This window comes from Amycolatopsis sp. NPDC114504, assembly GCF_055633595.1.
This window is the reverse complement of sequence record NZ_JBVKDU010000001.1, coordinates 2,299,373-2,408,369: the sequence shown is the minus strand read 5'-3', so window position 1 is coordinate 2,408,369 and position 108,997 is coordinate 2,299,373. Positions and strand designations below refer to the sequence as shown.

Annotated in this window: 118 protein-coding genes (2 of these 118 cut by a window edge); 70 read left to right on the top strand and 48 right to left on the bottom strand. The window is 72.0% G+C overall.

The window, feature by feature from the left end:
• From ACZ7PG_RS11360 to ACZ7PG_RS11350, 3 genes are all read right to left on the bottom strand, one after another.
• Positions 1-124, bottom strand: partial view of an aldo/keto reductase family protein gene (locus ACZ7PG_RS11360; protein WP_470238937.1) — the 5' portion only. The gene continues 866 nt to the left of window position 1, outside the view; 124 of the gene's 990 nt are visible here — the first part of the coding sequence; the start codon lies at positions 122-124; the stop codon falls past the left edge of the window.
• Between the two features lie 59 nt (positions 125-183).
• Entirely contained in the window at positions 184-393 is a 210-nt protein-coding gene (locus ACZ7PG_RS11355; protein WP_470238936.1) for a hypothetical protein, read from the bottom strand.
• Between the two features lie 242 nt (positions 394-635).
• Positions 636-1,283 carry a DUF3043 domain-containing protein gene (locus ACZ7PG_RS11350; RefSeq protein ID WP_470238935.1) on the bottom strand — a complete coding sequence of 216 codons (648 nt, stop codon included), beginning with the start codon at positions 1,281-1,283 and terminating at the stop codon, positions 636-638.
• Positions 1,284-1,428: 145 nt separating this feature from the next.
• On the opposite strand from ACZ7PG_RS11350, the gene ACZ7PG_RS11345 reads away from it, so the two are divergent.
• Entirely contained in the window at positions 1,429-1,806 is a 378-nt protein-coding gene (locus tag ACZ7PG_RS11345; RefSeq protein ID WP_470238934.1) for a HesB/IscA family protein, read from the top strand.
• Between the two features lie 70 nt (positions 1,807-1,876).
• Here the strand turns inward: ACZ7PG_RS11345 and ACZ7PG_RS11340 are convergent, their stop codons facing one another.
• Complete coding sequence (locus ACZ7PG_RS11340) at positions 1,877-2,047, bottom strand: hypothetical protein (RefSeq protein WP_470238933.1); 171 nt, start codon at positions 2,045-2,047, stop codon at positions 1,877-1,879.
• Between the two features lie 148 nt (positions 2,048-2,195).
• On the opposite strand from ACZ7PG_RS11340, the gene ACZ7PG_RS11335 reads away from it, so the two are divergent.
• Positions 2,196-3,185: a carbohydrate kinase family protein gene (locus ACZ7PG_RS11335; RefSeq protein ID WP_470238932.1), complete on the top strand. Its 990-nt coding sequence runs from the start codon at positions 2,196-2,198 to the stop codon at positions 3,183-3,185.
• A 69-nt stretch (positions 3,186-3,254) separates the two neighbouring features.
• On the opposite strand, the gene asnB is transcribed toward ACZ7PG_RS11335, so the two are convergent.
• Positions 3,255-5,189 carry an asparagine synthase (glutamine-hydrolyzing) gene (gene asnB, locus ACZ7PG_RS11330; protein ID WP_470238931.1) on the bottom strand — a complete coding sequence of 645 codons (1,935 nt, stop codon included), beginning with the start codon at positions 5,187-5,189 and terminating at the stop codon, positions 3,255-3,257.
• A 184-nt stretch (positions 5,190-5,373) separates the two neighbouring features.
• Here asnB and ctaC point away from each other — a divergent pair, with 184 nt between their 5' ends.
• A complete protein-coding gene (ctaC, locus tag ACZ7PG_RS11325; protein ID WP_470238930.1) occupies positions 5,374-6,318 on the top strand; it encodes an aa3-type cytochrome oxidase subunit II in 945 nt (314 codons plus the stop codon).
• A gap of 33 nt (positions 6,319-6,351) precedes the next feature.
• Entirely contained in the window at positions 6,352-6,771 is a 420-nt protein-coding gene (locus ACZ7PG_RS11320) for a cytochrome c oxidase subunit 4 (RefSeq protein ID WP_470238929.1), read from the top strand.
• Here the strand turns inward: ACZ7PG_RS11320 and ACZ7PG_RS11315 are convergent.
• Positions 6,719-7,666 (bottom strand): DMT family transporter, encoded by a 948-nt coding sequence (locus ACZ7PG_RS11315; RefSeq protein ID WP_470238928.1) that lies wholly within the window; start codon positions 7,664-7,666, stop codon positions 6,719-6,721. The genes ACZ7PG_RS11320 and ACZ7PG_RS11315 overlap by 53 nt on opposite strands.
• Positions 7,667-7,749: 83 nt before the next feature.
• On the opposite strand from ACZ7PG_RS11315, the gene ACZ7PG_RS11310 reads away from it, so the two are divergent.
• On the top strand, positions 7,750-8,703 hold the full coding sequence (locus ACZ7PG_RS11310) for a GlxA family transcriptional regulator (RefSeq protein WP_470239044.1): 954 nt from the start codon (positions 7,750-7,752) through the stop codon (positions 8,701-8,703).
• A 6-nt stretch (positions 8,704-8,709) separates the two neighbouring features.
• On the opposite strand, the gene trpD is transcribed toward ACZ7PG_RS11310, so the two are convergent.
• The 3 genes from trpD to ACZ7PG_RS11295 all read right to left on the bottom strand — a co-directional run bounded on the left by trpD (position 8,710) and on the right by ACZ7PG_RS11295 (position 10,635).
• Positions 8,710-9,744, bottom strand: a complete 1,035-nt coding sequence (trpD, locus tag ACZ7PG_RS11305) for an anthranilate phosphoribosyltransferase (protein ID WP_470238927.1) — start codon at positions 9,742-9,744, stop codon at positions 8,710-8,712.
• A gap of 5 nt (positions 9,745-9,749) precedes the next feature.
• Positions 9,750-10,160 carry a response regulator gene (locus tag ACZ7PG_RS11300; protein WP_470238926.1) on the bottom strand — a complete coding sequence of 137 codons (411 nt, stop codon included), beginning with the start codon at positions 10,158-10,160 and terminating at the stop codon, positions 9,750-9,752.
• A gap of 61 nt (positions 10,161-10,221) precedes the next feature.
• Positions 10,222-10,635 (bottom strand): hypothetical protein, encoded by a 414-nt coding sequence (locus tag ACZ7PG_RS11295; RefSeq protein WP_470238925.1) that lies wholly within the window; start codon positions 10,633-10,635, stop codon positions 10,222-10,224.
• A 95-nt stretch (positions 10,636-10,730) separates the two neighbouring features.
• Here ACZ7PG_RS11295 and ctaE point away from each other — a divergent pair, with 95 nt between their 5' ends.
• The 4 genes from ctaE to qcrB all read left to right on the top strand — a co-directional run bounded on the left by ctaE (position 10,731) and on the right by qcrB (position 15,080).
• Positions 10,731-11,354: an aa3-type cytochrome oxidase subunit III gene (gene ctaE / locus ACZ7PG_RS11290; RefSeq protein WP_470238924.1), complete on the top strand. Its 624-nt coding sequence runs from the start codon at positions 10,731-10,733 to the stop codon at positions 11,352-11,354.
• A gap of 62 nt (positions 11,355-11,416) precedes the next feature.
• Positions 11,417-12,235, top strand: a complete 819-nt coding sequence (gene qcrC, locus ACZ7PG_RS11285; protein WP_470238923.1) for a cytochrome bc1 complex diheme cytochrome c subunit — start codon at positions 11,417-11,419, stop codon at positions 12,233-12,235.
• Positions 12,232-13,398: a cytochrome bc1 complex Rieske iron-sulfur subunit gene (gene qcrA, locus ACZ7PG_RS11280; protein WP_470238922.1), complete on the top strand. Its 1,167-nt coding sequence runs from the start codon at positions 12,232-12,234 to the stop codon at positions 13,396-13,398. The genes qcrC and qcrA overlap by 4 nt, the downstream gene beginning before the upstream one ends.
• On the top strand, positions 13,395-15,080 hold the full coding sequence (qcrB, locus tag ACZ7PG_RS11275; protein ID WP_470238921.1) for a cytochrome bc1 complex cytochrome b subunit: 1,686 nt from the start codon (positions 13,395-13,397) through the stop codon (positions 15,078-15,080). The genes qcrA and qcrB overlap by 4 nt, the downstream gene beginning before the upstream one ends.
• Positions 15,081-15,132: 52 nt before the next feature.
• Here the strand turns inward: qcrB and ACZ7PG_RS11270 are convergent, their stop codons facing one another.
• The 3 genes from ACZ7PG_RS11270 to ACZ7PG_RS11260 are packed head-to-tail and all read right to left on the bottom strand — an operon-like array spanning position 15,133 to position 16,381.
• Positions 15,133-15,324, bottom strand: a complete 192-nt coding sequence (locus tag ACZ7PG_RS11270; protein WP_470238920.1) for a YdeI/OmpD-associated family protein — start codon at positions 15,322-15,324, stop codon at positions 15,133-15,135.
• Positions 15,321-15,602, bottom strand: coding sequence for an Lrp/AsnC family transcriptional regulator (locus ACZ7PG_RS11265; RefSeq protein ID WP_155541919.1), 282 nt, complete (start codon positions 15,600-15,602; stop codon positions 15,321-15,323). The genes ACZ7PG_RS11270 and ACZ7PG_RS11265 overlap by 4 nt, the downstream gene beginning before the upstream one ends.
• Positions 15,603-15,643: 41 nt before the next feature.
• Complete coding sequence (locus ACZ7PG_RS11260; protein ID WP_470238919.1) at positions 15,644-16,381, bottom strand: maleylpyruvate isomerase family mycothiol-dependent enzyme; 738 nt, start codon at positions 16,379-16,381, stop codon at positions 15,644-15,646.
• 44 nt (positions 16,382-16,425) lie between these two features.
• Between ACZ7PG_RS11260 and ACZ7PG_RS11255 the strand changes: the two genes are divergently transcribed.
• On the top strand, positions 16,426-17,331 hold the full coding sequence (locus tag ACZ7PG_RS11255; RefSeq protein WP_470238918.1) for a MerR family transcriptional regulator: 906 nt from the start codon (positions 16,426-16,428) through the stop codon (positions 17,329-17,331).
• A 156-nt stretch (positions 17,332-17,487) separates the two neighbouring features.
• Here ACZ7PG_RS11255 and ACZ7PG_RS11250 read toward each other — a convergent pair whose 3' ends face one another.
• Positions 17,488-19,191, bottom strand: a complete 1,704-nt coding sequence (locus ACZ7PG_RS11250) for a DEDD exonuclease domain-containing protein (RefSeq protein WP_470238917.1) — start codon at positions 19,189-19,191, stop codon at positions 17,488-17,490.
• Positions 19,192-19,318: 127 nt separating this feature from the next.
• Between ACZ7PG_RS11250 and ACZ7PG_RS11245 the strand changes: the two genes are divergently transcribed.
• The 4 genes from ACZ7PG_RS11245 (at position 19,319) to ACZ7PG_RS11230 (ending at position 23,788) form a co-directional block, all read left to right on the top strand.
• Positions 19,319-20,740 (top strand): NYN domain-containing protein, encoded by a 1,422-nt coding sequence (locus tag ACZ7PG_RS11245; RefSeq protein ID WP_470238916.1) that lies wholly within the window; start codon positions 19,319-19,321, stop codon positions 20,738-20,740.
• An 80-nt stretch (positions 20,741-20,820) separates the two neighbouring features.
• The gene (locus ACZ7PG_RS11240) at positions 20,821-21,078 is read left to right on the top strand and encodes a hypothetical protein (RefSeq protein ID WP_470238915.1); all 258 of its coding nucleotides are present in this window, start codon (positions 20,821-20,823) and stop codon (positions 21,076-21,078) included.
• A 428-nt stretch (positions 21,079-21,506) separates the two neighbouring features.
• On the top strand, positions 21,507-22,559 hold the full coding sequence (locus ACZ7PG_RS11235; RefSeq protein WP_470238914.1) for a C40 family peptidase: 1,053 nt from the start codon (positions 21,507-21,509) through the stop codon (positions 22,557-22,559).
• Between the two features lie 71 nt (positions 22,560-22,630).
• Positions 22,631-23,788: a glycosyltransferase family 4 protein gene (locus tag ACZ7PG_RS11230; protein WP_470238913.1), complete on the top strand. Its 1,158-nt coding sequence runs from the start codon at positions 22,631-22,633 to the stop codon at positions 23,786-23,788.
• On the opposite strand, the gene ACZ7PG_RS11225 is transcribed toward ACZ7PG_RS11230, so the two are convergent.
• Entirely contained in the window at positions 23,785-24,408 is a 624-nt protein-coding gene (locus ACZ7PG_RS11225) for a nucleoside/nucleotide kinase family protein (RefSeq protein ID WP_470238912.1), read from the bottom strand. The two genes, ACZ7PG_RS11230 and ACZ7PG_RS11225, sit on opposite strands and share 4 nt — an antisense overlap.
• Before the next feature lie 76 nt (positions 24,409-24,484).
• Between ACZ7PG_RS11225 and ACZ7PG_RS11220 the strand changes: the two genes are divergently transcribed.
• The 11 genes from ACZ7PG_RS11220 to ACZ7PG_RS11170 all read left to right on the top strand — a co-directional run bounded on the left by ACZ7PG_RS11220 (position 24,485) and on the right by ACZ7PG_RS11170 (position 37,945).
• Positions 24,485-24,886 (top strand): SRPBCC family protein, encoded by a 402-nt coding sequence (locus ACZ7PG_RS11220; protein WP_470239043.1) that lies wholly within the window; start codon positions 24,485-24,487, stop codon positions 24,884-24,886.
• Between the two features lie 22 nt (positions 24,887-24,908).
• Positions 24,909-26,108, top strand: coding sequence for a cytochrome P450 family protein (locus tag ACZ7PG_RS11215; RefSeq protein WP_470238911.1), 1,200 nt, complete (start codon positions 24,909-24,911; stop codon positions 26,106-26,108).
• Between the two features lie 93 nt (positions 26,109-26,201).
• Entirely contained in the window at positions 26,202-27,548 is a 1,347-nt protein-coding gene (locus ACZ7PG_RS11210) for an SdrD B-like domain-containing protein (protein ID WP_470238910.1), read from the top strand.
• Positions 27,549-27,566: 18 nt separating this feature from the next.
• Positions 27,567-28,847: an adenosylmethionine--8-amino-7-oxononanoate transaminase gene (locus ACZ7PG_RS11205; protein ID WP_470238909.1), complete on the top strand. Its 1,281-nt coding sequence runs from the start codon at positions 27,567-27,569 to the stop codon at positions 28,845-28,847.
• Positions 28,848-29,064: 217 nt separating this feature from the next.
• Positions 29,065-31,296, top strand: coding sequence for a bifunctional SulP family inorganic anion transporter/carbonic anhydrase (locus ACZ7PG_RS11200; RefSeq protein WP_470238908.1), 2,232 nt, complete (start codon positions 29,065-29,067; stop codon positions 31,294-31,296).
• Between the two features lie 197 nt (positions 31,297-31,493).
• Positions 31,494-33,668, top strand: coding sequence for a SulP family inorganic anion transporter (locus ACZ7PG_RS11195; RefSeq protein ID WP_470238907.1), 2,175 nt, complete (start codon positions 31,494-31,496; stop codon positions 33,666-33,668).
• Between the two features lie 463 nt (positions 33,669-34,131).
• Positions 34,132-34,857, top strand: a complete 726-nt coding sequence (gene bioD, locus ACZ7PG_RS11190) for a dethiobiotin synthase (RefSeq protein WP_470238906.1) — start codon at positions 34,132-34,134, stop codon at positions 34,855-34,857.
• Between the two features lie 72 nt (positions 34,858-34,929).
• Positions 34,930-35,943, top strand: coding sequence for a biotin synthase BioB (gene bioB, locus ACZ7PG_RS11185; protein ID WP_470238905.1), 1,014 nt, complete (start codon positions 34,930-34,932; stop codon positions 35,941-35,943).
• Positions 35,930-36,133, top strand: a complete 204-nt coding sequence (bsaP, locus tag ACZ7PG_RS11180; protein WP_470238904.1) for a biotin synthase auxiliary protein BsaP — start codon at positions 35,930-35,932, stop codon at positions 36,131-36,133. Before bioB ends, bsaP begins: the two co-directional genes overlap by 14 nt.
• A 114-nt stretch (positions 36,134-36,247) precedes the next feature.
• Complete coding sequence (locus ACZ7PG_RS11175; RefSeq protein WP_470238903.1) at positions 36,248-36,844, top strand: DUF2567 domain-containing protein; 597 nt, start codon at positions 36,248-36,250, stop codon at positions 36,842-36,844.
• A 60-nt stretch (positions 36,845-36,904) separates the two neighbouring features.
• Complete coding sequence (locus ACZ7PG_RS11170; RefSeq protein ID WP_470238902.1) at positions 36,905-37,945, top strand: M48 family metallopeptidase; 1,041 nt, start codon at positions 36,905-36,907, stop codon at positions 37,943-37,945.
• Position 37,946: 1 nt separating this feature from the next.
• Here ACZ7PG_RS11170 and ACZ7PG_RS11165 read toward each other — a convergent pair whose 3' ends face one another.
• Entirely contained in the window at positions 37,947-38,663 is a 717-nt protein-coding gene (locus ACZ7PG_RS11165; protein WP_470238901.1) for an LON peptidase substrate-binding domain-containing protein, read from the bottom strand.
• Positions 38,664-38,703: 40 nt separating this feature from the next.
• Positions 38,704-39,336: an NUDIX hydrolase gene (locus tag ACZ7PG_RS11160; protein WP_470238900.1), complete on the bottom strand. Its 633-nt coding sequence runs from the start codon at positions 39,334-39,336 to the stop codon at positions 38,704-38,706.
• Positions 39,337-39,447: 111 nt separating this feature from the next.
• Between ACZ7PG_RS11160 and nadA the strand changes: the two genes are divergently transcribed.
• The 4 genes from nadA (at position 39,448) to ACZ7PG_RS11140 (ending at position 44,239) form a co-directional block, all read left to right on the top strand.
• On the top strand, positions 39,448-40,461 hold the full coding sequence (gene nadA, locus ACZ7PG_RS11155) for a quinolinate synthase NadA (protein WP_470238899.1): 1,014 nt from the start codon (positions 39,448-39,450) through the stop codon (positions 40,459-40,461).
• Positions 40,458-42,101, top strand: coding sequence for an L-aspartate oxidase (locus tag ACZ7PG_RS11150; protein ID WP_470238898.1), 1,644 nt, complete (start codon positions 40,458-40,460; stop codon positions 42,099-42,101). The genes nadA and ACZ7PG_RS11150 overlap by 4 nt, the downstream gene beginning before the upstream one ends.
• Positions 42,098-42,991: a carboxylating nicotinate-nucleotide diphosphorylase gene (nadC, locus tag ACZ7PG_RS11145; protein WP_470238897.1), complete on the top strand. Its 894-nt coding sequence runs from the start codon at positions 42,098-42,100 to the stop codon at positions 42,989-42,991. The genes ACZ7PG_RS11150 and nadC overlap by 4 nt, the downstream gene beginning before the upstream one ends.
• A 72-nt stretch (positions 42,992-43,063) precedes the next feature.
• Positions 43,064-44,239, top strand: a complete 1,176-nt coding sequence (locus tag ACZ7PG_RS11140) for a S8 family serine peptidase (RefSeq protein ID WP_470238896.1) — start codon at positions 43,064-43,066, stop codon at positions 44,237-44,239.
• Positions 44,240-44,375: 136 nt separating this feature from the next.
• Here the strand turns inward: ACZ7PG_RS11140 and ACZ7PG_RS11135 are convergent, their stop codons facing one another.
• The 6 genes from ACZ7PG_RS11135 to ACZ7PG_RS11110 form a co-directional block, all read right to left on the bottom strand.
• Positions 44,376-44,744, bottom strand: coding sequence for a hypothetical protein (locus ACZ7PG_RS11135; protein ID WP_470238895.1), 369 nt, complete (start codon positions 44,742-44,744; stop codon positions 44,376-44,378).
• Complete coding sequence (locus tag ACZ7PG_RS11130) at positions 44,741-46,081, bottom strand: alpha/beta hydrolase (protein WP_470238894.1); 1,341 nt, start codon at positions 46,079-46,081, stop codon at positions 44,741-44,743. The genes ACZ7PG_RS11135 and ACZ7PG_RS11130 overlap by 4 nt, the downstream gene beginning before the upstream one ends.
• Before the next feature lie 25 nt (positions 46,082-46,106).
• A complete protein-coding gene (locus ACZ7PG_RS11125) occupies positions 46,107-47,399 on the bottom strand; it encodes a WXG100 family type VII secretion target (RefSeq protein WP_470238893.1) in 1,293 nt (430 codons plus the stop codon).
• The gene (locus ACZ7PG_RS11120; RefSeq protein ID WP_470238892.1) at positions 47,396-47,782 is read right to left on the bottom strand and encodes a hypothetical protein; all 387 of its coding nucleotides are present in this window, start codon (positions 47,780-47,782) and stop codon (positions 47,396-47,398) included. Before ACZ7PG_RS11120 ends, ACZ7PG_RS11125 begins: the two co-directional genes overlap by 4 nt.
• A 97-nt stretch (positions 47,783-47,879) precedes the next feature.
• Positions 47,880-48,182, bottom strand: coding sequence for a hypothetical protein (locus ACZ7PG_RS11115; protein ID WP_020644701.1), 303 nt, complete (start codon positions 48,180-48,182; stop codon positions 47,880-47,882).
• A gap of 17 nt (positions 48,183-48,199) precedes the next feature.
• Complete coding sequence (locus ACZ7PG_RS11110) at positions 48,200-48,544, bottom strand: WXG100 family type VII secretion target (RefSeq protein WP_086856673.1); 345 nt, start codon at positions 48,542-48,544, stop codon at positions 48,200-48,202.
• A 255-nt stretch (positions 48,545-48,799) separates the two neighbouring features.
• Between ACZ7PG_RS11110 and ACZ7PG_RS11105 the strand changes: the two genes are divergently transcribed.
• Positions 48,800-50,263 (top strand): class I adenylate-forming enzyme family protein, encoded by a 1,464-nt coding sequence (locus tag ACZ7PG_RS11105; protein ID WP_470238891.1) that lies wholly within the window; start codon positions 48,800-48,802, stop codon positions 50,261-50,263.
• On the opposite strand, the gene ACZ7PG_RS11100 is transcribed toward ACZ7PG_RS11105, so the two are convergent.
• The 6 genes from ACZ7PG_RS11100 to ACZ7PG_RS11075 all read right to left on the bottom strand — a co-directional run bounded on the left by ACZ7PG_RS11100 (position 50,260) and on the right by ACZ7PG_RS11075 (position 55,722).
• Positions 50,260-50,739 (bottom strand): nucleotidyltransferase domain-containing protein, encoded by a 480-nt coding sequence (locus ACZ7PG_RS11100; protein ID WP_470238890.1) that lies wholly within the window; start codon positions 50,737-50,739, stop codon positions 50,260-50,262. The genes ACZ7PG_RS11105 and ACZ7PG_RS11100 overlap by 4 nt on opposite strands.
• Positions 50,736-51,179 carry a YdeI/OmpD-associated family protein gene (locus ACZ7PG_RS11095; protein ID WP_470238889.1) on the bottom strand — a complete coding sequence of 148 codons (444 nt, stop codon included), beginning with the start codon at positions 51,177-51,179 and terminating at the stop codon, positions 50,736-50,738. The genes ACZ7PG_RS11100 and ACZ7PG_RS11095 overlap by 4 nt, the downstream gene beginning before the upstream one ends.
• Before the next feature lie 58 nt (positions 51,180-51,237).
• Positions 51,238-51,942: a S1 family peptidase gene (locus tag ACZ7PG_RS11090; RefSeq protein WP_470238888.1), complete on the bottom strand. Its 705-nt coding sequence runs from the start codon at positions 51,940-51,942 to the stop codon at positions 51,238-51,240.
• A 141-nt stretch (positions 51,943-52,083) separates the two neighbouring features.
• The gene (locus tag ACZ7PG_RS11085) at positions 52,084-53,049 is read right to left on the bottom strand and encodes a trypsin-like serine protease (protein ID WP_470238887.1); all 966 of its coding nucleotides are present in this window, start codon (positions 53,047-53,049) and stop codon (positions 52,084-52,086) included.
• A gap of 50 nt (positions 53,050-53,099) precedes the next feature.
• Positions 53,100-55,094: a trypsin-like serine protease gene (locus ACZ7PG_RS11080; RefSeq protein ID WP_470238886.1), complete on the bottom strand. Its 1,995-nt coding sequence runs from the start codon at positions 55,092-55,094 to the stop codon at positions 53,100-53,102.
• Between the two features lie 121 nt (positions 55,095-55,215).
• Positions 55,216-55,722 (bottom strand): hypothetical protein, encoded by a 507-nt coding sequence (locus ACZ7PG_RS11075; protein ID WP_470238885.1) that lies wholly within the window; start codon positions 55,720-55,722, stop codon positions 55,216-55,218.
• Between the two features lie 377 nt (positions 55,723-56,099).
• On the opposite strand from ACZ7PG_RS11075, the gene ACZ7PG_RS11070 reads away from it, so the two are divergent.
• From ACZ7PG_RS11070 to ACZ7PG_RS11060, 3 genes are all read left to right on the top strand, one after another.
• Positions 56,100-60,143 (top strand): polymorphic toxin-type HINT domain-containing protein, encoded by a 4,044-nt coding sequence (locus tag ACZ7PG_RS11070; protein ID WP_470238884.1) that lies wholly within the window; start codon positions 56,100-56,102, stop codon positions 60,141-60,143.
• Positions 60,143-60,712 carry a hypothetical protein gene (locus ACZ7PG_RS11065; protein ID WP_470238883.1) on the top strand — a complete coding sequence of 190 codons (570 nt, stop codon included), beginning with the start codon at positions 60,143-60,145 and terminating at the stop codon, positions 60,710-60,712. Before ACZ7PG_RS11070 ends, ACZ7PG_RS11065 begins: the two co-directional genes overlap by 1 nt.
• A 105-nt stretch (positions 60,713-60,817) precedes the next feature.
• Positions 60,818-61,441 (top strand): DUF4190 domain-containing protein, encoded by a 624-nt coding sequence (locus ACZ7PG_RS11060; RefSeq protein ID WP_470238882.1) that lies wholly within the window; start codon positions 60,818-60,820, stop codon positions 61,439-61,441.
• Here ACZ7PG_RS11060 and eccCa read toward each other — a convergent pair whose 3' ends face one another.
• Positions 61,442-65,368, bottom strand: coding sequence for a type VII secretion protein EccCa (eccCa, locus tag ACZ7PG_RS11055; RefSeq protein WP_470238881.1), 3,927 nt, complete (start codon positions 65,366-65,368; stop codon positions 61,442-61,444).
• A 143-nt stretch (positions 65,369-65,511) separates the two neighbouring features.
• On the opposite strand from eccCa, the gene ACZ7PG_RS11050 reads away from it, so the two are divergent.
• Genes ACZ7PG_RS11050 through eccD form a run of 6 tightly spaced genes read left to right on the top strand, consistent with a single transcriptional unit; the run spans position 65,512 to position 70,927 of the window.
• Positions 65,512-66,288 (top strand): WXG100 family type VII secretion target, encoded by a 777-nt coding sequence (locus tag ACZ7PG_RS11050; protein ID WP_470238880.1) that lies wholly within the window; start codon positions 65,512-65,514, stop codon positions 66,286-66,288.
• 37 nt (positions 66,289-66,325) lie between these two features.
• Positions 66,326-67,396 (top strand): WXG100 family type VII secretion target, encoded by a 1,071-nt coding sequence (locus ACZ7PG_RS11045; protein WP_470238879.1) that lies wholly within the window; start codon positions 66,326-66,328, stop codon positions 67,394-67,396.
• 3 nt (positions 67,397-67,399) lie between these two features.
• Entirely contained in the window at positions 67,400-68,761 is a 1,362-nt protein-coding gene (locus ACZ7PG_RS11040; RefSeq protein ID WP_470238878.1) for a WXG100 family type VII secretion target, read from the top strand.
• Entirely contained in the window at positions 68,761-69,231 is a 471-nt protein-coding gene (locus ACZ7PG_RS11035) for a hypothetical protein (protein WP_470238877.1), read from the top strand. Before ACZ7PG_RS11040 ends, ACZ7PG_RS11035 begins: the two co-directional genes overlap by 1 nt.
• A complete protein-coding gene (locus ACZ7PG_RS11030) occupies positions 69,228-69,548 on the top strand; it encodes a YbaB/EbfC family nucleoid-associated protein (protein WP_284740983.1) in 321 nt (106 codons plus the stop codon). Before ACZ7PG_RS11035 ends, ACZ7PG_RS11030 begins: the two co-directional genes overlap by 4 nt.
• Positions 69,548-70,927, top strand: coding sequence for a type VII secretion integral membrane protein EccD (eccD, locus tag ACZ7PG_RS11025; RefSeq protein WP_470238876.1), 1,380 nt, complete (start codon positions 69,548-69,550; stop codon positions 70,925-70,927). The genes ACZ7PG_RS11030 and eccD overlap by 1 nt, the downstream gene beginning before the upstream one ends.
• 249 nt (positions 70,928-71,176) lie before the next feature.
• Here the strand turns inward: eccD and ACZ7PG_RS11020 are convergent, their stop codons facing one another.
• Positions 71,177-72,223 carry a type VII secretion protein EccE gene (locus tag ACZ7PG_RS11020; protein WP_470238875.1) on the bottom strand — a complete coding sequence of 349 codons (1,047 nt, stop codon included), beginning with the start codon at positions 72,221-72,223 and terminating at the stop codon, positions 71,177-71,179.
• Positions 72,224-72,364: 141 nt separating this feature from the next.
• On the opposite strand from ACZ7PG_RS11020, the gene eccB reads away from it, so the two are divergent.
• The 3 genes from eccB to ACZ7PG_RS11005 are packed head-to-tail and all read left to right on the top strand — an operon-like array spanning position 72,365 to position 75,149.
• Positions 72,365-73,786, top strand: coding sequence for a type VII secretion protein EccB (gene eccB, locus ACZ7PG_RS11015; RefSeq protein ID WP_470238874.1), 1,422 nt, complete (start codon positions 72,365-72,367; stop codon positions 73,784-73,786).
• An 11-nt stretch (positions 73,787-73,797) separates the two neighbouring features.
• On the top strand, positions 73,798-74,493 hold the full coding sequence (locus ACZ7PG_RS11010) for a response regulator transcription factor (RefSeq protein WP_364628146.1): 696 nt from the start codon (positions 73,798-73,800) through the stop codon (positions 74,491-74,493).
• Complete coding sequence (locus ACZ7PG_RS11005; RefSeq protein WP_470238873.1) at positions 74,490-75,149, top strand: response regulator; 660 nt, start codon at positions 74,490-74,492, stop codon at positions 75,147-75,149. Before ACZ7PG_RS11010 ends, ACZ7PG_RS11005 begins: the two co-directional genes overlap by 4 nt.
• Here the strand turns inward: ACZ7PG_RS11005 and ACZ7PG_RS11000 are convergent.
• The gene (locus tag ACZ7PG_RS11000; RefSeq protein ID WP_470239042.1) at positions 75,146-75,940 is read right to left on the bottom strand and encodes a carbon-nitrogen hydrolase family protein; all 795 of its coding nucleotides are present in this window, start codon (positions 75,938-75,940) and stop codon (positions 75,146-75,148) included. The genes ACZ7PG_RS11005 and ACZ7PG_RS11000 overlap by 4 nt on opposite strands.
• 84 nt (positions 75,941-76,024) lie before the next feature.
• Here ACZ7PG_RS11000 and hisD point away from each other — a divergent pair, with 84 nt between their 5' ends.
• The 6 genes from hisD to ACZ7PG_RS10970 are packed head-to-tail and all read left to right on the top strand — an operon-like array spanning position 76,025 to position 80,632.
• On the top strand, positions 76,025-77,350 hold the full coding sequence (gene hisD / locus ACZ7PG_RS10995; RefSeq protein ID WP_470238872.1) for a histidinol dehydrogenase: 1,326 nt from the start codon (positions 76,025-76,027) through the stop codon (positions 77,348-77,350).
• Positions 77,347-78,447 (top strand): histidinol-phosphate transaminase, encoded by a 1,101-nt coding sequence (locus ACZ7PG_RS10990; RefSeq protein WP_470238871.1) that lies wholly within the window; start codon positions 77,347-77,349, stop codon positions 78,445-78,447. Before hisD ends, ACZ7PG_RS10990 begins: the two co-directional genes overlap by 4 nt.
• A complete protein-coding gene (gene hisB, locus ACZ7PG_RS10985; RefSeq protein WP_125306859.1) occupies positions 78,444-79,043 on the top strand; it encodes an imidazoleglycerol-phosphate dehydratase HisB in 600 nt (199 codons plus the stop codon). The genes ACZ7PG_RS10990 and hisB overlap by 4 nt, the downstream gene beginning before the upstream one ends.
• Positions 79,040-79,198 (top strand): hypothetical protein, encoded by a 159-nt coding sequence (locus tag ACZ7PG_RS10980; RefSeq protein WP_470238870.1) that lies wholly within the window; start codon positions 79,040-79,042, stop codon positions 79,196-79,198. Before hisB ends, ACZ7PG_RS10980 begins: the two co-directional genes overlap by 4 nt.
• Positions 79,199-79,248: 50 nt before the next feature.
• Positions 79,249-80,214, top strand: a complete 966-nt coding sequence (locus tag ACZ7PG_RS10975; RefSeq protein WP_470238869.1) for an RNA polymerase subunit sigma-70 — start codon at positions 79,249-79,251, stop codon at positions 80,212-80,214.
• Positions 80,204-80,632 (top strand): nitroreductase/quinone reductase family protein, encoded by a 429-nt coding sequence (locus ACZ7PG_RS10970; RefSeq protein ID WP_470238868.1) that lies wholly within the window; start codon positions 80,204-80,206, stop codon positions 80,630-80,632. The genes ACZ7PG_RS10975 and ACZ7PG_RS10970 overlap by 11 nt, the downstream gene beginning before the upstream one ends.
• Here ACZ7PG_RS10970 and ACZ7PG_RS10965 read toward each other — a convergent pair.
• The gene (locus tag ACZ7PG_RS10965; protein WP_470238867.1) at positions 80,629-82,824 is read right to left on the bottom strand and encodes an MMPL family transporter; all 2,196 of its coding nucleotides are present in this window, start codon (positions 82,822-82,824) and stop codon (positions 80,629-80,631) included. The two genes, ACZ7PG_RS10970 and ACZ7PG_RS10965, sit on opposite strands and share 4 nt — an antisense overlap.
• Positions 82,825-83,029: 205 nt before the next feature.
• Here ACZ7PG_RS10965 and ACZ7PG_RS10960 point away from each other — a divergent pair, with 205 nt between their 5' ends.
• Positions 83,030-83,620 carry a TetR/AcrR family transcriptional regulator gene (locus ACZ7PG_RS10960; RefSeq protein ID WP_470238866.1) on the top strand — a complete coding sequence of 197 codons (591 nt, stop codon included), beginning with the start codon at positions 83,030-83,032 and terminating at the stop codon, positions 83,618-83,620.
• Between the two features lie 404 nt (positions 83,621-84,024).
• Here ACZ7PG_RS10960 and ACZ7PG_RS10955 read toward each other — a convergent pair whose 3' ends face one another.
• Positions 84,025-84,558 carry an RNA 2'-phosphotransferase gene (locus ACZ7PG_RS10955; RefSeq protein ID WP_470238865.1) on the bottom strand — a complete coding sequence of 178 codons (534 nt, stop codon included), beginning with the start codon at positions 84,556-84,558 and terminating at the stop codon, positions 84,025-84,027.
• A gap of 33 nt (positions 84,559-84,591) precedes the next feature.
• On the bottom strand, positions 84,592-85,053 hold the full coding sequence (gene soxR / locus ACZ7PG_RS10950; protein WP_470238864.1) for a redox-sensitive transcriptional activator SoxR: 462 nt from the start codon (positions 85,051-85,053) through the stop codon (positions 84,592-84,594).
• Positions 85,054-85,105: 52 nt separating this feature from the next.
• On the opposite strand from soxR, the gene ACZ7PG_RS10945 reads away from it, so the two are divergent.
• Positions 85,106-85,795 (top strand): thiamine pyrophosphate-dependent enzyme, encoded by a 690-nt coding sequence (locus tag ACZ7PG_RS10945; RefSeq protein ID WP_470238863.1) that lies wholly within the window; start codon positions 85,106-85,108, stop codon positions 85,793-85,795.
• Complete coding sequence (locus ACZ7PG_RS10940) at positions 85,795-86,685, top strand: transketolase family protein (RefSeq protein ID WP_470239041.1); 891 nt, start codon at positions 85,795-85,797, stop codon at positions 86,683-86,685. The genes ACZ7PG_RS10945 and ACZ7PG_RS10940 overlap by 1 nt, the downstream gene beginning before the upstream one ends.
• Here ACZ7PG_RS10940 and ACZ7PG_RS10935 read toward each other — a convergent pair.
• Together ACZ7PG_RS10935 and ACZ7PG_RS10930 are read right to left on the bottom strand one after the other, a co-directional pair.
• Positions 86,663-87,784, bottom strand: coding sequence for a hypothetical protein (locus ACZ7PG_RS10935; protein ID WP_470238862.1), 1,122 nt, complete (start codon positions 87,782-87,784; stop codon positions 86,663-86,665). The genes ACZ7PG_RS10940 and ACZ7PG_RS10935 overlap by 23 nt on opposite strands.
• Entirely contained in the window at positions 87,781-87,981 is a 201-nt protein-coding gene (locus ACZ7PG_RS10930) for a hypothetical protein (RefSeq protein WP_470238861.1), read from the bottom strand. Before ACZ7PG_RS10930 ends, ACZ7PG_RS10935 begins: the two co-directional genes overlap by 4 nt.
• A gap of 79 nt (positions 87,982-88,060) precedes the next feature.
• Here ACZ7PG_RS10930 and ACZ7PG_RS10925 point away from each other — a divergent pair, with 79 nt between their 5' ends.
• Positions 88,061-88,660: an NUDIX hydrolase gene (locus tag ACZ7PG_RS10925; protein ID WP_470238860.1), complete on the top strand. Its 600-nt coding sequence runs from the start codon at positions 88,061-88,063 to the stop codon at positions 88,658-88,660.
• Here ACZ7PG_RS10925 and ACZ7PG_RS10920 read toward each other — a convergent pair.
• From ACZ7PG_RS10920 to ACZ7PG_RS10910, 3 genes are read right to left on the bottom strand one after another with little or no spacing between them, the layout of a single operon-like run.
• Positions 88,646-89,176: an NIPSNAP family protein gene (locus ACZ7PG_RS10920; RefSeq protein ID WP_470238859.1), complete on the bottom strand. Its 531-nt coding sequence runs from the start codon at positions 89,174-89,176 to the stop codon at positions 88,646-88,648. The genes ACZ7PG_RS10925 and ACZ7PG_RS10920 overlap by 15 nt on opposite strands.
• Positions 89,177-89,212: 36 nt before the next feature.
• Positions 89,213-90,385, bottom strand: coding sequence for an acyl-CoA dehydrogenase family protein (locus ACZ7PG_RS10915; protein WP_470238858.1), 1,173 nt, complete (start codon positions 90,383-90,385; stop codon positions 89,213-89,215).
• A 48-nt stretch (positions 90,386-90,433) separates the two neighbouring features.
• A complete protein-coding gene (locus tag ACZ7PG_RS10910) occupies positions 90,434-90,610 on the bottom strand; it encodes a hypothetical protein (protein ID WP_470238857.1) in 177 nt (58 codons plus the stop codon).
• 171 nt (positions 90,611-90,781) lie between these two features.
• Here ACZ7PG_RS10910 and ACZ7PG_RS10905 point away from each other — a divergent pair, with 171 nt between their 5' ends.
• Genes ACZ7PG_RS10905 through priA form a run of 3 tightly spaced genes read left to right on the top strand, consistent with a single transcriptional unit; the run spans position 90,782 to position 93,062 of the window.
• The gene (locus tag ACZ7PG_RS10905; RefSeq protein ID WP_470238856.1) at positions 90,782-91,636 is read left to right on the top strand and encodes a hypothetical protein; all 855 of its coding nucleotides are present in this window, start codon (positions 90,782-90,784) and stop codon (positions 91,634-91,636) included.
• Positions 91,637-91,667: 31 nt separating this feature from the next.
• The gene (hisH, locus tag ACZ7PG_RS10900) at positions 91,668-92,288 is read left to right on the top strand and encodes an imidazole glycerol phosphate synthase subunit HisH (RefSeq protein ID WP_470239040.1); all 621 of its coding nucleotides are present in this window, start codon (positions 91,668-91,670) and stop codon (positions 92,286-92,288) included.
• Between the two features lie 36 nt (positions 92,289-92,324).
• Entirely contained in the window at positions 92,325-93,062 is a 738-nt protein-coding gene (priA, locus tag ACZ7PG_RS10895) for a bifunctional 1-(5-phosphoribosyl)-5-((5-phosphoribosylamino)methylideneamino)imidazole-4-carboxamide isomerase/phosphoribosylanthranilate isomerase PriA (protein WP_470238855.1), read from the top strand.
• Here priA and ACZ7PG_RS10890 read toward each other — a convergent pair.
• Positions 93,059-93,601, bottom strand: a complete 543-nt coding sequence (locus ACZ7PG_RS10890) for a YceI family protein (RefSeq protein ID WP_470238854.1) — start codon at positions 93,599-93,601, stop codon at positions 93,059-93,061. The two genes, priA and ACZ7PG_RS10890, sit on opposite strands and share 4 nt — an antisense overlap.
• Positions 93,602-93,651: 50 nt before the next feature.
• On the opposite strand from ACZ7PG_RS10890, the gene ACZ7PG_RS10885 reads away from it, so the two are divergent.
• Genes ACZ7PG_RS10885 through ACZ7PG_RS10875 form a run of 3 tightly spaced genes read left to right on the top strand, consistent with a single transcriptional unit; the run spans position 93,652 to position 95,391 of the window.
• Complete coding sequence (locus ACZ7PG_RS10885) at positions 93,652-94,476, top strand: helix-turn-helix transcriptional regulator (protein ID WP_470238853.1); 825 nt, start codon at positions 93,652-93,654, stop codon at positions 94,474-94,476.
• A gap of 58 nt (positions 94,477-94,534) precedes the next feature.
• Positions 94,535-94,882, top strand: a complete 348-nt coding sequence (locus ACZ7PG_RS10880) for a DUF1330 domain-containing protein (RefSeq protein ID WP_470238852.1) — start codon at positions 94,535-94,537, stop codon at positions 94,880-94,882.
• 32 nt (positions 94,883-94,914) lie between these two features.
• The gene (locus ACZ7PG_RS10875; protein WP_470238851.1) at positions 94,915-95,391 is read left to right on the top strand and encodes a GNAT family N-acetyltransferase; all 477 of its coding nucleotides are present in this window, start codon (positions 94,915-94,917) and stop codon (positions 95,389-95,391) included.
• Here the strand turns inward: ACZ7PG_RS10875 and ACZ7PG_RS10870 are convergent.
• From ACZ7PG_RS10870 to ACZ7PG_RS10860, 3 genes are read right to left on the bottom strand one after another with little or no spacing between them, the layout of a single operon-like run.
• On the bottom strand, positions 95,375-95,761 hold the full coding sequence (locus ACZ7PG_RS10870; protein WP_470238850.1) for a PPOX class F420-dependent oxidoreductase: 387 nt from the start codon (positions 95,759-95,761) through the stop codon (positions 95,375-95,377). The two genes, ACZ7PG_RS10875 and ACZ7PG_RS10870, sit on opposite strands and share 17 nt — an antisense overlap.
• Positions 95,762-95,774: 13 nt before the next feature.
• Positions 95,775-96,509, bottom strand: a complete 735-nt coding sequence (locus tag ACZ7PG_RS10865) for an ABC transporter permease (RefSeq protein ID WP_470238849.1) — start codon at positions 96,507-96,509, stop codon at positions 95,775-95,777.
• Entirely contained in the window at positions 96,506-97,219 is a 714-nt protein-coding gene (locus ACZ7PG_RS10860) for an ABC transporter ATP-binding protein (RefSeq protein ID WP_470238848.1), read from the bottom strand. The genes ACZ7PG_RS10865 and ACZ7PG_RS10860 overlap by 4 nt, the downstream gene beginning before the upstream one ends.
• 171 nt (positions 97,220-97,390) lie before the next feature.
• Here ACZ7PG_RS10860 and ACZ7PG_RS10855 point away from each other — a divergent pair, with 171 nt between their 5' ends.
• Positions 97,391-98,338, top strand: a complete 948-nt coding sequence (locus ACZ7PG_RS10855; RefSeq protein WP_470238847.1) for a hypothetical protein — start codon at positions 97,391-97,393, stop codon at positions 98,336-98,338.
• On the opposite strand, the gene ACZ7PG_RS10850 is transcribed toward ACZ7PG_RS10855, so the two are convergent.
• Positions 98,328-99,293 (bottom strand): hypothetical protein, encoded by a 966-nt coding sequence (locus ACZ7PG_RS10850; protein ID WP_470238846.1) that lies wholly within the window; start codon positions 99,291-99,293, stop codon positions 98,328-98,330. The two genes, ACZ7PG_RS10855 and ACZ7PG_RS10850, sit on opposite strands and share 11 nt — an antisense overlap.
• A complete protein-coding gene (locus ACZ7PG_RS10845) occupies positions 99,290-99,784 on the bottom strand; it encodes an RNA polymerase sigma factor (protein ID WP_470238845.1) in 495 nt (164 codons plus the stop codon). The genes ACZ7PG_RS10850 and ACZ7PG_RS10845 overlap by 4 nt, the downstream gene beginning before the upstream one ends.
• A gap of 121 nt (positions 99,785-99,905) precedes the next feature.
• Here ACZ7PG_RS10845 and ACZ7PG_RS10840 point away from each other — a divergent pair, with 121 nt between their 5' ends.
• Together ACZ7PG_RS10840 and ACZ7PG_RS10835 are read left to right on the top strand one after the other, a co-directional pair.
• Positions 99,906-100,472 carry a TetR/AcrR family transcriptional regulator gene (locus tag ACZ7PG_RS10840; RefSeq protein ID WP_470238844.1) on the top strand — a complete coding sequence of 189 codons (567 nt, stop codon included), beginning with the start codon at positions 99,906-99,908 and terminating at the stop codon, positions 100,470-100,472.
• Positions 100,469-101,299, top strand: a complete 831-nt coding sequence (locus ACZ7PG_RS10835; RefSeq protein ID WP_470238843.1) for an NAD(P)H-binding protein — start codon at positions 100,469-100,471, stop codon at positions 101,297-101,299. Before ACZ7PG_RS10840 ends, ACZ7PG_RS10835 begins: the two co-directional genes overlap by 4 nt.
• Here ACZ7PG_RS10835 and ACZ7PG_RS10830 read toward each other — a convergent pair.
• On the bottom strand, positions 101,286-102,416 hold the full coding sequence (locus tag ACZ7PG_RS10830; RefSeq protein ID WP_470239039.1) for a phytase: 1,131 nt from the start codon (positions 102,414-102,416) through the stop codon (positions 101,286-101,288). The genes ACZ7PG_RS10835 and ACZ7PG_RS10830 overlap by 14 nt on opposite strands.
• Before the next feature lie 89 nt (positions 102,417-102,505).
• Positions 102,506-103,102 (bottom strand): TetR/AcrR family transcriptional regulator, encoded by a 597-nt coding sequence (locus ACZ7PG_RS10825; RefSeq protein WP_470238842.1) that lies wholly within the window; start codon positions 103,100-103,102, stop codon positions 102,506-102,508.
• Between the two features lie 38 nt (positions 103,103-103,140).
• On the opposite strand from ACZ7PG_RS10825, the gene hisF reads away from it, so the two are divergent.
• The 6 genes from hisF to ACZ7PG_RS10795 all read left to right on the top strand — a co-directional run bounded on the left by hisF (position 103,141) and on the right by ACZ7PG_RS10795 (position 106,021).
• A complete protein-coding gene (hisF, locus tag ACZ7PG_RS10820; RefSeq protein WP_086674706.1) occupies positions 103,141-103,914 on the top strand; it encodes an imidazole glycerol phosphate synthase subunit HisF in 774 nt (257 codons plus the stop codon).
• Positions 103,911-104,288: a hypothetical protein gene (locus ACZ7PG_RS10815; RefSeq protein ID WP_470238841.1), complete on the top strand. Its 378-nt coding sequence runs from the start codon at positions 103,911-103,913 to the stop codon at positions 104,286-104,288. Before hisF ends, ACZ7PG_RS10815 begins: the two co-directional genes overlap by 4 nt.
• Positions 104,285-104,647: a phosphoribosyl-AMP cyclohydrolase gene (hisI, locus tag ACZ7PG_RS10810; RefSeq protein WP_470238840.1), complete on the top strand. Its 363-nt coding sequence runs from the start codon at positions 104,285-104,287 to the stop codon at positions 104,645-104,647. The genes ACZ7PG_RS10815 and hisI overlap by 4 nt, the downstream gene beginning before the upstream one ends.
• Positions 104,644-105,006 carry a DUF1304 domain-containing protein gene (locus ACZ7PG_RS10805; RefSeq protein ID WP_364628204.1) on the top strand — a complete coding sequence of 121 codons (363 nt, stop codon included), beginning with the start codon at positions 104,644-104,646 and terminating at the stop codon, positions 105,004-105,006. Before hisI ends, ACZ7PG_RS10805 begins: the two co-directional genes overlap by 4 nt.
• Positions 105,007-105,026: 20 nt before the next feature.
• Positions 105,027-105,554, top strand: a complete 528-nt coding sequence (locus ACZ7PG_RS10800; RefSeq protein ID WP_470238839.1) for a hypothetical protein — start codon at positions 105,027-105,029, stop codon at positions 105,552-105,554.
• Positions 105,555-105,829: 275 nt separating this feature from the next.
• The gene (locus tag ACZ7PG_RS10795; RefSeq protein ID WP_470238838.1) at positions 105,830-106,021 is read left to right on the top strand and encodes a hypothetical protein; all 192 of its coding nucleotides are present in this window, start codon (positions 105,830-105,832) and stop codon (positions 106,019-106,021) included.
• Positions 106,022-106,034: 13 nt separating this feature from the next.
• Here ACZ7PG_RS10795 and ACZ7PG_RS10790 read toward each other — a convergent pair whose 3' ends face one another.
• Complete coding sequence (locus tag ACZ7PG_RS10790) at positions 106,035-106,682, bottom strand: TetR/AcrR family transcriptional regulator (RefSeq protein WP_470238837.1); 648 nt, start codon at positions 106,680-106,682, stop codon at positions 106,035-106,037.
• 53 nt (positions 106,683-106,735) lie between these two features.
• Here ACZ7PG_RS10790 and ACZ7PG_RS10785 point away from each other — a divergent pair, with 53 nt between their 5' ends.
• The 3 genes from ACZ7PG_RS10785 to trpC form a co-directional block, all read left to right on the top strand.
• On the top strand, positions 106,736-108,292 hold the full coding sequence (locus tag ACZ7PG_RS10785; protein ID WP_470238836.1) for an anthranilate synthase component I: 1,557 nt from the start codon (positions 106,736-106,738) through the stop codon (positions 108,290-108,292).
• A 52-nt stretch (positions 108,293-108,344) separates the two neighbouring features.
• Entirely contained in the window at positions 108,345-108,872 is a 528-nt protein-coding gene (locus tag ACZ7PG_RS10780) for a Trp biosynthesis-associated membrane protein (RefSeq protein WP_470239038.1), read from the top strand.
• Positions 108,873-108,996: 124 nt separating this feature from the next.
• Position 108,997, top strand: a 1-nt sliver of a protein-coding gene (trpC, locus tag ACZ7PG_RS10775; protein WP_470238835.1) for an indole-3-glycerol phosphate synthase TrpC. 809 nt of this gene lie beyond the right edge of the window; just 1 of its 810 coding nucleotides falls inside the window; only part of the start codon is in view: it crosses the right edge, with 1 base visible at position 108,997; the stop codon falls past the right edge of the window.

The following is a 108,997-nucleotide window of genomic DNA, read 5'->3' as shown; positions in this document are numbered from 1 at the left end:
CGAGGGCGGCTTTGATGCAGGCGTGCGCCTGGTCTTCTTCGACCTGGGAACCGTGGGTGAGCCAGTTCCCGTACGAGATCTCACTGACGTTGAGGCCGCTACGGCCGAGACGACGAAACTCCATGGGTGCGAGCTTAGGCGGTAATCGTTTGCTTTGCTAACGATCCTGGAGTGACTCCAGCTTCATTCGTCCTTCTTCTCGGCCGGCGGGCCGGTCTCGATCTCGAAGAACGGCAGCTTGAGGCGGAAGCGCTCGCCGTCCTTGCGTTTCGCAAGGTGGAGGCGGTAGATCAGCCAGGCGCCGAGGAAGACGATGACGAGGATGGCGGCGATGGCCCAGAGGCCGGCCGCGGACATCCCGGCGACGCGGGACAGGACGACTTCGAACGACACGCGAACGCCCCTACCGTCGGCAGGCCCGGGACTTCCTTACCGACCGGTCGTGGCGCAACGCGGTGGTGATCCAGCTCTTGCTGGCGCGTGCCAACAGCGCCTGTTCCCGGGTGACCTGGGCTGTCAGCAGGTCAGCGAGGCGCTGCATCAGCAGCAAACGCGGCTGATCCTGATTCGACACTCTATCGCGTGCAGCAAGAAGCCGGGTGGAGGCTCGCTCCACCCGGCTTCTCAAGAACCGCTCAGTTCGGGATCGGATCCCCCGGCTTCAGCCGCGGCTTAGGCACCCGCAGCCGCCGGATCTGGGAGGCCCGGACGAACGCGTACCAGCCGATCGAGCGGCCCGCGATCGCCTCCTTCGGGAACTTCTCCCGCGCCAGCTTCGCGATCTTGCGGCCGTTCACGAAGCCCTCGATCGCCATCACCAGCAGCATCGCCGTGCACAGCAGCGTGATGTACGACTGGACCTGGGGCAGCGGCACCAGCAGGGCCAGGAACACCAGGATCGCCAGCGGCATGAACAGGCCGAGGAGGTTGCGCCGCGTGTCGACCAGGTCGCGGACGTACGCCTTCACCGGGCCGCGGTCGCGCGGGAGCAGGTACTTGTCGTCGCCCGCCATCATGCGGTCGCGGCGGAGCTTGGCCGCCGCGCGGCGGTCTTCCTTCGTCTGCGGGTTCGTCTTGCGGAGCTCCTTGTTGCGCTTCATCGCCTCGCGCATGGAGGTGGGCGGCGGGGCCACCGGGCCGCGCCGCTTCGCCTCGGCGTCGCGTCGCTTCGGCGTAGCCTTGCCCTTACCGGGCGTGTACGACTTGCCGCTGACGTCGACGGCTTCCGTCGCTTCCGGCTCGTCGGCGGCGGTGTCTGTGGTGCTTCGGCGCAGGAACCTCACCTCACCAGGGTATTGCAGGCGTCACGCCGCCGTTCACCAGGTCGATCGATGTGCGACCATGGTGGGGGAACAGAACGGACGCTCCGGGTGTTGAACGCTCAGCACGAGGAGTATCCGCAGTGAGTTCGAACTTAGAGGGAGTGCCATGACGACCGCTGAGCACGCCGGCGCGACGCAGGCCGAGACCGCCGAAGAAACCCACGGCGTCACGCTGACCGACACCGCGGCTTCCAAGGCGAAGGCCCTGCTCGAGCAGGAGGGCCGCGACGACATGCACCTGCGCATCGCCGTCCAGCCCGGTGGCTGTGCGGGCCTGCGCTACCAGCTGTTCTTCGACGAGCGCTCGCTCGACGGCGACCTGTTCCGCGACTTCGACGGCCTCAAGGTCGCCGTCGACCGGATGAGCGCGCCGTACGTGTCGGAAGCCGTCATCGACTTCGTGGACACGATCGAGAAGCAGGGCTTCACGATCGACAACCCGAACGCCACCGGCTCCTGCGCCTGCGGCGACTCGTTCCACTGAGTCCACAGCGCCACGCGAAAAGGCCCCGCCTCCGTTCGGAGGGCGGGGCCTTTTCCGTTCTCGAGGGGGCTTACACGTAGGCGTCGAGCTCCGCGACCTGCGCGTGGCACGCCTCGTCGACCTGCCACGGCTTGGCCGTGACACGGGGCAGCGGGAGGTCTTCCGCCTGGAGCGTCGCCGGGATGAGCGCGCAGTCGGCGATCAGCTCGGACAGGGTCTCGGGTTCGGTGACGGCGTTCACGATTCGTAACGCTATTGAGCCGCTCTCGACTGGAGAAGGAGTACCAGCCGGTAGTGTCGGCTGGGCGTGCGCGAACTACCCGGTTGGGTCATGACCCGGGGGTAACTTCGTGCCATTTGCCGTGAGGTCGACCACACAAGGAGCAGCGGTGGCAGACAAGGCCAGGATCGCAGTGTCCGGCAGTATCGCAACCGACCACCTGATGCACTTCCCGGGCAGGTTCGCGGAGCAGCTGGTCGCCGAGCAGCTGCACCGGGTTTCGCTGAGCTTCCTCGCCGACGACCTCGTGGTCCGGCGCGGCGGCATCGGCGCGAACATCGCCTTCGGTCTCGGGGTGCTCGGTGTGCAGCCGGTGCTCGTGGGCGCGGTGGGCGCCGACTTCGCGGACTACCGGTCCTGGCTGGAGCGGCACGGCGTCGACACGTCCGGGGTGCACGTCTCGGAGGTCGCGCACACCGCGCGGTTCGTCTGCACGACCGACGAGGACCTCTGCCAGATCGCGACGTTCTACGCCGGCGCGATGGCCGAGTCCCGCAACATCGAGCTGCAGCCCATCGCCGAGCGCGCCGGCACGCTCAGCCTGGTGCTGATCAGCCCGGACGACCCGGAGGGCATGGTCCGCCACGCCGAGGAGTGCCGCCAGCGCGGGTACGAGTTCGCCGTCGACCCGTCGCAGCAGCTGGCGCGGATGAGCGGCGAGCAGGCGCGGGCGTTCGTGGCCGGCGCGAAGTACCTCTTCAGCAACGACTACGAGTGGGAGCTGCTGCTCCAGAAGACGGGCTGGACCGAGGCCGACGTGCTCGACCAGGTCGGCCTGCGGATCACGACGCTGGGCGAGAAGGGCGTCGAGATCGTCGGCAAGGACTTCGTCGCCCTGCAGATCGGCGCGGTCCCCGAGCGCGCGAAGGCCGACCCGACGGGCGTCGGCGACGGCTTCCGCGCGGGCTTCCTGGCGGGTCTCGACGGCGGCTTGAACGTCGAGCGCGCGGCCCAGCTCGGCTCGCTGATCGCGGTGCTGGTGCTGGAGACCGTGGGCACCCAGGAGTGGACGTTCGACCGCGCGGACGCGCTGGCCCGCATCGGCGAGGCCTTCGGCCCGGACGCGGCGGACGAGATCTCGGCGGTCCTGCCCGCCTGACGCCCGTGGTCGTGAGTGGGAAACAGTGTTCTAACCCTGTTTCCCACTCACGACCGGCCGCGGCGGAGCTCAGAGCTTGACCGGGTACACCGGCTCCGGGATCTCGGGCTTGATGCGGTGCTCGACGAAGATGCCGTGCCAGAGCATGAACACGATCAGCGCCCACAGCTGGCGGCTGCGGTCCAGCTGACCCGCCTTGTGCTCCTCGAGCAGCGCCAGGATCGCCTTCTTGTCCAGCAGCTCCTCGGTCTTCGAATCCGAGATGATGCCCTTGGCCCAGTCGTACATCTCGTTGCGCAGCCACAGCCGGATCGGCACCGGGAACCCGAGCTTGCGGCGGTTCAGCACGTGCGCCGGGATGATCTTGGCCAGCGCCTGGCGCAGCGCGTACTTCGTGGTGCCGTGGGCCAGCTTCTGGTCCAGCGGGATCGACGCCGCGACCTTGAACACCTCGGCGTCGAGGAACGGCACCCGCAGCTCCAGCGAGTTCGCCATGGTCACCTTGTCGGCCTTGACCAGGATGTCGCCGCGCAGCCACGTGTAGAGGTCGACGTGCTGCATGCGGGCCACCGGGTCCCAGCCGCGCGAGACGTCGTACCAGGGCGCCGTGACGTCCTTGAAGCCGACGCCTTCCTGGTAGGTCTTCAGCACGTTGCGCAGCTGGTCGTCGCGGAAGTTGCGGGCGTTGCCGTAGTAGCGGTCCTCCAGCGGCAGCGCGCCGCGGCGCAGCAGGTCCTTGCCGCGGGTGCCCTCCGGGATCTTCGTGGAGACCTTGCCGATCAGCTTCCGCATGCCGCCCGGGATCTTCTCGAACGGTGCCAGCGAGATCGGCTCGCCGTAGATCGTGTAGCCGCCGAACAGCTCGTCCGCGCCCTCGCCGGACAGCACCGCCTTGACGTGCTTGCGGGCCTCGCGGGCGATGAACCACAGCGGGACCAGCGCCGGGTCGGCCACCGGGTCGTCGAGGTACCAGACGATGAGCGGCAGCGCCTCCATCATCTCGTCCGCCGACACCGTCCGGACCACGTGCTTCACGCCGATCGCGGCGGCCGACTCGGCGGCGACGTCGACCTCGGAGTAGCCCTCGCGCTCGAACCCGGTGGTGAACGCGATCAGGTTCGGGTTGTGCTCCTTGGCCAGCGTGGCGGTGGCCGTGGAGTCGATGCCGCCGGAGAGGAACGCGCCGACGGTGACGTCCGGGTCGGAGATCATGTGCTTGCCGACCGAGTCGCGCATCACATCGGCGATGCGCTGGTGCAGCTCCTCGGCCTCGGCCTGGGTGTTCACCGGCTTCGCGGTGAACTGCGGGTGGAAGTAGCGGGTGAACGCCACCTCGCCGCCGGGGGCGACCTCGAACGACGTGCCGGACTCGACGCGGCGGATCGCGGTGTGCAGCGACTCCGGCTCGGGCACGTACTGCAGGACGAGGTAGTGCTGCAGGGCCTTGCGGTCCAGCTCCTGCGCGACGCCGAGGACGTCCGACAGCTCCAGCAGGCTCTTCTTCTCGCTGGAGAACGCCACCCCGCCGGGGCCGGCCGAGTAGAAGAGCGGCTTGATGCCGAACGGGTCGCGCGCGCCGAAGACCCGCTTCTCCTGGGAGTCCCAGATCATGAAGGCGAACATCCCGCGCAGCCGCTTGACCCAGTCGGCACCCAGGTAGTGGAAGCCCGCGACGATGGCCTCGCCGTCGCCCTCGGTCTCGAACTTCGCCCCGTGCTGCTCGGCCAGCTCGGCCCGCAGCTCCAGGTAGTTGTAGATCTCGCCGTTGAAGTTCATCGTGTAGCGGCCCGGCGCCTCCGGCGGCCCCCAGACCAGCGGCTGGTGGGCGTGCTCGACGTCGATGAAGGCGAGCCGGTTGAAGCCGTAGACGACCTCGGCGTCGGCCCAGGTGTCCTGCTCGTCGGGGCCGCGGTGGCGCTGGCAGCGCATGGCCGCGCCGACGGCGTCACGCGCGTTCGCCGCGCCGGTCTCGGTCGCGCAGATCAGTCCAAGCAGGCCGCACACGGGTACTCACACACCTTCAGGGTCTTCGTGGGGCTGGGGAGCGCCCAGTATGCCGGGCACGCCGTGGCGAGTACCACGCGCGTCATCGGTTACCCCTTGGTCAGCGGGGAGCGTGAACTCGGCTAGGCTCCGGCCTGTCACAAAGATCTGTCGTAGGAGGCTCTGGGTGAAAGGGCGAGGCGCAGTGGGACAACCCAAGCGCACCCTGGGGAAGCGGACCGTGCGCGTAGCCGCGTTGGCCGTGCTGGTCGCGCTGACCGCGACGGGCTGCTCCGGCGACGAGATCCTGCGGTTCGGCTGGCCGGTGGGCGTCACGCGCCAGGCCGACGAGATGCGCACGCTGTGGACCTGGACCGTGGTGGCCGCGCTGGTCGTCGGCGCCATCGTGTGGGCCCTGATCTTCTGGACCGCGACGTTCCACCGCAAGAAGAAGACGGCCGACGGCGAGCCGGAGGAGCTGCCCCGGCAGTTCCAGTACAACATCCCGCTCGAGCTGTTCACGGTCGTCGTCCCGACGATCATGGTCTGCGTCCTGTTCTTCTTCACCGCGACGACGGAGTCGAAGGTCCTGGACAAGGTCCCGAACCCGGACGTCAAGGTCCAGATCGTGGCCTTCCAGTGGAACTGGGAGTTCAAGTACGAGGACGCGAACGCGGCGAAGCCCGACGGCAGCGGCCAGGTCAGCACGGTCGGCTCGTCCGGCGAGATCCCGCTGCTGGTGCTCCCGGTCGGCAAGGTCATCCAGTACGACCTGATCTCCACCGACGTCATCCACTCGTTCTGGGTCCCGGAGTTCAACTTCAAGCGGGACGTCATGCCGAACCCGGACAAGAACAACCAGGACAGCTCCTTCCAGAACACGATCGACCGCGAAGGCTCCTTCGTCGGCCGGTGCGCGGAGCTGTGCGGTACCTACCACTCGGTGATGAACTTCGAGGTCCGCGCGCTGTCGCCGGACAAGTACGACGCGTACATCGCGCTGCGCAAGCAGGTGAACCCGGCCACCGGCCAGACGTTCACCGCGTCCGAGGCGCTTTCGAAGATGAACTGCGGCGAGCTGTGCACCCCGCACGCGGTGACCACCCAGCCGTTCAACACCGACCGCACAGCGCGCAGCGCGTCCAACTGACGCCGCAGTCACACAGGGAGTAGGGAAAGACCCATGAAGGCCGAAGCCCGCATCTTCTTCATCGTGGCGACCTTCGCCGTGTTCATGGCGGCGGTGTACTGGGTGTGGACCGCGCTGGCCGCCACCCACGGGCCCGAGCCGGTGGGCATCGTCTCGCTGTTCCTGACCGGTGGCCTGGCGTTCCTCGCGGGCAGCTACATGCAGTTCGTCGCCCGGCGCATCGAACCGCGCCCGGAAGACCGCGAGGACGCCGAGATCAGCGATGGTGCCGGCGAGCTGGGCTTCTTCAGCCCGGGCAGCTACTGGCCGGTCTCCATGGCGGCCACCGCGGCGCTCGCCGCGCTGGCGCTGGCGTTCTTCCACATCTGGCTGCTCGTGATCGCGCTGGTCGCGCTGCTCATCACGATCGGCGGGCTGGTGTTCGAGTACCACACGGGTCCGTCGCACGACTGACCCGCCGCTTTCGATCGGACACTGTCTTCGCTGACTGGCCGCCCCGCTGAGGACTCAGCGCGGCGGCCAGTACTGCGAGCATCCCCAGTGCCTCGGGCCAGGTCGGGCGGTGGCCGTAGAAAGCGATGTCCACCAGCACGGCGACCACCGGGTAGAGGTAGGACAGCAGCGCCACGGTCGTGGTCGGCAGCTTGCCGATGCTCGCGTACATCAGGACGTACATCAGTGCGGTGTGGACGGTGCCCAGCAGCACCAGCCAGAGCAGCTCGCGCGGAGCCGTCGGCAACGGCGTGACGAGCAGCACGGGCGCCAGCAGGACCGCGCCGACCGTCGTCTGCACGGCCGCGAGCAGGTGCGGGCGGATGTGCTTCAGCTGCTTCGCGACGAAGGACGCGCCGGCGTAGAGCAGGGCCGCGCCGAGAGCCAGCCCGATCCCGGCCAGCTGGACGGGCTTGCCGTCCTCGCCGTGCGCGGACAGGGAGATCAGCGTCACGCCGCCGAACGCGATCGCGGCCCGGACCAGGTGGCTCTTGGCGACCTTCTCGCCGAGGAACGCCGCCGCCAGGCCGACCAGGATGAGCGGCTGGGTGTGGTAGACGACCGTGCTGACCGAGATCGACGACAGCGCGTAGGACGCGAACAGCAGCACCCAGTTGCCGACCAGGAACAGGCCACCGAGGACGGCCAGCCCAAGGTCGCGCTTCGACGGCCGCCAGGCCGGCAGCCAGCCGCGGGCGAGGCACCAGAGGACCAGCAGCGTCCCGCCGACGAAGCAGCGGGCGAAGGCCACAGCCGGCGCGGCCGCGCCGCTCTCGAGGACGACGGCGCCGATCGTGCCGGACATCGCCATCGCCGCGGACCACTGGAGCAGCGGGCGGGTTTCGGAGTTCGTCATGGCGTTCAGGTTCGTCCGGTCGCCCTCGGTCAACCAGTGTCAGAGATGACAACGACCGCAAAACTTGTGACATGCTGGCCGGCATGGACGTCAACCGGGTCGCGGTGGTGCTCGCGGACCACGTTTCGCCGTTCGAGCTGGGGGTCGCGTGCGAGGTCTTCGGCACCGACCGCAGCGCCGACGGCATCGAGGGCTGGGAGTTCGGGGTCTGCTCGCCCACGGGGGCGCCGGTGGCCAGCTGGTCGGGGTTCGGGCTGACCGGGCTTCGCGGCCTGGACTTCGCGGCGTCGGCCGAGCTGCTGATCGTGCCGACGTGCGCGCCCCGGACGGAACCGCCGCCCGCGCCGGTGCTGGACGTCCTGCGCGACGCGGCGGTGCGGGGCGCGTGGGTCGCGGGGTTCTGCGCGGGCGTGTTCACGCTGGGCTACGCGGGCCTGCTCGACGGCCGTCGCTGCACGGTCCACTGGGTGTACGAGGCGGAGTTCCGCGCCCGCTTCCCGACGGCGTCGGTGGACACGCAGGCGCTGTACGCCGACGACGGCGGGATCCTGACGAGCGCGGGCACGGTCGCGGCGGTCGACCTGTGCTTGCACCTCGTCCGGCGGCTGCGCGGCGTCACGGCGGCGACGACGCTGGCCCGCCGGATGGTGGCGGCGCCGTTCCGGGCGGGCGGGCAGGCGCAGTTCGTCCAGGCGCCGGTGCCGTCCGTGCCGGACGACTCGGTGGTGGCGGAGTCCCTGGAGTGGGTCGAGCGGCGGCTGGACCAGCCGTTCACGGTGGCCGAGCTGGCCCGGCGCAGCGGCCTGGGCGAGCGGACGTTCCTGCGGCGGTTTTCGGCGGCCACGGGCACGACACCGCACCGCTGGCTGACCGAGCGGCGCCTGGACCGCGCTCAGGCGCTCCTGGAGGAGGGCCGCCTGTCGGTGGAGGACATCGCGACGGCCTGCGGGTACGCGTCGGCGGCGGCGCTGCGCCACCAGTTCAGCCGGCTGCGGGGGACGAGCCCGACGTCGTACCGGACGGCCTTCCGCGGCTGAGCGCGCTCAGGCGAACGCGATCCAGCGGTCCAGGACCGCCGCGGCGGCTCCGGAGTCGATGGCCTCGGCCGCCCGCGTCAGTCCGCTGCGCAGATCGTCCTCGAGGGACCCCGAGAAGCCCGTGAACGCCGCCAGTGCCGCGGCCGCGTTGATCAGCACCGCGTCGCGGACCGGGCCGGGCTTGCCGCCCACCAGCTCGCGGACCACCTCGGCGTTCGCCGCCGCGTCGCCGCCGCGCAGGTCGGCCGCCGTGGCACGGGGGATGCCCACCGAAGCCGGGTCGAACGACGTCCGGGTCACCATTCCGTCCGAGACCACCCACACCGACGAGGTGGTCGTCGTCGTGATCTCGTCCAGGCCGTCGTCGCCGCGGACGACCAGGGCGCGCGTCCCCCGCCGGGCGAACACCTCGGCCAGCACGTGCGTCTTGTCCTCGTACGCGCAGCCGATCAGCGCGCTGCCCGGCTGGGCCGGGTTGGTCAGCGGGCCGAGCAGGTTGAACGTCGTCGGGATGCCGAGCTCGCCGCGGACCGGGCCCGCGTGCCGCAGCGCCGGGTGGAACGCCGACGCCAGGAAGAACCCCACACCGACCTCGGTGAGGCTGCGCCGGACGTCCTCCGGCGGCAGCGAAATCGTGACGCCGAGCGCCTCCAGCACGTCCGCCGCGCCGGACTTCGACGACGCGCTGCGGTTGCCGTGCTTGGCCACCGGGGCGCCGGCCGCCGCTGTGACGATCGTCGCCATCGTCGAGATGTTCACCGAGTTCGAGCCGTCGCCGCCGGTGCCGACGATGTCGACCGCCGGGCGGTCCAGCTCGACCCGCTTGGCGTGCGCCAGCATCGTCGCCGCCATGCCCGCGATCTCCGACGGCGTCTCGCCCTTGGCGCGCAGCGCCACCGCGAACCCGGCGATCCGGGCCGGGCTCGCCGCGCCGCTCATGATCTGGTCCATCGCCCACGCCGTGTCCTCTTCGGACAGGTCGACGCGGGCGACGAGCTGCTTGAGCAACGGCGGCCAGGTGCGGGGGACCGGGGTGGTCACCGGGCTCAACCGTTCACGACGGGGACCCGTCGCGCGCGCAGCACGTCGGCGACGGTCTCCGCGGCGGTCAACGGGTCCAGCGGGTGCACCAGCACGGCGTCCGCCTGCGACCACGTCGCCAGCCACCGGTCGTCCTTGCGCCGCACCGCGACCACGATCGGGGGACATTCGGCGATCTCGCTCTTCAGCTGACGGCAGAGGCCGATGCCGCCGGTCGGCTGCGCTTCGCCGTCGAGGATCGCCAGGTCGACGTTGCCGGCGTCCACCTCGGACAGCACGTCGGCGATCCCGTCCGCCTCGACGTACTCCACGCGGCCCAGGTCGGCGGCGGGCCGACGGCCGACCGCGTTCACGATCGCCTCGCGCACCTCCGCCTTGTGGCTGAACACCAGGACCCGCATCGACCGCTCGCCCATTGAGCCCGCCTCACTCTCGTCACCACACGTCCGGGCCCGATCGTATCGGCCGAGACCGACATCACGCGGGCGCCTCCGGCTGGAGCGCGTCCCAGCCCGGCGCGTCGCCCCCGAGCCGCTGCGCCAGACCGGCCATCCGGGACCGTTCCTGGGCGCAGTGCAGGGCGTCGAGCACCTGGACGCGGACGGCGTGCGCCAGGGTCAGGTCACCCGAAATCCCCTGTTCCCGCAGGTCGTAGCCGTCCTGGGCGAGGATCGACGCCGCTTCGGCGAGCCGGTCCGGCGGGAGGAGCAGGTGGTGCCGCAGGACGGCCGGTGCCGTGCTGACCCAGGCGGGTGAACCGGCGAGCACGGCCGAGTCGGCGACGGCCGGGTCGAAGGCCTCGGCGACGATCTTCAACCCGGGCGTATCAGGCGTCAGACCGGCGCTTTCGCGCTTCTTGACCAGGTCACGCAGCCGTCCGAGTAAACCCATGAGTAGCCCTCACCTTCCCGGGCTCCCAGTGTGATCGGGTCCGCACGCGACTTGCCGTGGACCCACCCGGCGGGACGGCGGTGCGGGAGGACATAATGCGGGACGTGACAACGGCAGCTCCCACCATCAGTCAGCGGGTTCACTCGCTGAACCGGCCGAACATGGTCAGTGTCGGCACCATCGTGTGGCTGTCCAGCGAACTGATGTTCTTCGCCGGACTCTTCGCGATGTTCTTCACCGTCAAGGCGCAGAACTCGACCGGCGCGTGGCCACCACCGCTGCACGACGAGCCGTTCCACCTCAACGTGGCGTACGCGATCCCGTTCACGGTGATCCTCGTGCTGTCCTCGCTGACTTGCCAGTTCGGCGTGTTCGCCGCCGAGCGCGGCGACGTCTACGGACTCCGCCGCTGGTACATCATCACGTTGATCATGGGCGCGATCTTCGTCGGCGGCCAGGCCAACGAGTACCACAACCTCGTCGAAGAGGGGATGACGATCCCGTCCGGCCCGTTCGGCACGGTCTTCTACCTCGCGACCGGGTTCCACGGCCTGCACGTCATCGGCGGGCTCATCGCCTTCGTGTACCTGCTCATCCGCACGAAACTGAGCAAGTTCACGCCCGCCCAGGCCACGTCGGCGATCGTCGTGTCCTACTACTGGCACTTCGTCGACATCGTGTGGGTCGGCCTCTTCGGTGTGATCTACCTCCTTCCGTAGGTCCCACCCAGCCGCCACCACCTTCACCATCGGCCTGAACTGACAGCAAGGGTTGCCGCAAGATGACCACCAGCACCAAATCGTCGGAGCGCCGCTACCGCGCGCGGTCGAAGCTGCGGAGGCGGTTCGCCGGCCTGCTCGCGCTCGGTATCGCGCTGGTGGGCGCCGGCGCTCTGTACGCCGTGTTCGCCCCCGAGCCGCAGACCGCGCAGGCCCAGGGCACCCCGGCGCAGCTGCGCCTCGGCGAGCAGGTCTACAACAACACCTGCATCGCGTGCCACGGCGCGAACCTCGAGGGCGTGCAGGACCGCGGGCCGAGCCTGATCGGCATCGGCGACGCCGCGGTGTACTTCCAGACTTCTTCGGGCCGCATGCCCGCCTCGCGCCAGGAGGCGCAGGTCGAGCGCAAGCCGCCGAAGCTGAGCGAGGCCGAGATCGACGCGGTCGGCGCCTACATCCAGGCGCACGGCGGCGGCGCCCAGCGTCCCGCCGAGAAGGGCGATGCCCTGCGCGGCTCCGACCCGGCCCGCGGTGGCGAGCTGTTCCGCCTCAACTGCGCTTCGTGCCACAACTTCACCGGCCGCGGCGGCGCGCTGTCCGCCGGCAAGTACGCGCCGAACCTGGACCCGGCCAGCGAAGAGCAGATCTACACGGCCATGCTCACCGGGCCGCAGAACATGCCGAAGTTCTCCGACCGGCAGCTGTCGCCGGAGGAGAAGAAGGACATCGTCGCCTACGTGAAGTCGGTGTCCGACGGCAACAACAACCCGGGTGGTAACGGCCTCGGCGGGGTCGGCCCCGCATCCGAGGGCGTGATCGCCTTCATCGTCGGGATCGCCGCGCTGATCGGCGCGACGTTGTGGATTGGATCGAAGGCATGAGTGCCGAGGGGCCTAAGCCGCCGACGGAGGCGGAGCTGGCGGAGATGGACCGGGACCAGCTGGTCAAGCTGGGCGGCGCGCTCGACGGCGTCGAGCTCGTCGAGTACCCGACCCCGTGGCCCGTGGAGGGCACGCGCGCGGAGAAGCGGGCCGAGCGCCTGGTGGCGTTCTGGTTCGGACTGTCCGCACTGGCCGGGATCGGGTTCGTCGTCTCGCTCATCTGGTGGCCGTGGCAGTACGAGGCGCCGGACAACGAGAGCGGCCACTTCTGGTACAGCCTCTACACCCCGATGCTCGGTCTCACGCTCGGCCTGGCCATCCTCGGCCTCGGCATCGGCGTGATCCTGTACACGAAGAAGTTCGTGCCCGCCGAGGTCGCGGTGCAGGAGCGCCACGACGGCGACGGGAAGGGGTCGGCCGAGGTCGACCGCCAGACGATCCTCGCGCACCTGGCCGACGCCGGGAGCCGCAGCACCATCGCCCGCCGGTCGCTGGTCAAGCGCTCGGCGATCGCCGGTGCCGGCGCGCTGGGCCTCGCGGCCGCGGCGCTGCCGCTCGCGTCCTTCATCAAGGACCCGTGGAAGGACACCGACAACCGGGCGTCGCTCTGGCACACCGGCTGGCTGCCGAACTACCCCGGCGAGAAGGTCTACCTGCGCCGCGACACCGGCAAGCCCATCGAGGTCGAGCACGGCAAGGAGACCGAGGTTCCCCTGCTCAAGGCCGAGGACCTCGACGCCGGCGCGATGGAGACCGTGTTCCCGTTCCGCGAGTCCGAGCGGAACGACCAGGAGGCCCTGGCGGCCGCGCTGACCCGGATCGACAACCCGGTCATGCTCATCCGCCTGCGCCCGACCGACGCCGCCAAGGTGGTCAAGCGGGCCGGCCAGGAGGACTTCAACTTCGGCGACCTCTACGCGTACACGAAGATCTGCAGCCACGTCGGCTGCCCGACCTCCCTGTACGAGCAGCGGACCAACCGGATCCTGTGCCCGTGCCACCAGTCGCAGTTCGACGCCCTCCACTACGCCAAGCCGATTTTCGGCCCGGCGACCCGTCCGCTGGCCCAACTACCGATCACGGTGGACGAAGAGGGATACTTGATCGCGCGAGGCGACTTCATCGAGGCCATCGGTCCGGCCTTTTGGGAGCGTAAGTCATGAGTTCACTCACCACGCCGACCAAGGGGTCGAACCCGGTCGAGAAGGCTTTGGGCGAGGCCGCGGACAACGCGGACCAGCGGTACCACGCGGCCAAGGGCCTGCGGCACCAGCTGAACAAGGTGTTCCCGACCCACTGGTCGTTCCTGCTGGGCGAGATCGCGCTCTACAGCTTCATCATCCTGCTGCTCACCGGCGTGTACCTGACGCTGTTCTTCGACCCCTCCATGAAGGAGGTCGTCTACCAGGGCAGCTTCAAGAACATGCAGGGCCTGGAGATGTCGCGGGCCTTCGCGACCACGCTGGACCTGTCGTTCGACGTGCGCGGTGGCCTGTTCATGCGGCAGCTGCACCACTGGGCCGCGCTGATCTTCGTGGCGGCGATGGCCGTGCACATGCTGCGCATCTTCTTCACCGGCGCGTTCCGGCGCCCGCGTGAGGCCAACTGGGTGATCGGCGGGCTGCTGCTGATCCTGGGCTGCTTCGAGGGCTTCTTCGGCTATTCGCTGCCGGACGACCTGCTCTCCGGTACCGGTATCCGCGCGACGCTCTCGGGCATCGTGCTCTCGGTGCCGGTGATGGGCACCTGGATCCACTGGGCGCTGTTCGGCGGCGAGTTCCCGGGCGATCAGATCATCCCGCGCCTGTACACGCTGCACATCCTGCTGCTGCCGGGCATCATGCTCGCCCTGGTCGGAGCGCATCTGGCGCTGGTCTGGTACCAGAAGCACACGCAGTTCCCGGGCGTGCGCCGCAAGGAGACCAACGTCGTCGGCGTCCGGATCATGCCGTACTTCGCGCTCAAGGGCGGGGCGTTCTTCACCCTGGTCGTGGGTGTGCTGGCGCTGATGTCGGGCCTGTTCCAGATCAACCCGGTGTGGAACTTCGGCCCGTACAACCCGGCGCAGGTGTCGGCGGGCTCGCAGCCCGACTGGTACATGGCCTGGGCCGACGGCATGCTCCGGATCTGGCCGGCGTGGGAGGTCTACCTCGGGAACTACACGATCCCGGCGGTGTTCTTCCCCGGCGCGATCGGCATGCCGGTCCTGATCGGCCTGCTGCTGGCCTACCCGTTCCTCGAGCGGAGGCTGTCCAAGGACACCGCGCACCACAACCTGCTCCAGCGGCCCCGTGACGCACCGGTCCGCACGGCGCTGGGCGCGATGGCGCTGGGCTTCTTCATGGTCATCGAGCTGTCGGGCTTCAACGACATCATCGCGGACAGCTTCGACATCTCGCTGAACGCGACGACGTGGGCGGGCCGCATCGGCGTGCTCATCGTGCCGCCGGTGGCCTACTACCTGACCTACCGGCTCTGCCTGGGCCTGCAGCGGGCCGACCGCGAGGTGCTGGAGCACGGCGTCGAGACGGGCATCATCAAGCGGCTGCCGCACGGTGAGTTCATCGAGATCCACCAGCCGCTCGGTGGCGTCGACAGCCACGGCCACGCGATCCCGCTCGAGTACCAGGGCGCCTCGGTGCCGAAGAAGATGAACAAGCTGGGCTCGGCCGGTCAGGCCGTCCCGGGCACGTTCTGGTCGCCGGACCCGGCCGAGGAGACCGTCGCGCTGCAGCGGGCCCACGGCAACGGGCACGGCAACGGCAACGGCAACGGGCATTCCGTCACCCAGGGCGAGCACGGCGAGATCGAGAGCGTCGAGACCGCCAAGGGCTCGGACCACTAGTTCTCCGCACACGACGAAGGCCACCTCCCGCGGGAGGTGGCCTTCGTCGTTGTCAGGCTTTGTCGCCACCGCGAAGCCGTGTGACGGTCTTCTGGGCCCGTGAGACGCGTGTCTCGGGCTTCTTGGCCTCCGCCACCCACTGGACGTATTCGCGCCGGTGTGAGGGCGGCAGGGCCTCGAACGCGGCCTTCGCGTCCGGCGCCCCGGCCAGGGCGTCGGACAGCTCTTCGGGGAGGTCGCTCAATCTTCGGCGCCGATCGCGAAGGCCTGCTCGGTGTCGGCGCGGGAGTACGACCGGAACGCGATGTGCGTGACGGTGTCGAGCACCCCCGGCACCTTCCCGATCCGGCCGGGGATGAGGTCGGCCAGCTCCTCGTGCGCGGACACCTGGACGGTGGCGATGAGGTCGACGTCCCCGGCGCACGAGTAGACCTCGCCGACGCCGTCGATGTCGGCGATCGCCTGCGCCGCGTCCGGGATCGCGTCCGCCTCAACCTGGATCAACACGATCGCGGTGATCACCTGGGTCCTCCAAGACTCGTCTGCGGGGGTCGCCCGCGATCCTAGGCCGCGCTGTGCGCCAGCCAATGGTCAGCCAGCGCGCGGTCACCGGTGATGGTGACGTCTGCGGCGGGCCGGCGCCGGGTGAGGACGAGCAGCAGGTCCTGGACGGGGCCGGCGAGGGTGACGTCCGCGGTGGCCGTCTCCCGGGCCCACCGGACGCCGCCGGGTTCGCGGGTGACCAGCCAGCCCGGGCCCTGTCCGGGCCGGAGCTGCAGGGTCTGGCCGGTGCCGCACAGCTCGGCGAAGTCCGGCCGGAGGCTCGCGGTGACCGGGTTGGACAGCATTTCCAGCCACTCGCTGATCGCGTCGGCCGCGAGGTCAGGGGCGATTTCGACGGTCGTTCCGGTGGCGAGCGCCGCGTCGGCGTGGTGGATCGTCGTGTCGTGGAGCATCCGGCGCAGCCAGAACCTCGCCGGTTGCGGACCGAAGAACGTCCAGACCGGCGTCTCACCCGCGTCGAGGACCGTCTTGGCGAGGTCGTCGGCGCCCTGGCGGAGCCAGTCGGCCCAGGCCGCGGGGGCGCCGGGGTCGGCGTCGACCGGGTCGGGGACCGGCGACGGCCCGGACCGGACGACGTCGGCGGACCAGCGGTGCGCCTGGCCGATGTGGCCGACGAGCACCCGCAGCGGCCAGTCCGGGCAGGTCGGGACGCGGGCGTCGGGGTCGGCGCCGGTGACGGTCTCCGCGAACGCGGCGGTGCGGGCGTGCAGTGCCTCGGCGAGGCTGGGGGTGTCCATGGCCGTACCGTAGGAATTCCACCCGGCTGGAGGTTCGACCGAAGGTGACCGAAGACACACTCGGGATCGGCGACCTCGCCCGGCGGACGGGGGTGCCCGTCCGCACGATCCGCTTCTACTGCGACGAGGGGCTGCTGGAGCCCGCCCGCAGCGTCGGCGGCCACCGCCGGTTCGACCGGGCGACGGTCGAGCGCCTGAACCTGGTCCGGCGGCTGCGCGGGCTAGGACTGGGGCTCCGGTCGATCACCGACGTCCTGACCGGCGCCCGGTCGCTGGACGAGGCGGTGGCTTGCGAGCGTGCGGCGCTGGATCGTGAGGTGGCGACGCTGGCGTGGCGGCGTTCGGTGCTGCGCGCGGTGGAGGAGTCGGCACCGGCCGACCGCGCGGCCCGGCTGGAGCTGCTGACGGCGGTAGGGGACGGGTTCGCGGCGCACGAGGCGCTGGTCCGCTTGTGGCACCCGATGACGACGGGCCCGATCCCCCCGGACACGGCACGCATGTTCCTGGACATCAGCGCACCGCGGCCGCCGGAGCAGCCGTCGACGGGGCAGGTGGTGGCGTATGCGTCCCTGGTGGTGCTGGCGGCCGACCGGACACTGGCCGCCCACGTCCGGGCGAGCACGCTGACCGGCCACGAGCGGGTGACGGACCTGGGTGAGCTGCACGCTTCGGTGGCGGAGGCGTGCTCGCTGGCGTTCCCGGCGGTGGCTTCGGGGGCGGCGCCGGAGCCGGGGGAGGCGTTGGACCGCTTCGTGGCGGCCCACGCGGCGGCGGTGGGGGCGGGGGACACGCCTTCGTTCCGCCGGGCGTTGAACCTCCGGACGGCGCCTGATCGGGATGCGCGGGTGCGGCGGTATTGGCAGTTGGCGGGAGAGGTCACGGGGGAGCCGGCGCCGATGGGGGTCACGCACACGTGGCTGCTGGACGCTCTGGACCGCTCGGTCGCCTGAGCGCGGTCGGTTCGTTTCGGCGGGCCTGCCGCTCGGTTCGCGTGGGTCGGGCTCGGCTCTTGCCTGGATCGCCACGGTGCCCTTCAGCCCGCCAAAGCCGACCGGCGACCCTCAGCCACAGGGCGGAGCCCGCCCCGCGCGCCGAGCCGGTTCTCCTCAGCCCACGTGCTCCAGGGAATGTGCCGTCGAGACCAGGTCCAGCCAGCCCAGCCAGCCCGCCACCGCGGCCGGCTCTGCCCACGGCCTCGTCGTCCGCACCAGCCGGACCCCCGGCCGGGCCAGCCAGCGCAGCAGCACCCCCACCTCCTCCGGTGGTGCGCCGCTCAACGGTCCCGGGTCGGGGAGCACCGTCTCCGCCGAAGCCACCAGGGCCTCCACCACCGGCATCGGTGGCACCCCGCGCCGGGCCACTCCCGCCGAGGCCAGGCGGCCGTAGCGGATCACCGACAGCTCCCAGCCTCCGTTGCCGTCCGGGGCCGCCGCGATCAGCTCCGCTATCGACGCCAGCGCCGTCTGGCGGTGGGCCCTTCCCAGTGCTCGGATCAGGCCCGCCAGCTCGTCGCGGTGGCGGGCCGCCTGCTCGTAGTGCCTGCCCTCCGCCAGCCGCTCCACCTGGGCCGCCGCCACGTGCAGGGGACGGCCATCCAGGCCCGCGATCAGCCCCGACACCGACTCCACCGCCGGGACGTACGCCTCCACGCTCTGCCGCCCCGCGCACGGCGCTCCGCAGCGCCCCAGCTCCGCCAGTACGCACGGGGTCCCGTTCGCCGTGCGGGGCGAGATCCGCTGGGTGCACGTCCGCAGCCCCGAGGCCCCGGCCAGCGTGTCCGCCGTCGCCTTCGCGTCCGCCTGGTTGCGGAACGGGCCCAGCACCCCCGGCCGCGGCAGCCGGACCACCGACAGCCGCGGGAACGCCTCCTCCGTCAGCCCGACCCACCAGCCCTGGTGCCGGTTCTTCGACCGCCGGTTGTACGCGGGCCGGTGCGCCGCGATCAGCCGCAGCTCGCGCACCTCCGCCTCCAGCGCGTGCGAGCACACCACGTGGTCGACGCGCTCGGCCAGGGCGACCATCTCGCGGATCCGGCTCCGGTTCTCCGAACCCGTGAAGTACGTCCGCACGCGCCGCCGCAGGTCCTTCGCCGTGCCGACGTACAGGACCTCCTCCTTCGGCCCCCGGAAGAGGTAGACGCCCGGCGCCGACGGCAGGTCCGCCGCCAGGTGCCGCTTCGCCCGCTGCGCCACCGTGACCTCGGGCAGGTACCCCATCAGCTCCTCGAGCGAATGGACGCCCAGGTTGCCGACGCGCTCCAGCAGCCCGTGCAGCACGTCGACCGTCGCGCGCGCGTCGTCGAGCGCGCGGTGCGTCGGCCGGGTCCGCGCGCCGAACAGCATGGCCAGCGCCGTCAGGTTGTACCGGCCCACCTCGTCGCGCGGCACCACCCGCCGGGCCAGCCGGACCGTGCAGACGACCGTCAGCTTCGGCCAGACGTACCCGTGGCCTTCGCACGCCGCGCGCATGTGGGACGTGTCGAACCCCGAGTTGTGCGCCACCAGCACCGAGCCGCCGATGAACTCCAGGAACGCCGGCAGCACCTCCTCGATCGGCGGGGCGTCGTAGACCATCGCCTGCGTGATGCCCGTCAGCGACACGATCTGCGGCGGGATCGCCATCCCGGGGTTCACCAGCGTCGCGAACTCGCCCAGCACCTCGCCCGAGCGGACCTTCACCGCGCCGACCTCGGTGATCCCCGACGGCCCCGGCGCGGCCCCGGTCGTTTCGAGGTCGAACACCACGAAAGTCGTGTCCCGCAAGGGAGTTCCGAGCTCGTCGAACGCGAGCTGGGCCTGGATCGAACTCATGTGCGGGACCTTAGAGGCGACCACCGACAATTTCGGGAGCGTCCCGAAGGGCACTGTCGGTTTCCGACCGTGCCCGGTCCGTGTGCCGCGCGGCGCGTGATGGGGGGCCGGGGCCTACCCTGGACCAATGCACCCGCAGCCGCTCGTGCCGGAGCAGCCCGAGGACCCCGCCGGTCCCTCGGGTGTCGCGTCGCGGCCGGAGCAGGTCGAGGGCCGGGCCGGCGACCCGGCCGAGGGGTCCGCCGACCAGGACGAGCGGCCCGATCCGGCCACCTGGCCGGCGCTGCCGGAGCCCGTCCGCGACCGGATCGCCGAGCTCTCGGCGGCCGCCGTCGCGAAGCTGCCCGCCACGGATGTGCCCCGCCACCTGCGGCCCGTCGCCAAGTTCGCCCCAGCCAAGCGGGCCAGGCTCGGCGGTGCCGCCCTGCTCGCCGCGCTCGGCGAGTCGGCCCAGTTCCGGACCGCCGTCATCGAATGGCTGCGCGAGCACCGCACCGACGCGCTCGACCCCAACGCCGCCGACTCGGTCGCCGCGGCGGCCGCCGCCGTGCTGCTCGGTGAGTCCGGTGCCGCCGGGCGCGTCCGGCTCGTCGCCAAGAACGCCGAGGAAAACGCCCTGCGCGCCGAACGCGACGCCGCGCTGGCCCGCAGCCAGCGCCTCGAAGCCGAGCTCATGCAAGTGCGCGTCGAGCTCGCCGAGGCCAAGAAGGCCGCCGAAAGCGTGCGAGGCGAGCGCGAGGGCGAAGTCGAGAAGCTCTTGAAGCGCCTTCGCGAGCAAGGCGTCCAGCTCCGTCAGGCCAAGGACGCGGCCGAAGCGGCGTCGGCGGAGACGGCGCGCGGGTCCGCCGCCCGCGTCGAGGAGATCGCCGCCCTGACCGCCCAGCTCGGGCGCGAACGCCAGCGCGTCGCCACCGAACGCGCCCGCGCCGAACGCGCGGTGGGCGACGCCGAAATCGCCCGCCAGTCCGCCCGCGAGGCCCGTGAGGCCGACGAAGTGCGGCTGGCGCTGCTCATCGACACCATCGACGGTGCGGTCACCGGCCTGCGCCGCGAGCTCGCCCTCGGCGCCCGCGGCGCGCGGCCCGCCGACATGGTCCGCGGCGCCAGCACCGGCTCCGGCCAGGGCGGCAAGATCGCCGACGTGTCCACGTTGGACCGCTACCTGGCGCTGCCGAACGTGCACCTGATCGTCGACGGCTACAACGTCACCAAGACCGGCTATCCCGAGCTCGCGCTGGCCGACCAGCGCGACCGGCTGATCCACCAGCTGTCCGCGCTGGCCGCGCGCACCTCGGCCGAGGTGACGGTCGTGTTCGACGGCGCGGGCGTGCTGTCGGTCCCGGCTTCGGTGCCCCGCGGGGTGCGGGTGCTGTTCTCCGACCGCGGGGTGCTCGCCGACGACGTGATCCGCAACCTGGTCGCGGCCGAGCCCGCGGGCCGGCCCATGGTCGTGGCGACGTCCGACCGCGCCGTGGCGGACTCCGTGCGGGGCGGCGGGGCGCACCCGACGCCGTCCGCGGTACTGGTCAGCCGCCTCTCGCGGGTCTGACCGACGGAAATTGTCGGTGGTGTCGCCTACCGTCCTCCTCAGCAAGTCCCGGTAGTCAGTCCCGGCGTGAGGAGGAGCACATGAACGACATCCCCGAGCTGTCCGAAGTGGACGTCTCGCACATTTCGGTTGCGGACATCGAAACCGTGGTGGTCGACTGCGACCGCTGTGTCGTCCGCGGCATTTCCTGCCACGACTGCGTCGTGAGCGTCCTGCTGGGCGCGCCACCCGCCGTCGTGTGGGACGCCGACGAGCGGCGGGCCCTCGACGCGTTCGCCGACGCGGGGATGATGCCCCGGCTGCGGCTGGTCGAAGGACCGCTCCCGCACACGGCCTGACGGGCCCGTTTCGTGTCGGCGCGCCGAGTGGTCGATCGGGTCAGGTGAACGGTAGGTAGCCGAATCGAGGTCGGAAGAAACCCCAGCGTGTAACGCCCATCACAACTTTTCTTCGATGCTGGTCCGATGGTGTTTAGCGGCACTACGGAGAGTTTTTGCCCCCCGGGTGGTGGACGCGGTGGCGGTCTTTTCGTAACCTGTCCGAGATCTCGTGGCCCCTGGCCGTCGATAAGGGCGGCGACACGGGATCGCCGCCGGACGCAGCTTTGTCGGGAAGCTGGGAACCGGAACCACCACCGCGTGCCGAAGTTGTTGCAGCAGAAGACGGCTCGCACGCGGTGTGGGACAGCGGCGAAGAGGAACACCCCCGACCTCTTCGTGCCCCGGTCCCCGTCGGCGGCCGAGACGCAAAGGAGACCCGCGCGACCGTGCAGTCGCATTCCCTCAGGCGCGTGGTTTCAGGTGCCCTCGCCGCGGCTTCGGTGATCACCCTCGTCACCGTGGCGCAGCCGTCGGCCACCGCCGCCCCCATCCCCGTCCTCCAGGCTCCCCCCACCGGTTCGGACGCCCTCGCCAAGTACCGCGACCTCGCGGCCCAGGCCGAGAAGCTCAACGAAGACCTGCTCAAGGCCCAGGACGACCTGAAGGCCAAGCAGGGTGAGCTCGACAAGGCCACCGCGGATGTCAACGCGGCGAAGGACCAGGCCGCTTCGGCGGCCGAGAACCAGAAGAAGTACCAGACCCAGGTCGACAAGTTCGCCGGCGCGTCGTTCACCAGCGGCGTCCAGCTGAACAAGCTGTCGGCACTGCTGGCCGGGACGTCCACTCAGGACTTCCTCGACCGCTCCTCGGCGCTGGAAGTCATCGCGACCGAGAAGAACGGCGCGATGGGCAACCTGACCGGCGCCGTCCAGCAGGCCACCGATGCCACGAACAAGGCTTCCGACGCGGCGAAGCGTGCGACAGACGCGCGTGACGCGGCGGCGAAGCTGACCGATGACATCCGGGGCAAGCAGAAGTCGCTGAACGACCAGATCGACCAGCTCAAGGCGGCCAACAAGAGCCTGAGCGCGGTCGACAAGGCCGCCCAGGGCGACAAGGGCGGCTCGCCCACCGGACTCAAGGCGCCCACCGCGGCCGCCCAGACCGCGCTGGACGCGGCGCTGGGCAAGCGGGGCAGCGCGTACGTCTGGGGCGCCACCGGGCCGAGCACGTTCGACTGCTCCGGCCTGATGCTGTGGGCCTACAAGCAGGCCGGCATCACGCTGCCGCGGTCGAGCCGCGAGCAGTCCACCTTCGGCGCCGCGGTGCCGAGGGACCAGCTCCAGCCGGGCGACCTCGTGTTCTACTACTCGCCCGTTTCGCACGTCGGCATGTACATCGGCGACGGCAAGATGGTCCACGCGCCCGACACCGGTGACGTCGTGAAGATCTCGCCGCTGCAGAGCCAGTACGCGGGAGCGCGACGCCCGACGTCGTGACCCCGGGCAGCTCGTGAAGGGGCGGTACCGCACACGCGGTGCCGCCCCTTCGTCGCGCTAGCCTCTGGGACGTGCTCAAGACCCTGCTCGTGACCAACGACTTCCCGCCCCGGCCCGGGGGGATCCAGAACTACCTGAACTCCCTCGCCACCCGGCTGCCGGCGGACGACCTGGTCGTCTACGCGCCGTCGTGGGAGTCGCGGACGGGGTCGCACGAGGAGTTCGACGCCGAGGCGCCGTTCGAGGTCGTCCGGCACCCGACGTCGCTGATGCTGCCGACGCCCGACGTCCTTCGCCGCGCGAAGCAGATCATGCGGGCGCGGGACTGCGAAGCCGTCTGGTTCGGTGCCGCCGCGCCGCTCGCGCTGCTGGGGCATTCGCTGCGCCAGGCCGGCGCGCGCCGCATCGTGGCGTCCACGCACGGCCACGAGGTCGGCTGGTCCATGCTGCCGGGCTCGCGGCAGGCCCTGCGGCGCATCGGCGACACCGCCGACGTCGTCACCTACGTCAGCCGCTACACCCGCGGCCGGTTCGCCGCCGCCTTCGGCGCGATGGCCGGGCTGGAGCTGCTGCCGTCCGGAGTGGACACCGAGCTGTACAAACCGGACCCCGCCGGCCGCGCGGAAATCCGCGCGCGGCACGGCCTGGCCGACCGCCCGACGATCGTCTGCGTGTCCCGGCTCGTCCCGCGCAAGGGCCAGGACCAGCTGATCCGCGCGCTGCCGAAGATCCGCGAGCGCGTGCCGGACGCGGCGCTGCTGATCGTCGGCGGCGGCCCGTACCGCAAGACGCTGACCGGGCTCGTCGCCGAACTGGGTCTCGGGCGCGACGTCGTGCTCACCGGGTCCGTGCCGTGGGCCGAGCTGCCCGCGCACTACGCCGCGGGCGACGTCTTCGCCATGCCGGCCCGCACCCGCGGGAAGGGCCTCGACGTCGAAGGGCTCGGCATCGTCTACCTGGAGGCCTCGGCGACCGGCCTGCCGGTGGTCGCGGGCAACTCCGGCGGCGCGCCCGAGACGGTGCTCGACGAGGTCACCGGGCACGTCGTCGAGGGCCGGGACGCCGGCCAGCTGGCCGACACCCTGTCCAGCCTGCTCGCGGACCCCGTGCGCGCCCGCCGGATGGGCCAGGCCGGGCGGGCCTGGGTGACCGAGAACTGGCGCTGGGACGCCATGGCCGGGCGGCTGTCGGGGCTGCTGGACGGCGACCCCGTCTCCGTCGTCCGCTAAGGCGTGCGCAGGGCCGGGTGCCGCGGATCGTCGACGCGCACGACGACGTCGGCGAGCGAGCCCGGATCGACTTCTTCTTCGTACCGCTCGTAGGCCGGGACCGCCCAGGCGTCCGGCACGCGGCGGCGCAGGGCGGCGGGGGAGAGCCACAGGTGCACGGCCAGGTCGAAGGCCAGGCCGGCGCCCAGCAGCAGTTCGCCGTCGAGGAGCACGACCCCGCCTTCGGGGACCGGCACGCGCTCGGCGCGGGTCGCGCGGTCGCGCTCGGCGTCCCACAGCGACGGCAGGACCTCGCCGGACCCGGTTTCCCCCAGCGGGTCGAGGACCTCGCGACGGAGGGCGCCGAGGTCGAGCCAGCCGGTGTAGCGCGCGTCGGGGTTGGTGCGGCCGTGCTCGAAGCGCAGGGACGCGGGCCGCAGGAAGTCGTGCGCCGAGACGCGCAGGGCCGCGCGGCCGCGCAGGCGCAGCGGGCCGGCCAGCGCGTCGGCGAGCTCTGTGGTTTCCGTCGCACCCGCCGCGCCGTCGACCGCGACCGCGATCCGTCGGCGCCCGGTGAGCGCGTCGATGCGTTCGGTCAGTTCTTCGGCCAGCACGGCGGGGGAAATCGGGCGGTAGCGCACAGGTGACGATCCTGCACCCGGGCCGGGGCCGGGTTTTGTCGTACCCCGGTGGGAGGATGGGGACATGACTTCTTCAATGGGGAAGACGGCCGATGTGGGGTGGAACATCGGGGTTTCCCGGACCTTGCCGTACGCGGCGGAAACGGTGTGGGACTTCCTGGTCAGCCGCGAAGGCGTCGCCATCTGGCTCGGCCCCGGGGTCGAGCTGCCCCGGGTGAAGGGCGCGGAGTACGAGACGGCGAACGGCACGGTCGGGGAGATCCGCGCCTACGTCGACAACGACCGGGTGCGGCTGACGTGGCGGCCGAGCGACTGGGACCACGACTCGACGGTCCAGGTCCGCCTGAGCGGCTCGGGCGCCAAGACCACGCTGCGGTTCCACCAGGAATGGCTTTCGGACGCGGAGGAACGCGAGGAACAGCGGGCATACTGGCAGGACGTGACCGAGCGCGTGGTGGCGGCACTCGCCGAGCGCTGAGGCTGACTGCATGGGGGCGGGTATGACGACTTTGGAAGTGGCCGAAGACTTCGCGCAGGACGCGCACCTGTTCGCGGCGATGCTGCGGGCGGGCGGGCCGGTGCGCCGGGTCCGGATGCCGCGTGGGCTGGACTGCTACGTCGTCACGGATTTCGCACTGGCACGGGCTCTGCTGGCGGATTCCCGGCTGCACAAGGACAACCGGCGCGCGTACGAGCTGTTCGAGGCGAAGCTCCCGGCCGGGGCGACGAACCAGGGCGGCTTCGGCGAAGCGCTCGGGCGCCACATGCTCAACACCGACCCGCCGGACCACTCGCGGCTGCGCAAACTGGTCAACAAGGCGTTCACCGGGCGGACGGTGGCCCGGCTGCGGCCGCGGATCGAGGAGATCACCACCGAGCTGCTCGACGCGCTGGCCGGGCAGGAGCGCGTCGACCTGCTGCCGGCGTTCGCCGCGCCGCTGCCCATCACGGTGATCTGCGAGCTGCTGGGCGTCGCGCCGGAGGACCGCAACGAGTTCTCCGCCTGGTCGAAGACGCTGCTGAGCTCGTCGACGCCGGAAGACGCGCAGCACGCGGCGCAGAGCATGCTCACCTACCTCACCGGCCTGGTCGAGCAGAAGCGCGCCGAGCCGGCCGAAGACCTGCTGTCGGACCTGGTCCACGCGAGCGACGACGGCGACTCGCTGTCGCAGGACGAGCTCATCGCGATGGCGTTCCTGCTGCTGGTCGCCGGCCACGAGACCACGGTCAACCTGATCGCCAACAGCGTCCTGGCGCTGCTGCGGGAGCCGGAGCAGCTGGCGCTGCTGCGCGCCGACCCGTCGCTGATGCCGGGTGCGGTCGAGGAGTTCCTGCGCTTCGACGGCCCGATCCACCTGGCCACGCTGCGGTTCACCGACGAGGCGGTCGAGGTGGGCGAGGTGACGATCCCGGCGGGCGAGTTCGTGCTGATCTCGCTGCTGGGCGCGAACCGCGACGACGAGCGGTTCCCGGACGCGGACCGTCTCGACGTCACGCGGGCGGCGGGCGGGCACCTGGCCTTCGGGCACGGCATCCACTACTGCGTGGGCGCGCCCTTGGCCCGCCTGGAGGCCGAGATCGCGCTGGCCGGCCTGCTGGCGCGGTTCCCGGACCTCGCGCTGGACGCGAAGCCGGACGAGCTGGTCTACCGGTACAGCTCGCTGGTGCACGGCCTGGAGGCCCTGCCCGTCCGCTTGTGACGCGTATCACTCGTTATCGGCCGAGAGGCTCCCTCGCGCGTGAAAGCGCCGAAGCCCGCACGAGAGGTGCGGGCCGGGTGAGGGGGAGTCACCTTGAGAACCAGATTTTTCGCGATGGTGCTCGCCGTGGTCGTGGCGGTCGTGGGCTGGGCGGTCCCGGCGGCCGCGGCCGGGGTCGACCTGCGCGGCACGGCGGTGGTCGAAGGCGGGCCGTACCTGCCCGGTGACCAGGTGACCGTCAAGTACACGGTCACCAACGCCGGCGACACCGGGGTGTACTACGCCCGCGGCTATTCGGTCGTGCTGGGCGGCACGGTGTTCGGCGTGGAAGAGGGCTGGGGCGACCTGGGGCCCGACGGGCTCGGCGCGAACTTCGCGCCCGGGGAGTCGCGGGACTACCTGCTCAAGGGCCACCTCGGCGGCGTCGCGAACGGCGATTCCGCACTGCGCTTGGCGGTGCGGTCCGGCGACAGCCCGCTCCTCGCGGTCGCCGACGTGGCCGTGCCCGTGGTGCGCGCCGAGGGCCGCAGCGCCATCGGCGGTCAGGTGTTCGGGGACGCCGACCAGGACGGTGTCGCCGACCCCGGCGAGGAACTCGCCGGAGCGCACGTCGAGCTGAACGGCTACAACGTGCACGAGACCCGGACGACCGGCGCCGACGGCCGGTTCTCCTTCCCGGACCTGCCGCCCGGCAGTTACGACCTCTACCTCTCGAGCGCGCCCGACGGCTGGCTGCCGCTCGGCGGAGGGCGGACCGTCCGTGTCGACGGCTCCGTACCCGTGGTCGACGTGCCGCTGCCGGCCGTGCGCCCGTTGTCCGAGACGCTGCGCGCGAAGCTCTCGCTGGACAAGGAGACCTACCACGCGGGTGACCCCGCGGTCATGACGGTGAAGCTGGTGAACACCGGCTCGCGGGTCATTTCGGGCCTTTACGGCGCCTGTGACGGCATCGGCTACGGCCGCGACCTCGACATCACCTCGGCCGGCTGGGGCGAGCTGGACTACTTCGGTGCCGGAGCCACGATCCGGCCGGGGGAGACCCGCGTGTTCCGGGTGCCCGGCACGGTTCGCGACGTCTCGGGGAGCTGGGGGTTCCTCGAGCAGTACTGCGACTTCGGCAACTACGAGAAGTACAGCGGCGAACCGAAGGGCCGGGACACGGCGAAGGTGACCGGGCGGACCGGGACGAGCACCGGCCGGATCGTCACGGAAACCGGTGACGGCCTGGCCGGGCAGCCGGTCAAGGCCACCGACGTCGACACGCACCGGGTGCTCACCGCGACGACGGGTGCCGACGGCAGCCTCACCTTCACCGGTCCCGCGGGGCGCTACGAGCTGTCGGTGCGCGGGCCGTGGGTGCTCGACGGGGCGGCGCCGGTGTACGTCGTGGCGGCGCCCCTGAACGGCAACGGATGGGTGTTCACGAGGCGCGCGGCCTGAGCCGGTTAAGGTCGGCGGATGGACTCCGCCGACCTGCTCGCCCTCGACGCTCAGCACGTTTGGCACCCCTACGCGCCGATGCCGGCGAAGGTGCCTTCGCTGCTGGTGACCGAGGCGAGCGGCGTCCGGCTCAAGCTCGCCGACGGCCGCGAGCTGGTCGACGGGATGTCGTCGTGGTGGTCGGCCGTGCACGGCTACCGGCACCCGGTGCTCGACGCCGCGCTCGCCGAACAGGCCGGGCGGATGAGCCACGTCATGTTCGGCGGCCTGACCCACGAGCCCGCGATCACCCTCGCCAAGACCCTGGTCGACGTGACGCCCGAGGGCCTCGAGCACGTCTTCCTCTGCGACTCCGGCTCGGTGTCGGTCGAGGTCGCCGCGAAGATGTGCCTGCAGTACCAGCGTTCCCGCGGGCTGCCGGAGAAGCGCCGGCTGCTGACCTGGCGCGGTGGTTACCACGGCGACACGTTCACGCCGATGAGCGTGTGCGACCCCGACGGCGGCATGCACTCGCTGTGGCGGGGCGTGCTGCCCGAGCAGGTCTTCGTGCCGGCCCCGCCGTCCGGCTTCGATACCCCGCCCGACCAGTCCTACTTGGACACGCTGGCGGACGCGATCGGTGCCCACGCCGGGGAACTGGCCGCGGTGATCGTCGAACCGGTCGTGCAGGGTGCCGGCGGGATGCGGTTCCACCACCCCGCCTACCTGCGTGCGCTGCGCGAACTGACCGAAGCGCACGACGTGCTGCTGATCTTCGACGAGATCGCGACCGGCTTCGGCCGCACCGGTGCGTTCTTCGCCGCCGGGCACGCGGGCGTGACGCCGGACGTGCTCTGCCTCGGCAAGGCGCTGACCGGCGGCTACCTGAGCATGGCGGCCGCGCTGTGCACGCCGGAGGTCGCGGCGGGGATCTCCCGCGGCGCGCTGCCGGTCCTCGCGCACGGGCCGACGTTCATGGGCAACCCGCTGGCCTCGGCGGTGGCGAACGCCTCGCTGGGACTCCTCGCCGGCGGCGCGTGGCGCCAGGACGTCAGCCGGCTCGAGAAGGGCCTGCTGGACGGCTTGGCGACGGCGCGCGACCTCGGCTCGGTGGTGGACGTCCGGGTGCTCGGCGGCATCGGCGTGCTGCAGCTCGACCACGCGGTCGACATGGCGGTGGCCACCGACGCCGCCACCGGGCTGGGCGTCTGGCTGCGGCCGTTCCGGGACCTCGTCTACGCGATGCCGCCGTACGTTTCGACTGACGACGACCTCGCCGCGATCACCCGTGCGATGCTTGCCGTGGCCGAAAAGGCGTGAATTCAGCACATCGGGTGTGACCACGCGCACACCGAGACCCGAAGGTCTCTCACCGTCGCGCTGCGTGCCGGTGCGCGGTCCACACCACGCGATCGGCGGAGGTTCCGGGCCGGTTTTCCCCGGAAAGGTCCGGGAAACCGAACCGGACCGTACCGGGGCAAACGCGAGAAATGCTTGCGTAGCGGACTTTTCGCGTCGCATCGGCGATCCTGCGTCCATGATCGAGATCGTTCGTGGTGAACACGACACCGGACCGCCGAAGAGCCCGAAAGCCCTGGAGAACCTCAAGCACGATGTCCTCGCTTCGATAGTCGTCTTCCTCGTCGCCGTCCCCCTGTCCCTCGGCGTGGCCTTCGCCGCCGGGGCGCCGCTGCTCTCGGGCCTGATCTCCGCCGTCGTCGGCGGGCTGGTCGCGAGCCTCCTCGGCGGATCGCCGCTGCAGGTCAGCGGTCCGTCCGCCGCCCTCACCGTGGTGCTGGCCGACACGATCGCCACCCACGGCTGGCCCGTCACCTGCGCGATCACCGTCGCCGCGGGCCTGCTCCAGATCCTCTTCGGCCTGACCCGCCTCGCCCGCGCCGCGCTCGCCGTGTCGCCGGCCATCGTCCACGGCCTGCTCGCCGGCATCGGCGTCACGCTCGTGCTCGGCCAGCTGCACGTCGTGCTCGGCGGCTCGGCGCAGGGTTCGGCGCTGGCCAACGTCCTCGCGTTGCCCGGGCAGATCGCCGCGCACCACGACCAGGCCGTGCTCGTCGGCGTCGTGACCCTCACGGTGCTGCTGGCCTGGCCGCGGCTGCCGCGCCCCGTCCGCCGGGTGCCCGCGCCGCTGGCCGCGATCGCGCTGGCCACCGGTCTTTCCGTCGCGGTGGGCCTGACCCTGCCGCGCGTCGACCTCCCGGCCGGGCTGCCGGAGCTGCACGTCGTGCCGCGGCTGCCGGACGGCGGCTGGGGCGGTTTCGCGCTCGCCGCGCTGACCATCGCGCTGATCGCCGGCCTGGAGAGCCTGCTGTCCGCGGTGTCCGTCGACAAGCTCCGCGGCGGCCAGCGCACCGACCTCGACCGCGAGCTCGTCGGGCAGGGCGCGGCGAACGTCGCCGCCGGCGTGCTCGGCGGGTTCCCGGTCACCGGCGTCATCGTGCGCAGCATGACCAACTACGAAGCGGGCGCGCGCACCCGCGCGTCGGCGATCCTGCACTGTGTCTGGATCCTCGCCGCGTGCCTGCTGTTCACCGGTGTCCTGCGGCTGATCCCGCTGGCCGCGCTCGCCGCGTTGCTCGTGTACGTCGGTGCGAAGCTCGTGAACCTCCACGGGCTCAAGGAAGTGCGGCGCCACGGCGACCTGCCGGTGTACGCCGTCACGCTCGCCGGCGCGGTCGCCGTCAACCTGCTGACCGGCGTCGCGGCCGGGGTCCTGCTGGCGCTCGCGATGATGCTGCGGCGGATGATCTTCTCCGGGATCCACATCGAGAAGGACGGCGACCGCCACCGCGTCGTCATCGAAGGGGCGCTGACGTTCCTGTCCGTGCCGCGGCTGACCCGGGTGCTCGCCGAGGTGCCGCCGCACGCCGAAGTCCGGCTGGAGCTGCTCGTCGACTACCTCGACCACGCCGCGTTCGACTGCCTGCGCGGCTGGCAGCAGGCCCACGCCGGGCCGGTGACGGTCGACGAGATCGGGCACCCGTGGTTCGAACGCGGCACCGCGGGCGCACCGACCGTGCGCCGCAGCGTCGCCGCGCGCGTCGTGCCGCGGTGGCTCGCGCCGTGGTCGGAGTGGCAGGCCGAGCACGTCGTGCTGCCGGCCCAGCGCACGGCCAGTTCCCTGCTGTGCCGCGGTGCTTCGGAGTTCCACCGCCGCACGGCGCCGTTGCTGCGCGACACCTGGAGCGGGCTGGCGAACGGGCAGCAGCCGCACACGCTGTTCATCACGTGCGGGGACGCGCGGATCGTGCCGAACCTCATCACCACGAGCGGGCCGGGGGACCTGTTCACGGTGCGGAACATCGGCAACCTGGTGCCGCCGGCGGACGGGGACGATTCCTCGGTCGGGGCGGCGATCGAGTACGCCGTCGGGGTGCTCGGGGTCGCCGAGATCGTGGTGTGCGGGCATTCCGGCTGCGGGGCGATGAAGGCGTTGCTCGGGCAGGCGCCGGATGGGCTGGTGCAGCTGGGCAGCTGGCTGCGGCACGGCGAAGCGACGTTGCGGCGCCGGAGTCGTGAGGCTCCGCTCCTGCTCGGCGGCGGCCGGCCTGCCGCCGAGGCCGACCAGCTCGCGTTGCAGAACGTGGTGCAGCAGCTGGAAACCCTGCGCGGCTACCCTGTGGTCGCGGAGGCGCTGGCGCGCGGCGGGCTCCGGCTGACCGGGATGTACTTCGACGTCGGCGCCGCGCAAGTGTCCCTTTTGGACGATGCGGCGCGCGGGTTCGTGCCGGCGGGTGCGCTGGAGCACTGACGCGGGCGAGGGCCGTCTCCGAGGTTCGGGGGCGGCCTTCGCTTGTGTCGTACGGCTTTCAACTGTCACGCGACCGAAATGATCTTGTGAACGGCGAGTGAACTTGACGCCCGATTTGTGACGTTCAGGCTAAATGTGGCCAGTTGTTCACTCGAACGGGTGGCACATAGCGGACATTTCACACGATTTCCGGTTGCATGGTGATCATGAGACCCCTCGCCGTGCTCCGCCACGACCTGCCGGCCTCACTGGTCGTCTTCCTCGTCGCAGTGCCTTTGTCCCTCGGTATCGCCCTCGCTTCGGGCGCGCCGGTCGCCGCCGGGCTGATCGCCGCTGTCGTCGGCGGCGTCGTCGCCGGCGCGCTCGGCGGCTCCGCGCTCCAGGTGAGCGGGCCGGCCGCCGGCCTGACCGTCGTCATGGCCGAAACCATCCAGACGTTCGGGTGGGCCGTCACCTGCGCGATCACCGTCGCCGCCGGCGCGTTGCAGATCCTGCTCGGATTGAGCCGGATCGCCCGCGCCGCGCTGGCCATCTCGCCTGCCATCGTGCACGGCATGCTGGCCGGCATCGGCGTCACGATCGTGCTCGGCCAGCTGCACGTCATCCTCGGCGGGAAGGCCCAGAGCTCGGCGGTGGAGAACATCGCCGAGCTGCCCGGCCAGATCGTCGCCCACCACGACTCCGCCGCCCTGATCGGCCTGCTCACCATCACGATCCTGCTGCTCTGGCCGAAGCTGCCGGCCGCCGTCCGCAAGGTGCCGGGGCCGCTGGCCGCGATCGCCGTCGCCACGGGCGTTTCGGTGGTCGCCGGGATGACGCTGCCCCGCGTCGAGCTGCCCGGTGACCTGCTGGACGTCCACCTGGTCCCGCAGCTGCCGGCCGGCTGGGGCGGGTTCGCGCTCGCCGTCGTCACCATCGCCCTGATCGCCAGCGTGGAGAGCCTGCTCTCGGCGGTCGCGGTCGACCGGCTGCACACCGGCCCGCGCGCGAACCTCGACCGTGAACTCGTCGGCCAGGGCGCGGCCAACATGCTGTCCGGCGCGATCGGCGGGCTGCCGGTCACCGGCGTCATCGTCCGCAGCTCCACGAACGTCGCCGCCGGCGCGAAGACGCGGGTGTCGGCGGTGCTGCACGGCGTCTGGGTGCTGCTGTTCGTCGTCCTGCTGGCCGGGCTGATCCAGAGCATCCCGCTGGCGGCGCTGGCCGGGCTGCTGGTGCACGTCGGCGCGAAGCTGGTCAACCCCGGGCACATGAGGACCGTCCTCGCCCACGGCGACCTGCCGGTGTACCTGCTGACGTTGGCCGGCGTCGTCGTGTTCGACCTGCTCACCGGCGTCCTCGCCGGGATCGGGCTCGCGCTGGTGCTGATGCTGCGCCGGACGTTGTGGTCCGGCATCCACGTCGAGCACGAAGGCGACGCCTGGCGCGTGGTCGTCGAAGGCGTCCTGACGTTCCTGTCGGTGCCCCGGCTGTCGAAGGTGCTCGGCGGCATCCCGGCCGGGGTGCCGGTGCGGCTGGAGCTGGTCGTCGACTACCTGGACCACGCAGCGTTCGAGAGCTTGACGACGTGGCAGCAGGCGCACGAGCGTGCCGGCGGCGCAGTGGACGTCGACGAGGTCGGCCACCCGTGGTTCGGCGAGGGCAAGGCGGGCCGTCCGACGCGGTCCCGGCTGGCCGCGAGCCGGGCGGTGCCGCGCTGGCTGGCGCCGTGGTCGGCGTGGCAGGCGGTGGAAGGGATCCCGGCCCAGCAGACCCGCCGCGGCGCGACGGAGTTCCACCGCCGCGCGGCGCCATTGCTGCGCGACACGCTGTCCGGGCTGGCGGACGGCCAGCGGCCGCGGGCGTTGTTCATCACCTGCGGCGACTCCCGGATCGTGCCGAACCTGATCACGACCAGCGGCCCGGGCGACCTGTTCACGATCCGCAACATCGGCAACCTGGTCCCGCCGGGGCAGGCGGACCCGTCGATGAACGCGTCGATCGAGTACGCGGTCGGGGTGCTGGGGGTGGAGGAGATCGTGGTGTGCGGCCATTCGGGCTGCGGCGCGATGGCGGCCCTGGCCGACGGCCCACCGGCCGGGCCGTTGTCCGTGTGGCTCCGGCACGCGGAGCCGAGCGCGCACCGCACCGGGTCGGCGACGTTGGACGGCGGGGTTCCGGAGCGGGAGGGTGATCGGCTGGCGTTGCACAACGTGCTGCAGCAGCTGGAGCACCTGCGGGAGTACCCGTCGGTGGCGGCCGCGGAGGCTGCGGGGAAGGTGCAGCTGACGGGGATGTACTTCGCGGTGGGGACGGCGCAGGTGTATCTGTTCGACGGGGCGGAGCGGACGTTCCGCCCGGCTGGGGCTTCGGCGGTGGTGCCGGGCGCTTGAGGCGGCATAGGTGGCTCGCGCTGCGGGGTGGGGCTTGGCCGGAGGCTGGACGCCCGCGCGGCCCGGCCGGCTCGCCCGGTGGGCGGGTTGCGAACAGCGGGGTCGGGCGCCGCAGCGGCGAGTGGTTGGCGCCCGAGGTTCGTGCCGGCCGGGCGCGCTCGGCCGGAGGTGGAGGCCTCGGTGCTGGATGCCGCCCGGCCCGGTCGCCCGGCGGGCGGTGGGGGCATGGCTTGCGGCCTCGCTCAGCCGCGACCGATGGGTCCGCTCCGGCGCGGTCGGGCCCCGGCGCCAGCCGGGCCGGCCGCGGCCGTTCGGAGATTCGTCGGCCGCGACCGCACCCGGGCCGCGTCCCACCACCCGAGCCCCCGAACCCGCCTCCGACCAGGGAACCTTCCCCCGCCTCCCCACGCCATCCGGTGCCCGCGGTGCGCGCCCGCTACCGCAGTCACTAAGTTGATGGTCCGTGACCATGCTGGTGATGACGGGGACCGGGACCGGGGTCGGCAAGACGATCACCACGGCGGCCATCGCCGCGCTCGCGGTGGCCGGGGGGCAGCGCGTTGCCGTCCTGAAACCCGCGCAGACCGGGGTCGGCCCCGATGAACCCGGGGACCTCGCCGATGTCCGGCGCCTCGCCGGCCGGGACGTCACCACCCGGGAGCTGCGGCGATATCCCGATCCCCTCTCGCCGGAGGCCGCCGCGCGGCGTAGTGGGCTTCCGTCGCTCGATCCCGGGGAGATCGCGCGGGCCGCCTCCGACCTCGACACCGGGCACGATCTCACCCTCATCGAAGGTGCCGGGGGACTGCTCGTGCGCTTCGACAAGGCCGGCTCCAGCCTCGCCGATGTCGCCTGGTCGCTCGGGTCGCTCGTCATCGTCGTCGCCGAAGCCGGGCTCGGGACGCTCAATGCCACCGCGCTCACCGCCGAGGTCGCCACCAAGCGGGGCCTGACCGTCGCCGGGGTCATCATCGGCTCGTGGCCCGCCGAACCGGACCTCGCCGCGCTGTCCAACCTCGAAGACCTGCCCGTCGCGGCCGGGGCGCCGCTGCTCGGTGCCCTCCCCGCCGGGCTCGGGGACGCCTCGCCCGAGGAGTTCCTGTCCGCCGCGCGGGCCGGGCTGTCGCCGTGGTTCGGCGGCGAATTCGACCCCGAGCTCTTCGCGGGCTGCGCTTCCGCCGGGAAGTGACCTGCGTCGCTGTCGTCCCGGCGTGCCGTCGTGCACGATGAGGGACGCTTCCACCACGATCAAGGAGACGCCGTGACCGCAGTCCCGGACACCGATGTCCTCGCCTACGCGCGCGAGCACGTCCTCGAAAACGGCGTCGGCCTGGGCGAAGCCGAAGTCCTCGAGGTGCTCCGGCTCCCCGACGACCGGTTGCCCGACCTGCTCGCGCTGGCGCACGACGTGCGGATGCGCTGGTGCGGTCCCGAGGTCGAGGTCGAGGGCATCATCAGCCTCAAGACCGGCGGCTGCCCGGAAGACTGCCACTTCTGCTCCCAGTCCGGCCGCTTCCCGACGCCGGTGCGCTCGGCGTGGCTCGACATCCCGAACCTGGTCAAGGCCGCCCGGCAGACCGCCGAGACCGGTGCGACGGAGTTCTGCATCGTCGCCGCCGTCCGCGGGCCGGACAAGCGCTTGCTCTCGCAGGTCCGCGAGGGCGTGAAGGCCATCCGCGAGGACGGCAACGACATCCAGATCGCCTGCTCGCTCGGCATGCTCACCCAGGAGCAGGTCGACGAGCTCGTCGACATGGGCGTGCACCGCTACAACCACAACCTCGAGACGGCGCGCTCGCACTTCCCCGAGGTCGTCACCACCCACACGTGGGAAGAGCGCGCGGACACGCTCCGGATGGTCGCGAAGGCGGGCATGGAGGTCTGCTGCGGCGGCATCATCGGCATGGGGGAGACGGTCGAGCAGCGCGCGGAGTTCGCGGTGCAGCTGGCCGAGCTGAGCCCGCACGAGGTGCCGATGAACTTCCTCATCCCGCAGCCGGGCACGCCGTACGAGCACTACGAAATCGTCGAGGGCAAGGACGCGCTGCGGACGGTCGCGGCGTTCCGGCTCGCGATGCCGCGCACCATGCTGCGCTTCGCCGGCGGCCGCGAGCTGACGCTGGGCGATCTCGGCGCGGAGCAGGGCATGCTCGGCGGCGTCAACGCGATCATCGTCGGCAACTACCTGACCAACCTGGGCCGTCCGGCTTCGGCGGACCTCGCGATGCTCGACGACCTCAAGATGCCCATCAAGGCCCTCAGTGACAGCCTCTGACGCTGCCTTCTGCGTCCACTGTGGACAGTCGTCGGACGGCGGTGCCGACCACCCGGCGTGCCACAACCCGAGGACGGCGCTGGAGCCGCCGCGCTACTGCACGTTCTGCGCGCGGCGGCTGGTGGTCCAGGTGAGCCCGCTGGGGTGGACGGCCCGCTGCAGCCGCCACGGCGAGACGGCGAGCGGCTGACGACGGCTTCGCGCCGGGCCCCGCGACACGACCGGCGGCTCACCGCCGCCACGCACCGACCGGTTACCCTCAGTCGCACCGTGTCGCAGGAGCATGGCGCAGGAGGGAGTCCGGGTGAGTGAGTCGTCGGGGCCCGCGCACCGGCCGTCGGCCGTGGCCGGCCCGTGGTCGGTGCCCGTGCTGGTCCGGGAGCGGCGGCCGCGGGTCGTCGTCAAGGCCGACCTGCTGCCCGCCGTGAGCGTGCTCGGCACCCTCAGCCTGCTGAGCTTCCCGCTCGCCTTCGCCTGGTCGCGCCTCGCGCCGCCGGAGCGCGTGCGCATCATCGGCTCCGACGGCACCCAGGGTGCCCTCGAGCTGGAGAGCTGGCACCGCTTCGACGACCTCGCCGTCTTCGGGCTCATGACGCTCGGGCTGGGGATCGTCGTCGGGGTCGTCGTCTGGCTGCTGCGCGAGCGCCGCGGGCCGGTCGTGTTCCTCGCCGCGGTGCTCGGCGTCGCCCTCGCGAGCGCGCTGGCCATGCTGCTCGGCGTCGGCTGGGCGAACAGCCACTACGCGATCGCCAGCGCGCCCGCGCTCGGCTCGGTCATCGAACTGGCGCCCCGCCTGGAGTCGTGGTGGGTGCTGCTCACCGGCCCGCTCGGCGTGACGGTCGTCTACAGCCTGCTCGCGACCTGGAACGGCCGCGACGACCTCGGCCGCCGCCTCGGCTGAACCCCGCCCCCGGGCCGGGGCGTTTCCCCTAGAGTGGTGCCCTCGACCACAGGGGGTTCAGTGACCGAAGACATCGAGGTTTCGCGGCCCAACGCCGTCCGTTTCCCGGGCATCAGCCCGCGCGCCTACGAACACCCGGTGGACCGCGGCGCGCTCGCGACCCTGCGGGCGGTGCCCGGGTTCGCCCAGGTCGTCAAGGCCGTTTCGGGGTTCTACAACGAGCGCGGCGAGCGGCTGATGGCGCTCGCGTCGTCGATCCGCGTCGGGCCCAAGCAGTACCCGGAGATCGATCGTCTGCGCCACGAGTGCGCCGAGACGCTGGACCTGCCCGCCGTGCCGAACGTGTTCGTCTACCAGGACCCGCGGGCCCAGGCGTCGGCGGTCGGGATGGACGAGCCGTTCATCCGGGTCAGCACCGGGCTCGTCGAGCTGATGGGCCACGAGTCGCTGCGGTTCGCGATCGGGCACGAGATGGGGCACGTGCTGTCCGGGCACACCGTCTACCGCACGATCATGGTGCGCCTGATCGGCCTGCAGATGTCGCTGTCGTGGACGCCGGTGAGCGCGCTCGGCATCCGGGCGATCATCGCGGCGCTGCGCGAGTGGTACCGCAAGGCCGAGCTGTCGTGCGACCGCGCCGGGCTGCTGTGCGGCCAGGACCCGACGGCCGCGCTGCGCGCCCAGATCCAGATCGCGGGCGGCGTCGACCCGGCCCGCATCGACATCCCGTCGTTCCTCCAGCAGGCCAACGAGTACGAGTCGGTCGACGACATCCGCGACAGCTTCCTCAAGCTGCGGTTCGTCGAAACCGAGACGCACCCGTTCGCGGTGGTCCGCGCGGCACAGCTGCAGAAGTGGGCGGCCTCGGAGGAGTACCGCGCGATCCTGGCCGGCGACTACCCGCGCCGCGACGACGACGCGCCGACGTCCGACTGGAAGGACGACCTGAAGTCGGCCGCGAAGTCGTACAAGGACTCGTGGAGCTCGTCGACCGACCCGCTGACGAAGGTGTTCAGCGACGTCGGCGAAGCGGTTTCCAGCACGGCGGGCAAGGTCTGGAACAAGTTCGGGAACGGCAACGGCAACGGCGCCGGGGACTGACTCAGTTGAGGCTGGCGGGCTTGCCGAGATCGGTGAGCTCGCCCGGCGGCAGCGGCACCGCGCCCAGCGTGTCCAGGAACCCCGCCTCCCGCGTCAGCAGCCGGCACGCGATGCGGAGCCGGCGCAGGGGGTGGCGTTCCTCCAGCAGCCGCTGACGGTCTTCCAGCGGCAGCAGGCAGTCCGCGGCCAGCTGGTAGGCCAGCTCGGCGAGTTCGGTGTCCGCGTCCGGGGTGTTCCAGTCGTCGCTGCGCCACGCCGTTTCGCAGTAGCGCCGGTGCGCCGTGCGGGCGACCACCGCGAGGCGTTCGGCCATGTCGCCGGACGGCGCCACCGGGTCGTCGTCGACCCACTCGACCGAGGCGATCAGGTACGGCGCCGAGACGCAGTCGAGCTCGGTGAGGCGGAAACGGCGCTGGGCCTGCGTGACGACGTCGAACCGGCCGTCCGGCAGGCGCTTCGCCTCGCGCAGCACCGTGCTGCAGCCGATTTCGTACAGTTGGTCCAGACCACGGACCTCGCGGGTCAGTGATGACCGCAGGGCCACCACGCCGAACTCGCGCCCCGGCACGGTGCCGCTGACGAGATCGGCCATCAGCTGCCGGTACCGCGGCTCGAAGATGTGCAGCGGCAGCTTGGTCCCCGGGAGCAGAACCGTCTGCAGCGGGAACAACGGCAGCAAGGTCGTCGTCGCGTCGCTTTCCGATTCCGGCTCTGTCACGCGTCAACCGTAAGGGGAGAACGCCTTCCGCGCAGGATGGTCACCGGTTCGGCGGCTTGAGCACCGCGAACGGATCGGTGATCTGCATGCCTTTGCCGGCGAAGGAGAACAGGGCCGCGGGACGCCCTCCCGCACGGCCGGGCGGGGCCGTGTGACCAGTGGGAACCAGCAGGCCGCGCCGGGAGAGCACCCGCTGCAGGTTGGTCGCCGAGACGCGGTAGCCCAGCGCCGCCGAATACAGCCCGCGCAGCGCGGAGATCGTGAACTCCTCGGGTGCCAGCGCGAACCCGAGGTTGGTGTAGGAGAGCTTCGAGCGCAGCCGGTCGCGGGCGCGCAGCACGATCGCCTCGTGGTCGAACGCCGTCCGCGGCAGCTTCGCGACGTCGTGCCACTCGGTGTCCTCGGGCACCTCGGGGTCGGCGTCGGAGGGGACCAGGGCGAGGAACGCCGTCGCCACCACGCGCGGGCCGGGGACCCGGTGGGGGTCGCTGAACACCGCGAGCTGCTCGACGTGCTCGATCCGGCGGATGTCGACCTTCTCCTTGAGCTGGCGCCGGACCGACGTCTCGACGTCCTCGTCGGGCCGCAGCCGCCCGCCCGGCAGTGACCAGCGGCCGAGGTGCGGGTCGAGCGCGCGGCGCCACAGCAGCACCCGCAGTGTGTCCGAGCGCACTTGAAGGACCGCTCCCAAAACCTCGTGGGCCAGGGGTGCCTGGGTGTTAAGATGACTTCGCACGGTTTTCGATTATAAGGCGAAAACCGGAGACAGGTCCAGGAGGGCCCGATGACCAGCACGTTGGTTCCGGAAGGTCTCACCCCGTTCGGCGGGGTCGAGGCGAACGCGGAGTGGGCGGAGGAGGTGCGGCGCCTGGCGAAGCAGCGCGACGCGGTCCTGCTCGCGCACAACTACCAGGTCCCGGAGATCCAGGACATCGCCGACCACACCGGCGACTCCCTCGCGCTCAGCCGCATCGCGGCGAGCAGCGACGCGTCCACCATCGTCTTCTGCGGTGTGCACTTCATGGCCGAGACCGCGAAGATCCTCGCCCCGGAGAAGACCGTCCTGATCCCGGACGCGCGGGCCGGCTGCTCGCTGGCCGACTCCATCACCGGCGCCGAGCTGCGCGCCTGGAAGGCCGAGCACCCGGGCGCGGTGGTCGTCTCCTACGTCAACACCACGGCCGAGGTGAAGGCCGAGACGGACATCTGCTGCACGTCCTCGAACGCGGTCGACGTCGTCGCCTCCATCCCCGCTGACCAGGAGGTTCTCTTCCTGCCGGACCAGTTCCTCGGCGCGCACGTCAAGCGCGTGACCGGCCGGGACAACATCCACATCTGGGCCGGGGAGTGCCACGTCCACGCCGGGATCAACGGCGCCGAGCTGGCCGAGCGCGCGGCCGCGAACCCGGACGCGGACCTGTTCATCCACCCCGAGTGCGGGTGCGCGACGTCGGCGCTCTACCTGGCGGGCGAGGGCGCGGTGGCGCCGGATCGGGTCAAGATCCTCTCGACCGGCGACATGGTCCACGAGGCCCGCGACACGAAGGCCAAGACCGTCCTGGTGGCCACCGAGATCGGCATGATCCACCAGCTCCGCAAGGCCGCGCCGGGCATCGACTTCCGCGCGGTGAACGACCGCGCGTCCTGCCGGTACATGAAGATGATCACGCCCGCGGCCCTGCTGCGCTGCCTGCGTGACGGCCTGGACGAGGTGCACGTCGACCTGGAAACCGCTTCGAAGGCCCGTGCTTCGGTGCAGCGGATGATCGAGATCGGGCAGCCTGGCGGCGGCGAATGACCACGCCGGTTAATGACCCCCAGGCGAAAACTCCGGTTTGGGAGGCTCGCGCGGATCTGGTCGTGGTCGGCAGCGGCGTCGCCGGCCTGACCGCGGCGCTGCGCGCGCAGGCACTCGGGCTGCACGTCCTGGTCGTCACCAAGGCGGCGGTCGAGGACGGCAACACGCGCTGGGCCCAGGGCGGCGTCGCCGTGGTCCTGGAAGACCAGCACGACCTCGACGACTCGGTAGCGAAGCACGCGGAGGACACCTTCACCGCGGGTGCCGGGCTGGTCGACGAGGCCGCCGCCCGCTCGATCCTCGACGGCGGCCCGGCCGCGATCGCCCGGCTGCGGGCGGACGGCGCGACGTTCGACTCTTCGGGTGACGGCCTGCTGGCCCGGGCCCGCGAGGGCGGGCACAGCGCGTTCCGCGTCATCCACGCGGGCGGCGACGCCACCGGCGCCGAGGTCGAACGCGCCCTGGTCGCGCAGGCCGGGCAGGCGCGGGTGCCGGTGCTGGAGCACCACATCGCCGTCGACGCGCTGCGCACGCCGGGCGGACGGGTCGCCGGCATCACCGTGCTCGATCGCAACGGCGTCCCCGGCGTCGTCCGGGCGTCGGCCGTGCTGCTGGCCAGCGGCGGGATCGGGCAGCTCTACCAGGCGACGTCGAACCCGGAGATCGCCACCGGTGACGGGCTCGCGCTCGCGCTGCGGGCCGGGGCGACCGTCGCGGACATCGAGTTCGTCCAGTTCCACCCGACCGTCCTGTTCACCCCGGGCGCGCGGGGGCGCCGCCCGCTGGTCACCGAGGCCGTTCGCGGCGAGGGCGCGACGCTGGTAGACGGCGCCGGGCTGGCGGTCATGGCGGGCGTGCACCCGCTCGGCGACCTGGCGCCCCGCGACGTCGTCTCGGCGGCGATCACGCGCCGGATGGCCTCGGCGCCCGGCGGGATCGACGACCACGTCTTCCTCGACGCGACGTCGATCGCCGGGTTCGGGCAGCGGTTCCCGACGGTGTTCGCGGCGTGCGCGGCGCTGGGCCTCGACCCCGCGTCGGACCCGATCCCGGTGGTGCCCGCGGCGCACTTCTCGTGCGGTGGCGTGGCGACCACTGTGGACGGACGCTCGTCGGTGCCCGGGCTGTACGCCGCCGGCGAGGTGGCGCGGACCGGGCTGCACGGCGCGAACCGGTTGGCGTCCAACAGCTTGCTCGAAGGTCTGGTCGTCGGGCAGCGCGTGGCGGAGGCCGTCGCGGCGGACCTCGCGGCCGGGCTGCTGGCCGATCCTGCGCGGGGGCGGTTGCCTTCGTGGACCGTCGCGCCGGCCGCCGGGCGGGACGCGCTGCAGCGCGTGATGAGCCGGTACGCGGCGATCGGCCGGGACGCCGACGGCCTGGCGGCGGCCGGTTCGGTGATCGACCTGTCGACCCAGGACAGTCCGCTGTGGACACACGCGGCGGTCGAAGACGCGGCGCTCACCGTGGTGGCGCAGGCGTTGCTCTCGGCGGCGGTCCGGCGCACCGAGTCGCGCGGCTGCCACGTGCGGACCGACTTCCCGGCGCCGGACGAGAACTGGCGGCGCAGCCAGCACATCCGGCTCAGCCCGTCCGGCCAGCCGGTGCTGGCCGACCCGATCCCCCTGGAGGGCGTGGCATGACTTTCCCGATCTCCGAACCCGTCCTGAAGCTGATCGCCGCGTCCGGCCTCGACGTCGAGGACGTGACGCGGGTGGTTTCCACGGCGCTGGGCGAGGACCTGCGCTACGGGCCGGACGCGACGACGGCGTCGACGGTCCCTGATTCCGCCGTCGCGGTGGCCGAGCTGACCCCGCGCGTCGACGGCGTCGTGGCCGGGCTGCCGGTCGCGCTGGCCGTGTTCGACATGGTGCTGGGCGACGGGTACGAGGTGCTGGCCGGGCGGGAAGACGGCGAGCGGCTGGTGGCGGGGGAGCCCGCGCTGGTGCTGCGCGGTCCCGTGCGCGGGCTGCTCACCGCCGAGCGGACGGCGCTGAACCTGCTGTGCCACCTCTCCGGCGTCGCGACCGCGACCGCCGCGTGGGTGTCCGAAGTGGACGGTACCGGCTGCGCGATCCGGGACTCCCGCAAGACGTTGCCGGGACTGCGGCTGCTGCAGAAGTACGCCGTCCGGTGCGGCGGCGGGGTGAACCACCGGCTCGGGCTGGGCGACGCGGTGCTGATCAAGGACAACCACGTCGTCGCCGCCGGTTCGGTGACCGCGGCGCTGGCCGCGGCCCGGGCGCACGCGCCGGAACTGGCCTGCGAGGTGGAGGTCGACACGCTCGAGCAGCTGGAGGAGGCGCTGGCCGCGGCCGCGGATGAGGTGCTGCTGGACAACTTCACGCCGGAGCAGTGCCGGCAGGCCGTCGCGCGCCGCGACGAGGTTTCCCCCAAGACGCGGCTGGAATCCTCTGGTGGCCTCACCCTCGACCGTGGTAAGGCCTACGCGGAGTCCGGTGTGGACTATCTGTCGGTGGGCGGGCTGACCCACTCTTCGCCCGCGTTGGATCTGGGCATGGACCTTCGCTGAACGGTGTTTCGCGGGTAGACTGGCGGTGGCGGAAGTTCTTTCCCGCCACCGTCTTTCTGTTCGGGGGTTCGGGTGCGGTTACCGGCGGTGCTCGCGGTGTCGGGCGTGGTGGCGCTGAGTCTTCCCGCGTCCGCCGTCGCCGCCCCGGCGGGCCAGTGCGCGAACCCCTCCGGCACCTACACCGGCGCGGTCCCGTGGGGGCAGCGCCTGGTCGACCCGGCGCGGCTCTGGCCGCTGACCCGGGGCGAGGGCCAGCTGGTGGCCGTCATCGGCACCGGCGTCGACGGGCAGAACACGCAGTTCGCGCCCGGGCAGCTCGAAGGCGGCACCGGCACCGAGCGGTCGGACTGCGACGGCCGCGGCACGATCGCGGCGGGGATCGTCGGCGCGCAACCGGACGCGTCGACGACGTTCGCCGGCGTCGCGCCCGGCGCGCACCTGCTGCCGATCCGCTACACCGAAGGCTCGGGCTCGTCCACGGCCGGTGACGGCGCCGGTGACCCGGGTGCGCTGGCCGGCGCCATCGACACGGCGGTCGACCGGCGCGCGAGCGTGGTCCTGATCGCGGTGCCCGCGGCGTTCGACAGCCCGGCGTTGTCCGGCGCGGTCGCGCGGGCCCGGTCGGCGGGGGCGGTGGTGGTTTCGGCGGCGTCGGCGACCCAGCAAGGCGCCCGGTCGTACCCGACGGCGACGCCCGGAGTGCTGTCCGTCGGGTCGGTGAACCCCGCGGGCGAGCCGGTGCAGACGGAGGCGGGCGACTACGTCGGCGTCGCCGCGCCGGGAGCGGAGCTGGTCAGCACGTCGGCGGGCGCGGGCGGCGCGGTCGCGCACCGGTTCCCGGTGACCGACCCGGGACTCGCGGCGGCGTACGTCGCCGGCGTCGCGGCGCTGGTCCGGGCGTACCACCCGAACCTGACCGGCGACCAGGTCGTGACGCGGCTCGAGCTGACGGCGCACCGCGCCTCGTCGGGGCGCCACGACGCGCGGCTGGGCTGGGGAGTCCTGGACGCGTACGCGGCGGTCTCCTCGACGCTGCCGGCCGACGTCCCGCCGCCGGGCGCGGTTCCCGCGTCGGGCTCGGCACCGGCGGTGGTCCCGGCCGCGGCACCCGCGCGTCCGACGTCCGACGTCACGGCGGGCACGATCGCGGTGGCCGGGGTGGCTCTCGCGGCAGCCGCCGGAGTGGCGATGGCGGCGGTCCGCCGGGCCCGGCGCCGGAACTGGCGCCCGTCCCGCTTCACGCCATAACCCGTGTCGTCCATCGGTGTACGCGTGTCGTCCGGTGGAGAACGCGAGCCGGCCGCCGGGCGCACGTCTCGGTGTACCCGGACGGACGACTCGCGTACTCAGGCGGACGACACGCGTACGTGGATGGACGACACGGTCAGGCGGGGACTGGGCGGGTTGAGCCGATGATCGCCACCGCGTGGCTGGCGCGGGCGACGTGGATCGTGAAGTCCGCGCCGTCGCGGCTGAATCTTGCGATCAGTTCGCGTGGGGTGCTGCGGTCGTGGGCCTGCCAGCCGCGCTGCTCCAGCGTCGGGAGGACGACCTCGGTGAGACGGCGTTCCGGCTCGCCCGGGTGCTCCAGGCGGACGCCGTACTGCCAGCACACCAGCTGACCCGGGCTGGTCGGGTCGCAGTCCAGCTCGCCGTTGACCGTCGGGTCCGCCGACGGGCCGAACACCGCCGCCACGTCGTCGATCACGGTCGTCAGCTCGCTCGCCAAGCGGTCCAGGTCCGGAGAGGTCATCGCAGCACACCCCCGTTGTTCAGGAACTCGACGCCGTTCTCGAGGATGCCATGCGCGTCGAAGGTCCCGTCGGGCGTGGTGGGCCCGGTGGTGATCACGCGGTACATGTTCGTCCACGACTCCGAACCCGGCTTCAGCACGTCACTGTGCGAGGACAGGCCCCACAGCTGGTCCCCGGAAGCGGACCGCCCGGTCTCCAGCTCCGTGACGCCCGGGAACGTGTCCGGGTCCGCGCCGTGGCCGATGCCGGTCCACTCCAGGCCCCACGCGTTGCCCTGGGCGATCTCGATCGGGTCGAGCGGCGCCGTCATCGAGAACCGCTGCACGCCCGCCTGGCTCGCCGGCAGGTCCGACGGCGACCACACGCCGTGGCCCATGCCCGCCGACTCGACGTGCAGGACGCGGTCGACGTCGAGACCCTGCGTCTCGGCCAGCCCGACGGTCGCGCCGCCGTAGCTGTGCCCGATCGCCGTCAGCGTGACGTCGGAGCCCGCGTGGCCCGCGATCTCGCCGCGCAGGTCGTCGGTGAAGTGCTTGAGGTCGGGCGCCATCGTCTGCGCGTAGCTCGCGTCCGGGCCCTGGGTCACCGGGTTCTGCGGGAACACGCCGTCGGCCCAGACGACCATCGCCGTGCGCCCGGTCGGGTCCGCGGCCACCAGGCTGCGCCCGAGGCCGGCGTAGGCGTCGAAGTTGGACATCTGCGTGTTGACGCCGGGCACGAACAGCCCGACGTTGCGCGTCCCCGGCTCGATGTGCCCGACGAGCTCGGCGATCCGGCCGTTGCCGGACGGGTCGAACTTCAGGATCTGCCGGTTGTTCGCGAGGATGTCTTCGTACAACGAGATCCGCGCCTGTGACCGCTTGATCTCGTCGGCGTCGGTGAGCCCGGCGAGCTTCGCCCGTTCGGCGGTCAGCGCGTCGGCGACCTTCGCGCGGTTCTGCCCGATCGCCCGCGCCCACGCGCCGGTGTCGGCCGAACCCCCGATGCCGGCCGGGTTTCCGGCGGACGGCAGGGGATCCTCGGGCAAGAGCGCCCGGTACATCGCGGCGACCTGCGTGTCGGCCCGCCGGTACCCGGCCGCCGACTCGGTCAGTCCACTTTGGAGCGTTCGCAGCCGGGAGACGCCGGAGTCGAGCTTCGAACCCAGCTCCTTCATGGTCTTCTCGAACGTCTTGGCCGCGGCGGCGGACGCGCTGACCTGACCGAACGCGGCGGCCGGGACCTTCTCGCCCGCGACCGCCGCCTGGGCGGTGCCCAAGGTGTCCGCCCGCGTGCCGAACTCGCCCGCCACGGTGTCGAGGCGGGCCGGAGCGACGCGATATCCGGCAGCCGTCACGGCCCGCCTCCGTTCTCAGAGTGGTTCAGTACGCTTCCGGCTCTTCGCCGATCACCGGCGGCGCGACCGGGGCCGACTGGCCCCAGACGTTCTCCGTCTCGACCAGCCACGCCGGGATCCGGCGCCCGGACCCCATGTCGCCGCCCCCGCCCATGCCCATCGGCATCATGGGCATCATCGGCATCGCGCCCTTGGCCGCCGCCGCGCCCGCGGCTCCGGCCGCACCGCCGGCGAGCCCGCTCAGCGCGTTGCCCGCGCCGCCGTCGCCGGCCAGGCCGGAGTGCGCCGCCGGGCCGTCGGCGCCGCCGCCGATCCCGGCCCCGCCGGGGACACCGCCGCCGATCGACGGCGCGTCACCCCCGCCGATCGGGATGCCGCCACCGGCGCCACCCTCGACGCCGGCACCGCCGCCGAGCTTCGTGCCGGGCGCTTCTTCCTTGCCGTCCTTGGGGTCCTTGCCGCTGGCCCACGGCGGCACCTTCGGCATGATCGAGCCGAACCGGCCGAACGCGGCGGCCGAAGCCGCGGCGAGCCCGGCGGTGAACATGTCGCCGAACAGCGGGTTCGACGTCGGCACGGTGCCCGGCTGCTGCGGCGTGCCGGTCGAGGGCAGCGGGTGCCCGTCGGTCGGGGTGACGACGACGCCGGGATCGGTGAGGCCGTTGCCGACGAGCCCGGGCGAACCCGCGCTTCCGGCACCGCCGCCGGTGGGCAGGGTGGCGGGCGTCTGCACGGCGTTGGGCGAAGCCGGGATCGACTCCTCGGCGGTGCTGTACTCGCCGGCCAGCTGGGTCATCACGACGATCGCCTTGCCGTGCGCCGACCCGGCCGCGTTCGCCGCGGACTGCTGGGCCTCGACGTTCGCGATGGCCTGCTGACGCTGCTGCGCCGCGGCCTGGACGACGGCGGGCGAGGAGTCCGGCGGCAGCAGCGGCGGGTTCACCGCGAGCGCGACGTCGGAGGGGGAGACGTCCGGCACCGAAACCGGCGGCGGCATCTCCTTCTTGGCCTTCACCAGCGCGTCGGCGGCGTCGTCGAGCATCACGTTCATCGCCTCGGCGGTCTGCGCCACCTTGGAGATGCCGTTCGCGAGGTCGACGATCATGTGCTGGTACTGGTCGGCGGCGCCACCGGTCCACTGGTCCTTGAACTCGGTGAGCTCCGAGTTGAGGTTGTGGGCCTGCTCGTGCAGGTGCAGCGCGGCGGACTTCCACTTGTCGGCGGCGTGGCGCGCGCTGTTCGGGTCGCCCGCCTGCAGCATCGCGTACAGCTGCTGGTGGCTGTACGCGGCGAAGTTCGTGTGCGCGGTGTTCGTCATCCCTTGCGGCTCCCGTCCGAGTCGCCCAGGCCGAGCAGGCCGAGCACGGGGTCGAGCAGGCCGGTGACGGCGCCCGAGGTGTGGAGGTCTCCGGCGACCGTCTCGTCGGCGTTCTGGTAGCCGTCGGCGACCGTGGTGGTGACGTCCTGCGCGAACCCGATCGCGCTGCGGACCTGGTCGAGCAGGCCCTGCATCTCCGAGACCGCCGCGCGGTGGGCGTCGGCCAGCGACCCGGCCTCGCCGAACTCGCCGAACAACAGCGGCTCCTCGCCGAGGGTGAGCAGGAAGTCGTTCGGTTTGGCCATCGCGTGGATCTGGGTCTCCAGCTCCCGCACGAAGTCCTTCAGCGATTCCAGGTGGACGTAGTACGACTGGTCGTGCATCGGGTCCCGGCTCTCTCGTCGCACGTTGGGGGGAAAGCCGGTCGGCCGGTGCGAGCGGGGGGTTTCCCGCACCGGCCGACCGACGTCTGGGCGCGGTTCAGCCCGCGAACAGTCCCTGGTTGCGGTTCTCCAGCGACTGCTGGAGGTCGTGGGCCTCGCCGACCTTGCCACCGAACTGGGCGATGATGGCGACGATGTCCGCGGTGGCCTGCCGCAGCCGGGTCTCCGACTGGCGGGCCGCGTCACCGGCGGAGCTGCCGGAGGCGTACCAGGTCGCGGTGATCGGCTGGAGGTTCTGGTGCAGCTGCTCCAGCTGTGAGGTGAGCGCCTTGGCCTTGGCGGCCAGGGACGCCGAGCTGTGCTGCAGCGCGGCGAAGTTGATTTCGACGACGTCGGCCATCGATCTGTCCTCTCAGGTCAGGGGTTGAGGCGGGGGATCACGCCCGAGCCCTCGAGGGAGTTCCCGACCCCCTGGAAGCTCTGGTGGACGTCGGCGTCGCCGCGGCCGTAGTTCTGGTGGCTGGTGTGGACGAGCTGCGACATGGTGTCGAGCTCCTTCACCGCGACCGTCATCTTCTCCTGGAGCCGGCGCTGGAGGTCCCAGAACGCGACGGCCTGGTCACCCTTGTAGTTGCGGAGCGCCTCGGTCAGCTCGGACTCCAAGCTGGCCATCGTGGACTTGGCGTTCGTCGCGGTTTCCTCGAAACCCTGGACGGCGCGCGTCATGGCAGCGGAATCTGCCTGGAATCCCGGACTTGACATCGACGGGCCACCTCCTTCCTGAAGCGAATACCCCTGGCGCGGTGGTCCGCGCGGTGTGAAAGTCACGCTAGAAAAGAGCTTGGTGTGGTCAAACGGCACAACTGCCGGTCGTACTGACGGCACTTATACCCACAGGGGTGGCCCCGACCGGCCGTCTGCCGTGGCATACGAGGAAAACCGCTGGTCAGCGCGATTCTGCCGAAATTCTGAGATCCGCCCGGTAGACCCGGATCCCCCGGGCGAAAGGCGGTCGAGATGGTCCACCCGCAGGCACTGCTGGACGAGCTGGGGCGCGCCCCGGACGTTCCCGCGTTCGAACACGGCTCGCACGTCACGTCGCGGCGCGAGCTGCGGGAGCTGGTCGGCCGGTTCACCGCGGGCCTGCGGGCGGCCGGGCTCGGACCGGGCGACGGCGTCGGCATCGCCACCGCCGTCACGCCGGCCGGGTTCGCCGCGATCATCGCCGCGCAGGTGCTCGGCTGCCGGGTCGTCGGGGTGCGGCCCGGCCTGCCCGTGCCGCAGCTGCGCCACGTCGTGGGCGACGTCGGCGCGCTGGTCGTCGACGCCGTGTCCGAAACGCCGGAGCTGCTCGGCACCGTCGCCGGCCTGCCGATCCTGCGCGTCGGGCCCGAGCTGCTCGCGAGCTACGAGGAGCCGGTGCCGCGAGGACGCCCGGACGACATCGCGACGGTCGTCTACACGAGCGGCAGCACCGGCGTGCCGAAGGGCGTCGCCTACAGCTACCGCGCCCTGAGCGAAGGCCGGGTGTGGCAGGCGCCGGTACCGGGCTCGGCCCACGAACGGCTCGGCGCCGGCTTCGGGCGGTTCCTGTTGTTCGGCACGCTCACCAGCGCGGTGATGCTCGAGCAGCTGGGCGTGTGCCTGCTCGCCGGCGGGACCGCGGTGGTCCCCGAGGAGCTGCCGGACTTCCCGTGGGTGCTGCCGCGGCTGCGGATCACCGCGGCGTTGATGACCGTGCCGCGGCTGCACCAGGTCCTCGACGTGCTGCGCACCGAGGACGTCGACCTGAGCGGCCTGCGGACGCTGGTCGTGGCCGGCTCGCCGGTGCCGCCGCACAAGCTGGCCGAGGCGCTGGAGCTGATCGGGCCCGCGATGCACCACGCGTACGGGCAGACCGAGACCGGGATGCTGACGATCTGCGGCGCCGGCGAGGGGCCCGGATCCGTCGGGAAGGCTTGTGACACCGTCGAAATCGAGGTCCGCGACGACGCGGGCGCGCCCCTGTCGGCCGGCTCGGAGGGCGAGGTCTGGGTGCGGACGCCGTCGGCGCTGGCCGGGTACTGGCGCGACGAAGCCACCACGGCGGAGGTGCTGCGCGAGGGCTGGGTGCGCACGCAGGACCTCGGGTCGCTGGACGCCGCCGGGTACCTGCACCTGTCCGGCCGGGCGCGCGACGTGGTGATCGTCAACGCCGTCATCCACTACACCGGCCCGATCGAGCGCGCGATCGCGGCGCACCCGGACGTCGACCAGGCGTACGTCGTGGCGGTACCGGACGAGGTGACGGGCGAGGCGGCGCACGCGTTCGTGGTGCCGGTCCCCGGCCACAAGCCGGACCTCGACGCGGTGCGCAAGGCGGTGGCGGCGGAGCTGGGGGAGGCGGCGGTGCCGGCGCGGTTCAGCTTCGTCGGCGCGGTTCCGGTCGCCCCGTCCGGAAAGCCGGACAAGGCGGCGCTGCGGGCGTCCGTCGTGGACTAGAAGTGGGTCCGGACCCCGAAGGCCTCGCGGAGGTGACGCATGTCCGCGAGGTCGTGCGGCCGGGGTTCGTAGCCCTGGTGGAAGAAGATCTGCTGCGCCGCGGACACGCACGGCACCTCGACGCCGTCGATCCGCCCGGTGACGAAACAGCCGGCGGGGTAAGGGAAAGTCCCGTCGGGGGCGGCCTGGACGGCCGACCCGTCGGCCGCGAAGACGAGCGGGTGCAGGTCGAGTTCCGTCGACCCGTCGGAGAGGACGAACCGGACCGGGCGGAGATCGACGGTCTCGCGGTAGCCGAGGGCGGCCAGCGCTTCGAGCACCGCGGGTTCCTGGTCGAGGCGGTGCAGCAGGTCGAGGTCTCGGTGTTCGCGCGTCTGCCGGCCGAGGAGTGCGTCGATGCCCCAGCCGCCGGCCAGCCAGACCTCGGCGCCGGCCAACGCCGTGAGCACGCGCAGGACCGTGCGCGCGTCCGTCACTTCCCGGCGCGCAGGTCGGTGATCACCTTGGCGACGCGCCGCTGCCGGGTCTCCTCGGTCTTCGCCTGGCCGATCGGCAGCACGAACCGCTGTTTCGCGCTGTAGGACAGGCTTTCGAAGCGGGTCCGGGCCTCGTCGTCGGCGGCCAGTGCCGAGGCCAGGTCCGCCGGGATCTCCAGCTCGCGCGGCGCCGTGTCCAGGGCGACCTCGACGTCGACCTCGTCGCCCGCCGCGACGCCGGCCTGCTCGCGGTTCTCCGCGCTGAGCGGCAGCAGGTACTGCCCGCCGCGGCTCGCGATCGTCGAACGGTAGGTGTGCCCGCCGAGCGTCACGGTGACCGCGGGCTTCTTGCCGGCGCGGAGGGCCTCGACGACGTCGCCGGGCACCGGCAGGCCGGTCGCCGTCTTGCCGCCGAGCAGGACCGTGGTGCGGAACTTCATCACGCGAGTATGCCCCGGGCCGGCCTCCCGGGCGGTGAGGCCGGCACGGGGCCGCGTGTCAGACGCCGGCGGTGGTGCGGATCCAGCTCCGGCTCGACGCGACGCTCGCGTAGTTCTGCGTGCCCTGCGGGTTCGACCCGGAGTTGCTGCCCGTGGAGCACACCCCGACCTGGAGGCCGCCCGAGAGCTGCGGGCCGCCCGAGTCGCCGTGCCACGCCGAGCCGTTGACGCCCTGGCTGGCGATGGCCGTGCCGCCGAACGCGTCGGTGCTGGTGCCCGTCACGCGCACGTTGGCGGTCTTGAGGGTGGTCGACGGCGGGCTGGTGCCCTGCGTGCGGCCCCAGCCGTAGATCTGGTTGGTCGACCCGGTCGCCGGGTTGCCGGTGCCGAGCTTCATGAACGTCGTGTTCACCGCGGTCGTCAGGTGCAGCAGCGCGATGTCGCCGTTGGGCGAGGCCTTCTGCTGGTCCACGGTGGCGTTCGTGCCCTGCTGGAGCGTCACGTTGCCGACCTTGACGTGCATGCCCGGCGAGTTCAGGCAGTGCCGCGCGGTGAGCACCCACTGCGGGGCGATGATCGTCCCCGAGCACTCGAACCCGCCGTACGTCGTCACGTTGTTCCAGTAGATCTGGGCGCCCCACGGCGCGGAGGAGACGGTGCTCCCGCCGATGATGTCCTGCTGGGCGTCCGCGACCCCTGCTGAGACCACGCTCAGCGCCGCGGCGGCAGCACCCACCGCGGCCACAGCCCTCGACATTCGCATGAAAATGCCCTTCGGCCCGGGTGATCCGGATATTCGTCCCGAACGGGACGACCAGCTCACGCTAAAAGCCGTGAAGGATTCGCGAAACCTACCGAAGTCGGGAAACCCTTCCCCGGGACGCGGGTCCTGGGGAAGGGGCGGTCACTTCGCCGTGGCGGAGACGGGGTCGGTCGGGAGGCTCGTCGACCCGGTGCGTATGCGCGCGACGATCCGGTAGTACCGCGTCTTCCCCGTCGTCAGCGAAGCCTCGGTGTACGAGGTCGCCGAGGTCTGGCCGAGCAGGTGTGCCGCGTCGATCGGCACCTGCGCGTCGTCCCCGCCGTAGACGGTGTAGGAAGCGTTGCTCTCCGCGGACAGCGGCGACCACGAGACGGTGATGCTCTTGCTGCCGCCCTGCGCGGCCGGGGCGAGCACCTGCTGGCGGATCCAGCTGTTCAGGTCGTCGACGCGCAGGCCCGTGGTGCCCTGCCGCGTTCCGGATTCGGCCAAGCAGCCGTGCTGCCACGACGACCCGGCCACCGCGAAGATCTCCGTGACGCCGCCGATCTCCCGGATGACCGGCGCGCCCGCGTCACCCTTGCAGGCGTCCGCGCCGCCGGCGCCGGTCAGCGCGAGCGTCCCGGTCGTGCCCGGCGCCGTGGTGAAGGTCGCGGAATGCGGCTGGTCCGGCACCCACTCGGTGGCCGTGCGGCCGTACCCGACGAGGCGCAGCGGCTCGCCCATCACCAGGGACGACGCGGGAAGCGCCACCGCCGGGTCGGTGACCGCGGTATTGAGGCGCGCCAGCGCGAGGCCGCGGTCCGCGCGGACGACGACGTTCGTCACCTGCGCGGTGTGGCCCGGCCGGCCCACGAGCACCGTCGTGGCCTTGGCCGGGACGCCGCCCTGCGGGTTCTCCGGGAAGCAACCGGCCGCGGTGAGCACGAAGGCGGGCGACACGAGCGCGCCGCTGCAGCCCCGGCCGTCGGCGGTCAGTTTGGCGGCGAAGGGGTAGGCGTCGGTCGGGGTGCCGTTCGAGACGGCGGACGCCGGGGTGGCGCTCACCGCGGCCGCGGCGAGCAGCGCGGCCGAAGCCGCGACGACTCTCGATCCGGTGCGTGAAGGCATCGAAGTTCTCCTCGATCGGGATGGCGGCCTCGGCCGCCGGGCGGGGTGGCTCAGAACATCGCCGACTGCGCGGCGTCGAACGTGCCGTTGCTGCTCCACTTCACGCCTTCGGCGTCGAACCCGCCGGAAGCGTTGGCGTGCCAGCGGAACAGGTTGGCGTTCGAGCTGCCGTAGTCGTAGGTGGCCAGCAGGTCGGTGCGGCCGTCGCCGTCGTAGTCGCCCACGGTCCACCGGGACTGGCCGAGGTTCCACACCCCGGTGCCGGTGGTCCACTGCGTCACCGGGGCGTCGACGCCCGTGGCGGTCGCGTGCCAGGTGCGGAACGTCAGGTTCGCGCCGCCGAGGTCGATCGCCGCGCCGAGGTCCGTGCGCCCGTCGCCGTCGAAGTCGCCGGAGACGAACTGCGCCTTGCCGGACGGGATCGCGCCGTTCCACTTGACGCCCTGCGCGTCGAACTTCCCGGAAGCGTTGGCGTACCAGAGGAACAGGTTCGCCGTGTTGTCCCGGTAGTCGTAGAACGCGGCGAGGTCGGCCCGGCCGTCGCCGTTGAGATCGCCGGCCCGCCAGGTCGACTGGAGCAGCGCCCAGTTGCCCGGCCCGGTGCGCCACTGCGTGACCGGCGCGTCGAACCCGTTCGCCGTCGCGTGCCAGGTCAGCACGCTCAGGTCGGCGTTGCCGTTGTCGTAGGCGGCGGCGATGTCCGTGCGGCCGTCGCCGTCGAAGTCCCCGGCGGTGAACCGCGCGTTGAGCGGCCGCAACGCGCCGCTCCACTTGATGACCGCGGCGTCGAAGCCGCCGGAAGCGTTGGCGTACCAGACGAAGAGGTTGGTGCCGCCGTCCAGGTAGTCGTAGAAGGCGCCGAAGTCGGTCCGGCCGTCACCGTTGAAGTCGCCGGTGACCCAGCGGGCCCGGGAGGCTTCCCAGCCGTCGGCGCTCCACTTCAGCTGCGGGGCGTCGACACCGGCCGCGGTCGTCGGCCAGACGTACACGCCGGTGCGGGCGTTCTTGAGGTCGTAGCCCGCGCCCGCGTCGTCCTTGCCATCACCGGTGAAGTCGTTGCCCGGTGAGACGGGCGTGGTCGCCGAGATCACGTCGGTCGGCGTGCTCGTCCCGCCGTCGGCCGTCGTGGCGACGACGCGGTAGTAGCGCGTCTGCCGGCCCGGCACGCCGGTCTGGGTGGCGGCCGTCGAGCCGGTGGTGGCCAGCAGGTGCGCGCCGTCGATCGGCACGTCCGGGGTGGCCGAGCCGTACACCCGGTAACTCGCACTGTCCACTGGAGACAGTGCGTGCCAGCCGACGGTGATCGCGTGGCCCACGGCCTTGGCCGCCGGGGCCAGCGCCTGCTGGCGAACCCAGCCCGCGATGTCGTCGGTCCGGGCGGCGACGGTGCCCTGCCGCGTGGTCGTCTCGCCGAAGCAGCCGTGCTGCCACGACGTGCTCGCCACCGCGACGACGCCGGAGCCCCGGAAGATCGGCGCACCCGCGTCGCCGCGGCAGGCGTCGGTGCCGTTCGTGCCGGTCAGCGCGAGCGTGGTGGCGGTCGACGACGTCGTCTTGAACGTGCCGGTGTGCAGGGTGTCGGGCACCCATTCGGCCTCGGTGCGGCCGTACCCGGCGAGGGTGAGCGTCTCGTCGGCGCCGGCCACGCCGGTGCTCAGCGGCAGCGGGGCGATATCGGTGATCGGGACGTCGATCCGCGCCAGCGCGATGTCCCGGTCACCGCGCACGACGACGTTCGTGACGTTCGCGACGTGGCCACCGGTACCGCTGAGCACGGTCCGGCCGACGGTCGCGGTGGTCGCCTTGGCGGGCACGCCGCCCTGCGGGTTTTCGGGGAAGCAGGAGGCGGCGGTGAGGATCAGGTCGGGTTCGACGAGCGCACCACCACAGGCGCGCCCGTCGGCGGTCAGCTTGGCGGCGTAGGAGTGGGCGCCCGGGGCGGCCGCGGTGCCGTGGGAGACGGCACCGGCGGGCGCCGCGGTCAGCGCGGCGGTGGCCAGGACGGCCGCGGCCACGGCGACCGCTCCGGTCTGTCGGGTGGACATGTGTTTCCCCTCGAAAAGATGTTTTGCGCGCGAACGATTCGCGGGCGCGGAAAACCGCGCCCGCGGAAATCGCGGACGTATCGGCGCCGAATGGCCGGTGAATACGGGACCGGCGTCGGGGTCAGGCGGAGGCGCGCAGTTCCAGCAGCGTGGAGGGGTCGGTCCCGGCGCCTTCGCCGATGCCGGTCCAGCCGTTCTTGGCGACCGGGACCGTGCTGTTCTGGCCGTTGATCTCGACGGTCGCCTGGACGGTGTGGCTGTCCCCCTTCACCTGGTAGGCAAAGGGCACCTCGAGGCGTAGGGAGCCGGTCGAGCCGGTGACCTTGAAGCAGTAGTGGCCGGGGTCGGGGCTGTGGTCGGCGGAGTTGTAGGCGTGCACCTCGAGCAGGCCGGACGCCGGTCCGCAGTCGACGAGGGTGATGTGACCGTCGCCGCTGATCAGGGTCAGGGCGCGGTCCTGCAGGACCTTCGCGGCGCCCGGGTACGAGTAGTCCTCGACGATGGACGGCGGCGTGTCGTCGGACGGCGACGAAGCGCCGGTCGCGGCCGATGCGCCGAAGGCCGTACCGGCGATGGCCAGTGCGGCGCCTGCCGAGGCCACTGCGGTGATGCGTGCGCGAACGCGCATGACTTCCCCCTCAGGTAGTCGAAAATGCGGCATGACCGGATCGCGGCGAGAGCTTCGCCGCGACTGGACACGAAAGGGCTGCGGCCGACCCCGAGCGGACGCGATCCGGACTTTAAACGGCTTTCGGTCGCGGAGTCAACAAATGTCCGTCAAGCTGACTCGGCTACCGGTGTGATCTTGTCCGGCTCACCCGAATGCGGCTTCCGGAGGGTTCCTTCCTTCTGCTAACTTTCGACCGCTTCGGGGGAGGAGTGAAGGCGGGAAAGCCTTTTCTGTTCGTGGTGCGCGGTTTCCGGACACCGGTTGCCGGTGGTCCCGTGCGCTCGTTTCTCCCCGGTGGCACCAGGTTTTCCGGTACGTACGGGAGGGACGGCCAGGTGCGGTTCACGAGGATGAAGAGCGCGGCGAGAGCGCGCGCGGCACTGGCGGTGACGCTGGTCGCCGCGGTGGGGGCGGGTGCGGTCGCGGTGCCCGCGCCGGCGGTGGCGGAGACCGCCGGGCCGGGCGAACGCGCGCAGGTGGTCGCCTTGTGGCAGGCGGGCGGCCCGGCGACGAAGGACGCGGCGGCCGCGGCCCTGGTCGGCTCCGACGCCGAGGTGCACACGTTCCTGGTCACCGGCAAGGCGGTGGCGGCGGAGCACGACGACCGGATCAAGGTCAGCCAGCTGCTGACGTTCGCCGGGTCGGGCCTGCGGCGTGCGTCGCAGACGGCGCTGAACGGCACCGCGGCGGACGTGCACACGTTCCTGGCGACCGGCTGGCAGCAGCCGTGGCGCGACGACAACCGCGCCCAGGTCTCGCGGTACATCGCCACCGGTGGGCACTGGGTCCAGGTGGCGGGGCAGAAAGCGCTCGACGGCAGCGAATCCGACGTCCAGAAGTTCCTCGACTCCGGCCGTCAGCAGGCGCAGAACGACGACGACCGGATCAAGGTCAGCCAGCTGCTGACCACGGGCGGTCCGGAGGTCAAGAAGGCGGCGCAGCGCGCTCTCGACGGGACCGTCGAAGACGTCCAGGCGTTCCTGGAGACCGGCTACGCGCTCGCGGCGGAACGGGACCAGGAGACCACCAGCGTCGCGCACCTCGCCGACTTGGCGCGGGACGCGGGCGCGCAGGCGGCGGCCCAGACCAAGCAGGCGCAGGACGCCGCGGACCGGGCGATCGCGGCGGCGCAGCGGGCGAAGGAAGCCGCCCAGCGGGCCGCGGCCGAAACCCAGGCGGCGCGCGACTCCTCGGTGCAGGCGGCCGGCGCGGCGGGGCGGGCGGCCACCGCGGCGCGCAGCGCGGCCGAAGCGGCGAAGACCGCGATCGGCGCGGCGGCCGAGGCCAACCGCGCGTCCCGCGTCGCGGCGAGCGCGGCGGCACAGGCCGCGACGGCCGCTTCGCTGGCGGAGCAGGCGTGTTCGCGGGCGTATTCGGCGGCATCGGCCGCGGCGGCGGACGGCGCGCACGCCGCCGAAGCCCGGCAGGCCGCGGTGGACGCGCGGAACGTCGCGGCCGGCGCCCGGGCGGCGGCGGACGCGGCGAACGCGGCGGGGCAGGCGGCGGACGCTTCGGGCCGGGCCGCGGGTGCGGCGCGCAGCGCGAGCACCAACGCGGACGCGGCGGCGTCGGCGGCGAGCGAAGCCGCGGGCTACGCGCGCTCGGCGGGCGCGAACGCGAGCCAGGCCGAGCAGGCGGCGGCCACGGCCCGCGCGGCGGCGGCCCGCGCGAACCGGGCGGCGAACGCGGCGGAGTCCCTGGCGAACCAGGCGGCCACGGCGGCCCGCCAGGCCCGCGACGCGGCGAACGCGTCGGCGGCCCACGCGGAAGCGGCGGCCACGGCGGCCGACCAGGCGGCAGCGGCGGCGGAGCAGGCGAAGAAGGACGCGGACGCGGCGGCCCGCTACGCGGCGTCGGCGAAGACATCGGCGGACACGGCGACCACGGCGGCGGACCAGGCGGCCCAGCTGGAGAAGACGTCCCGCGACGCGGACGCGGCGCGCTTGGAGGCCCAGAAGGACCAGGCGATAGCGGACGCGGAAGCGGCCAAGCAGGCCGAGGACAACCGCAAGGCGGCGGGCGAGTGGAAGGCCGGCGAGGCGGCGGCGAGGTCGGCGGAGACCCAGCGCCTGCTGGACGAGGCGGCGAACCCGGCGACCGACCCGGAGACCGTCGTCCTCGACATCCGCAAGGCGGCGGTCCAGCTCCTCGGCAGCGGTGGCCCGTGGACGAAGGCGGCGGCCGCCTCGGCGCTGTCGGCCGACGCGGCCGGGCTCAAGCAGTTCGCCCGGACCGGACTCGCCACCGCGACCCAGCAGGACGACCGCGCCAGTGTCGCGAGCCTTCGCGACACCTCGGACAACACCCGGTTCCAGCAGGCGGCGCGCACCGCGTTCGCCGCGCCGTACCCGCAGGTCGCGGAGTTCCTCCGGACGCGTGACTACCCGGGCAAGGCGGACGACGACCGCGTCGCCGTCCAGCTGATCCTCAACACCGGTGGGCCCGCCACGAAGGAGGCGGCCAACCGGGCGCTCAACGGCAGCGCGGCCGACATCGCCGAGTTCCTGCGCGCCGGCCAGTACGTCGCGGCGGAACACGACGACCGCATCGCCGTCACGCGGTTCCTCACCACGGGCGGCCCGGAAGTGCAGGCCGCGGCCCAGGCCGCGTTGTCCGGCCCGGTGTCGTCGCTGAAGACGTTCCTGCAGACCGAGCAGTACGACGCTGAGCAGCGGGACATCGACACCGCCACGCACGCCGCCGACGTCCACCGCTTCGTCACCGAGGCGGCGAGTGTCGCGGCGACCGCCCGCGCCGACGCCGCCACGGCGGCCGAAGCCGCGGCGAGGGCGCGGAACGCGGCTGACGAAGCTTCGCAGGCGGCGGCGGAAGCGCGGCGGCAGGCCGATCAGGCCAAGGTCTACGCCGACCAGGCCCGCGAGTCCGCCGAGCAGGCCCAGCGGTCGGCGGACCAGGCGGCCCAGTCCGCCCGCCAGGCTCGGGGCGCGGCGCAGAATGCCCAGCGCGACGCCCAGTCCGCCGCGGCCTCCGCGACCCGCGCCCGCGCCTCCGCGGTGCGGGCGAACAACTCCGCCGCGGCCGCGCAGACGTACGCGGAACAAGCGCGAGCTTCGGCCGTCGCGGCCGGGAAGGACGCGGACGAGGCGGCGAAGGCGGCTGACGAGGCAGCGAAGATCGCGGCGGACAAGCGGGCCGCGGAGGACGCGAAGAACCAGGAGAGCGGTTCCGGAACGGGCCCGCTGACCCCGGACGACGAAGCCGCGCTGCGGGCGGCGGGCGGACAGGAGCTGGTCGACCAGTACAACCAGGCGAAGGCGCTCGCCGAGAAGAGCCTCATCGACTGGATCATCGAAAACGGCGGGCAGATCCTGATCGACCTGTTCATCGGCGGGATCAAGGCCTGCGTCAACGACCCGGGCATCGTCAACTGCATCATGGGCGCGGTCGACATCGCGTCGCTCGGCCTCGCCGCGCTCAAGGCGTTCGAAGTCGGCAAGGCGCTGTGGCGCATCATCGCCGGCGTCGGCAGGTTCGTCGACGACGTCGCCCGGGCCCGGACCTTCCTGGGCCGGGGCAAGGAGATCATCGAGGCGGCCCGGGCCGGGAACTGCTTCCCCGCCGGGACGATCGTCCAGACGGAAACCGGACCCGAACCGATCGAAGACGTCTCGGCCGGCGATCGCGTCTGGTCGAAGGACCCGGTCACCGGCGCCTCGCAGCTGAGGGCGGTCACCGCCACCTTCCACCGCCAGGTGGATTCGCTGGTGGTCGTGGGGGTCGGCACGACCCTCGTCCGGTCGACCACGGAGCACCCGTTCTGGGTCACCGGAAAGGGCTGGACGTCGGCGTCCGACCTGCGGGCGGGCGACGAGCTCGACTCCGGGGACGGCGCACCGGCGCAGGTGACCTCGGTGACGCGGGAAACCGCGGCGGTCACGGTCTACAACTTCGAGGTCGAGACCGATCACGACTACCGCGTCTCGCAGCGCGCGCTACTGGTGCACAACATGTGCAAGCCGCTGCCGAACCAGCTGCCGGGCAACCTGGAGAAGGAGCTGGCGGACGCCGCCCGCGTCAACGTCCGGCCGGTCCGGGCCGCGCAGGGCGCGGAGCTGGACGCCGCGCTCGCCCGGGCGGACCTGGAAGGGCAGATCAAGTGGGCGATCCTGGAGGACGGTAGCCTCGTGGTGATGCCGCACACGGTCCAAGGGCTCGAGATCTCCCACGCCGTCCTCAGTGGTGGCCAAGCGGTCCGGGCGGCCGGCGAGGCGACCATCGCCGGGTCTGCCGAGATGGGGTACTACGGCCTGGAAATCTCCAGCCGCAGCGGCCACTTCGTCGGCAGCGACCAGGCACTCTGGGAGCCGATCCGGCGGCTGGGCATGGACGCGTTCGGGAAGCTGGGTATCCACTTCTGATGGCGGACGTGCTCGGGAGCCTGGATTCGGTGCCGTGGCGGGAACGCTTCGAGTGGTGGCTGGCCGGCGGCCGCCTGGCGGACGACGCCGGGCCGAACGTCTGGCTCGGGGTGGTGCAGCTGCTGACCATGCCGCTGGTCCGGCAGCTGCGGCACCCCGAGGCGACGGGGGACCGGCTGCCGGCCGCGGAGCTGGACCGGTACCTCCGCGCGGCCGACGAGCTGTTCACGTTCCTCGAACAGCGGCAGCTGATGGACGCGCACGACGTGCTGACCCGGCGGCTCGCCCTGGCGGCCGCACTCGCGGCGTCCGGGATCCCGCTCCCGGACTCGCCACTGGCGGCCGACCGGGTCGTCCGTTCGGTCCTCGCCGTGGTCACCCCGGAGCGGCTGGCCGAGGCGGAACGGCTGGGGGCGGTCTGGACAACCCTGGAGCGAGCCGAAATGCTCCGTGTCCGGCACCTCAAACAGCTCATGAAGCTCGCACTCGAGCTGCGTGAGCACCTCACCGACCCGGCCATTGCGGCCACTGTGTCGAGCTGGCAGCCGGTCGTTTCCGCGTTGCCTTGAGCGAGCCGGCCGGCCTGCGCGTCGTTGCGACGGGCAGGCCCGGCCGGTGAGCGCGGAGTTCGCCGGGAAGTAGCGTCTCCCCGCGTTTGCACACGAGGGGGAACCATGGCGGCGCCGCAGCACGATCCTGAGCTCTTCGACGAACTGATGCGCACCGAACTGAGCCGGCAGCCGGTCAGCCGGTTCGCCGTCGCGACGCTCGTCTCCGGGCTCATCGGCGGGTTGCTCGCGCCGGTGTTCGCCGTCCTCGCCTTCGGGCAGATCCGCAAGCAGCGGCAGCGGGGGCGGGTGCTCGTGGTCTGCGGGCTGGTCGCCTTCGCCTGCTGGATGGGGTTCCTCGGCTACCGGATCGGCACCGGGACGGCGTGGTGGCAGCAGCGCCCGCAGCCGGACGGCTCGGCGGCCGGCGCGGTTCACGGGGCCGATCTCGTCGCGGGGGACTGCTTCTGGGCGCCGCCGGCTTCCGGCAGCACCGATGTCGTGCGGCGGTCGTGCGGCGAGGCGCACACCGGGGAGGCGTTCGAGGTTCTTCCGCTGGGGGCGGGGCCGATGCCGGACATCCTCGACGTCTACCGGCGCTCGCTGGCCCGGTGCGAGGCCGACGCCCGGGCGATCGCGGGCGTGCGCGTCCAGGTCGTCACGCCGACCGCGGAGACCTGGAACCAGGGCAGGCACCGCGCGGTCTGCTACTACCGCTTCGCCACGGAGATGACCGCGCCCGCGCGGTGATCAGCTCTCCACCGGCTTCGTCCAAGCCACCTGCACAAGTCCGGTCCCATGCCGACGGGAAACCAGCGTCCCCCGCCCCGGCGGCTGCGGGGACGGCTTCACGTCCGCCAGCAACGCCCCTTCGTCCTTCGTCCCCGACATGATCAACCCCGGCGATCCCAGCTCCCGCAGCCGCTGCAGCACCGGCTCGAACAACGCCCGACCAGCCCCACCCGAACCTCGCACGATGATCACGTGCAACCCGATGTCCCGCGCCTGCGGCAGGAACTCGAGCAACGGCTGCAACGGATTCCGCCCCACTGTCGCCACCAGCTCGTAGTCGTCCACCAGCACGAACAGTTCCGGCCCCCGCCACCACGAACGGTTGCGCAGCTGCTCCGGCGTCACCGATGGGCCCGGCAGGCGGTTGCGCATCGCCGTCGCGCACTCCGTGATCAGCTCTGTCAGCTTGCCTTCCGCACCCGCGTAGCCCAGCAGGTGCGCCTCCGGTACCGCGCCGAGCAGGCCACGCCGGTAGTCCGCGACGATGATCGCCGCCTCGTCCGGGGTGTACGCCGATGTGATGCCCTGCGCCAACGCCCGCAGCAGCGACGACTTGCCCGACTCCACGTCGCCGAACGCCACGAAGTGCGGGTCCGTCGAGAAGTCCAGGTACACCGGCCGCAACGTCGACTCCGCGATGCCCAGCGTCACCTGGTGCGGCGGTGGCGGCGCCAGCGTGTCCAGCGGGACCTCCGGCGGCAGCAGCCGGACCTGCGGGGCGCGCGGTCCCTTCCACGCCTCGGAAATCTTGCGGACCAGGTCGACGCCGCCCGCGCCGACCGTCTCCGGGCGCTGGTCGCCGTCGATGCGGGGGAGGGCCGCCAAGAAATGGAGCTTCTCCGCTGTGATGCCGCGTCCGGGGCGGTCGGCCGGGACGTTCACCGCGACCTTGCGGTCGATCGACGAGTCCATCGGGTCGCCGAGACGCAGCTCGAAGCGCGTGCCGATCGCGTCGCGCAGCTGGGCGCGGACGCCGATCCACTGGTTGAGCGAGACGATCACGTGGATGCCGAACCCGAGCCCGCGCGCGGCCAGCCCGGTGATCTGCTCCTCCAGCTGCTCGTACTCCTGCCGGATCGTGGTCCAGTTGTCCACCAGCAGGAACACGTCGCCGAACTCGCGTCCGTCGGTGCTCTCGGTGAACTCCGCCCGCCGCTGGCGGAACGTCGTGATCGACTCGATCCCGTGGGCGGAGAAGAACTCCTCGCGCTGCTCCAGCAACGTCGTCAGCTCGGCGACGACCCGGCGGCAGCGCTGCGCGTCGCGGCGGGTGGCGTAGCCGGACGTGTGCGGCAGCCCGGCGATCGGGGCCAGCGCGCCGCCGCCCATGTCCAGCACGAACAGCTGGACCTCGGCCGGGGTGTGGGTCAGCGCGAGCATGCCCGCGATGTCCTTCATCAGCGTCGACTTGCCGCTCTGCGGGGCGCCGACGATCAGCGCGTGCCCGCCCGCGCCGGAGAAGTCGGCCCACAGCATGTCCCGGCGCTGCTCGAACGGCTTGTCCACCAGCGCGACCGGGATCGTCAGCTTGCCGTTGCCGCCCCAGCCGAGCGGGCACAGGCCGCGCGCGGCGTCCTCGCCCAGCGGCGGCAGGAGCTGCTCCAGCGTCGGCGGTTCGGCCAGCGGCGGCAGCCAGATCTGGTGCGCGGCCGGCCCCTTGCCGTCCAGGCGCGACAGCATCGCGTGGATGATCGTCTCGCCGGTGCCGTCGGCGGCCGGGGACTCCGCGATCTCGGTCGTCACCGGGATCTCCACCGGGGCCAGGGAGAACGGCAGGACGCCGAGCTCCTGCCCGTCCTCGCGCACGACCGTGCTGCGCGGCGGCAGCTCACCCGAGACGTACGCGGCCTTGAGCCGGATCAGCGTGTCGGTGTCGGACTTCAGGTACGCCGACCCCGGCACCGGCGGCAGGTGGTAGGCGTCGGCCACGCCCAGCACGGTCCGGCTTTCCGACGCCGAGAACGTCCGCAGGCCGATCCGGTACGACAGGTGGGAGTCGAGCCCGCGCAGCCGGCCCTCCTCCAGCCGCTGCGACGCCAGCAGGAGGTGGATGCCCAGTGAGCGCCCGAGCCGGCCGATCGCGACGAACAGGTCGATGAACTCCGGCCGCGCCGACAGCAGCTCGCTGAACTCGTCGATGATCACCAGCAGCGACGGCAGCGGGTCGAGCGCGACGCCGTCCGCGCGCGCCTTCTCGTAGTCGCGCACCGACGCGTAGTTCCCGGCCGCGTGCAGCAGTTCCTGGCGCCGCAGCAGCTCGCCGTTGAGCGCGTCGGCCATGCGGTCGACCAGCGCGAGGTCGTCGGACAGGTTCGTGATCACGGCGCACGTGTGCGGCAGGCCGGTCATCCCGGCGAAGGTCGCGCCGCCCTTGAAGTCGATCAGCGCCAGGTTCAGCGTCTCCGACGAGTGCATCACCGCGAGCGCCGTCACCAGCGTCCGCAGCAGCTCGCTCTTGCCGGACCCGGTCGCGCCGATGACCAGGCCGTGCGGCCCCATCCCGCCCTCGGCCGACTCCTTGAGGTCCAGCTCCACCGGCCGGCCCTCCGGGTTGACGCCCAGCGGGATCCGCAGCCGGTCACGGGCCGCGCGCGGTGCCCACGTCACGGCGGTGTCGGTGTCGCGCGGGTCGCCGATGCCGAGCAGCCCGGACAGCCCGAACGTCGCCGACATCGGCTTGTCGCCGACGACGGCGGCCGGCGTGTGCAGCGGTGTCAGCATCCGGGCCAGCGCCTCCGCGGCGCCGCGGTCCAGGATGTCCGGGCGGCCGAGGAACCCGAGCTGCTGCTCACTGGCGTCGCCGACGACCATGCCCAGGGAGTCGGGGGTGGTGTGCAGGCTCAGCAGCCGCTCGGTCGAGTACGTCCGCGGGTGTTCCTGCCCGATCTCGATCACCGTGACGCCGAGCCTGCCGTCCTCGCCGATCAGCCGGGGCTCGCCGTGGGCGTTGCCGCGGTCGACGACGACCACCAGGTGCGGCAGGTCGAGCTCGGCCGCGGCGCGCCGGCTGAACACGGGCCGTTCGCCGAGGTCCGCGCCGAGCAGCTCGGCCAGGCCGGCCGCCGAGTCGGCGGCGAGGCGCCGGGAACCGACGGCGTCGGTCGCGCCGGCCGCGGTCGCGTGCGGCAGCCACTTCGCCCACTCCCAGTCGTGCTGCCGGTCCGCCGGCACGCACAGCGCGACCCGCAGGTCGGACGGGGAGTGGAAGGTGACGAGCTGGCACAGCAGCGACCGCACCAGGCCGAGCACGTCCGGCCGCCGCCCGGCGATGGTGACCGCAGCGAACGAGCGCAGCGAGAGCGCCACCGGCAGGTCGTCGACCGTCGAGTAGGTGCGGATGAAGTGCTTGAGGCTGGTGGAGCACACCGGGTCCAGGTCCTCCAGGGGCACGGTCTGCGGTGCCTTCAGCGGCGTCGCCAGCCGCTGCGGCCCGGTGCCCGCGCGCACCTGCGCGAACTGCCCGTCGGTGCGCCGCCGGTCCCACAGCTTGCCGGTCTCGACGTAGGCCCAGAGGTCGGCGGGGTCGGGCTGGACGGCGACCATCGCGGCGCGCTGGCCGTCGGCGATGTCCCGGACCTGGGCCCGCAGCCCGGACAGATAACGCTGGTAGTCGCGGCGCTCGTCGTTGATCTGCGCCTTCTTCGCCATGCCGCCGCGGCCGAGCGACATCACGACCATGCCGCCCATGGCGCAGATGAACAGCGCGCCGAAGATGTAGGTCATCACGCCGCCGTCGCGTCCGATGTAGACGAACGACATCGCGCCCATGCCGAGCATCATCGGCAGGAACATCATCAGCTGCATCATCCCGCCGGACGAGCTCTTCGGGAGCATCGGCGGCGACTGCAGCACGATCTCGGAGGGCCGCTCGGGCGACAAGCTCATGCGTCAAGGCTCCAGCAGATCGGACGGGGTCTGACCGGTATTTTGGCCACTCGCCGACCCGGCGCGGTGGGTACTTTTGCCGTCCGCCCGCTTCCGGGGCCGAACTTACGCTCTGCCGAGCAGCCACCCGCGGAAGGAGAGCCATGGCCGGCGAGTACCGGGCTGAGCCCGAGGCGATGCGCTCGTCCGTCGGCAACGTCGGCGGCATCATCGCGCACGGCATCAACGCCGTGGCCGACCTCGAACGGCTCGTCGTGCAACCGATGTCGTTCGCGGGTTTCGGCAGCGCGGTCGCCGCCGCCAACGCCGCCCTGCACTCCAGCCAGGTCACCGCCGTCCGCACGCTCCTGCAGCTGCTGCAGCAGGTCAACGGGCTGGTCAAGGCCAGTGCCGACGCCTACCAGGCGGCGGACCGGGCCGCGGCCGCCGGCTACGGCGGGGGACACGACGGGTCCTCGGCACCCACGTCGTCGATCTGGGGGAGCTCGCACGCTTCGGAGCTCGCCACCCTGGCGATCAACGACAGCGCGGGCGCCCACGGCGAGCCGTCGTCGGTCGGGAACGTGCTGCGCTACCTGGGGGACGCGCAGCTCGGCCGGCTCGGGGACCACCCGATCACCGACACGCGCTTCCACGGCGTCGCCGACTTCAACGACTGGCTGGCCGGCGACGCCGACAACCAGGCGCGCGTCGGGCTCATCGAGGTCTACGCGGGCACCGCGCGCACCTTCTCCGACGTTCCCGGCGGCGTGCACAGCGGGGACGTCGTGGTGGTCGAGCCGTTGCTGTTCTCCGACCGCCAGCCGGTCATCGGCGTCGCCGGCGACGGCGGCCGCCTGTACAACCACGGGCTCCTCGACGCCCGCATCGGCGGTCTGGCGAAGGTCAGCGTCTACCGGCCCGCCTCCGTCGTCGCCTGATCGTCCTGTCTGGCACTACAGAACCTTGTGAGGTCCGATGCTGACTTTCCCGAACTCCAGCGCGATGGACGCGACCGCGTCCTCGGGCGGGCCGATCACCATCCTGCCGCAGATCGTCACCGGCCAGCCGGAGCAGATCGCGCAGCACGTGGTCGACCTGGTCAAGAAGGCCGAGCAGTTCCTGAGCATGTACACCGAGCTCACCAAGGCCGCCGACCAGCTCGGCAAGATCTGGTCGGGCGCGGCGAGCGAGTCGGCGCTGAAGAAGATCGGTGACTCCCTCAAGCAGCTCGAGTCGATCATCACCGTCGTCCAGAAGGGCGCCGAGCTGCTCGGGATCTCGGGCACGCTGATCAAGACGGCACAGCAGGCTTACCGCTCGGTGGTCGCCGCGGTGAACCCGACGGTCGCCTCGCTGATGTCGAACCCGTGGACCTACGGCGCGGCGGTCGCTTTGTCGACCGCGACGAGCGCGTCGCTGCGGGCGTTCATCACCGCGATCGGCGCGCTGCTCAAGGCGCTCGGCGCGGTCGACCTCGCGCAGCAGGTCACGCAGCTCGCGCAGGTCATCGGCCAGATCGAGAAGCTCTTCCACCACGACTCCGGCAGCTCGGGCGCGACGACGCCGTCGATCGGGAACACCCCGGTCACGGCGCCCCAGGCCCCGTCGTCGGTGGCGAGTCCGGCCGGGCAGCAGGCGGTGGCGGGCGGGAGCGGCGGGGGGATCCCGCAGCAGCCTTCGTTCACCGACTACACCCCGCCCGCGCTCGCCACCGGCGGCGGTTCGGGCACCGGCACGGGCGCGAACGGTGCGACCGTGCCGGTGACCGCCAACGGGACCCCGCTGGACCCCTCGAACAGCTGGATCCCCGTCGACCACTCTTCGACGGCGCCGGGTACCGGATCGGTTCCCACCACCCCGGCACCGGCTCCGGCCCCCGCTCCGGTGCACGCCGCCGACGAGGTCGTCATCCACACCAACCTGACCACCGGGGAGTCCACTGTGGAGGCTCCGGGCGGTCAGGACTTCGACCTCGACATCGACCTGGACTTCGACGGCAAGCACTTCAGCCAGCACGTCGGCTACGACGCGGCCGCCGGGAACTAGCCCATGTGGTCCTCGGGGGTCGTCGACGCGTCGGGGGTGGTCAGCTCCGTGCTGTCCGGCTACCGGCAGGTCCTGGTCGAATGCCAGAGACGGGTCACCGGTGACCCCGGTGCGCTGAGCGCCGCTTCGCAGCGGGTCGCCACCCAGTCCTCGACGGTGTCGGGCAAGGCTCGCGAGATCGACGAGTCCGCCAAGACGCTGCACGCGGACTGGGACGGCGACGCCTACACCGCGTTCGCGACGGCGGCGGGGAAGCTGGGCGAGGAGCTCACCGACGCCGCCTCGAAGCTCGACGACCAGGCGAAACGGCTCTCGACGGCGTCGCAGCTCGTCCAGTCGGCGAAGGCCGCCGTGGACTCGGTCATCGCGCAGTTCGACCAGTACGCCCAGCAGCTGACCGCGCAGGCGCGCGCGGTGAACTCCGGCTCGGTCGGCGCGTTCATCCAGGCCGCGCGGCAGCTGGGGGAGCAGAGCGTCCAGGCCGCCCGCCAGGTCGTCGACGAGTTCTCCGACGCGCTCGCCGAGCTGTTCCCGCCCGAGGGCACCCAGCGGCTGGAGTACAAGCTGGGCAAGAAGACGGGCGGCCCGCTGGGCTGGCTCAACGGCAGCACCCTCGACGGCCGGAAGCGGCCGCGGGGCGCGCCGTCGTGGTTCGGCAACTCGGGCTGGAAGAAGCTCACCTGGGACGGCCTGGAAGGCACGCGCGCCCCGAAGAAGGCGGACACGCCGTTCGGCCAGCCGAAGCCCGAGGGGTTCAAGGACAAGCTCGGCAACAACACCGAGATCACGTACTACAAGTTCAAGCACGAGCAGGACGGGCTCACCCCGGAGTACGACGGCAAGATCACGTCGAAGGGCTGGGACGTCGGCGCGTCCGGGCACACCGAGCTGGCCGCGGTGAAGGAAGAGCTCGAAGCCAAGGGCGACTGGGGTCCCGCCGCGGCGCACGCCAAGGGGACGGTCTTCGCCGGTGGCGAGGCGAGCGCGTCCGGCACCATCGGAGCGCACGGCGTGGGCGCGCACGCGAACGTCTTCGCCGGCGGCAAGGTCGAAGGCGAGGTCGCCGCGGACGTCGCGGGCATCGGCGTCGGCGCGAACGGCACCCTGCAGTACGGCATCGGCGCGCAGCTCGACGCCCAGGCCACCTACGACGCCGGGCACATCAAGGTCAACTTCAAGGCGGGCGCGGCGCTCGGCCTCGGCGCCGGGGTCGGCGCGAAGATCGACATCGACCTGCCGAAGCTCGGCCACACCATCACCGAGTACGGCGGCGCGGCCGCGGACTACGTCGGGACCGCGGCGAACGACGCGGCCAACGCCGTCGGATCCGCTTGGGACGACGCCGTTTCCTACGTGGGGCTGTGATGACACTTCCCCTGGACTTCGTCATCCCGGACGGCTGGACGGCCGTCGACCCGGGCGACTCGGGCGCGGTGTTCGTCGCCGTGCACGACGCTGCGCCGGGCGAGTTCGTCCCGAACATCACGGTCAGCGTCCAGCAGCGGCCGGACGACGCGTCGATCGACGCCATCGCCACCGAAGCCGTCGAACGCCTTTCGCTGACGCTGGCCGGCTTGGAAACACTGAGCCGCCGCGACGTGGGCGCCCCGGCCGCGCCCGGCGTCATGCAGCTGCTGCGCCTGCGCACCGGCGAAGGTGACGAGCTGATCCAGACCCAGGTGCACCTGACGGTTCCCGGCCCCGCGCCGGCGGACCGGCTGGTGCTCGAGCTCGCCTGTACGGCCGCACCCGCGACCGCGCGGCGGCTCTCACCCGGTTTCCAGCGGTTCGTGGGCAGTGTCCGCGTCCGCCAGCACGAAGGGATGCAACAGTGACCGATCCGTACGCGGTGCCGGACATGGACGAGCTGCTCGCACAGGTGCGCAAGCAGACCGAAGAGGTCCAGCGGATCCAGCGCACGGTCGAGGCGATGGAGGTCAAGGCGCACTCGCGGCAGAACGAGGTCACCGTCACCCTCCGCGGCGACGGCCGGTTCACCTCGATCGACATCGACCCCCGCGCGATCCGCGAGTACGACGCCCGCAACCTCTCGGAGATCGTCCTCGAGGCGGTGAACGCCGGGCTCTCGAAGCTCGCCGAGGCGTCGAACGCCAAGTTCGCCCCGGTGATCTCGGCCGCGAAGAACGTCTGATGACCACGGCGTCTTTGACGGGCACGACCCGCCGGGTCACGGTGGTGACGCCGAGGGCCCGGGTGGACGTCGCGCTGCCGCAGCAGTCGACGTTCGCCGAGCTGGTGCCGCAGCTGGTCCGGCTGGCCGGAGCGTCCGGGCAGGCGTCGGCCGAGCATCCGGGCTGGGTGCTTTCCCGGCTCGGCGGCGCGCCACTGGCGTTGGGCCTGAGCGTGGCCGCGGCCCAGATCCGGGACGGCGAAGTGCTCCACCTGACCCCGCGGGAACGCCCGCGGGGTCCGCTGCTGTTCGACGACGTGGTCGACTCGATCGCCAGCGTCGCCGATTCGTCCGGCGGCTGGGGGCCATCGGTGGCGCGGCGGTCCGGCCTGGTGGCGGCGGTGGTGCTCCTGCTGGCCGGCGGCCTGCTGGTGCAGGCGGCGGCGTCCGGAAGTGTGCTGGCGCCGATCGGCACCGGCCTGCTGGCCTTGGTGCTCCTCCTCGGCGGCGGCGCGTTGAGCCGCGCGTACGGCGACGCCGAGGCGGGCGCGGCCGGCGCGGTCGCGGGCGTCGGCGTCGCGCTGCTGGCGGGGATGTCCGTGCTGGCACCGCATCCGCTGTTCTCGCTGTCGGCGGGCCCGCTGGCGGCGGGACTGGCGGCGGTGACGGTGTACGGAGTACTGGCGGCGGTGTCGGTGGCCGACCGCCTGCCGTGGTTCGTGGCGATCACGAGCGCGGCGGGCGCCGGCGCGATCACGACGGGCGTGGTGCTCCTGGCGGGTGTCAAGCCGGTGTCGGCCGCGGCCGCGGCGGTGGTGGCGGTGCTGTGCACGGCATCGGCGGCGGTGGCCCCGATGCTGTCGTTGCGCTTGGCCCGGTTGCCGCTGCCGAGGGTCCCGGACGACATGGAGGCGTTCCGCGCGGACGAACAGCCGTCGGTGGGAACGGAGATGATCGGCCGGACATCCCGGGCGCAGGCCGTGTTGACAGGGTTGCTGGTCGGCTTGGGTTCGGTGGTGCTGGCGTCGTCGGTGGTGCTGTCGGCGGGCGGGCCGTGGGACGCGGGCTTGGCGGGGTTGCTCGGGGTGGCGTGGATTTTGCGGTCCCGGTCGTATGCGGGTCGGGTCCAGCGTCTGGTGCTGGTGGGTTTTGGCGTGCTGTCCCTGGTGTGTGCCGGGGTGTGGCTGGTGGCGTCGGGCGACCGGACGGTGGTGTTCGCGGCGGGCTGCGCGGTGGTGCTGGCGGCGGTGGTGTGCTTGATTTACGCGACGCGAGTCGCGCGCGGGCTTCGGTCGCCTTACTGGTCGCGGCTTTTGGATGTTTCGGAGTTTCTGGTGCTGCTTTCGCTGGTTCCGTTCGTGGGCATGATCGCGGGGGTGTACGAAGCGGTCCGCGGTTAGCTCTTCACGATCAGCCCGCGCGGGACAGATCGACTATGCCGCCCCAGCCGGTGCCCGAAGCCCGGTTGATTCCCGCCGCCGGCGCGATCACCCACCGGCTTCGCCACCCTGACCGCCCCGCCGATCAAGAAGGCCGGCGCCAGCGCGAACAACGCCAGCCGTGGACCCGCTCAACGCCCGCCGATCACATCCACGCCAACCGAACACCATTGCCGTGCCGAAGATTGCCGTCGCCGGCGGCTGGAAGAGTCAGCTGTCCAGCGCCAGCGGCAACGTCTGCCGCACCGAGGCACCGTGCCGTCCGTGCAGCGGGACCGCCGCCCCCGGCGATGGCACCGGAGCCCCCGGCCGACCTCCCACCCGCACCGTCACCTCGACCTTCTCCCGCCCCCCGGCGGTCCGCGTCAGCATGTACGACGTCGCCGTGAAAGCCGCCCCCGGCACCGCGAAATCCACCATCCGCGACGACCGCGGCCGGAAGCACATCTGGGCCGCGTCGCTCCACGTCCACGACTTCCAGCGGTCCGGTGGCCCGGACGCCGCCCCCTGGACGCCCAGCGCCACCCGCAGCTCCTTCGCCAGCTCGCCGGCCTCCAGCACCGTGCTTTGGTACCCCGCCTCCGCCAGCGTTCCCATCAAGCTCAACGCCGCCGACGCCGTGCTCCGCAACGCTCCAAGATCGCCGCCACCGCGGGCCAGCGCCGCGATCGGCGCCAGGTCCGGCCGGTAGCGCACCGCCAGCCAGCGCACCCGCAACATCTGGTCGCCACGCGGAACGGCCCACGTCAGCAGCTGCGCCGACGACAACGGCACGTCCGTACGCGCATACGCCGAACGCAACGCCTCCACCAGCGGCCCCAGCGCCCCAGGCCCCTGGGTCAGCCGGACCAGCGCGCTCCAGCCGCCGTCGATCTCGGCGACGCCGAAACGGTTGCCCGCGCGGTCGACGTGCTGGCGGACCTTCACCGAGCCGGCCACCCACAGCAGCGGGTCGGGGCTGTCGCGGCGCGTGTCGTGACGCCGCAGCCGGAACGCCGTCCACGTCAGGGCCCAGCCCGCCACGTGGCGCCCGGCGAAGCGCACGGACGTCAGCAGCACCACGAGCCCGGCCGCCACGCTCACGCCGAGCCGCACCGGCTGCGAGACGCTGTCGACCATCCACGCGAGCAGGACGGCGATGCCGGCGATCTCCCACAGCGCGGCCTGCAGCGGCCGGATCGGCAGCAGCCAGGGCAGCGGCGTCGACGCGGGCCGCGGCGGTGCCGGGCGCACGGCGCCGGCGGTTTCGACGGACACGGGCTCCCCTTTCCCCGGGTCTCCGACGCTACTGCCTCCCCGGATACCGCGTGGGCGTAAAAATTACCCTCCCCTTCCGCCATCCGGGTGCCTAACGTCGAGCACTCGGGAGGACGACGCACACAGCCGGGGGCACAGCGCGTGTGGACGCAGCGGGACCAGATCCAGGCGTACCAGTTCCTCCGCCGCAGGCTCGTTTCCGCCCTCGTCGCGGCTGATGCCAACCACCCCGTCTCGCCCAGCCGCCGGCTCGTGCTCGGCACCGTGCTGGGGCTCGTGGCCGCGCTGCTCGTCACCGCCGTCTTCGGGATCATCGGCCTGCTCAACCCCTCCGGCGGCAAGGACTGGCTGGCCGGCGGCAAGGTGATCGTCGAGGAGGGCACCGGCGCGCGGTTCGTGCTCGGTGCCGACGGCGTCCTGCACCCGGTCCTCAACTACGCCTCCGCGCGGCTGCTGGCCGGCGGCAACGGCGACGCGACCGTGTCCGTCTCGCCGGAGAACCTCGGCAAGGCCGGCCGCGGCACCCCGATCGGCATCCCGGGCGCGCCCGACTCGGTGCCCGCCGCCGGCGCGCTCGTCACGACGCCGTGGACGAGCTGCAGCCGCACCACCCAGGACGCGCCCGCGTCGGCCGAGCCGCGCACCGCCGTCCTGCTGTCGGCGCCCGCGTCCGGCGTCGAACTGCCCCGCGACCAGGGCGTGATCGTCCGGCTGCCCTGGGGCGACCGGTTCCTGCTCACCGGCGGCCGCCGGTACAAGCTGTCCGACGAGGCCGCGACCGCGCTGCAGTTCGACAGCTACCCGACGATCGCGGTGTCCGCGCGGTGGATCGACACCGTCCCGGCCGGGCGCGACCTCACCGCGCTGCCGGTCGACGGCGCCGGTGACCGGGGGCCCGGGGTGGGCGGCCGCGGCACCCGCGTCGGCGAGGTCCTGGCCGTCGTGGACGCGCTGGCCGCGCCCGGCACCGCCACGTCGTACTACCTCGTCCGCCGCGACGGGCTCGAGCCCATCGGGCAGACCGAGGCGAGCCTCCTGGTGACGACGGCGGCGAACGCGGCCGCCTACCCCGGGACGCCGGCGCCGGTGGACGTCCGCGCGGCCGACGTCGCCGCCACGCCGAAGGTCGCCGCGCCCCGCGCCGGCGGTGCCGACCCCGCGGCCTTCCCGGACCGCATCCCGGGCAAGGCGCCGATCACCGGCAACTCCGTCGTGCTGTGCATCCAGGGCAGCCGGTTGCTCGTTTCGGCCGAATTCCCGCTTTCCCCTGGCGCGAAAGCAATCCAGGTCGCCACGAGGACCGAAGCACGGGTGGCGGACGAGGTGTGGGTACCTCCGTCGGGGGGAGCCGTCGTCGTCGAATCCGGCTCGGCCACCACGTACCTGGTGACCGACACGGGCCGGAAGTACCCGGTGGTGAACGCGCAAGCATTGGCCGCGCTCGGCTACGGAGGCGTGGACAGATCACCGGTCAACGGTAGTTTGCTGGCATTGGTGCCGATGGGCCCCGCGCTGGACCCGGCCACGGCCGGGCAGCCGGCCCCGTCGGGTGGAACGGGGTGAAAGTCGTGCACATGACACAAGAGCGCTCGGCCGAAGACGACCTGGACCGGGGCCGCGTCCGGGTCGCGGTCATCGAAGACCACCCGCTGTACCGCGTTTCGGTGGAGCGGGTGCTGGCCGAAGCCGAATTCATCGAGCTCGGGGCGGTGGTCGACTCGGTGGCGCGGTTCCACGTCCACCGGCAGCCACCGGGCAGCGTGGTGCTGCTGGACCTGGGCCTCCCGGGCGTCGCCGGGGCGGCGGCGGTCCTGGAGGTCTGCGAGCTCGGGCACCACGTCCTCGTGGTCTCCGCGCAGGCGGAGCCCGAAGTCGTGCTGGGGGCGATCGCCGCGGGGGCGCGGGGGTTCCTCTCCAAGGACGTCGACGCGGACGAGCTGCTGATCGCGATCAAGACGGTGGCCGGCGGCGGCGCGTACGTCTCCGCGGTGGTCGCCGGGATGATCATGAAGGACAACGCGGACCGGCCGGCCGTCTCGGCCGACGTCGAGCTGTCGCCGCGTGAAGAGCAGGTGCTGCGGCTGGTGGCGGCGGGGGAGCGCGATGTGGACATCGCGCTGATCCTCGGCATCGGCGTCCGGACCGTGCGGGGCTACCTCGACCGCATCCGCGACAAGACCGGCGAACGGCGGCGGCCGGGCCTGGTCAAGGAAGCCATCCGGCGCGGCCTGATCGGCGGCTCCGGCCCGCGGCGCGGCGGCCGCAAATGAGCGACGACGACCAAGCGGCGGCCAAGGCGCCGCGGAAGATCCACGTCGGGGTCATCGAGGACCACCCGCTCTACCGGTACGCGCTCACCCGCGTGCTCACCGAGGCCCCGGACATCGAGCTCGGCGCGGTCGCCGACTCCGTGGCCCGGTTCGCGGTCCAGGACCAGCCGGCCGGCAGCGTCGTGGTCCTCGACCTGAAGCTCCGCGGTGTCCAGGACGCGGCCGCGGTCCTGGAAGTGGGGCAGATGGGGCACCGGGTGCTGGTGGTGTCCGCGCACGCGGAACAGCCGGAGGTGCTCGGCGCGATGCAGGCGGGCGCGAAGGGCTTCCTGTCGAAGGACGTCGACGGCGACGAGCTCCTGCGCGCGATCCGCACGATCGCCGACGACAACGCGTACGTCTCGCCGACGCTGGCCGGGATGATCATCCAGGACAGCGAAGAGCGGCACGCGGGCCCGAAGATCGTGCTGTCGGAGCGCGAGAAGCAGGTACTCCGCCTGGTGGCGGCGGGGGAGCGCGACGTCGACGTGGCGGAGATCCTCAACATCAGCGTCCGGACGGTCCGGTCGTACCTGGACCGGATCCGCGACAAGACGGGCGAGCGCCGCCGGGCGGGCTTCGTGCGGGTCGCCATCCGCGAGGGCCTGCTCCGCTAGAGCCGGCGGTTGGCCAGGGCTCCCGTCGCCGTGCGGGCCTTGGCCGACACGGCCGGGTCGACGTCCACCAGCAGCATCTCCGGCTCGGCGCCCGCCTGGGCGACGACCCGGCCGAAGCCGTCCGAGACCGTCGAGTACCCGATGCCCGTCGGCGCCTTCGGGTTGACCGTGACGCCCGTCGCCGCCGGGTCGGCCTGGCCGCAGGCCAGTACCCAGCAGCCCGAGTCCAGGGCGCGGGCCCGCACCAGGACCTCCCACTGCTCGCGCTTGCCCTCGCCGGCGCCCCAGGACGCCGGGAGCAGCACGACGTCGGCACCGTCGTCGGCCAGCGCCCGGAACAGCTCCGGGAACCGCAGGTCGTAGCACGTCGCGACGCCGTAGACGACGCCGTCCAGCTCGAACGTCACCGGGGCCGAGCCCGGCGCCACCGTGTCGGACTCGGCGAAGCCGAACGCGTCGTAGAGGTGGATCTTGTCGTAGCCGCGGTGCTGCCCGCCGCCGGTGACCAGCAGCGTGTTGCGCACCCGGCCGCCGTCCGCCGGGGTGAACATCCCGGCGACGACCACCACGTCGTGCTCGGCGGCCACCGCGGCGACCGCGGCCGCCCACGGCCCGTCCAGGTCCTCCGCGACCGGCTCCAGCGGACGGCCGAACCGGGCCATCGTCGCCTCGGGGAACACGACGATCCGCGCGCCGTCCGCCACCGCGGCCTCCACCCCGGAGCGAATCAGCTTCAGGTTCGCTTCCGGGTCGTCACCCGAGTTGACCTGGCACAACGCGATTCGCGCCACCGCTGCCTCCTGCATGCTGGGATCCGCCGTCACCGGGGAGTATCGCCGACGAGGGTCCCAGTGTGACCTCGTACCCTGGAGGGCATGTTGAACCGCACCGACCTGCGTGGGCAGGTCCCGACCGCCGCCGAACTGCGCGCCACGCTGCCCCGCGCCGAATACGACGTGGACGCGGCGCTGCATCACGTGCGCCCGGTGGTCGAGGCGGTCCGTGACCGCGGTGTCGAAGCCGTCCTCGAGTACACCGAGAAGTTCGACAAGGTGCGCCCCGCGTCCGTGCGGGTGCCGCGCGAGCGGCTGACGCGGGCGCTGGCCGAGCTGGACCCGGCCGTGCGCGCCGCGCTGGAGGAGTCGATCGCCCGCGCCCGCAAGGTGCACGCCGAACAGCGCCGCACCGACGTCACGACCACGGTCGTCGACGGCGGCACGGTCACCGAGAAGTGGGTGCCGGTCGAGCGCGTCGGGCTGTACGCGCCGGGCGGGCTGGCCGTCTACCCCTCGACCGTGGTGATGAACGTCGTCCCGGCGCAGATCGCCGGTGTCGGCTCGCTGGTCGTCTGCTCGCCGCCGCAGGCCGCGTTCGACGGCCTGCCGCACCCGACCATCCTGGCCGCGGCCGAGCTGCTCGGCGTCGACGAGGTGTGGGCGGCCGGCGGCGCGCAGGCCGTCGCGCTGCTGGCGTACGGCGGCACGGACACCGACGGCGCCGAGCTGACCCCGGTCGACGTCGTCACCGGGCCGGGCAACATCTACCTGACCGCGGCCAAGCGCCTGCTGCGCGGCCTGATCGGCATCGACTCCGAGGCCGGCCCGACCGAGATCGCGATCCTCGCCGACGAGACGGCCGACCCGGTGCACGTCGCCGCCGACCTGATCAGCCAGGCCGAGCACGACCCCCTCGCGGCGAGCGTGCTGGTGACGACGTCGGTCGAGCTGGCCGACGCCGTCGACAAGGACCTCGTGAACCGCGTCGCGGCGACGAAGCACTCCGAACGCGTCGCCGAAGCGCTGGCCGGCAAGCAGTCCGGTGTCATCCTGGTGTCCACAGTGGACGACGGCCTGCGCGTCGTCGACGCCTACGCCGCCGAGCACCTGGAGATCCAGACGGCGGACGCCCGCGCGGTCGCCGCCCGGGTCCGCAACGCGGGCGCGATCTTCGTCGGCGCGTACGCTCCGGTGTCGCTCGGCGACTACTGCGCCGGGTCCAACCACGTCCTGCCCACCGGCGGCTTCGCCCGCCACTCCTCGGGCCTGTCCGTGCAGAGCTTCCTCAAGGGCATCCACGTCGTGGACTACTCCGAGGACGCGCTGCGCGAGGTCGCCGGCCGCGTCGTCGCGCTGGCCAACGCCGAGGACCTGCCCGCGCACGGCGAGGCCGTCGCCGCGCGCTTCGGAGGTTCGGTCCGATGACCATCGGCGAAGACGTCACCCTCGATGAGCTGCCGCTGCGCGACGATCTGCGCGGCAAGTCGCCGTACGGCGCACCGCAGCTGGATGTCCCGGTCCGGCTCAACACCAACGAAAACCCGTACCCGCCGCCGCCTTCGTTGGTCGAGGACGTGGCCGAGGCGGTCCGCGCGGAGGCGGCCGAGCTGCACCGCTACCCGGACCGTGACGCCGTGGCGCTGCGCCAGGACCTGGCCGACTACCTGAGCGTGTCGACGCGGGTGGTGCTGTCGGAGGCGAACGTCTGGGCCGCCAACGGGTCCAACGAGGTGCTGCAGCAGATCCTGCAGGCCTTCGGCGGTCCCGGGCGCAGCGCGCTCGGCTTCGAGCCGTCGTACTCGATGCACCCGATCATCGCGTCGGGCACGCGCACCGAGTGGGTCCCGGCGCCGCGCCGCGCCGACTTCACGCTCGACACGGCCGCGGCGGCGGTGCTGATCGCCGAGAAGCGGCCGGACGTCGTGTTCGTCACGAGCCCGAACAACCCGACGGGTGGTTCGATCCCGCTTTCCGAGCTGCGTTCCTTGCTCGACGCGGCCACCGGGATCGTCGTGGTCGACGAGGCGTACGCGGAGTTTTCGTCGCAGCCGAGCGCGGTCGGGCTGCTGGCCGACTACCCGGCGCGGCTGATCGTGTCGCGCACGATGAGCAAGGCGTTCGCCTTCGCGGGCGGGCGGCTCGGCTACCTGGCCGCGGCGCCGGCGGTGGTCGACGCGCTGCAGCTGGTGCGGCTCCCGTACCACCTGTCGCGGCTCACGCAGGCGGCCGCGCGCGCGGCGCTGCGCCACGCGGACGCCACTTTGGACAGTGTGCACAAGCTGTCGGCGGAACGCGACCGCGTCGTGGAAGCGTTGGCCGGCCTCGGGTTCGACCCGGTGCCGAGCGACTCGAACTTCGTCCTCTTCGGACCGTTCGCGTCACCCAAGGCCGCTTGGCAGGCCTATTTGGACCAGGGAGTGCTGATCCGCGACCCCGGTATCGACGGGCACCTGCGCGTGAGCATCGGCACCCCGGAAGAGAACGACGCCTTCCTCGAGGCGAGTAAGGAAGTTTCCCGATGACCCGGATCGGCAAGGTCGAGCGGACCACCAAGGAGTCCTCGATCTTCGTCCAGCTCGACCTCGACGGCACGGGCGAGGTCGACATCTCGACCGGCGTCCCGTTCTACGACCACATGCTGACGGCGTTCGGCGTCCACGGCTCCCTGGACCTCAAGGTCGAGGCGACCGGCGACGTCCACATCGACGCGCACCACACGGTGGAGGACACGGCGATCGTGCTGGGCCAGGCGATCCGCCAGGCCCTGGGCGACAAGAGCGGCATCCGCCGCTTCGGCGACGCGTGGATCCCGATGGACGAGACCCTGGCCCACGCGGCGATCGACGTCTCGGGCCGGCCGTACTGCGTGCACGTCGGCGAGCCGGAGCAGTTCAACACGTTCACGATCGGCGGCAACTACCCGTTCGTGCTGACGCGGCACGTGTTCGACTCACTGGCGTTCCACGCGCAGATCGCGCTGCACGTCCGGGTCATCCACGGCCGCGACCCCCACCACATCGCCGAAGCCGAGTACAAGGCGGTGGCCCGGGCATTGCGCGCGGCGACCGAGCCGGACCCGCGCGCGGGCGGCATCCCCTCCACGAAGGGCGTTCTGTGAGCAAGGAAGTAATCGGAGTGCTCCTGCTCGCCCTCGGGGGCTTCCTGGCGGGCGGCGTCTACTCGACGTGGAAGACGGCGAAGTTCATGGCCGGGGTGCTGGGCATCGCGGCCGTGCTCGCCGTCGGCGGCGCGATCTTCTGGTTCGCCAGCTAGCTGGCCGACCGATTCCTTTCGGGGCCGTAGTCGGTCTACCTTGCATGACGATGACGGACTGGTCGGAGGACTTCGCGCGGCAGGCCGAGCCGTTCCGGCGCGAGCTGCTGGCGCACTGCTACCGCATGGTCGGCTCGGCCGACGACGCGGCCGACCTGGTGCAGGAGACGTACCTGCGGGCGTGGCGGGCGTACGGCGCTTTCGAGGGCCGTTCCTCGGTGCGCACGTGGCTGCACCGCATCGCCACCAACGCCTGCCTGTCGGCCCTGGACCACGGCGGACGGCGGGTGCTGCCGTCCGGGCTGGGCGGCCCGGCCGGTGATCCCGACGCGGCGCCGAGCCCGGCGTCGCCCGAGGTCGCCTGGCTCGGGCCGGTGCCGGACGCCCTGACGACCCTCGACCCGGCCACGCTCTCGGCCGAGCGGGACAGCGTGCGGCTGGCGCTCGTCGCCGCGCTGCAGTACCTGCCGGCCCGGCAACGCGCCGTCCTCCTGCTCCGGGAGGTGCTCGGGTTCAGCGCCGCCGAGGTCGCGGCCATGCTCGAGATCTCGACGGCCGCGGTGAAGAGCGCGCTGCAACGGGCCCGCGCCCGGCTCGATGAGATCTCGCCGTCGCCGGACGACGTCGTCGAGCCGGCCGAACCGCGCGCCCGTGACCTGCTGCGCCAGTACATCGCCGGGTTCGAGAACGCCGACCTGGCCGTCCTGGAGAAGGCGCTGCGCGCCGACGCCGCCATCGAGCTGGTGGGCACGCGGACCTGGTTCTCCGGCAAGGCGACGTGCCTGCGGTACCTGGCGCACGTGCTCGGCTCGCCCGGCGACTGGCTGATGACGCCGACCCGGGCGAACGGCGGGCCAACCGCCGCCACCTACTACCGCGGTGAGGCGCTCGGTGTCGCCGTCCTCGACGCGACCCCCGCCGGGATCGCCCGCGTCACCGTCTTCCCCGGCGGTCCCGCGCTGGTGGCGCGGTTCGGTCTTCCCGCGACGAGAACCGAGGCGAACCATGCCCACTGACGAGGAGTTCCTGGCCTACAACGAAGGCGTCGTCAGCGACTTCCGCGCGCACCACGGCGTGGTCAGCGTGCCGCCGTTCCCGATCCTGCTGCTGACCACGACCGGGGCGCGCACCGGACGCCGGACGACCGTGCCGCTCGGCTTCGCGGTCGACGACGACGGCCGCGTCTTCGTCGTCGCCGCCAAGGCGGGTGCTCCCCGGCACCCGGCCTGGTTCCACAACCTGCGCGCCGACCCGGCGGTGACGGTCGAGCTGGGTGACGCGTCCTACGAGGCCCGGGCCGTCGTGACGACCGGCGAGGAACGCGACCGCCTCCACCGCCGGGTGTCCGACGGCACGTCGGCCTACGAGCGGAGCACCGACCGGGTCTTCCCGGTGGTCGTCCTCGACGGCGTTCCCGCCCCGGCCAGCGGCTAGCGGCTCGCGCCGACCAGCTCGCGCTCGTCGTCATCGGGCGCGGCGTCGAGGTGCTTGGTGAGCTTCTCGCCCTCGACGTCGACGTCCGGCAGGATCCGGTCGAGCCACTTCGGCAGCCACCACGCGCCGCGGCCGAGCAGCGACATCACCGCCGGCACCAGCGTCATCCGGACCACGAACGCGTCCACCAGCACGCCGAACGCGAGCGCGAAGCCGATCGACTGGATCAGCGTCGACTCGGCCAGAATGAACCCGGCGAACACGCTGATCATGATCAGCGCCGCCGCGACGACCACCCGCGCGCCGTGGCGGAAGCCGGTGACCATCGCTTCCTGCGGCTCCGCGCCGTGGACGTGCTCCTCGCGCATCCGCGTCACCAGGAACACCTGGTAGTCCATCGCCAGTCCGAAAAGGACACCGATGAGCAGGATCGGCAGCATGCTCATGATCGGCCCGGTCGACTCGACGCCGAGCAGGTCGGTCAGCCAGCCCCACTGGAACACCGCGACCACCGCGCCGAACGTCGCCGCGACCGAGCCGAGGAAGCCGATCGTCGCCTTCAGCGGCACCACGACCGAGCGGAACACCAGCATCAGCAGGATGAACGCCAGCCCGACGATCAGGCCGAGGTAGGGGAGCATCGCGTCCGAGAGCTTCTCGGAGACGTCGATGTTCGCCGCGGTCTGCCCGGTGACGGCCAGCTTCGCGCCGGTCGCGTTCTCCAGCGCACCGGACTCGGTGCGGATCGCGGCGACCAGGTCCTCGGTCTGGGTGCTGCTCGGCCCGCTCTTCGGGATCACCGTCAGCAACGCCGTGTCACCGGACTGGTTGACCCGCGCCGGAGTGACGGCGGCGACGTCGGGCAGCTTCTGGATGTCGGCCGCGGCCTGGCCGAACGCGGCCTGCCGGTTGCCGCTCGCCCCGGCGTCGACGACGACCAGCAGCGGTCCGTTCGAGCCCTCGCCGAAGCTGCGGCTCGCGATTTCGTACGCCTTGTGCTGCGTGGACTCCGGTGCGGCGGTGGCGTCGTTGGGCAGGCCGAGCTGCATGCCGAGCGCGGGCAGCGCGACGACGGCCATCCCGGCCAGCGCGACGAGCAGCACCGGCCACCGGTGGCGGGCGACGAACCGCGCCCAGCGCTCGCCGTGCGTCGTTTCGACCGGCTTGCGGCGCAGCCGGATGCGCTCGCCGGCGACCCGGGTGCCGGCGAAGCCGAGGATCGCGGGCAGCAGCGTCAGGGCGATGACCACGGCGACCGCGACGGTCACCGCGGCGGCCACGCCCATCTGGCCGAGGAACGGGATGCCGATGACGGTGAGGCCGGCCAGCGCGATGATGACGGTGAGCCCGGCGAACACGACGGCCGAGCCGGCGGTGCCGGTGGCGCGGCCCGCGGCCTCCTCGGGATCGCGGCCGAGCTTCAGCTCGTGCCGGTAGCGCGAGACGATGAACAGCGCGTAGTCGATGCCGACGGCCAGCCCGATCATCAGCGCCAGGATCGGCGTGTTCGAGTTCAGCTCCAGGAACCCGGAGGCGAGGAAGATGCCCGCCATCCCGGTGCCGACGCCGATCAGCGCGGTGAGCAGCGGGATCCCGGCGGCGACCAGCGAGCCGAACGTGATGATCAGCACGACGGCGGCGACCGCGACACCGAGGCCTTCGGTCGCGCCGGTTTCGGGGATGCCCTGCACGGCGTCGCCGCCGAACTCGACGGTGAACCCTTGGGCGCGGGCGGCGTCGGCGGCGTTCAGGAGGGCTTGGCGGTCACCGTCGGTGAGCTCGTAGGCCTTGGCGCCGTAGCTCACCTGGGCGAGCGCGACGCGCTTGTCCGGGGAGATCGACTGCGCCTGGAACGGGTCCACGACGACGGCGACCTTCGGTGCCGTCTTCAGCTGCCCGACCAGGGACTCGACGGCGGCCTTGCCCTTGGCGTCGGTGACCGAGGTGCCGGCCGGCGCCTCGATGACGACGCGCGCGGTGGCGCCACCGGCGTTGGCCTGCGGGAACTTCTCGGTCAGCTGGTCGATCGCCCGCTGCGACTCGGTCCCGGGGATCGTCACCGAGTTCGACAGCTGGCCGGACAGCGTCAGGGCGCCCAGCCCGAGTGCTACCAGGACGGCCGCCCAGACGGCGGCGACCAGCGCTCGCCGTCGGAAGGACAACCGGCCGAGCCGGTACAGGAAGGTCGCCACGAGTCAGCTCCGTTTCGCCCGAACGGGGTCGGTTCACTCCATCTGATTACTGACCAAGCTAGCCGATCGGCAAGGAGACCTCCAAGCCGATCGGCAAGGATGTGACTTGCCGAACAGCAAGGTTTATCCCAGCCGATCGGCTAGGAGCTGGTTTGCCGATCGACAGGGAGTGACGTACGCTCCGACGGCTCGCTGAGGAGGAAGAATGACCGCCGGCCCGGCCGAGGACACCCGGTCCCGACTGCTGCAGACCGCGTTGCGGCTGTTCACCGAACACGGGGTCGAGGGCACGTCGCTGCAGATGATCGCCGACGCGCTCGGGATCACGAAGGCGGCGGTCTACTACCACTTCAAGACGAAGGCGGAGCTCACCGAGGCGGTGGCCGAGCCGGGCGTGCGCGACCTGGACGAGCTGGTGCTGCGCGCGGCCGCGCAGAAGCGCCGCGGCGCGCAGGTGGACCTGCTGCTGGAGGGGTTCGTCGACCTGGTGATCCGCCACCGCGCGCTGGTGGCCCTGTTCTCGAGCGACCCGGGCCTGGTCCGCGCGATCGAGAAGTCGGCACACGGCGGCATGGAGGGCTTCGGCCAGGCGCTGCTGGGCATCCTGTCGGGCCCGGACCCGACCCCGTCGGCGCGAGTCAACGCGATGGTGACGCTGACGGGCATCGCGATGGCGGGCGGCTCCCCGGACCTGGCCCCCCTGGGCGACGACGAGCTGCGCACAGAACTCCTGGACGTAGGCCGCCGCCTCCTGGGCCGCCCCCGCCGCCGCCTAACAACCGTGTCGACCCCGTAATCACGCGTGATGCCCCTCCAATCACACGTGATGCCCCGCCAGTCACGCGTGATGCCCCGTCAGACACGCGAGATGCCCGCCCAATCACGCGAGATGCCTCGCTGGTCACGCGAGATGCGCCCAGCTACGGGAGATGCCCCGCCAGTCACGCGTGATGCCCGCCCAATCACGGGTGATGCCCCGGCAATCACGCGAGATGCCTCGCCAGTCACGGGTGATGCCCCGCTGAGCACGCGAGTGGCGCGCTCGATCACGCGAGATCCGGCTTCCGGCGCGCGTGTCGTCCATCCAGGCACGCGTGTCGTCTGCCTAGGTACGTGTGTCGTCCATCCGGGCACGCGTGTCGTCCGCCTAGGTACGCGTGTCGTCCGTCTCGGTGCGCCAGTCGGCCGCGGCGGCGCGCCTCAGCCGATGCGGTAGAGGTACTTCGGTGGCACGCTTGCCGTCAGCCAGACTCCGTTCGCGCTCACCTGGAATGCGTGTCCCGTCTCGGACATTGCCGCGGCGTCCACTCGGAGGATCACCGGCTTGCCGCGGCGGGCGCCGACCGTCCGGGCCGTGTCGACCGTTTCCGACAGGTGGACGGCGTGGCGGTTCATCGGGCGCAACCCCTCGCGCAGGATTGCGTCGAGGAACTTTGCCACCGTGCCGTGGTAAAGCACGTCCGGTGGCGATGCGTCCGCTAGGCCGAGGTCGACCGTGACGCTGTGGCCCTGGCTCGCGCGGATGCGCGTGCCCGTCTCGTCGAATGCGAAGCGGCGCTTGTTGTTCGTCTCGACCACTTCGTCGAGCTGTTCGCGCGTGATCTTCAGTGCGCGCAGCAACGCGTCCACGCCGATCCAGCCGTCGGGAGAGAGGGTGAGGCCGGCCGCGGCCGGGTTGTGGCGCAGGTGCAGGGACATCCGCTTGGAGATGCGGGTCAGTTCTTTCTCGTTCATTTCCTCCCCAGGATCCCTCGGCGGGCAAGCGATTTAGATGCCGCCCTCGACCGCCGGACGCAGTTTGCTCGCTCCCGGGCCGAAGCGGGCCAGCTCGTCGTCGTTGTTGTAGAGCGCGCAGCTGCGCAGGGACAGGCAGCCGCAGCCGACGCAGCCCGTGAGCCGGTCGCGAAGCCGTTGCAGGGCGTCGATCCGCGCGTCGAGCTCGTGCTGCCAATCACGTGACAGCCGGGCCCAGTCGGCCTTCGTCGGGGCGTGGTCGGCGGGCAGCGTCACCAGCGCCGAGCTGATGTCTTCGAGGGAGAGCCCGACCCGTTGCGCGGCGCGGATGAACGCGATCCGCCGCAGCACCGAGCGCGGGTAGCGGCGCTGGTTGCCCGCCGACCGCTCCGAGCTGATCAGCCCTTTCTCCTCGTAGAACCGCAGTGCCGTGTGCGGTACGCCGCTGCGGTCCGCCACCTGTCCGATGCTGAGATGTTCAGCGAGCCTCGTCACCAGCTCAGGCTATCCTTGACTTCGAGTTTAGTCGAGGTTGCATCGTCGGAGTATGACCACTGCGACCGAACCGGGCTACGCCGAGCTGCCACGGCTGATTTCGCTGATGACCGGTGACGACAAGCACCACGCCGCCGCGGAGTCCACTGTGGACGTACTGTGGGTGCTCTACGACCGCGTGCTCGACGTCACGCCGTCGAACTTCCGCTCGCCGGACCGCGACCGCTTCCTGTTGTCCAAAGGGCACGGTCCGATGGCGTACTACGCCGTGCTCACGGTGAAGGGCTTTCTCGACGAGGCCGAGCTGCCGACGTGGTCCAACGCGCTGTCGCGCCTCGGGCACCACCCCGACCGCCGGCGCGTCCCCGGCGTCGAGATCTCGAGCGGCTCCCTCGGCCACGGCCTGCCGATCGCGCTCGGCACGGCGCTGGGCCTGCGCGCCCGCGGGCTGACGTCGAAGGTCGTGACGCTGATCGGCGACGCCGAGCTGGACGAAGGGTCGAACCACGAGGCGATCGTCGTCGCGGCGCGCTTCGGCCTGGAAAACCTGACGACGGTGGTGGTCGACAACCAGTCGTCGACGCGCGGCTGGCCGGGCGGCATCGCGCGCCGCTTCGACGTGGAGGGCTGGGAGACGCGCACGGTGTCCGGCCGCGACCACTCCGCGCTGTACGACGCGTTCACCGGCGCGCATCCCGGCCGGCCGCTGGCCGTGGTCGCCGTCGTCGAACCGAAGGGCTGATTTCCATGAGGGAAACGTTTTTGAAGACGACCGAAGAGATCCTGGACGTCGACCCGGACGTGGCGGTGGTGCTGGCCGACATTTCGGCGGCCCAGCTGGCCGGCGCGGCGCGTCGGCACCCGGATCGGGTGATCAACGTGGGGATCCGCGAGCAGCTGCTGGTCAGCACGGGCGCGGGCCTGGCGCTGGCGGGGCTGCGGCCGATCGTGCACACGTTCCCGTCGTTCCTGGTGGAGCGCGCGTTCGAGCAGATCAAGCTGGACTTTTCGCACCAGGAGGTGGGCGGGGTGCTGGTGTCGTACGGAGCGTCGTACGACATGTCGACGGCGGGGCGGACGCACCAGTCGCCGGGCGACGTCGCGCTGATCGACTCGCTGCCGGGGTGGACGGTCCACGTGCCTGGCCACGCCGACGAGGCCCGCCGGTTGTTGCTGGAGTCCGTCCCCGGAGATGGACGGGTTTACCTGCGGCTTTCGGCTCAGACGAACGCTTCGCCGCACCTCGGTGTCGGGTTCACTCGGCTGCGGTTCGGTTCGTCGGGCGTGGTCGTCGCGGTGGGGCCGGTGCTGGATCGGGTGTTGCGGGCTACCGCCGGGTTGGACGTGACGGTGCTTTATGCGTCGACCATCCGGCCTTTCGACGCCGCCGGTCTGCGGTCTGCGGTGCTTTCGGCTTCCGGTTCGGTCGTTCTCGTGGAGCCTTATCTGGCGGGGACTTCGGCTTTCTGGGTGTCGGAGGCGCTGTCGGATCTGCCGCATCGGTTGCGGTCGCTGGGGGTTCGGCGGGATGCGGAGGTGCGGACGTATGGGGGGATCGCGGACCACGATCTGGCGCATGGGCTGGACGCGGGCTCGTTGAGGCTGTCGATCAAGGATTTTCTGGGGGAGTAGGGGTGCTGCTGGGGGTACTGGCGGCCGGTTTTTGGTACGGGAAGGAAATCTTCCTGCCGTCGAGCAGTTTCATGAGCTCGATATTGGTCACGCGCTCCTCGTCGCTGCTTTCGGGGTGCTTCACATGGAGTTCTTCGTACAACCGGAATCGGTTGAGATCGACGACCGTGCGCACCGTGTCCATGTACTCATCCGCGCCGGCGACCGCAGCCCTGTAGGCGATCCAGGTAAACGCGTACGGCATTAGTGCGCCGAGCAGCCACCAGTTGTCCGTCAGCATCGCTGCCACAGTTTCCAAGGTGGCGAACAGAGCGACCACGCACAGCCGGATCGAGGTGTCCATCTGCTGCCGGGCGTCGTGCAGGTGGTCCACGTGCTTGTCCGGAGCGACGAGCGCGATGTACGGCGCTGTGCGGATGGCGTCGAGCCCGTATTGTCTGCCGATTCGGTCCTCGGCCGACCGGAGGGCATTTCCCAATCGGGTGGGCATCATGCGACGGGCGATCGGGTAGCGCTGCATCTGGTGCGGAACGTGGCCTAGTGCGGCATGGAAACCGCTTGCCGTGTGTGCCTTCGGGCTGGGTAGTAGCTTGAGGATTGTGTCCCTGAATTCCGCGTCGGTCAGGTCGAACGGATTCTTCGCCTGTTCCGGTTTGGTGACCAGGTCGGTCAGGTACTTGTCAACGACAACCCACGTAAGCACTTCTTGACGTCGGCTGTCGAGGTGGGTTCGCCGCCGATTCAGCCGTGATTTCTTCTTGCGGTAATGGGTGATGCGCAGGCGGAGCAGGATCGTCGCGAGCCGCGAACTGCCCCAGTACCCCTCAAGCACCCGCGTCATGCCCAGCTGCAGCGGATGGAGGAAGAGCGCACTGATGGCGGTTGCCAGCAGGATCCAGGCGTAGCCACCGAGAGTGATGCTGCTGAGATTGGTGCCCAGCTGTGCCAGGTTCGGCGTTCCAGACCAGGCACCGCTGCCGATGAGGACGACCGTCCAGCCGGTCAGGAACAGCGCGGGCAGCATGCTGACGAGGCTGAAGTAACGGCCGATTCGCGCCCCGGTGCCGAGGGCGGCATCGGTGATCGATGGCGAGGTCATGGCAGGAGTCGGTCCTCGTCGTCGATGTAGTCATCGCACAATTCGCAGTAAAACCCGTCGCCTTCATCCACGAGGTAGACCCTCGGATGGTATGGGCAGCGGCCGTTGCCGTCGTCCTCGCCGTACCCGGGCAACCCGCCATAAGGCTTGTCGGTGCCGAGCATCACCAGACCGAGGGCCAGCCGAAGTCTGCGCATGGGCCTCACCCCGCCCTCCAGGATCCGACCATGTTAGGCCAGCATTCAGGCCTAGTCGACAAGTCGGGACGAGGTGGTGATGGGCTTCTCGCCCTGGGCGGTGCCCGTCGTCGGCATCGTGGTGGTCGCTGTTGCCGGGTCTTTCGGGGCGCAGTGGGCGTGGGTCGCCGCCGGTGCTCTTCTGGCCATCGGGGTGGGGTGGCTCGGCTGGGTGGTGCTCCGCGACCGGCAGACCGATAGCGTGACCGCCATGGGGTTCAGCATTCGGCCGATCGCGCTCGGCCTGATTCGGCGGCGTACGGAAATCCTTGTCTTCGAAGGGCGGGACGACTTCAAGGACGAGACCTACTACCGCCCCCTCGGTGGTGGGGTCGAGTTCGGCGAGAGCAGCAAGGACGCCCTCAAGCGCGAGTTTCGCGAAGAGCTTGACGCCGAGGTCAAGGTCGGCAAACGGCTCGGTGTCCTCGAGAACGTCTTCACCTGGCGAAACCGCCCGGGGCACGAGATCGCCTTCATCCACGAAGCCGAGTTCGTCGACCCGGATTTCTACACCAAAGACGAGATGAAGATCCTCGACGACCCCGCCACCGCCCGGTGGGTCGACCTGAACGACTTCACCGGCGGCAGCAAGATCCTCTACCCGAACGGCCTCACCGAACTGCTCTTATCGGAGCAGTGACCGCGAAGTCGGCTCCAAAGACTCAGACCCGGCCGAAGCGACGCGGCTGAAGGACACCGTGAACGGCCCATCAGTCCGCACCGGCAGCTGCGGGAAGTTGTTCGGCGAAGGCTCAGTCTCGAACACCGCAAACGCCGAAGGCGACGCCCCGAGGGAAACGTAGACCCCGGACCCCGGCGGCGGAGCAGCCAACCCACGAACAACCGGACGCAGCAGCAACACGTTGTCCGAGTCCACCATCGTCGCGTTCGCCGCCGACCGATGCGCCTTCCACGCCGGACCGGAGTAGAACGCGGAAAGCGCGTCGGCGCGGGCAGCGAACGAAGAGAACCCCCGCAGCCACACGAACTCGTCAGGCGAGGCCGAAGTCCGGAACAACCCGAACAGATGCGCTCCGACCGCCTCCTGAGGCGCGATGAACTCGCGCTCGAACAACGCGATCAGCTCGTCGCGACGCCCCGGGTGCAACGTGTAGCGGCGCAGCTCCAGCACCGTCTCATGCGAAGAAAAGTCCACAAAAAGAAGCTAGCCGCCACCACCGACAAAAACGGATCAGCGGAACGCCGCCAGCCCCGTCACCGCCTGGCCCAGCGACAGCGCGTGCATCTCCTCCGTGCCCTCGTACGTCAGGACCGTCTCCAGGTTCGCCATGTGGCGCATCACCGGGTACTCCAGGGAAATCCCGTTCGCGCCCAGCATCGAGCGGGCCTCGCGCGCCACGGACAGGGCCGAGCGGACGTTCGCCATCTTGCCGAAGCTCACGTGGTTGTGGTGCAACGACCCCGCGTCCTTCAGCCGCCCGATCTGCATCGCCACCAGGCCCGCGCGGTTGACCTCGACCAGCAGGTCGGCCAGCTTGCGCTGCGTCAGCTGGAACCCCGCCAGCGGCTTGCCGAACTGCGACCGCGACAGTGTGTACTCCAGCGCCGTCTCGTAGCACGCGCGAGCCGCCCCGACGACGCCGAACAAGATCCCGTAGCGCGCTTCGTTCAGGCATGACAACGGTCCGCGCAAGCCGCGGACCTCGGGAAACGCTGCCGTGGAAGGCAGCCGGACGCCATCCAGGACCAGCTCCGCCGTCAGGGATGCCCGCAGGGACAGCTTGTGCTTGACCTCGTTGGCCGTGAACCCCGGCGTCGACGTCGGGACGACGAAACCGCGGATCCCGTCGTCGGTCTGGGCCCAGACCACCGCGACGTCGGCGACCGTTCCGTTGGTGATCCACATCTTCGTGCCCGACAGCACCCAGTCCGACCCGTCGCGCGTCGCCCGCGTCCGCATCGCGCCCGGGTCGCTGCCCGCGTCCGGCTCGGTCAGGCCGAAGCAGCCCAGCGCGTCGCCGGTGGCCATCCGCGGCAGCCACTCCTGACGCTGCTCCTCGCTGCCCCACTTGTGGATCGCGTACATCGCCAGCGAACCCTGCACGGACACGAAACTCCGCAGCCCCGAGTCGACGGCTTCCAGCTCACGGCACGCGATGCCGTACGCGACCGCGCTGGTGCCGGCGCAGCCGTAGCCCTCCAGGTGCATGCCCAGCAGCCCGAGCGAACCGAAGCCCTTGGCCAGCTCGGCGGCCGGCAGCGCGCCCGATTCGTACCAGTCGGCGACGTGGTCCAGCAGGTTGTCCTTCGCGTACGCGCGGACGGCGTCGCGGATGCCGCGCTCCTCCTCGGCGAGCCCCGCGTCGAGGTCGAGGAAGTCGTGCGGATCAGGGGTGCGACTCATGAGGGCTCCCGGGGGACGCGTCGATGCGGCCCTCGCAGGAAACCACAGTCAGACGTCTGTACTCCTCGTGGCGTTCGTCACGCGGACGGCAGACGCGGACGGCGAACACCGCGGCCGGATCTGCTGGCGAGGGATCAGCAGCTCGCTGAACTGCGGAAACGGCACGCTCTCGATGTCGTCACGCCAGGCGCACAGCATCTGGGACAGCAGGTCGTCCTCGGCCATCTTCGCCTCCTCGGCGTCCGGTCGTGCCGGGGTCGGCGCACACGATCGGCTGAGTTGATACCCGGTGGCCGGGAGCTTCAAACGTCCTTCTTCAAGATTCTTCCGGCCGATGACCCCGCCGTGGCAGAATCGCGTCGCCGCCGCCAAGGCCTCTACTCCCGAGGAGCGCACATGCGCGCGGCCAGTCTGCTCGCCCTCACCACCGCCACCCTGCTCACGGCCACCGGCGTCGCCACGGCGCACGAAAGCTCCTGGCGCCAGGTCGGGCACACCACCGCCGAGAACCGGGTCAGCGGCGAGGGCCTCACCACGCTGCGCCTGCCCGGCCACGCCCCCGAGACCGTCTACCGCAACGGCGCCACCATCCCGCAGCCGCTGAAGGACGAGGGCTGGGGCCACGTCGGCGACCCGGACTCGCTGCGCGGCTACGTCTTCGACGTCTACCAGGACACCGTCACCCCGACGCCCACGAAGAAGATGTACCTGGTCACCAAGCCCGACGGTACGACGACGGAGTTCGTCCACCCGTTGCAGGCCGACGAGCCCGCCCCGAACGCCAACGCCCAGGTCGCGGCCACCCCCGACGGGCAGTGGCTGGTCTCCGGCCCGCTCGGCGAGATCGACCGCCTCTACGTCTCGCCGACGCCGTTCCTCAACCCCCGCGGCCCGAAGCTCGCCGGCGACCTCCCCGTCGCCGCCCGCATCCACCTCGACCACCACATCCGCAGCGCCCAGGGCTGCGACTTCGTCAGCCCGACGCGCCTGATCTGCGCGACGAGCGACCCCAACAACGACCTGTTCCCGACCAACCTGCAGCTCCTGCAGATCGACCTCCCGCGGGCCCTGAACGGCCACGACGTCACCGCGAAGGTGCGCGAAATCCAGCAGGTTCCGCTGGTCAGCACGTGCACCGGCACCTTCACGCCGGAGGGCGTCGACTACGACGGCGGCGTGCTGCGCGTCGAGGTCGTGCCGCCGGCACCGTGCAACACCGTGACGGACGTCTATTCGTTCGAACGTCGCTGAGGGCGACGGCTACGCTGGGTGCGTGTCTCGTGTGGTGATTCTCGACTACGGCTCCGGCAACCTCCGCTCCGCCGAACGCGCGGTGGCGCGCGCCGGGGCCGAAGTCGAGGTCACCGCCGACCCGCATGCCGCGATCGAGGCCGACGGCCTGGTCGTGCCCGGCGTCGGCGCGTACTCGGCGTGCATGGCGGGGCTGCTGGAGGTCAAGGGCGAGCGGATCATCGGCAAGCGCCTCGCCGGCGGCCGCCCGGTGCTCGGCATCTGCGTCGGCATGCAGATCCTCTTCTCCCGCGGCGTCGAGCACGGCGAAGAGACCGAAGGCACGGGGGAGTGGCCAGGCGTCGTCGACCGACTGAACGCCGACGTCCTGCCGCACATGGGCTGGAACACCGTCCGCGCGCCCGCGGACACTCAGCTGTTCGCCGGGGTCGACCCGGACGAGCGCTTCTACTTCGTGCACTCCTACGCCGCGCGCACGTGGGAGCTGGAGTCGGGCCTGCCCGGCCAGGCGCCGAAGGTCACCTGGGCCAACCACGGCGAGGACTTCGTCGCGGCGGTCGAGAACGGGCCGCTCTGGGCCACCCAGTTCCACCCGGAGAAGTCCGGCGACGCCGGCGCGCAGCTCCTGCGCAACTGGCTCGCGACCCTCTGACCGGGTGACGGGGGTCTCCGCTTTAGAGTTACCGGCGTGACCTTCACGCTGCTTCCCGCCGTTGATGTGGCCGATGGCCAGGCCGTGCGACTCGTCCAGGGCGAGGCCGGCACCGAGACCTCCTATGGCAGCCCGCTCGAAGCGGCGCTCGCCTGGGAGCGCGACGGCGCCGAGTGGATCCACCTGGTCGACCTCGACGCCGCGTTCGGTAAGGGCAGCAACCGCGAGCTGCTCGCCGACGTCGTCGGCCGGCTCGACGTGCAGGTGGAGCTGTCCGGCGGCATCCGCGACGACGCGTCGCTGAAGGCCGCGCTGGCCACCGGCGCCCGCCGCGTCAACCTCGGCACCGCCGCGCTCGAAGACCCGGAGTGGACCGCACGCGTGATCGGCGAGTACGGCGACCGCGTCGCGATCGGCCTCGACGTCCGCATCACCGAGGCCGGCCACCGGCTCTCGGCCCGCGGCTGGACGTCCGACGGCGGCGACCTCTGGGAGGTCCTGGAGCGCCTGGACCGCGACGGCGCGTCCCGCTACGTCGTGACGGACGTGAGCAAGGACGGCACCCTGAAGGGCCCGAACCTCGAGCTGCTGCGCGACGTCGTCGCCCGCACCGACGCACCCGTGATCGCCTCCGGCGGGGTGTCCAGTGTGGACGACCTCGTCGCGCTGGCCGGCCTGGCCGCCGACGGCGTCGAGGGCTCGATCGTCGGCAAGGCGCTCTACGCCGGGGCGTTCACGCTGCCCGAGGCCCTCGCCGCGGTCGCGAAGGTCTAGTCCAGCACCGCCTGGATCTCCAGCGCGAGGGTGATCTTGTCGCCGATCACCACTCCGCCGCCCTCCATCGGCAGGTCGATGGTGATGCCGAAGGCCTTGCGGCTCAGCTCGCCGGTGGCCGTGAACGCCGCCCGCGTGTCGCCGAAGCGGCCCTTGCCGAAGCCGTTGAGCTCCAGGCTCAGCGGTACCTCGGCGGTCACCCCGTGGCACGTGAGGTCGCCGAGCAGGAGGAAGCCGGGCTCGAGGGACCTCGAGCGGTAGGTCATCACCGGGTACTTCTCCGTCTCGAAGAAGTCGCGGGTGCGCAGGTCGTTGTCGCGCTGCGGGTTGTTCGTGTCGATCGATGTCATGTCGATCTCCGCGGTCACCTGCGAGTCCAGCGGCTCCGACGCCGTCGTCAGCTGCCCGGAGAACCGGGTGAACCGGCCGCGGACCTTGGTCATCATGAGGTGGCGGACGGTGAAGGAGACCTCGGAGTGCCCGGGGTCGATGGTCCAGGTGCCGGCGACGTAGCCGGGGATTTCGAGTGCCTGTGTCATGATCCCCACGCTGCCGCAGGACGGTGGAAAGGTGGAGAGGAGCGCTTATCGTGGGTGCGGCACCACCACCTTCGGCCGTCCGCCGACAGGAGCTGGCGGACTTCCTGAGGACGCGTCGCGCGGCGGTCCTCCCGGCCGATGTCGGCCTGGCCGACGACGGGCGCCGCCGCCGGACGCCGGGGCTGCGGCGCGAGGAGGTCGCGCAGCACGCCGGGGTCGGCGTCTCCTGGTACACGTGGCTGGAGCAGGGCCGGGACGTCACGCCGTCGTCGCAGGTGCTGGACGCGCTGGCGCGGGCCCTGCTGCTGACGCCCGCCGAGCACGCGCACCTGTTCCACCTCGCCGGCGTCTCCCGGCCCGCCGGGGACTACCCGCGGTCCGCGCCCGACGAGCTCGTCGAGATCGTCCACGGGCTCCTGCCCCACCCGGCCTACCTGATGGGCCCGCGGATGGACGTCCTCGCGCACAACGCGGCGGCCGCGCTGGTGCTCCACGACCTCGTCGCGGCGCCGCCCGGGAACCTGCTGCGGTGGCTGTTCGCGACGGACTGGGGTTCGGTGACCGGCTGGGCGGAGACGGCGCGCGCGAACCTGGCGGACTTCCGCGCGGAGTACGCGCGGCGGCCGGGGGACCCGTCCTTCGTGGAACTGGTGACGGCGTTGTCCGCGGAGAGCGCGACGTTCCGCGAGTGGTGGGCGGAGCACGACGTCCGCGCGTACGAGCCGGCGCGCAAGACGATCCGGCACGCCTCGCTGGGGCCGCTGCTCGTGCACCAGCTGCAGAGCGTCCCGGCGGGGCACCCGGAGCTGCGGCTGCGGGTGCTGGTCCCGGCCGACGACGCGACCCGCGCAGCACTGGCGTTACCTCCGGCGTAATCGACGTCGTACCCGCGAGGCGTCAGGATTCCTTTCAGGACAACGAAAGGACCAAGCCATGACCGCCTACGGACTCGCCCACCTGCGCCCGCCCGCTGTGCTGCCCGAGGACGTCTTCCAGTATCTGGAGCGGATCCAGGCGACGCTCGACCCCCACGGCGGCAAGTTCGTCGTCCACGGCTCGCCGGTGCAGGTCATGGAAGGCGAGTGGCCGGGCGCGCTCGTCGTCATCGAGTTCCCGAGCCTGGCCGCGGCGCGCAAGTGGTACGACTCACCCGCTTACCGGGAGATCCTGCCGCTGCGCGCGGACCACATCCCCGGTGACCTGGTGCTCGTCGAAGGCTGCGGCCCGGAGCACGACTCGGCCGCGATGGCGGCGGCGATGCGGGCCCCGTTAAGGGGCTGACAGCGGCCCTCGGGGGCCGTAGGTTGCCGCGGGTGGAGGAGATCGTCACCCAGCTCGAAATGACCGCCGCCGACCAGCTCAACCCCGCGCCGGTCGTCGACGGCGTCGCGCTCGAAGCCACCGCGGCGGGGCCGGTCATCCGCGACCTGCACGTCCGGATCGGGACGCCGTACCGGTGGCCGAGCGCGTCCCGGACCGACGAAGACTGGGCGAGCTGGCTCGCCGAACCGGACCGGCGGTACCGGCTCATCGAGTACCGCGGTGACGTCGCGGGGGCCGCCGACGTCGAGCCGCGGCCCGGCGGCGACGTCGAGCTCACCACCTTCGGCCTGCTGCCGGAGTTCGTCGGCAAGGGGCTCGGCGGCTACGCGCTCACCCTCGTCGTGGCCGACGCGTGGACGCTGCCCGGCACCCGGCGCGTCTGGCTGCACACCTCGTCGCTCGACCACCCGAACGCGCTGCCGAACTACCTGCGGCGCGGCTTCCGGAGCTTCAGCCGTCCAGCTTGACGGCGATCCCGACCGTCCGGTCCGCCGGGCCGCGCAGCTTCGAGAAGAACATCGTGATCCACCCGACGATGCCGTACTTGCGCGCGATCGCCTTCCGGACGCGTTCGAGCTCCGGCAGGTCCAGCAGCCGGGCCTGCCCGGAGGCGACCGCGCCGTGCGTCTTCTGCCCGCGCAGGTCGCACGCCTGGACCTCGACCCGGCCGCTGTTGCGGATGCGCTTGACCTTCCCGGCCTTGCGCTCCGACCACAGCACGAGCTCGCCGGCGTCGCCGGCCACCCAGATCGGGGTCGGCACCGCCCGCCCGTCCTTGCGGAACGTGGTCAGGACGACGTAACGCTCGGCCGCGAGCCGATCCGTTTCGGATGCCATGGCACCACGGTAGTCACGGCGTCCGGCGGCGCAGCGTCGCCGCGCCGAGCACCAGCGCCAGCAGCGCGCAGCACGCCACGACCAGGAGGTTGCGCAGGATCACCGCGTCCACCGTCGAAGACGCCGTCACGCGGGTCAGCGCCTCGACCGCGTACGACAGCGGCATGACGTCCGAAAGCCACCGCAGCAGCCAGCCCATGTCGTCGCGCGGCACGAACAGCCCGCACAGCAGGATCTGCGGCAGCACGAACACCGGCATGAACTGGATGGCCTGGAACTCGGTGCGGGCGAACGCGCTGACGAACAGCCCGAGCGCCATGCCGAGCAGCGCGTCGAGGACGGCGATCACCAGCAGCATCACGACCGACCCCGCGAGGTCGAGGCCGAGCCACCACAGCGAAACGCCCGCCGCGAGCGCCACCTGGACGACGGCGATCGAGCCGAACGCCAGCGCGTAGCCGAAGAGCAGGTCGAGCCGGCCGATGGGGAGCGTCATCAGGCGTTCGAGGGTGGCCGTGGTCCGCTCCCGCAGCGTCGTGATCGACGCGATGAGGAACATGATCAGGAACGGGAACACGCCGAGCAGCGCGGGCGCGACGTGGCTGAACACCAGCGTCGAGTTGAAGACGTAGCGCAGCAGCACCATCAGGAGCGTGGGCACCAGGATCAGCATCACGACGGTGCGTGGGTCGTGCCGCAGCTGCAGGAGGATGCGCCGCGTCGTGGCGAGCGTCAGCGCGGGGTTCACGAGGCGGCCCTCACCAGGTGCAGGAAGGCGCCTTCGAGGTCGGCGGCGCCGGTGCGCTCGCGCAGGGCGAGCGGTGCGTCGTCGGCCAGGAGCGTGCCTTCGCGCATGAGCAGAAGACGGTCGCAGCGCGCGGCTTCGTCCATGACGTGGCTGGACACCAGCAGCGTGGCGCCGCCGTCGGCGAGCCGGCGGAAGAGCGCCCAGAGCTCGTCGCGCAGCAGCGGGTCGAGCCCGACGGTCGGTTCGTCGAGCACCAGCAGCTCGGGCTTGCCGAGCAGCGCGACGGCGAGGTTCGCGCGGTTGTGCTGCCCGCCCGACAGCGACCCGACGAGCTTGCCGGCGTGGTCTTCGAGGCCGACCTCGGCGATCACTCTGTCCACATCGGACGCCGGTGCGCGCAGCACCGCGGCGAAGTAGCGCAGGGCTTCCCGCACGGTCAAGTCGGCGTAGATGGCCGGATTCTGGGTGGCGTAGCCGATCCGGCGCCGCAGCGGCGGGCTGCCGGCGGGCAGGCCGAGGACGGTGACGGTGCCGCCTTCGACGATCTGCACGCCGACGATCGCCCGCATCAACGTGGTCTTGCCGCAGCCGCTCGGGCCGAGCAGCCCGGTGACGGCGCCGCGCGGCACCGCGAAGCTCACGTCCCGCACCACCGGCCGGCCACCGCGCCGGACCCGGAGGCCGGTGACTTCGAGGGCAGAATTAGTCATGCGTTTAATTCTGCGCCCGATGAGTTCCCGGAGTCAAGAGGCCGTCGGGCGGCGTGAAAAACGCCTAGTCCGTTCGCCTCCCGAACCCACACGACCGGCGGAAGCGTTTCAACACTGTTGTCTGAAACGCTTTGTGGTCTTGGGGTTTCCCCTGACCTGGAGGGAATGTCGATGGCCGTCACTCAGCAGGTACCGGTTCATCCGCAAGCACAGTTCTTCGGCGCGGGGCCCTATCCCACGCGCCGGGTCGCGATCGCCGTCGTCGCGGTCCTCGCCGGCTTCGCGCTGACGGCGCTGTGGTCGGCGCCGTTCGTCGACTCCGTCATCGGCGACAGCGTCGCGAACGGCCTGCTCGGCTACGACGCGAAGGCCACCCCGATCAGCGGAGTCCTCGCCGGGACGCTCTTCGCGTTCGTCTCCGGCCTCGCGGGCTCCTTCACCGCCTGCAACATCGCCGCCTTCGGCGCGGTCGCCCCGCTGGTCGGCGGCCAGGCCGGGGAGAAACGGCGCTTCGCCACCACGCTCAAGCCGCTCGGCTGGATCGCCGCGGGCATGCTCACCGTGTCGATCGTCTACGGCGTGATCGTCGCGCTCGTCGGCACGCGGATGCCGCAGTTCTCCACCGCGCCGACGTCCGGGCTCAGCCCGCGCAGCATCCAGTCGATGGTCGCGTTCGGCGTCGTCGGCCTGGTCTTCCTGGTGATGGGCCTGATCGCGCTCGGCATCATCCCGAACCCGGCCAAGGGCTTCGTCGCCCGGCACCCCGCCGCGCCGCTCGTCCTGATGGGCGCGCTCATCGGCGGGTTCCTCATCGGCCGGCCCTACCCGCTGTTCCGGATCATGTTCCGCAGCGCCGCCGAGCAGCACAACGTCTTCTACGGCGCCGCCGCGTTCGCCCTGCAGTCACTCGGCAACATCGTGATCATGGGCGTGCTGTTCCTGATCCTGACCCACGCCACCGGCGGTCGCGTGCAGCGCTGGCTCGCCGCGAAGCCCGCCCGGATCGCGACCGTGACCGGCGCGGCGCTGCTCGTCGGCGGCACGTTCACGCTGCTCTACTGGGACGTTCGCGTGCTCGGCCGGCTCGGGATCATCTGGTTCCCCACGGTCAGCTGGTAGCCCGGCCGAGCCACCGGTAGTCGGGTGCCGGGTCGAGCTGGACGCCGTTCGCTACGGCGACCAGCTCGGCCTCCGGTCGCGGGCCCGCCACCGTCAGCCAGCGCCCCGACGGGAGCTTGACCGCGACGAACGCTTCCTGCCCCGCCACGAAGAAGCCGCGGTCGCCGCGCACGATGACGGGCGCGGCACCGTTCACGCCGGGGGAGCCCGCGCTCGCCGTGACGCGGACCGCGGGCACCGACGGCCGCGCGGGATCGGCCGCGGTCAGCTCGGTGCTCGCGTCGGCCGGGCCGGTGCCCTTGACGGCGGCCGACCGTTCGGCCAGCCCCGCCGGAAGTGCGCCGAAGCGCAGTTCGCCGCGGACACCGACCGGCGCGGCGGTGACCCCCTCCGCGATCCACAGGGCCACCACGCGGGCGTCCGGCACCCCGTCGACCCGCGCGGTCAGGACGTGGTCGTCGTCGGCGAGCCAGGTGAGCAGCGCAGCCGTCCCGGTGTCGCCGGTGATCATGGCGACGCGGCCGCGCACCAGGACCTGGTCGCGGATCGACGCGATCCGCAGCTCGGTCTGCGACCACTCGGGGTCGGCGGTCGAGTAGACCGACAGCGTGACCTCCGCGTGGCCGGCGAACCACCGCCGGACCTGAGGCGTGGTGCCGGGGCCGCCTTCGCGGTACTGCTCGGTGAAGCCGTCCGGCAGCCAGCCCGGGCTGTAGCCGAGCACCGGGCGGCTCGCGGCCGGGTCGAGGTCCGGGGTGGTGATCGCCCGCGTGCCCACGAAGACCCCGGCGACCAGCACGACCACGGCGGCGGCCACCAGCGCGAGCCGCGCCCCCGGCCGGGGCTTGCGCCGGGCCAGTGCTTCGCGGACCGCCCGGCCGTCCGGGGCGCGGGCGGCGAGCCGGTCGAGGCTGTCCCGGATCAGCGTCTCGGTGTCGTGCTCGCTGCGGGTCATTCGGGGGCTCCGGTGAGGGTCGTGGGGTGCGGGGCCCGGCGGAGGGTCGCGAGGGCGCGGGAGATCTGGCTGCGCACGGTGGAGGTGCCGCAGCGCAGGACGGCGGCGATTTCGTCGTCGGAGTAGCCCTCGTAGTAGCGCAGGACGACGGCCGCGCGCTGCTTGCGGGGCAGCGTCTCCAGGAGGCCGAGCATGGCGTCGCGCTCGTCGAAGGCGGCCGACGGGTCGGCTTCCGGCGGCCCGAGCGCGTCGAGGACGTCGTGGCTGCTCGGCACCATCCGCCGCACCGCCCGCCGGCGCCACGAGAGGTACTCGTTGGTGATCATCCGCCGCACGTAGGTCGGCGGGGCGTCGATGCCGTCCCAGCGCTGCTGGGCGCGCAGCAGCACGTCCTGGACGACGTCCTGCGCCAGGTGCGGGTCGTTCGTCAGGACGGTGGCGTAGCGCAGCAGCCCGTCCAGCCGCTCCGCCACGAACTCTTCAAAGCGCACCCGCGCCCCTTCCGTCACCCCTTGGACGCGCGAGTGGGCCGGGGTGATGCACGCGTTCGCCGATTTTCCCATCCCCGGGTACATTCGATACGGAACGGTCCCGTTTCGTATTGGAGGGTGGATGCCGGGCAGACCGCGGGACGCCGGGCGGGACGTCGTCATCTTCGACGCGACGCTGCGGCTGCTGACCCGCTCCGGGTACGACCGGTTGTCGATCGACGCGGTCGCCGCCGCGGCCGGGGTGGGCAAGGCGACGATCTACCGCCGCTACGCCGACAAGGCCGAACTGGTCGCCGCGGCCGTCGAACGCCGGGCGGGGGCGACCCCGCCGGCCGTCGTGGCCGACGACCTGCGCGGCGCCCTGCTGGAGACCGTCGGGTGGCTGGCGCGCGAGATCGCCGACCAGGAGGTCGGGCTGCTCGGCGCCCTGTTCGCCGGCATGCGCGGCGACCCCGCGCTCGCCGCGGCGATGCGGCGGATCCTGCGTCGCGACCAGGCCGCGATGACCGCCCGGCCGCTCGCCGACGGCCACCTCGACCCGCGCGGAGCGGCGTTGTTCGCCGAGATCGCCCCGGCGGTCGTCGTGCACCGGCTGGTCGTCACGGGGGAGCCGTGCGACCGGCCGTTCCTCGAGCACCTCGTCGACGACGTGCTGCTTCCCCTGCTGCGAAAGGACTCCCGGCCATGATCGTCGTCACCGGCGCGACCGGCGCCCTCAACGGGGCCACGGTCGAGCACCTCCTCGGGCGCGTGCCGCCCGGGGAGCTCGGCGTCAGCGTGCGCGACGTCGCCAAGGCTCGGCACTTCGCCGAGCGGGGGGTGCGGGTCCGGCGCGGCGACTACGACGACCCGGCCGCTTTGCGCGACTCGTTCGAAGGCGCCGACCAGGTGCTGCTGGTCTCTTCGAACGATCCGAGCGCCGACGCGGTCGCGCTGCACCGCACCGCGATCGAGGCCGCCGTCGCCGCGGGCGCCCGGCGGATCCTCTACACCAGTCACCAGAACGTGCGGGGCGACAGCCCGTTCGGCCCGGCCCGCGACCACCGCGCCACCGAAGAGATCCTGGCCGGCTCGGGCGTCGCGTGGACGTCGCTGCGCAACGGCTTCTACGCCCACAGCCTCCGGTGGCTGCTCGGCCCGTGGCGGGAGACCGGGAAGATCGCCGCGCCCGCGGACGGTCCCGTCTCCTGGACCGACCGCGCCGACGCGGCCGAGGCGGCGTCGGTCGTCCTCGCCGGCGGGCGTTCCTTCGACGGGCCGGTCACGCTGACCGCCCGTCAGGCCGTCACCTTCGGCGACCTGGCCGGGTTCGCCGGGGTCGAACGGGTCGTCGTCGACGACGAGCACTGGGTCGCCGGCCAGGTCGCGGCCGGCACCGCGGAGCCCGTCGCCCGGATGCTGCTGGGGTTCTTCGAAGCCGCGCGCGAGGGCCACTTCGCGGAGACCGGCCCGGTGCTGGCCGAGCTGCTCGGCCGGGAGCCGCGGCCGGTCTCCGGTCAGGTCAGCGGGGGATGACGTCCTCGAGCCGCAGGAAGGCGAAGCCCGTGGTCGCGAGGTCGCCGATCGCCGGGCGGCGCTCGCCGTCGTGGACCACCAGCAGGCCGTGCGGGAACTTCCGGCCCAGGTACGCCGTGCTGATCGCCGAGCCGTCGGAGTGTTCCACCGAGTCCGTGCCGCGGCCCGCGACGATCCGCAGGTCACGCGTCCGGGGGCCGTACACGACGAACCGCGAGTCGCCCTGGCTGGAGGCAAACAGCGTGCCGTGCGCCACCGCCAGGCCCTCGGCGTCGGCGGTGAGCCATTTGCCGCCGAAGCCCGGGTCGGCGCCGTCCGGCACGCACTCCTCGGCGACGTCGTCCCAGCGCTGCGGGACGCCGTACGAGCGCACGCGGTCGACCAGCTCCGGCCGCCCGAAACCGGCCGGGCTCAGCGGGATCCGCCAGATCCCGACGTCTTCTTGCGCGGTGTAGAGCACCCGGCCGTCGAGCACCGAGCCCTCCAGCTGCGGGCCCTCACCGGGCTCCTCGCACGGCGACCAGGAAGCACCGTTGGGCAGCCGGAAGGACGACGGCAGGTCGATCGTCGCGAGCGGAGCCGTCCCGACGCCGCCCGGTTTGTCGACCAGCCGCAGCAGCGCCACCCGAGTCTCGTGGCGGCGGGTCACCGCCACCCAGCGGAGGCCGGTGACCGGGTCGCGGCCCGCCGCGAGGCCGTACGCGGTGCGCTGTTCGTCCACTTCGGACTCCGGGAACACCCGGGTGGCGGCCGGGTCGGTGACGTCACGCAGCACCTGCGGGCCGTCCGGGTCGATCTTGTACACCCGGACGCGGTCCTGACCGCGGTCGCTGACCACCGCCAGGTCGCCGACGACGTCGACGTTGTTGAACCGCCCGCCCGGCCCGGCGGGGACCCGCTGCAGGGTCCGCGCGTCCAGGTCGAACGCCGCCAGCCCGCCCTCCTTCAGCGTCCCGAGCACGATGCTGCGCGACGGGTCGTGCGGGTGGACCCAGATGGCGGGGTCGTCGGCGTCGGCGGGCTCGGCGAACGCCTGTGTCTGGACCACCGGCGAAGGGTCGCGAGGCGCGGCGGAGGCGGGAACGGCGATCAGCAGGGAGACGGCGGCCACGGCCACCGGAAGAAGTCTGCGCACGGGCGGCAAACTAGACGAATCGGATGGCCGCGACGTGAACGCGCCGTGATGAGCAGCCCCCGAATTCGAGCCTACGGTGGGCCACCGACGGTTTCGCGGCCTTCGAGGTAGTACTGCGCCACCGGGGCCAGCAGGGCCACGATCTCCTCGTCGTCCGCCTCGGCCAGCGGGGGGAGCTTGATCACGTACCGCAGCAGCGCCACCCCCATCATCTGCGACGCGATCCCGGTCACCCGGATCTTCGGCACGTCCAGCGCCCGCGCGACCTCGGCCAGCACCGTGCGCTCGATGAACTGGCGCATCATCAGCGCCACCTGCTCGTTCGTCGCCGCCGCGCGCAGCATCGCGATGAACGGCGTCCGCCCCTCCGGCGACGCCCACACCGCCAGGAACGCGCGCACCAGCCGTTCACCCAGCGAAGCGCGCGGACCCGCGAGGATCACCGGGACCAGCTCGGCCGGGTTCACCGGCAGGTTCATCGCCGCCGCGAAAAGCTGCTGCTTGCTGCCGAAGAAGTGGTGGAGCAGGGCCGCGTTCACGCCCGCGTCGGCGGCGATCCCGCGGACCGTCGCGCCGTCGTACCCCAGCTCGGCGAACCGGTGCCGCGCCGCGTCGAGGATCTTCTCGCGCGTCTCGGTCTGTCCCGGCCGCCGCCCCGCCCGTGCCATTGCCCGAGCTTAGAACGGTCTTGACTACGCTGGTGACCATGTCTGTCGCGGTGCGGGTGATCCCCTGTCTCGACGTCGACGCGGGCCGGGTCGTCAAGGGCGTCAACTTCGCCGGCCTCCGCGACGCCGGCGACCCCGTCGAGCTGGCCCGGCGCTACGACGCCGAGGGGGCCGACGAACTGACGTTCCTCGACGTCACGGCGTCCTCCGGCGACCGCGAGACCACCTACGACGTGGTCCGCCGCACCGCCGAGCAGGTCTTCATCCCGCTCACCGTCGGGGGTGGCGTCCGCAGCAACGACGACGTCAACCGGCTGCTGCGCACCGGCGCGGACAAGGTCAGCATCAACACCGCCGCGATCGCCCGGCCGGAGTTCCTCCACGAGGCGTCCCGGCGGTTCGGCGCCCAGTGCATCGTCCTGTCGGTCGACGCGCGCCGCGTGCCCGAGGGCGGCGAGCCGACCGCGTCCGGGTTCGAGGTCACCACCCACGGCGGCCGCCGCGGCACCGGCATCGACGCCGTCGAGTGGGCCGCCCGCGGCGAGGAGCTCGGCGTCGGCGAGATCCTGCTGAACTCCATGGACGCCGACGGCACCAAGAACGGCTTCGACCTCGAGCTCATCGAGCTCGTCCGCAAGGCCGTCCGGGTCCCGGTGATCGCCAGCGGGGGAGCGGGCGCGGTCGAGCACTTCCTGCCGGCGGTGCGAACGGGCGCGGACGCGGTGCTCGCGGCCAGCGTGTTCCACTTCGGACAGCTCAAGATCGGCGACGTCAAGGACGCGCTGCGCGAAGGCGGGGTCGAGGTCCGATGAAGTCCTGGCAGGCACCCGTCGAGGTCAAGGTCACCGCCGCCCTGCTGGTCGGGCTGCCGGTCGCCTGGGCGCTGCTCGACCTCGTCCCGGTGCTCGGCGCCGGCTCGGGCCCGGAGATCTTCCGGATCCCCGCGCTCGCGCTGGTCCTCGGCGGCGTCGTGACGACCGGGCTCGTGCTCAAGCTGGGCAGCGCCCGGATCGGCGGGCTCGTCATCACCGTCGTGTTCGCGCTGCTGCACGCGTTCCTGCTGCTCGGCGCCGCGCTGTGGTGGAACAAGCTGTTCTCCGGCCTGTCCTTCCTCGGCTACGGCTACGCGTTCGTCCTGTTCAACTCGATGCCGCTGAAGCGGCACATCCTGGGAGTACGCGCATGACCCTGGAAACGGCCGTCTCGGCGCGCCTCAAGCGCAACGCCGACGGCCTGATCGCGGCGGTCGTCGTCGAGCACGCCACTTCGGACGTGCTGATGATGGCCTGGATGAACGACGACGCGCTCGCCGCCACCCTCGCGACCCGCCGCGGCACGTACTGGTCGCGCAGCCGGCGGAAGCTGTGGGTCAAGGGCGAGACGTCCGGCCACTACCAGCACGTCCGCGAGGTGCGGATCGACTGCGACGGCGATACTGTCCTGCTGCGCGTCGACCAGACCGGCCCGGCCTGTCACACCGGCACGCACACCTGTTTCGACACCGAGGAGCGCCTGCTCCTGGCCGACGAGAAAGAGCACGCGTGACAATCGTCGCCGACGTCCTGGTCGGGCTGGTCGCCCTGATCCACGTCTACATCGTCGTCCTGGAGATGTTCCTCTGGACGACGCCCCGGGCCCGCGCGGCCTTCGGCACCACCGAGGAGTTCGCGAAGGAGAGCGCGCCGCTGGCCGCGAACCAGGGGCTGTACAACGGTTTCCTGGCGCTCGCGCTGGTGTGGGGCCTCATCGCGAGTGACCCGACGGGCTTCCAGCTCAAGCTCTACGGCATCGTCTGCGTGATCATCGCGGGCCTCTACGGCGCGGCGACGGCGAACAAGCGCATCCTGTTCGTCCAGGTCCTGCCGGGCACCCTGGCCCTGATCGCGCTGCTGCTCGCCCGCTGACCCCGGCGTAAGCTGGGCGAATGGGGGAAGAGCGGTACGCGGATTGCCTGCCACCGCGGGAAAAGAGCGAGCCGGCGTGGTCCGCGCGGGGCACGGCCGCGCTGGAGCGGCGGTTCCGGCGGCTGGCGGCGTTCATGGTCCTGGAGATCCTGGTCGCGGTCGCGTGCCTGTTCAGCGGCCGGGTGCCGCTCATGGTGCTCGGCCCGGTGATCGCGGCGTACGGGGGCTACTGCGGCTTCGTCGCGGAAAGGCGCGCGCAGGCGGCCCGCCGGACGGGCTGGCGGAGCGCGGCCGTCACCGTCGGCGATGTGCGCCCGAAGGCCACTTCGGCCCCCGTCGCCGTGCGCTTCGCGGACGGCAGCCGGCTCGACCTCCGCTCGTGGCAGGCCGGGATGGCCGCGCGGGCCCTGGTGCCCGGTGTGCCGGCGATCGTCGCCGGGGACGGACCCGCGATGTCGGTGCTCGTGCTCCCGAACCCGCCCCTGCGCGACGGCCCGGTGCTGTTCGGGGCGCGCGCCGAGGCCGCCCGCTGGCGGCCGCGATCTTGACGCACTCCCGTACGCACGCCTGGCGACTTCTTCGGCGCGGGCACGACCTACTCGCTGCTCGCCCCGACCTAAGTCTTCGAAGACGGCGAGCTCCCCCGGCGAAGCCGCCATCCTGACCGGGTCCCTGGCGCTCGCCGCGTTCGGCGTGTCCCGCCTGCGGGCCGTCGACCACCGGCTGCTCACTCTCGTGCCGGACCACGGGGCCTGGCTGCCGTTCGCGTTCGTGGCGGCGGCGGGCCCGCGCGGCCGCCCGCACCGGGTGGCGGGTCGCGGAGGTGAGCGTCGGCGACCTCGGGCGCCGGGCCGTCCGCCCGGAGGTCCGGGTCCGCTTCCGTGACGGCAGCGGGATCGTGCTGCGCTGCGCGCTGTCGACGCACGGCCCCGGCGCGCTGACCGGCTGGGAGAACCGGCGGGCGTGGATCGGCGGCTGGGGGCGGCCCGGCCCGTACGCCGTGCCCGCGTACTGATTCCGGGAGCGGGTCAGCCGATCTCGCCGGTGAGGTAGCGCTGCAGGTTCGGCGCCACCGCCCGCACCAGGACCTCGACCTCCTCGGTGGCGAACGGCTCGAACTTCGCCACGTACCGGATCATGCCCATGCCGACCATCTGGGACGCGCAGAGCGTCATGCGCAGCGAGACGTCGTCCGAGCCGATCGAGGAGATCAGCGCGGTGAAGAACTTCTGGAAGAAGTCGCGCAGCACGTGCCCGGCCTGCTCGTGGCCGGTGACGCTGCGGATCAGCGCCACGAACACCCCGCCGCCCGCGCCGTCCCAGCGGGTGATGAACGTGCGGACGATCCGTTCGCCGAGCTCTTCGTCCGGGCCGTCGCGCAGGACCTTGAGCAGTTCCATCGGGTCGAACGGCAGCTCGAGCACCGCCCGCGCGAACAGGCCCTCCTTGCCGCCGAACCAGTGGTTGACCATGGCCGCGTCGACGCCCGCGCGGGTGGCGATCGCGCGCACGGTGGCCCCGTCGTAGCCGTTCTCCGCGAACACGGCCCGCGCGGCTTCGATCAGTGCGGTGCGGGTGTCCTGGCCGGCGGGGCGCCGTCCGCGGCGTCGCGAAGTAGGCTCGGTGGTGCTCACGTCTCCATCATGACGCACGTCCCCGCTGAATTCAACAAACATTGAATTCAGGGTCTGGGAAAACCCCTTCCCGGGGGTGCAGCACAATGAGGGTCATGGTCAGCGCATTCGCCGGGTCCGGTCCCGGCTCGGTCAGCCCGTCCCGTGAGGACTTCCGCGCCCTCGCCGAGAGCCGCCGCGTCATCCCGGTCGTGCGCCGGGTCCTCGCCGACGGCGAGACGCCGATCGGGGTCTACCGCAAGCTCGCCGCCGACCGGCCGGGCACGTTCCTGTTCGAGTCCGCGGAGAACGGCGCCTCCTGGACGCGCTGGTCGTTCATCGGCGTCCGCAGCCCGGCCGCGCTCACCGTCCGCGACGGCGAAGCGGTCTGGACCGGCACCCCGCCGGTCGGCCTGCCCTCGGTCGGCAACCCGCTCACCGTGCTGCGCGAAACGATCGAAGCGTTGCACACCGAGCCGCTGCCCGGATTGCCGCCGCTGACCGGCGGCATGGTCGGCTACATCGGCTACGACTCCGTTCGCTGGCTGGAAAAGCTGCCCGAGCTGGCCGAACGCGACCTCGACATCCCCGAGCTGACGATGCTCCTGGCCACCGACCTCGCGGCGTTCGACCACCACGAGGGCACGGTCACGCTGATCGCGAACGCCGTCAACTGGGACGACTCGCCCGAGCGCGTGGACGCGGCCTACGACGACGCCGTCGCCCGGCTGAGCGCGATGACCGAGCAGCTGCAGGTGCCCGCGCCGGCCACGGTCGCCGCGTTCGACCGGCCCGAGCCCGAGTTCACGCGCAAGCGCTCCAAGGCGGACTTCCACGCGGCGGTCGAAAAGGCCGTCGAGGCGATCAAGGCCGGCGAAGCGTTCCAGATCGTGCCGTCGCAACGGTTCGAGATCCCCACCGCCGCCGACGCGCTCGACATCTACCGCGTGCTGCGGACGTCCAACCCGAGCCCGTACATGTACCTGCTGCGGCTGGAGGGCTTCGACATCGTCGGCTCCAGCCCCGAGTCGCTCGTCACCGTGCGGGACGGCCGCGCGACCACGCACCCGATCGCGGGCACGCGCTGGCGCGGCGCCGACCCGGAGGAGGACGCCCAGCTGGCCAAGGACCTCCTCGCCGACGAGAAGGAGCGCTCCGAGCACCTGATGCTCGTCGATCTCGGCCGCAACGACCTCGGCAAGGTCTGCAAGCCGGGCACCGTGCGCGTCGTCGACTTCTTCCAGATCGAGCGCTACAGCCACGTCATGCACATCGTGTCGACGGTCACCGGCGAGCTGGCCGAGGGCAAGACGGCGTTCGACGCGGTCACGGCGTGCTTCCCGGCCGGGACGCTGTCCGGCGCGCCGAAGGTCCGCGCGATGGAGCTGATCGAGGAGCTGGAGCCGGTCCGCCGCGCGCTGTACGGCGGGGTCGTCGGCTACCTCGACTTCGCCGGCGACGCCGACACCGCGATCGCGATCCGCACGGCGCTGGTCAAGGACGGGATCGCGCACGTCCAGGCCGGCGGCGGCGTCGTCGCCGACTCGGTGCCGGACTACGAGGACACCGAGTCGCTGAACAAGGCCCGGACCGTGCTGTCGGCCGTGGCCGCCGCGCAGACGATGGTCGCCGCGGGCGTCCTCGACCCCGCCGCGGACAGCGCGCATGTCTGAGGCACCGGCCGAGGCACCGGAGGCCGCCAAGCCGGCGCGGCGTCCACTGTGGATGATCGTGGTCGCGCTCCTGCTCGGCGCGCTCGCGCTGTGGGGAGCGTCACGGCTGACGTGGTTCGCCGAGTTCCGCGACGGCGGCGTGCGCGGCACGGTCCTCTACCGCGAGACCGGCGAGCAGCGCGCGACGGCGCTCGTGCCGCTGGCCCTGCTCGCGCTGGCCGGGGTGGCCGGGGTGATCGCGACCGGCGGCTGGGCGCGGCGCGTGCTGGGCGTCGTCCTCGCGCTGGCCGGCGTCGCCGCGGTGTGGTCCGGCGTGTCCGGGGTGAAGTTCTCCGGCTGGGCCGACGGGCTGCCCGTGACGCAGATGCTGCTCGGGCGCGGCCTGGCCGTGCTCGGGGGAATTCTCGTCGCGGCCGGCGGGTTGGCAGCCGTCAAGGGTGCCGGCCGCGCCGCGCGGCTCGGGGCCCGGTACGCGGCTCCGGCCACGCGCAAGAAGGCGCGTGATCCGGACGCCGAGCTGTGGGAAGCACTGTCGGAAGGAGAGGATCCGACGGAGGTCCGGGGGAGGCATTCGGAGTAACGCGCGCACCCGGAACCGGGCGCTCCAGATGCGGGGGTTAGCATCGTTTCGGCGGGAAGGGGAAGGTTTTTGTGAGCGACCTTGCGAAGGAATCCGTGAGCGCATACCCGGGCGGGGGCGCCCGG

Excerpts from the sequence above, each read along its gene's own strand:
- ACZ7PG_RS11345 (WP_470238934.1), top strand. The coding sequence starts at position 1,429 with ATGACGACCGCTGAGCACGCCGGCGCGACGCAGGCCGAGACCGCCGAA.
- ACZ7PG_RS11320 (WP_470238929.1), top strand. The coding sequence starts at position 6,352 with ATGAAGGCCGAAGCCCGCATCTTCTTCATCGTGGCGACCTTCGCCGTG.
- ACZ7PG_RS11315 (WP_470238928.1), bottom strand. The coding sequence starts at position 7,666 with ATGACGAACTCCGAAACCCGCCCGCTGCTCCAGTGGTCCGCGGCGATG.
- ACZ7PG_RS11310 (WP_470239044.1), top strand. The coding sequence starts at position 7,750 with ATGGACGTCAACCGGGTCGCGGTGGTGCTCGCGGACCACGTTTCGCCG.
- ACZ7PG_RS11300 (WP_470238926.1), bottom strand. The coding sequence starts at position 10,160 with ATGGGCGAGCGGTCGATGCGGGTCCTGGTGTTCAGCCACAAGGCGGAG.
- ACZ7PG_RS11295 (WP_470238925.1), bottom strand. The coding sequence starts at position 10,635 with ATGGGTTTACTCGGACGGCTGCGTGACCTGGTCAAGAAGCGCGAAAGC.
- ctaE (WP_470238924.1), top strand. The coding sequence starts at position 10,731 with ATGCGGGACGTGACAACGGCAGCTCCCACCATCAGTCAGCGGGTTCAC.
- qcrC (WP_470238923.1), top strand. The coding sequence starts at position 11,417 with ATGACCACCAGCACCAAATCGTCGGAGCGCCGCTACCGCGCGCGGTCG.
- qcrA (WP_470238922.1), top strand. The coding sequence starts at position 12,232 with ATGAGTGCCGAGGGGCCTAAGCCGCCGACGGAGGCGGAGCTGGCGGAG.
- qcrB (WP_470238921.1), top strand. The coding sequence starts at position 13,395 with ATGAGTTCACTCACCACGCCGACCAAGGGGTCGAACCCGGTCGAGAAG.
- ACZ7PG_RS11260 (WP_470238919.1), bottom strand. The coding sequence starts at position 16,381 with ATGGACACCCCCAGCCTCGCCGAGGCACTGCACGCCCGCACCGCCGCG.
- ACZ7PG_RS11250 (WP_470238917.1), bottom strand. The coding sequence starts at position 19,191 with ATGAGTTCGATCCAGGCCCAGCTCGCGTTCGACGAGCTCGGAACTCCC.
- ACZ7PG_RS11245 (WP_470238916.1), top strand. The coding sequence starts at position 19,319 with ATGCACCCGCAGCCGCTCGTGCCGGAGCAGCCCGAGGACCCCGCCGGT.
- ACZ7PG_RS11240 (WP_470238915.1), top strand. The coding sequence starts at position 20,821 with ATGAACGACATCCCCGAGCTGTCCGAAGTGGACGTCTCGCACATTTCG.
- ACZ7PG_RS11220 (WP_470239043.1), top strand. The coding sequence starts at position 24,485 with ATGGGGAAGACGGCCGATGTGGGGTGGAACATCGGGGTTTCCCGGACC.
- ACZ7PG_RS11215 (WP_470238911.1), top strand. The coding sequence starts at position 24,909 with ATGACGACTTTGGAAGTGGCCGAAGACTTCGCGCAGGACGCGCACCTG.
- ACZ7PG_RS11205 (WP_470238909.1), top strand. The coding sequence starts at position 27,567 with ATGGACTCCGCCGACCTGCTCGCCCTCGACGCTCAGCACGTTTGGCAC.
- ACZ7PG_RS11200 (WP_470238908.1), top strand. The coding sequence starts at position 29,065 with ATGATCGAGATCGTTCGTGGTGAACACGACACCGGACCGCCGAAGAGC.
- ACZ7PG_RS11195 (WP_470238907.1), top strand. The coding sequence starts at position 31,494 with ATGGTGATCATGAGACCCCTCGCCGTGCTCCGCCACGACCTGCCGGCC.
- nadA (WP_470238899.1), top strand. The coding sequence starts at position 39,448 with ATGACCAGCACGTTGGTTCCGGAAGGTCTCACCCCGTTCGGCGGGGTC.
- ACZ7PG_RS11150 (WP_470238898.1), top strand. The coding sequence starts at position 40,458 with ATGACCACGCCGGTTAATGACCCCCAGGCGAAAACTCCGGTTTGGGAG.
- nadC (WP_470238897.1), top strand. The coding sequence starts at position 42,098 with ATGACTTTCCCGATCTCCGAACCCGTCCTGAAGCTGATCGCCGCGTCC.
- ACZ7PG_RS11135 (WP_470238895.1), bottom strand. The coding sequence starts at position 44,744 with ATGACCTCTCCGGACCTGGACCGCTTGGCGAGCGAGCTGACGACCGTG.
- ACZ7PG_RS11125 (WP_470238893.1), bottom strand. The coding sequence starts at position 47,399 with ATGACGAACACCGCGCACACGAACTTCGCCGCGTACAGCCACCAGCAG.
- ACZ7PG_RS11120 (WP_470238892.1), bottom strand. The coding sequence starts at position 47,782 with ATGCACGACCAGTCGTACTACGTCCACCTGGAATCGCTGAAGGACTTC.
- ACZ7PG_RS11115 (WP_020644701.1), bottom strand. The coding sequence starts at position 48,182 with ATGGCCGACGTCGTCGAAATCAACTTCGCCGCGCTGCAGCACAGCTCG.
- ACZ7PG_RS11110 (WP_086856673.1), bottom strand. The coding sequence starts at position 48,544 with ATGTCAAGTCCGGGATTCCAGGCAGATTCCGCTGCCATGACGCGCGCC.
- ACZ7PG_RS11105 (WP_470238891.1), top strand. The coding sequence starts at position 48,800 with ATGGTCCACCCGCAGGCACTGCTGGACGAGCTGGGGCGCGCCCCGGAC.
- ACZ7PG_RS11095 (WP_470238889.1), bottom strand. The coding sequence starts at position 51,179 with ATGAAGTTCCGCACCACGGTCCTGCTCGGCGGCAAGACGGCGACCGGC.
- ACZ7PG_RS11090 (WP_470238888.1), bottom strand. The coding sequence starts at position 51,942 with ATGCGAATGTCGAGGGCTGTGGCCGCGGTGGGTGCTGCCGCCGCGGCG.
- ACZ7PG_RS11085 (WP_470238887.1), bottom strand. The coding sequence starts at position 53,049 with ATGCCTTCACGCACCGGATCGAGAGTCGTCGCGGCTTCGGCCGCGCTG.
- ACZ7PG_RS11080 (WP_470238886.1), bottom strand. The coding sequence starts at position 55,094 with ATGTCCACCCGACAGACCGGAGCGGTCGCCGTGGCCGCGGCCGTCCTG.
- ACZ7PG_RS11075 (WP_470238885.1), bottom strand. The coding sequence starts at position 55,722 with ATGCGCGTTCGCGCACGCATCACCGCAGTGGCCTCGGCAGGCGCCGCA.
- ACZ7PG_RS11065 (WP_470238883.1), top strand. The coding sequence starts at position 60,143 with ATGGCGGACGTGCTCGGGAGCCTGGATTCGGTGCCGTGGCGGGAACGC.
- ACZ7PG_RS11060 (WP_470238882.1), top strand. The coding sequence starts at position 60,818 with ATGGCGGCGCCGCAGCACGATCCTGAGCTCTTCGACGAACTGATGCGC.
- eccCa (WP_470238881.1), bottom strand. The coding sequence starts at position 65,368 with ATGAGCTTGTCGCCCGAGCGGCCCTCCGAGATCGTGCTGCAGTCGCCG.
- ACZ7PG_RS11050 (WP_470238880.1), top strand. The coding sequence starts at position 65,512 with ATGGCCGGCGAGTACCGGGCTGAGCCCGAGGCGATGCGCTCGTCCGTC.
- ACZ7PG_RS11045 (WP_470238879.1), top strand. The coding sequence starts at position 66,326 with ATGCTGACTTTCCCGAACTCCAGCGCGATGGACGCGACCGCGTCCTCG.
- ACZ7PG_RS11040 (WP_470238878.1), top strand. The coding sequence starts at position 67,400 with ATGTGGTCCTCGGGGGTCGTCGACGCGTCGGGGGTGGTCAGCTCCGTG.
- ACZ7PG_RS11035 (WP_470238877.1), top strand. The coding sequence starts at position 68,761 with ATGACACTTCCCCTGGACTTCGTCATCCCGGACGGCTGGACGGCCGTC.
- eccD (WP_470238876.1), top strand. The coding sequence starts at position 69,548 with ATGACCACGGCGTCTTTGACGGGCACGACCCGCCGGGTCACGGTGGTG.
- ACZ7PG_RS11010 (WP_364628146.1), top strand. The coding sequence starts at position 73,798 with ATGACACAAGAGCGCTCGGCCGAAGACGACCTGGACCGGGGCCGCGTC.
- ACZ7PG_RS11005 (WP_470238873.1), top strand. The coding sequence starts at position 74,490 with ATGAGCGACGACGACCAAGCGGCGGCCAAGGCGCCGCGGAAGATCCAC.
- hisD (WP_470238872.1), top strand. The coding sequence starts at position 76,025 with ATGTTGAACCGCACCGACCTGCGTGGGCAGGTCCCGACCGCCGCCGAA.
- ACZ7PG_RS10990 (WP_470238871.1), top strand. The coding sequence starts at position 77,347 with ATGACCATCGGCGAAGACGTCACCCTCGATGAGCTGCCGCTGCGCGAC.
- hisB (WP_125306859.1), top strand. The coding sequence starts at position 78,444 with ATGACCCGGATCGGCAAGGTCGAGCGGACCACCAAGGAGTCCTCGATC.
- ACZ7PG_RS10975 (WP_470238869.1), top strand. The coding sequence starts at position 79,249 with ATGACGGACTGGTCGGAGGACTTCGCGCGGCAGGCCGAGCCGTTCCGG.
- ACZ7PG_RS10970 (WP_470238868.1), top strand. The coding sequence starts at position 80,204 with ATGCCCACTGACGAGGAGTTCCTGGCCTACAACGAAGGCGTCGTCAGC.
- ACZ7PG_RS10960 (WP_470238866.1), top strand. The coding sequence starts at position 83,030 with ATGACCGCCGGCCCGGCCGAGGACACCCGGTCCCGACTGCTGCAGACC.
- ACZ7PG_RS10955 (WP_470238865.1), bottom strand. The coding sequence starts at position 84,558 with ATGAACGAGAAAGAACTGACCCGCATCTCCAAGCGGATGTCCCTGCAC.
- ACZ7PG_RS10945 (WP_470238863.1), top strand. The coding sequence starts at position 85,106 with ATGACCACTGCGACCGAACCGGGCTACGCCGAGCTGCCACGGCTGATT.
- ACZ7PG_RS10935 (WP_470238862.1), bottom strand. The coding sequence starts at position 87,784 with ATGACCTCGCCATCGATCACCGATGCCGCCCTCGGCACCGGGGCGCGA.
- ACZ7PG_RS10930 (WP_470238861.1), bottom strand. The coding sequence starts at position 87,981 with ATGCGCAGACTTCGGCTGGCCCTCGGTCTGGTGATGCTCGGCACCGAC.
- ACZ7PG_RS10925 (WP_470238860.1), top strand. The coding sequence starts at position 88,061 with ATGGGCTTCTCGCCCTGGGCGGTGCCCGTCGTCGGCATCGTGGTGGTC.
- ACZ7PG_RS10915 (WP_470238858.1), bottom strand. The coding sequence starts at position 90,385 with ATGAGTCGCACCCCTGATCCGCACGACTTCCTCGACCTCGACGCGGGG.
- ACZ7PG_RS10910 (WP_470238857.1), bottom strand. The coding sequence starts at position 90,610 with ATGGCCGAGGACGACCTGCTGTCCCAGATGCTGTGCGCCTGGCGTGAC.
- ACZ7PG_RS10905 (WP_470238856.1), top strand. The coding sequence starts at position 90,782 with ATGCGCGCGGCCAGTCTGCTCGCCCTCACCACCGCCACCCTGCTCACG.
- ACZ7PG_RS10890 (WP_470238854.1), bottom strand. The coding sequence starts at position 93,601 with ATGACACAGGCACTCGAAATCCCCGGCTACGTCGCCGGCACCTGGACC.
- ACZ7PG_RS10880 (WP_470238852.1), top strand. The coding sequence starts at position 94,535 with ATGACCGCCTACGGACTCGCCCACCTGCGCCCGCCCGCTGTGCTGCCC.
- ACZ7PG_RS10870 (WP_470238850.1), bottom strand. The coding sequence starts at position 95,761 with ATGGCATCCGAAACGGATCGGCTCGCGGCCGAGCGTTACGTCGTCCTG.
- ACZ7PG_RS10860 (WP_470238848.1), bottom strand. The coding sequence starts at position 97,219 with ATGACTAATTCTGCCCTCGAAGTCACCGGCCTCCGGGTCCGGCGCGGT.
- ACZ7PG_RS10855 (WP_470238847.1), top strand. The coding sequence starts at position 97,391 with ATGGCCGTCACTCAGCAGGTACCGGTTCATCCGCAAGCACAGTTCTTC.
- ACZ7PG_RS10850 (WP_470238846.1), bottom strand. The coding sequence starts at position 99,293 with ATGACCCGCAGCGAGCACGACACCGAGACGCTGATCCGGGACAGCCTC.
- ACZ7PG_RS10840 (WP_470238844.1), top strand. The coding sequence starts at position 99,906 with ATGCCGGGCAGACCGCGGGACGCCGGGCGGGACGTCGTCATCTTCGAC.
- ACZ7PG_RS10835 (WP_470238843.1), top strand. The coding sequence starts at position 100,469 with ATGATCGTCGTCACCGGCGCGACCGGCGCCCTCAACGGGGCCACGGTC.
- ACZ7PG_RS10825 (WP_470238842.1), bottom strand. The coding sequence starts at position 103,102 with ATGGCACGGGCGGGGCGGCGGCCGGGACAGACCGAGACGCGCGAGAAG.
- hisF (WP_086674706.1), top strand. The coding sequence starts at position 103,141 with ATGTCTGTCGCGGTGCGGGTGATCCCCTGTCTCGACGTCGACGCGGGC.
- ACZ7PG_RS10815 (WP_470238841.1), top strand. The coding sequence starts at position 103,911 with ATGAAGTCCTGGCAGGCACCCGTCGAGGTCAAGGTCACCGCCGCCCTG.
- hisI (WP_470238840.1), top strand. The coding sequence starts at position 104,285 with ATGACCCTGGAAACGGCCGTCTCGGCGCGCCTCAAGCGCAACGCCGAC.
- ACZ7PG_RS10800 (WP_470238839.1), top strand. The coding sequence starts at position 105,027 with ATGGGGGAAGAGCGGTACGCGGATTGCCTGCCACCGCGGGAAAAGAGC.
- ACZ7PG_RS10790 (WP_470238837.1), bottom strand. The coding sequence starts at position 106,682 with ATGTTTGTTGAATTCAGCGGGGACGTGCGTCATGATGGAGACGTGAGC.
- ACZ7PG_RS10785 (WP_470238836.1), top strand. The coding sequence starts at position 106,736 with ATGGTCAGCGCATTCGCCGGGTCCGGTCCCGGCTCGGTCAGCCCGTCC.
- ACZ7PG_RS10780 (WP_470239038.1), top strand. The coding sequence starts at position 108,345 with ATGATCGTGGTCGCGCTCCTGCTCGGCGCGCTCGCGCTGTGGGGAGCG.